The following is a 111,469-nucleotide window of genomic DNA, read 5'->3' as shown; positions in this document are numbered from 1 at the left end:
CCTGCAGTCCGGTGATGCGCCGGAACTTTGGAATGTGGATGAACCAGAGAAAATTACCGCGCTCTACCAGGGGTCGGTTGATGCGGGCAGCGATCTGTTCCTGACCAATACTTTTGGCGGGACGGCTGCGCGGCTGAAGCTGCACGATGCCCACCGCCGGGTGCGTGAGTTGAACGTCGCAGGGGCCGAGTTGGGCCGCAATGTCGCGGATCGCTCTGAGCGCAAGATCGCAGTGGCTGGCTCCGTTGGCCCGACCGGTGAAATCATGCAACCCGTGGGGGAGCTGAGTCACGCGCTGGCGGTCGAGATGTTCCATGAGCAGGCCGAAGCGCTGAAAGAGGGCGGCGTTGATGTTTTGTGGCTGGAGACGATCTCTGCCCCGGAAGAATACCGCGCCGCCGCCGAAGCGTTCAAACTGGCAGATATGCCCTGGTGTGGCACCATGAGTTTTGACACTGCCGGGCGCACCATGATGGGGGTCACCTCTGCCGATATGGCCCAGCTGGTTGAGGAGTTTGACCCCGCGCCCCTGGCCTTTGGCGCCAATTGCGGCACCGGGGCGTCCGACATTCTGCGCACTGTCCTTGGGTTCGCGGCACAGGGGACAACCCGCCCGATCATTTCCAAAGGCAATGCCGGGATCCCGAAATATGTCGATGGCCATATCCACTATGACGGCACGCCAGCCCTGATGGGGGAATATGCAGCCATGGCACGGGATTGCGGCGCCAAGATCATTGGCGGCTGCTGTGGCACCATGCCGGATCACCTGCGCGCCATGCGCGAGGCGCTGGACACCCGGCCCCGTGGCGAACAGCCAACACTGGAGCGGATTGTTGAGGTTCTGGGCCCGTTCACCTCCGACAGTGACGGCACCGGTGAGGACACCGCCCCTGAACGCCGCAGCCGTCGCGGTCGCCGTCGCGGCTGATTGGGCATGCATAACAGGACCGAAGCGATGTGATCGTCGCTTCGGCCATCGTTTCGCGGGATTCCAGTATCGCGTCTTAGAACAGCGCGAGCTGGTCGCCGGCCTGAGCAGGTTTTGCGAAGAGATCACAACGCAAATCAGGTGATTTCTGAAGCAACCCCAGCCGCTTGCACGCTGTCTTGAACCGATTGGCGATAACCTCGGCATAGGGTCCCTCACCGCGCATACGGTGCCCCCAGCGTGGATCGTAATCCCGCCCACCGTGCATTTCGCGCAGCCGGGCCATCACCTTCTCGGCGCGCAGCGGCACATGTTCGGCAAGCCATTCCTGCCACAGCTCCGACACCTCACGTGGCAGTCGCAACATGATCCAGCTGGCGGCGTCCGCGCCTGCCTCTGCTCCCGCGGCCAACAGCGCCTCCAGCTCATGATCTGTCAATCCAGGCACAATGGGCGAGGTCATGATCCGCACCGGGACACCCGCATCAGACAGGCGGCGAATGGTAGCAAGCCGTCGCGCCGGTGATGGCGCGCGCGGCTCCATCCGGCGTGACAGATCCGCATCCAGCGTGGTGACTGAGATCCCGACCCGCACCAGCCCCCGCGTCGCCATGGCCGAAAGGATATCCAGATCCCGCTCAATCAGGGTGCCCTTGGTGACGATGGCGACCGGGTGCGAGAAAGCCTCCAGCACCTCAAGACAGGCGCGCGTCAGCCCCAGATCCCGTTCGCAAGGCTGATAGGGGTCAGTATTGGTGCCAATGGCGATCGGTGCCACCCGGTAGCGCGGCTGCGACAGCTCACGGCGCAGCACCTCAGCAGCATTGGAGCGCGCGATCAGCCGGGTTTCAAAATCCAGCCCCGGTGACAGACCCAGATAGGCATGGCTGGGCCGGGCGAAACAATAAATGCAGCCATGTTCGCAGCCACGGTAGGTATTGATGGAGCGGTCAAACGGCAGATCAGGCGACTTATTGCAGGAAATCAGTGACCGGGCCACCTCATGGCGAATGTCGGTTTCTATCCGGGGGAGGCCCACGTCCTCCTGATCCGGCACCGAATCCCGCAGGTCGCCCCAGCCGTCGTCGATGGCATCGCGTGTCATATCAAACCGCCCTGCCGCATTGCTGAGGCTGGCGCGGGCTTTGCGACGTTGTGGCGGGGGCGGCAAAATCTCAGTCATGGCTCATTCTGCCGCAAGCGCAGGAACAAATAAAGAACAAACGCAAGAATCCGAAGATTTCCATGCGAAATCTTCATTATTATTCCGCTATTTTTGCCCCTATAGGTCGGTTCGGACCAAGGCAATGTCGCAAACATTGCAGTCTCGTAGGGGCAATCTGGACCAATACGAATAAAACAAGGCCAAACCGGGGTCACCCCGCCCAGTCAAGGAATACACCCATGTCGGAAGACGCAGATGACATCATCCTGGCAGACCTCAATGATGAGGATCTCGTACAGCAGATGTTCGATGACCTCTATGACGGCCTCAAGGAAGAGATCGAAGAGAGCGTAAACATCCTGCTGGAACGTGGTTGGGCGCCTTACAAGATCCTGACCGAAGCACTGGTGGGCGGCATGACCATCGTGGGTGCGGATTTCCGCGACGGCATCCTGTTTGTCCCTGAGGTGCTGCTGGCGGCCAACGCGATGAAGGGTGGCATGTCCATCCTGAAGCCGCTGCTGGCTGAAACCGGCGCACCGCGCATGGGCTCCATGGTCATCGGCACCGTAAAAGGTGACATCCACGACATCGGCAAGAACCTTGTCTCCATGATGATGGAAGGCGCTGGTTTTGAGGTTGTCGACATTGGCATCAACAACCCCGTGGAGAACTATCTGGAAGCTCTGGAAGAGCATCAGCCGGATATCCTCGGCATGTCAGCGCTGCTGACAACCACGATGCCCTATATGAAGGTCGTGATCGACACGATGGTCGAGCAGGGCAAACGCGATGATTACATCGTTCTGGTTGGCGGCGCGCCGCTGAACGAGGAATTTGGCAAGGCAATCGGTGCCGACGGCTATTGCCGTGACGCCGCTGTTGCGGTGGAAATGGCCAAGGACTTCGTTGCGCGCAAGCACAACCAGATGAGCGCCTGATTTGGCACGCAAAGGACGCGCCGCCCGCCTGACTGAGCGGGCGGCGTTCCAACCGCCCACGGGGCGCACGCTTGAGGAAACGTCCCTCACCGAACGGGGTCTGGCTGCCCCGGAGAAAAAGACCGGCCGTATCCTGTTGATTGCCTGTGGCGCTTTGGCCCGTGAGATCCTGGCGATCAAGGACATCAATGGACTGGATCATATTGATCTGACCTGCCTGCCCGCCAAGCTGCATCTCTACCCTGAACAGATCACCGAAGCGGTTGAAGGTGCCGTGGCCAAACATTCGGCAACCTATGACACCATCCATGTGGTTTATGCGGACTGCGGGACCGGTGGCATCTTGGAGCGCAAATGCGCCGAACTGGGGGTTGAGATGATCGCAGGGCCGCATTGCTATTCGTTTTTTGAAGGCAACGAAACCTTCGCCCGCCATGCGGACGAGGGTGAAATCACCGCCTTCTATCTGACGGATTTCTTGGTGAAACAGTTCGATGCCTTTGTCTGGCGTCCGATGGGGCTGGATAAGCACCCGGAGCTGCGCGACATGGTGTTCGGGAACTACACCAAACTGGTCTACCAGTCCCAGATCGACGACCCTGCCCTGCTGGCCAAGGCACGAGACTGCGCCGACCGAATGGGTCTGGCGTTTGAGCATCGCCACACTGGCTATGGCGATCTGCAGAGCGCCATGATGCGCTGGGGCGGCGGCGCAGGGGACTGATCCCCGCGCGCGACCTGTCATTCATCGAGCTCAGGCGTCTTCCAACGCGTTCAACGTGCTGAGCGCCTGTACTTCAAATGCGGCTATCGCTTCCCCGTCCAGACGGTGACCCACACGGTCCACCCAGGATTTGATGATCGCACTGTCGGGCATCAGATGCGGCGCCCATTGGAAGGGTGACGCCAATAGGACATCCGCGACGCTGAGCGATGCGCCGAGCAGAAAATCCCCCTCACTCAGCGCGGTTTCTAGCGCTGCGCAGAGCTCGCTCATCCCACGGTATGCCACGGCAAGGGCCGGATGCTCCAATCCTGAAAACGCGGCCACCAGAACCGGATCCAAAACCCCACCTGAATAGGCCATCCAGCTGAGGTAGGCACCGCGGTGCGGGGACCCAATCGCAGGGCTCAGCAGTTGGCCGAACAGCTCATCCAGATACATCATGATCGCGGCACTTTCGCGGATGCCCTGCCCCTCATCGGTGACCAGATATGGCACCTTCCCCTCGGGGTGGGGGTTGCGTGGATCGGCACCGCCGCTGCCATCATGGCGCTGCACGTCGACGATCACGATATCAACATCGTCCAGTTTGCCCATCAGCATCAGCTGGGCAATGACGCGAGAGGAGCGGCTATTGGGAGAGTGATAAAGGGTTGGCATAACAATGACCTTTTTGCTTTTGGAGTTGCTGATGAGGAGGATATGCCGCTACCCTCCTGCCAATTCCTGTCAGGATGTTGCGGGTATAAATCCTCATGCCAAAAACAGATCGTCTGTTCCGCCTGCTCCACCTCATTCGAGGATTGCGCCCGCCTGTGACCGCCGCGCGGCTTGCCACGGCGATGGAGGTTTCAGAGCGGACTATCTACCGCGACATTGACAGTCTGCGTGCTGCCGGTGCGCGGATCGAGGGGGAGGCAGGTCTGGGCTATACAATGATCGAAGACCCGGCCCTGCCACCGCAGACCTTCACCCAGATTGAGCTGGAAGCCCTGACGCTGGGGCTGGCGGATGTGAACCAGCGCGGCGATGCCGATCTGGCGCAGGCCGCCAATGATGCGCTGGTGAAGATCCTCGCCACGCTACCGGAACGTCAGCAAAGGCAGGCCATGCATGCTGTCAATCTGGTCCATCGCTTCTACACGCCTGCCACACCCACCATCGACATGACCCTGCTGCGCGAGGCGATGTGGGCAGAGGAGGCTCTGGACATCGGCTACCGTGACCTGAAGGACTCCCGGACGGAGCGCCGTATATTCCCGCTGGCGCTGTCATACCACGACCGCAGCGTGATGCTGCTGGCCTGGTGCTGTAAACGGGAAGATTTCCGCAGTTTTCATGTTACGCGGATCGACGGGTACCGCAACACCGGCGAGAGTTTTCGCCCGCGCCGCGTGGCCCTGCTGCGCGCCTTCATCGGGCACCTGCATTCCAGAGACCGAGGCGCCGAGGTGGCGTCGGTCTGAGATCACATCAGGTCACTCAGCCGCCGCTGCTGCGGTCTCGCGAATGCGTTGTACCATCGCGGTCAACCCGTTGGAGCGCTGCGCAGACAGGTGATCATTGAGGCCCAGCCGCGCCAGCTCTCCCCGCGCGTCCACTGCCAGCACCTCAGCCACTGTCAGACCATTGTAAAGTGCGCGCAGAACCGCGATCAGACCCCGCACGATCATCGCGTCACTCTCCCCGTCGAAGTGGAAGACGCCATTCTCGATAGTGGGATGTAGCCAGACCTGACTGGCGCAGCCATCCACCTTCGTGGCAGGCACCTTTAGGGCATCCTCCAGCGGGTCCATCGCCTTGCCCTGCTCGATGACATGGCGGTAGCGATCTTCCCAATCTTCGAGAAACGCGAAATCCTCGACGATCTCTTCAAAGGCGGCACTGGCCATGACGGTTTTTCCTCATTTGGTTTCTGCCCGGCGTCACAGCTGGACCTAAGCCGCAAACAATGGCTTTTCAACTGCTTTTCAAGTGGCTTGCAATCGGGTAACCACATGCGAGGACTTATCGAACGGGTGGACCATCATGCAAAGATCTCTCGCACTCCTTCTGGTGGGGGCCGTGGCGCTGTCTGGCTGCGGGTTTCGCGACTCGCGGGTGAACCCGTTGAACTGGTTTGGCGGCTCCGATGAGGTTGAGGTGGTCGAGACCAGCGGCGAGCCGGTTAACCCGCTGATCCCGGTTCAGAACCGGGTCAGCGTCTTTGCCCGCCCCGATGCGGTCGACGAAACCGTGCTGGTACAGAGCGTCACCGACATGCGAGTCGAGCGTACGCCAACGGGCGCCATTGTCTACGCCACCGGCATTGCCGCACGTCAGGGCGCCTATGGGGTCGAGCTGCGTCTGGATGAGGCCGACCGCGACGCCCGCACCCGTGATGCAACGCTCGATTTCACCTTCCGCGCCATTTACCCTGACACCCGCACCGCCCTCGGCAGTGAGCGGACCCGGACCCTGCGCGCAGCCGTGAGCCTTAGCCAGCAGCAGCTGGCCAGCGTGCGCAGCATTCGCGTTGTTGCCGCCCAAAACGCCCGCGAAAGCCGCCGCTGATCGGCGCCGGACAATGCCGCTGGTAGAATAGAAAAAGGCGCCGGATCTGGCGCCTTTTGTCATTTGTGCAGCATTTATGCAGACCTGCAATCGGTCAGAGCGTGACGACCTTCACGTCCTGCCCCTTTGCCGCCAGGGCGATTTCACCGTTGCACAGACGCAGCGCATCGGCGCCGAAGACCTCAAGACGCCAGCCTTTGAGCGCGGGAACATTCCGCTGACCGGCAGCAATCGCGTCCAGATCCGAACTGGGCGCGATCAGTTTCGCAGCGACGCCGGAGGCTTCGGTCTTGGCCTTCAACAGCACCCGCAGCAAATCGGCCAGCGCCGGGTTCACCTGCAGTTTTTCACGGCTGCGATCGGGTTGCGGCTGCGATCCTGCCGGGCACTCCACACCCTTGGCCACGGCCTGAAGGATCCCTTCGGCGATGGCCCCTTTGCGCGCTTCGCGCAGCAGCAGCCGCGAATTTCCAAGATCCGAGGCGTTCTTGGGCTTGGTCGAGGCCAGTTCAACCAGCGCGTCATCCTTGAACACCCGGTTGCGTGGCACATTGTTGGTCTTGGCGTAGGTTTCGCGGAACGCCGCCAATTCGCGCACAACGGCCAGAAACTTGCCGGAGTTGGTGCGGGTTTTCACCCGCCGCCAGGCCTCCTGAGGGTCGACATCATAGGTTGCCGGATCGGTGAGCACCTGCAATTCTTCCTCGACCCAACGGGCGCGACCGGTGCGTTTCAGCTCAGCGGCAAGATATTCATAGATCTGGCGCAGATGGGTCACATCCGCCAGCGCATAGGTTTTCTGCGCGTCGCTCAGGGGGCGGCGGGACCAGTCGGTGAAGCGCGACGTCTTGTCCAACCCCTGTTTGACGATTTTGCGCACCAAGGTTTCATAGCCGACCTGCTCGCCAAAGCCGCAGACCATGGCCGCAACCTGTGTGTCAAACAGCGGCTTTGGGAAGACCTGTGCATCAACCCAGAAGATTTCCAGATCCTGCCGCGCAGCATGAAAGACCTTCACTACGGTCTCATTGCGAAACAGATCATATAGGGGTTCCAGCGATAGCCCGTCCGCAAGCGGATCCACCAGCACGGCGTTTTCATTCCCGGGGCCTGGATAGGCCAGCTGCACCAGACAGAGTTTGGAATAATATGTCCGTTCTCGCAGAAACTCGGTATCCACCGTGACATAATCATGCTGCGCTGCAGCTTCGCAAAAGGCCTGCAGGTCTTCGGTAGAGGTCAGAGTTTTCATCAATTACGGCTTTTTGGTTATCTGAATTGTTGCGCTGTGATACGCGCTTGTCCCGCTTATTGCAAACATGTGCGGGCGGTGTCAGAGGAAATCAGCTGCGGCGTGATCCTCAGGGCGCAATGCCGTCGCGAATAATCAACATTTGTGATTTATATTAGATCAAACATTCATTTTGGGAATACTTAAAGCCAGCCTAGGTTGGTGTCATATCTTGATAGGAGACATTGACATGACCATGCTCGATCTCAGCCCGACATTCGGCACGTCCGCCGCAGGACGCGGCGCACTTGCAGCCATTCTGGCCGCCGCCGCCCTGATCGTTGTCCTCGGCGTGCCTGCCCTGATGGCCCCCGGAGCACAGGCGCCGCTGACGGAGTGGCATGGCAATAGCGCCAGCCCAGGCAGCATCCGTTAGAGACCACAACCTCTGGCCGATTTCTTTGGGGGGGGGAGGCAGAAATGTGGCAGCGACATCCGCGGCTGCCCTTAGGACAGATAGACCGGAGTCTTATCACCCGCCGCATAGCGGCGCAGCACGGCGGGATAGAGTTTATGCTCCTCCACCAACACCTTAGCTGCGAGCGTCTCGGGTGTATCTGCGGCATCGACGTCGACCCGCGCCTGCCCGAGAATTGGCCCGTCATCAAGCACGGCCGTCACCTCGTGCACGGTGCAGCCATGCTGGTGGTCGCCGGCCTCCAATGCCCGCGCGTGCGTGTTGAGACCGGTATATTTCGGCAGCAATGAGGGGTGGATGTTCAGCATCCGCCCCTGAAACTGCGACACAAACCCATCCGTCAGAACCCGCATGAATCCGGCGAGGCAGACGATATCTGCGCCCGACTCAAGGATCGGCTTGACCAGTTCAGCCTCAAAAGCCGCGCGATCCTTGCCATAGGGTTTGTGGTCCACCACGGCGGTCGGAATGCCTGCGGCGGCGGCCTTTGTCAGGCCACCTGCGCTGGCAATGTTTGACAACACCAGACAGGGTCGCGCCGGATGATCGCCCGTCATGCTGTCGACCAGCGACACCATATTGGAACCGCCGCCCGAAATCAGGATCGCGACGCGCTTGTGGCTCACAGCAGCTTGCCCGCGTAGCGCATCCCCGCACCCGCAGTCACAGTGCCCAGACGGGAGACTGTTTCGCCTTCCTCTTCCAGCACCTTGACCAGGTCCTCCGCGCGGTCCGCAGAGACGGATAGGATCATGCCGATGCCGCAGTTGAAGGTCTTCAGCATTTCCGCCTCAGCGATACCGCCGGTTTCTGCCATCCATTTGAAGACGGGCGGCAGCTCCCATGCGCTCAGGTCAATATCTGCGCCAAGATCCTCGGGCAGAACCCGCGGCAGGTTCTCGGTCAGACCGCCGCCAGTGATATGGGCCAGCGCATGCACGCCCCCAGCCCGCACGGCTGCAAGACATTGTTTGACATAAAGACGGGTTGGCGTCAGCAGAGCCTCCCCCAGGGTGCCCGCGCCGAACGGGCAATCTGCGTCCCACCCAAGGCCGGAGACCTCTACCAGTTTGCGCACCAGGGAATAGCCGTTGGAGTGCACGCCATCAGAGGCGAGGCCCAGCAGCACGTCCCCGTCCTGCACATCTGCAGGCAGCGCGGTGCCACGCTCCATCGCGCCCACAGCAAAGCCCGCGAGGTCGAAATCCCCCTTGGGGTACATTCCCGGCATCTCAGCCGTCTCGCCGCCGATGAGGGCGCAGCCAGAGCGCACACAGCCCTCGGCAATGCCTTCGATGATACGGGCGGCGGTTTCGGTTTCCAGTTTGCCAGTGGCGAAATAGTCGAGGAAGAACAGCGGCTCGGCCCCCTGACAGACCAGATCGTTGACGCACATCGCAACCAGATCGATGCCCACGCCGTCCACGACGCCGGTGTCGATGGCAATGCGCAGCTTGGTGCCAACGCCATCGGTGGCCCCCACCAGGATGGGATCGTTGTAGCCTGCGTCCTTCAGATCGAACAGCGCACCGAAGCCTCCAAGGCCACTCATCACACCAGAACGGTTGGTCCGTTTCGCGGCGGGTTTGATGCGGTCCACCAAAGCGTTGCCTGCATCAATATCCACCCCCGCATCCGCGTAGGTCAAACCGTTCTTGCCGCTGGTCATCTCAGTGCTCCTTCAAAGACGTTGCGCAGCCTTTAGCGCAAGGCACGACAGAAAGAAACAAAGGAATCTGCCGCACCCCGGAGACCGGGGTGCGACCGCTGGATCCGGGCGTGTTCAGAGCCCGGAACGCGATGCCTTCAAAGCGAGAACTGCCAGGGGGCCTGATCAAAGCCATAGGCATCGCCATCCCGCTCCACCCGGCCGAGACCGGGAAAATCAAGATGCATGCCGGTGACCAACAGCCCTTCACTTGCAGCACGGTCCAGCATCATGGTGCGGCTCTTCACGGTCTGCTCCGGATCCATGTCAAAGGCCAGTGTCCAGTCGGGGCGGGCAAATTGCAGCGCTGTGCTGTGGATCAGGTCGCCCCAGATCAGCAGCGGAGCCGCGCCGGTCTCAAGCAGGAAACCGCAGTGGCCCGGCGTGTGGCCTGGCAGCGGAACCGAGCGCAGCCCGTGCATGACATCTGCCTCGCCCTCGAACATTTTCAGGCGATCCTGATAGGGCGCAACGGCCGCCCGTGCGATATCAAAGAAGCCGCGCGCATCCTGCGGGACCCCCGCATAGACCGCGTCATCATGCCAGAAGTCATACTCGCCCTGCCCCACGACGATTTCAGCATTGGGGAACCGCGCGGTGCCGTCGCCCTTCAGCAGGCCGCCTATGTGATCCGGGTGCAGGTGGGTGACGACTACGCTGGTGATCTCTTCCGGTGTGCGGCCAGCCGCACGCAGGGCGGCATCCAGCCCGCCCAGGATCGGCCCGAAGAGGTCGGCGGTGCCTGCATCAATCAGGGTCACGGCCTCCCCCTGCTCCACCAGATAGCCATTCACCGGCAGTGACATCTGATCGTCCTTGATGCGATAGAATGTGCCGTCCAGAACTGCGTCAGCCTCGGCCTGATCAAACCCGTTGATCTGGTTGGTGTTCAGCAGGAAATGCCCGTCTAGCAGCGCGGTCACCCGGGCCGAGCCGATCTGAAAACTGTGATAGGCCACCGGCAGGTCCGGCGTCGCACTTTCAGCCGCGCTGTGGCTCGCGGCGCGCAGCAGCGAAGGACTGGCGAGGGTCGCCACCGGGGCAGCGGCAAGGCCACCAAGAAGATGTCTGCGAGAAAGGGTCATAAGAAACTCCGGTATCTAGGTCAGCAAATCTAACGTGATACAGAACCTAGCGCGCGAAAGCCTCTGGCAACAGGCGCCCGCGCGCGATATGAGGTATCAGCCGTGCTTATAAGGATCTCGACATGGACCGTCTGACGCTTCTGGAGACCTTTGCCGTTGCGCTGGACGAAGGCAGCATCAACCGCGCTGCACAGCGCCGGGGTCTGACCCAATCCGCCGCCAGCCAGCAGATCAAATCGCTTGAAACGCTGCTGGGGCACGCGCTGATGCTGCGCACGCCGCGCGGCGTGCGGGCCACCCGCGCTGGGGAATTGGTCTATGCCCATGCGCAAAACCTGCTGGGCGGCTATGACCGCCTAACGGCTGAGCTGGACGCCCAGAGCGATCAGGTCTCGGGACGGTTCAAGGTCAGCACAAGCCGCTTTATGGCGCAGGCTGTGCTGGGGCCGATGCTGATGGATCTCGACACGCCCTATCCTGATCTCAATATCGTGATGCGGATTGAGGACCGTCTGGTCGATGTGGTGCGCGAGAACTACGATCTTGCCATCCGCACCGGATCGCTTGGCGATACGGATGGTGTTGGGCGCAAGATCGCGGACCTGGAAACGGTGCTGTTTGCGACACCGGCTTATCTTGATCGTGTCGGTCGCCCCAGCTGCCCGCAGGACATGCAGCGGCTGAAGTATATTCAGCACCACGAAGACCACACGATGGGTTATTTTCCCCTCACCCGCGACGGGGCTGTGCATCAGGCTCCAATCCGGGTTGGTTTCACCGCCGATGATACGGATCTGATCATGCGCGCGGTCGGCAAGGGCTCCGGCTATACCCGCGCGCCCCGACTGCTGGTCGAAGAGGCGCTGAGCACAGGCGAGTTTGAACAAATCCTGCCCGGCTATACCGCGCCGAACAAGGACATCTTTGCGGTCTACCCCTCGCGCCACGCACTGGATCGGCGGCATGAGGTGGTGATTGACGGCTTTCTCGACCATCTGCGCTGTCGCACTTGTGCACGGACCGGTTCGAACGCGCCTGATCCGACGCGATCACCGCTTGACCTCCTGCCCGCGATTTCCTAACCAACCTGTGGCGGGCCTGTAGCTCAACGGTTAGAGCAGAGCGCTCATAACGCTTTGGTTGCAGGTTCGAATCCTGCCGGGCCTACCATTTTCCGCCATCTTTACCAGACTCTGCGTGTTGCCTATTGCGGCCGTCAAATTTGACGCGCGTCAACTAACGTGACACAGTCCGCCTCCCATCTCCCCGCTCAAGGGACCGGTTTTCAGGCCGCCCGGACGACAAGGACAGCCCGCGATGAGTGATCCCAAAATCAGGAACATGGATGAATTTGCCTCGGTGAGCGGTATTTCACGACCAACGCTGTCCAAGTTCTTCAATGACCCGGACAGCGTGCGCAAATCGACCCGGGAGCGGATTGAGGAGGCGTTGGAGAAATTTGACTACCGGCCAAATCTCTATGCGATGAATCAAAACCGGCGACTGACCAAGACCATCGGCATCGTGGTCCCGAACCTCACCGACCCGTTTTTTGCAAAGATTGCGCGCCACATCGAAGATCACGTCATCGCGGCCGGCTACCGGCCGGTGTTACTGGGATCCAATGGCACCCCGGCGCAGGAGCTGGAGAACCTCAACAACCTGCGTCTGCTGAAACCGGCCGGCACGTTGCTGGCCCCGTTGGGTCGGGTCTCAGAAACGCCACAGATCCGGGAATTCTGCAACGAGGTGCCAACGGTGCTGTTTGATGCCAATCTGGACGACACCGGCGAGGCCTTCATCGGCTCCAACAACCAACAAAGCGTCACCACGATCGTCGATTATCTGTGTCGCACCGGTGACGCCCCGGCCTTCTTTGAGATGAGGACACCAACCAACCCGAATGCCGTCAAACGGCGCAATGCCTATATCTCATCAATGGCTGCGCTGGGACACCAGCCCGAACTGATCCAAGTCGACGGCGATGGCTGGGATTTCGAGGAAATCGGATTTCGCGAGGGTACCCGGTTGCTGTCGGGGCCCCGTCCCGCGACTGATACGATCCTGTGCAGCAACGACCGCCTGGCAATCGGGCTGCTGTCGGCGGCCTATCAGCTTGGCCTGCGGGTCGGCCTTGGGGATGGCTGCGCCCTGCGGGTGGCGGGACACGATGACCACCCGTTTTCCCGCTACACCTGCCCGACCCTGACCACAGTCTCGCAGGATTACACCGCAATTGCCCGCACCAGTGCCGAAACACTTGTGGCCCGAATCGAAGGCAACGCACTGGCTGATTCCCGCCGCGAGATCCTGTTTGACGGGCGGCTGGTGATGCGGGGCTCCGCCTAAATCGCTCGGATCATACGATTTTCCGCAAACTTTACGCGCGTAAATTTTAAATTGACGCGCGACGCCATGCTCCGCTATCCTCTCTTGGCAACATCCAATCATGGGAGGATAAGGATGTACCTTAAGAGCGCATTGCATGCGGCAACGGCATTGACCGTATTTGCCAGCACCGCCGCCTTTGCCGAAACGATCACCATCGCCACCGTGAACAACGGCGATATGATCCGGATGCAGGGGCTGACTGATGATTTCACGGCCAAAACCGGGCATGAGGTGGAATGGGTCACCCTGGAGGAGAACGTGCTGCGGCAGCGGGTGACCACCGATATCTCTGCCAAAGGTGGCCAGTTCGACATCATGACCATCGGCATGTATGAAACGCCGATCTGGGGCAAGAACGGCTGGCTGGTGCCGCTGAATGATCTGCCTGCCGACTATGATGTAGACGATATTCTGCCCGCCATGCGGGGCGGCCTGTCGCATGATGGCACGCTTTTTGCGGCGCCATTCTATGGCGAAAGCTCGATGATCATGTATCGCACAGACCTGATGGAAAAGGCCGGTCTGGAGATGCCCAGCGCCCCGACGTGGGATTTTGTTGCGGATGCTGCGCGCCAGATGACCGACAAGGACAATGAAGTCTATGGGATCTGCCTGCGCGGCAAGGCCGGTTGGGGGGAAAACGCAGCCTTCATCACGGCGATGTCCAATTCTTTTGGTGCGCGCTGGTTTGATGAGAACTGGACGCCTCAATTTGACAGTGAAGCCTGGTCGAACACGCTCAACTTCTACATTGATCTGCTGAACGACGCGGGCCCTCCGGGTGCTTCCAACAACGGGTTCAACGAAAACCTGTCGCTGTTCCAGCAGGGCAAATGCGGCATGTGGATCGACGCCACCGTTGCGGCATCGTTCGTGACCAACCCCAATGACTCCACGGTTGCCGATAAGGTCGGCTTCGCACTGGCGCCGGACACCGGATTGGGCAAGCGCAGCAACTGGCTCTGGGCCTGGGCTCTCGCGATCCCTGCCGGCACCCAGAAGGAAGCCGCCGCAAAGGAGTTTATCCAGTGGGCCACATCGAAGGACTATATTGAGCTGGTTGCCGAGAACGAAGGCTGGGCGAATGTGCCTCCGGGTGCGCGGACATCGCTTTATGAGAATGCGAACTACAAAGACATCCCCTTCGCCAAGATGACGCTGGAGAGCATTCTGTCGGCAGATCCGAACAACCCGACGGTTGATCCGGTGCCTTATGTCGGCATCCAGTTTGCGGCGATCCCGGAGTTTGCAGGCATTGCCACCCAGGTTGGGCAGGAATTCTCTGCAGCACTCGCAGGCCAGCAGACCGCTGAAGAGGCCCTCGCCAAGGCGCAGGCTCTGGCAGCTGACGAAATGGAAGCGGCAGGTTACTGACGCCTTCCTCCCTCCCAGAGGGCGGTCACCAGTACTGACTGCCCTCTGGCTCCATCTCCCCGAACAAGCCACTATTCTGTCACGACGGCATTCGAACCCGGCGACAATGGAGATTTGCCATGGCGACCCAACATTCCCGGTCGGCAGCACGCATCATGATGGCCCCCGCAGTGATCCTGCTTCTGGGCTGGATGCTGGTTCCGCTGACGATGACGCTTTACTTTTCCTTCAAGAAATACCTGCCCCTGCGCGGTGGTGATCTGGGTTGGGTGGGCTTCGACAACTACGCCCGCTTCCTGTCCTCCAGCGCCTTCTGGCCCAGCGTTCAGGCGACACTGACCATCGTGGGCGGCGTCCTGCTCATCACCGTGATCCTCGGTGTGTTTCTTGCCTTGCTGCTCAATCAGCCGATGTGGGGACAGGGGATTGTCCGCATTCTGGTGATCGCGCCATTCTTCGTGATGCCGACGGTCTCAGCGCTGGTCTGGAAGAATATGTTCATGGACCCGGTGAATGGCCTCTTTGCCCACTTGTGGAAAGCCTTTGGCGCGACCCCTGTGTCCTGGCTGTCTGAGGCGTCACTGCAATCCATCATCCTGATTGTCAGCTGGCAGTGGCTGCCCTTTGCAACGCTGATCCTGCTGACCGCCATTCAGTCGCTGGACAGTGAGCAGTTGGAAGCCGCTGAGATGGACGGCGCGCCGCCGGTGGCTCGCTTTGGCTACATCACGCTGCCCCATCTTAGCCGTGCCATCACCGTGGTGGTTCTGATCCAGACCATTTTCCTGCTGTCGATCTTTGCCGAGATCTTCGTCACCACCCAGGGCTCCTTTGGCACCAAGACGCTCACCTATCTGATCTATCAGCGCGTCCTGGAGAGCCAGAACGTCGGATTGGGATCCGCCGGTGGTGTCTACGCCATCATCCTCGCCAATATCGTTGCCATCTTCCTGATGCGCATCGTTGGCAAGAACCTGGACGCATAGGAGGCCACCATGGCACGAGCCGTTACACCAAGACGCAAAGCCATCAATACGGCGCTGGCCTGGGCTGTTGGGTTGCTGATCTTCTTTCCCATCCTCTGGACCATTCTCACCAGTTTTAAGACCGAGGCACAGGCCATCAGCGACCCACCCGTCTTCCTGTTCTTTGACTGGACATTGGAAAACTACAGCGTTGTGCAGGAACGCTCCGACTATATGCGGTTCTTGTGGAACTCAGTGATCATCGCCGGTGGTTCAACCATTCTGGGCATTGTCATCGCTGTGCCTGCTGCCTGGTCGATGGCCTTTGTGCCGTCGAAACGCACCAAGGATATCCTGCTGTGGATGCTGTCGACCAAAATGCTGCCAGCGGTCGGCGTCCTCTACCCGATCTACATCCTGTTCATCAAAATGGGGCTACTCGACAATCGCTTTGGTTTGGTCGTGGTGTTGATGCTGATCAACCTGCCGATCATCGTCTGGATGCTTTACACCTACTTCAAGGAAATCCCCGGTGAGATCCTTGAGGCGGCGCGCATGGATGGTGCCACGCTGAAGGAAGAAATCCTCTATGTGCTGACACCGATGGCCATCCCCGGAATCGCCTCCACCCTCCTGTTGAACATCATTCTGGCCTGGAACGAAGCCTTCTGGACGCTGAACCTGACCGCCGCCAAGGCCGCACCGCTGACCGCATTCATCGCCAGCTATTCCAGCCCCGAAGGCCTGTTCTACGCCAAGCTGTCGGCAGCTTCGACAATGGCCATTGCGCCGATCCTCATCCTTGGCTGGTTCAGCCAGAAACAACTTGTCAGCGGCCTGACCTTCGGCGCCGTGAAATAAGGAAGACATCCATGGGACAGATCAAACTTGAAAGCGTGACCAAGAATTTTGGCCCCGTTGAGGTCATCCCGCCGCTGGACCTGACCATTGAAGACGGCGAATTCACCGTCTTTGTCGGCCCGTCCGGTTGTGGCAAATCAACACTGCTGCGGCTGATTGCGGGTCTGGAAGATATCACCTCCGGCACCATCCGCATCGACGGTGAGGATGCAACCGACATCCCCCCGGCGAAACGCGGGCTGGCAATGGTGTTTCAGTCCTATGCGCTTTATCCGCATATGTCGGTGCGCAAGAACATCGCCTTTCCGATGAAGATGGCGGGCATCCCCGCGGATGAGCAAAAACGCCGGATTGATAACGCCGCTGCGGCGCTGAACCTTACTGATTACTTGGATCGCCGTCCGGGGCAGCTGTCGGGTGGTCAGCGTCAGCGGGTCGCCATCGGCCGGGCGATTGTGCGTGAGCCTGCGGCGTTCCTGTTTGATGAGCCGCTTTCCAATCTGGATGCCGCCCTGCGCGTTGGCATGCGGTTGGAAATCTCGGAGCTGCACAAACGCCTTGCCACCACCATGATCTATGTGACCCATGATCAGGTTGAGGCGATGACCATGGCGGACAAGATCGTCGTCTTGCAGGCTGGCGTGATCGAACAGGTCGGCAGCCCGATGGAGCTGTATCGCGCGCCGCGCAATGTATTTGTCGCCGGTTTCATCGGATCGCCGAAGATGAACCTTCTGACCGGTCCGCAGGCTGCGCAGCACGACGCAGCCACCATCGGCATCCGACCCGAACATCTGAGCATCTCAGAAACAGAGGGGATGTGGGCGGGAACCATTGGTGTCTCCGAGCATCTGGGATCAGACACGTTTTTCCACGTGCAATGTGACGCCTTTGAGGACCCGCTTACCGTGCGGGCCAGCGGAGAGCTGGATCTGGGCTACGGCGCGCGGGTGTTTCTGACACCGGACATGGCGCATCTGCACCGCTTTGGCCCTGATGGGTTGCGGCTCGAATGAAACGTCTCAGCGGAAAACGCGCCCTGATCACGGGTGCTGCCCGTGGCATCGGGGCGGCCTTTGCCGAAGCTTATGTGAATGAGGGCGCGCGGGTGATCATCGCCGACATTGATATTGCGCGTGCAGAGGCAACTGCGGCGCAAATCGGCGCGGCGGCGATGGCCATAGAGCTGGATGTCACGGATCAGACCAGCATTGACCGCGCCCTTTCCCGCACCGTTGAGTGCTTCGGCGGCCTCGACATTCTGATCAACAACGCCGCCGTGTTCACGGCAGCACCGTTGGTTGAGGTCACCCGAGAGGCCTATCAGCGCACCTTTGACATCAATGTTTCCGGCACGCTGTTCATGATACAGGCAGCGGCGCAACAGATGATCGCCCAAGGCACCGGCGGCAAGATTATCAACATGGCCAGCCAGGCCGGGCGCCGGGGAGAGCCTTTGGTATCCGTCTACTGCGCAACGAAGGCGGCGGTGATCAGCCTCACGCAGTCTGCCGGGCTGAACCTGATCCCACATGGCATCAATGTGAACGCCATCGCCCCCGGTGTCGTCGATGGTGAACATTGGGACGGTGTTGATGCCTTCTTTGCCAAACACGAGGGCAAGCCCCCGGGCCAGAAAAAAGCCGAGGTGGCGCAATCTGTTCCCTACGGGCGGATGGGCACCGCAGCAGATCTGACCGGAATGGCCGTCTTTCTGGCCAGCGACGACGCCAATTACATCGTGGCACAGACTTACAACGTCGATGGCGGCCAATGGATGAGCTGATGCAAGAACACAGGTGGGAGGCAGCAGCCATGAAACTCTCGAATGATACATTGAGCCAACTGCCGCAAACGATTGGTCGCCCCAGTTATGACCGCGCCGAAATCAGCCCTGGCATCGTCCATATCGGACTTGGCAATTTCCACCGCGCGCATCAGGCCTGGTATCTGCATGCCTTGATGCAGCAGGGCTTGGCGATAGATTGGGGCATCATCGGGGCCGGCGTCCGTGCGGCCGATGCAGGAATGCGGGACCGCTTGCTGGCGCAGGATTGTCTGACAACACTGATCGAACTGGATCCGACCGGCCGGTCCGCCGAGGTGATCGGACCGATGATCGATTTCCTGCCGGTGGAGGATGACAATGCCAGCCTAATCCGCTGCATGGCGGGCGCCGCCATCCGTATCGTTGCGCTGACTGTGACCGAGGGGGGCTATTATCGGGACGCACAGCACGACGGGCTGGACCTCAACCATAATGATATCCAGCACGACATTGCCCGGCCTGACCGTCCGCGCACCGTGTTCGGTGCCATTGTGGAGGCGCTACGCCTGCGCCGGGCTCGGGGTCTGCCTGCCTTCACCGTGCAAAGCTGCGACAACCTGCAAGGCAATGGTCAGATTACCCGCGCGGCAGTGGTGACACTGGCGCAGCAGACCGATCCAGAACTTGCTGCATGGATTGATCAAACCGTGGCCTTTCCAAATTCCATGGTGGATTGCATTGTGCCCGCCACCGGTCCTGCTGAGATTGCTCTGGCCCAAAGCTACGGGATTGAGGACAGCGCCCCCGTGACGCATGAGAACTATCGGCATTGGGTCATCGCGGATGAATTCTGCGCCGGGCGCCCTCCTTGGGATCTGGCGGGGGCCATATTCACCGACGATGTTCATGGCTACGAAAGCATGAAAATCCGCGTGCTGAATGCGGGCCATCAGGTGTTGGCCAACGCAGGTGAGCTTCTGTCGATCGCAACCATCGCCGACTGTATGAAAGATCCCTTGCTGGCGGCTTTCTTCCGCCAGGTTCAGACAGCGGAAATTCTACCGCATGTGACGGCAGTACCCGAGATGGCACCGGAGGATTACCTGACCCTGATTGAGGCGCGTTTCTCCAATCCGGAAATCCGCGACACCACTCGGCGTGTCGCCTATGACGGCACATCGCGCCATCCGGGGTTCGTACTGCCAATCCTGCGCGATGCTGTGCGAAGCAAGGGTGCAATTGACGGGCTTTGCCTGGTGGAGGCGCTCTGGGCGCAGATGTGTACCGGGCAGCGGGAGGATGGCAGCGAGATCGCGCCCAACGATCCCGATTGGGAGGCCCGCAATTCCGCAGCGGAGCACGCGCAGAAGACCCCTGAGGCTTGGTTGCAGCAAAGCCAGATCTACGGCGATCTATCAGAGCAGCAAGACGTGGCTGCGCGGTTTTCCTACTGGCTGTCGATGATCCGGGCGCAGGGTTGCCGCGCGGCGCTTCGTGAATATTTAGGGCACTGACAGTCCTTTTTCGCCGACAGGCAGCGCGCGGAATCGCGGCTCATCCAATGTTCAGCGCTTTGCCCCGTCGACCGGCAGGCCACTGGGAACTGTGGGAGGAACGAACGAGGCCTGTGCGCGTGCTTTTTCGCCGGTCAGCGCCGCAAGAAAAGCGACCAGCGCCGCGATATCCTGATCGCTCAGGTCCTGACGCAGATAGATGTCGCGGGCCCGCGCCTGACGCGACATCTCGAAACGGTCCTGCTGCACCACAAAATCGGTGGCGGCCAGCCACGGCACCTCCGGCAGTTTCAGATCTTCCGGCGACCACGCCGCACGGCTTGCAGCAGGATCAAGATGGTGCCGGATCATCCGCTCCAGCGTCGAAAATGCCCCGTTGTGGCCATATGGGCCGGTAAGTTCCACATTCCGCAACATAGGCGTGCGGAACCGGTAGGCGTCTGCCAGATCATCGCTTTCGCCCATACGTCCGACATCGCGCGCATAAGGATCAAACCGACGCGCACGTCCGGGGCCGAAGGCCGGCAAGCCAAGCGCGTGGAACCCCTGATCCGAAAACAGCGCGCCTGCATGGCAGCCGCTGCATCCAGCAGAGCCAAAGAACAGATCCGCCCCGGCTTTCTGTCGCGCGGTCAGCGCCGTGTCATCCCCTGCCAGATAGGCATCAAACGGGCTGTCAATCGAGGTGAAATCCTGCACCATGAACTGGGCCAGCGCCTCTGCAATATCGGTGGTTTTCACATCCTCGGGCGCGGCAATATCGTCGAAGGCAGCAACAAACCCCGCCCCATAAGCCGCCACTCCGCGCACCCGTTTGGCAATGATCGGCCAGGCCAGATCAATCCGGTCGCGGGTGGCGCCTATCACCTCATTCTCGCCGACATTCCCGGCCATTTCGACGCTGGAGGTCATGGGGAACAAGGCCTGCGCAGCCAGCAGCGATTGCAACCCTTTCGGCAACCATTCCTCCGCCGGGGTGTTGAAACTATTGCCATAGATGGGATCCGCGCTGATCCGCCCATCATGCATCAGCACGCGGATGGATGTCGCGCCAAGGTTCCACAGGGCCGGGGCATTGCGCGGTACACGTTTCTGCACCCGGTTTGCGCCGCTACCGGAGAGACGCGCAGGTCCCAGCCCCTCCGCCCCCTCGCCCAACCCCAGCGACAACCCATCGGAGGTGCCATGACGCGGATGATGACAGGTGCCGCAGCTGATATTTCTGTTCCCCGACAGGATCTTGTCATAAAATAGCAATCGCCCCAGTTCCGCCTGCGCCGGATCTACGGGCAAAAAATCACCCGGTCCAAGAGATGGCGGCAGCTGCGGTTCCTTTGCCAGGGCCGCCCCCGTACAAGGGCCAAGCGTCAGCACGACACAGGAGAGCACATGCGCAAGAGATGGAAACCGGTTCTGGTCGCGGTGGCGCTGTCCATGACCAGCCTGACGATGACTGCGCCTCTGCCAGCCTGGGCCGAAATCGAGCAGGCCCGCGATCTGATGGAGGCCGGGCAGTTTGCGGCGGCGCATGATGCGCTTTGGCCAGCGGCGCGATCCGGCAATGCCGATGCGGAAGAGTTGATCGGCGTGATGTACGCCATGGGGCTGGGCGTTGAGCAAGACGATGTCCGGGCCTTTGAATGGTACCTGCGCAGTGCCATGAAGGGGCATCCGGGCGCCCAATCCGGAATTGGCTGGTACTATGAAATCGGCCGTGGGATGCCCGCCCCGGATCTGGTGCGCGCCTATATGTGGTACACGCTGTCGGCCATCGGTGGCGACCCCGATGCGGCCATCAGCCTGGAAGAAGTGGTCAAGAAGATGACCCCGGCAGAGATCGATAAGGCGCATGTTCTAGTCGAGGATTACAAGGTCTGGATGTACCCGTTTCGCTAACCAACGGGGCGGCGGCGCGAGGGGATCCCGCGCCGCGCTTTGATATCTCAGGATGAGGTCAGTTCAGATCTGCTGCGCGCGCCGCATTGACGTCGGCTTCTGCCTCGGCCACGGCCTCCGTCAATGCAGTGAAGATTTCATCACCACGGGTCACATTGGATTTGAACCAGTCGTAAACCGGCTCGGCGGCGGATTTGAACGCCGCCTTCTGATCCGGTGTGGGCACATAGAGATCGCCGCCACCCGCGACAAAATCCTCGTAGGCCTGGATCGACTTGCGTTTGGGCGAAGCAAACGTCGCCTGCTGCAGCGCATAGAACCCATCCACGACGACCTGACGCATGTCCTCCGGCATATCCATAAAGGTCTTGTTTGACATCCACCACAGCGCGCCCATGTAGGCGTGACCATCCAGCGTCACGTATTGCAGGCCTGCATCCGGGAACTTCATGCCCATGATATCGGTGATGCCGTTTTTGGAGCCTTCCACCACCCCGGTCTGGAACGAGGTGAACAGCTCAGGCCATGGGATCGGTGTCGGGGAGGCCCCCAGCGCTTTCACCAGTTCCTGCGGCAGATCTGCAACCACAGTACGGATCTTTAGGCCTTCCATGTCGGCGGGTTCCGCCACCCGGCGCTTGGTATTGGCAAAGTTCCGCCAACCGCCGGTGTTGCCAATGGTCATAAGACGGATCGCATCGCCGGAATCCTCCAGCGCCATCTGGCGCATGGCACGGGTAAAATCACCCGAAAGCACATGTTCGGCGATCCGGTCGTCGGCCATCAGATAGGGCAGATCAAGCACCTGCACATAGGGAAACAGCCCCGACGCGCCACCGGAGGTGGAGATATAGACGTCAATCGAGCCGTCGGCGACGCCCTGCAGGCATTCTGCTCCATTGGAGCAAAGCTGGGTGCCGATGAACAGCTCAACCTCAATGGCGCCGTTGGACGCCGCCTCAACGTAGTTTTTGAACACCACCAAACCGTCGTAGTCTTCATCGTTCTCGTTGGAATTCGCTGTCGCGCGGATCTTGTAATCCGCGGCATAGGCCGACAGGGCTGTGCCAGCCATCAGAGCCGACAGGGCCACTGTTTTCACCATTGTCCTGAGCATTCGTTTCTCCTCCTGTTGCTCTTTTATTCTGGGTATTTGGTTGTCCTCAGTTCAGAAACCCGGTCAGACGCGGAATGGTCAGCGAAATGGCCGGAACAAAAGTGATCAGAAAGATCACCGCTATTTCGATCGCCAGAAACGGCAGAATCGCCTTGGCAATGGTGGTGACACGCTCCTGCGAGACGGCAGCGGCCACAAACAGCACCAGCCCCATCGGCGGGGTTGCAAGGCCGACCGTCAGGTTCACACACATGATGATGGCGAAATGCACGGATTCAACGCCAAGATCGGTGAACACCGGCCCCAAAATCGGGCCAAGGATGATGATCGCCGGTCCCGCATCCAGAAACATGCCAACGACGAACAGCAGCAAATTGATCAGGAACAGCAGGATCAGCGGGTTTTCCGACAACGTCAGAATGAAATCGGCCAGTTGCTCCGGCGCGTGGCTGAGGCTGACGACGGTCTTGAACGACATCGCGGCGCCCACCAGCAGTAACACCACAGCCGACGTGATCCCTGCGCGTGAAAACACTTGCGGCAAGTCTGCCAGCCGCATCGATCCAAGCACCAGAAAACTGATCAGCAGCGCATAGGCGACCGCCACGGCGGCGGCCTCGGTCGGGGTGAAAACACCTGCGAGAATGCCGCCAAGGATCAAAACAGGCGTTTGCAATGGCACCACGGCCCGTTTGCAGATGGTGTGAAACGCCGGGCTGACAACGCGGCGCAACCCCAACATCAACCCATGGGCAAACAGCACCGCCCCAAGGAAGGCAAGCCATTTCATCTGCGCCCCTGCCCCCTCGGCCAAGGGCACAAACTGCGCCAGTAGCAGACCAAGGTTCAGCCGCACCAGCCCGAAGGAGAACCACCGCTCCATCGCGCCGATCTCAACACTGTCGAAGACCACCCGCCGCGCAGCTGGCAGCTCGTACCGGTCAGCCATGGCGCGGACCATGATCATCAGGCCGACGCCCACCAGGACGCCCGGCACGATCCCAGCGAGGAACAATGCGGCGACGCTTTCACCCATCACATAGGCATAGATGATCATGATGCCCGAAGGTGGAATGATCGGCCCAATCACGGAACTGGCAGCGGTCACGGCTGCCGCGAATTTCCGACTGTACCCCTCGCGCTCCATCGCCGGGATCAGCATGGAGCCAAGCGCCGAGGTATCGGCAACTGCCGACCCCGAAAGCCCGGCAAACAGGATCGACGACAGAATATTCACCTGCGCCAGCCCGCCGCGCAGATGCCCCATCAGGGCCTGCGAAAACTCGACCAGCCGAACGGTGATCCCGCCCCGGTTCATCAGCTCCCCCGCGAGCATGAAGAACGGAATTGCCATCAGGGGAAAGCTGTCCATCCCGTTATAAAGATTGCGATACAGCAGCGTCAGATCGCGCTCTTGTCCGTTCAGCCACAACAGCGCGCCCGGTGCTGCCAACAGGCAGAAAAACACTGGCAAGCCAATCAGAAGAAGGAACAGGAACAGCGGCAGGAACCAGATCAACATCACTCCGCCCCTCCGATGCTCAGCCCCGGACGCTCCGGCAGGCGATCTCCCTGGCCAAACAATCGCACGATGCGTTCGAGGATCAGCTCGATATTGACCAGGATCAGCAGTCCGATCCCCACCAGCAATGACAGCATCATCCAGCTGCGCGGCACCCGGAACCAACTGTCAAACCCCAGCGATGTCGGCAGGTAGAGAGAGGCTGTGGCAAAGCGCCCGCCAAGCCCTGTGACCTCCTTGTAGCCGATCTGGAGCCCCACGATCAGCACGGTCAGGCCAATCATCAAAAGCAGCAGTTGCAAGAGGTGAAACAGCCAGCCGCGCAGCAGGGAATCGACAACATCGATCGCGACAAAACCGCCACTGCGCAGCGCCGTGGGGGCCATCAGGCCTGTCATCCACAGCATGCAGAACCGCGCCGCTTCGTCCGGCCAGGGCAAGGCGCTGCCCAACACATAGCGAAAGAACACTTGGATAAGGATCGCCAGAACCATAAGGCCAATGGCAAAAACGCCCACCCAACGACCGACTGCAAGCAGGCCAGTGTTGAGCGGGCGCAGTATATTCAGGACAGATAAAACTGCCGTCATCGCGTCTCTCTCCTCCCCTTGTGCCGCGCCGACCTCCCTCGGTGCGGGCAACCGGCCGCTAACTTGAGGCGGCGATCTGGCCCATCTGACCTTTGTAGAATGTCAGTGCATCCCCTTCTTCGCGCATGGTGGCGCGGTCCACATGTCCCAGCACGATGGCGTGGTCCCCTCCGTCATGGATGGCTGAGCGGGTGCATTCGAAACGCGCCAGACAATTCTCCAGTAGCGGCACGCCGTGCTCGTTCTGCGCAAGCTGCAAATGGTTCAGCCCAAAAGCATCTTTTGCGACCTGCCAACACAGATCATCTTGATCCGCCGCCAACACATGGATGGCGTAGTGGCGGGCCTCCTCAAAATAGGGAAAGCGGCGCGAGTGACGGTCTGGCGACCACAGCACCAGTGGCGGCGTCAGCGAAACCGAGGTAAAACTATTGGCGGTGATCGCCACCACCCCCTGCTCGGAGGCTGCCGTGACAATGGTCACGCCGGTCGCAAAGCGGCCGAAGGCATCGCGCAGCAGCCGGGTATTGTCAGCCGCCGGGACGAAGCTGCGTTTGCCCTGCCCTGCATGCGCGGACATCATGCGACCTCCCGGCCCAATGCCGCCTCATAAAGGGTAAACCACGTCGGGCGATCCAGCTCGACTTTCAGTGCGTCGGAGGCCTGCTTGATCCGCTCCAGATTATTCGTCCCCAGCACCGGCAGGATTTGCGCCGGGTGCCGCAGCAGGAAGGCTATGGCAACCGCGGCGCGGTCAACACCCTGCGCTGCGGCAATCGCATCCAGCCTTTCGGCCAATTGGCCACTGCCGGTCATTAAGCCCCCCCCGCCAAGCGGCGACCAAGCCATCAACGGATGCCCGTGGCGCTGATGAAAGGCCAGATCTCCGTTGGTGAAAGGAGTGACCTCAGAAAGCGAAATCTCAATCTGATTGGTGGCCAGCGGCGTCTTCATAGCAGATTGCAGCAGCTCCCAATCCCAGGGGCGGAAATTCGACACACCCACGGCGCGCAGCTTCCCTGCGGTGACCAGCTCATCCAGTACCGCGCCGGTTTCGACATGATCCATCAGCGGATCCGGGCGGTGGATCAACAGCAGGTCGATGTGGTCGATGCCCATCTCCGACAGCGAGGTATCCACCGACCGGGTGATATGCGCGGCCGAGGTGTCGTAGTGTTTGACCGTCGCGTCGGCATAGCGACCGACCGGGGCCACAATATCGCATTTGGTCACGATCTCCATCTGATCCCGCAGTGCCGGATTGCCCTTCAGCGCCTGCCCCAAAATCCCCTCAGCGGTGTACCCGCCATAGATATCCGCCTGATCAAAGGTGGTGATGCCCTGCGCCAGACAGGCCTCAATCTTGGCCTCGACATGGATGGGTGAGGTGTCGCTGTCATCGCCCAGGCGCCACATGCCATAGACCAGACGGCTGAAATCCAGCCCTTCTGCGATCTTGATACGTTCCATCAACGACGTTCTCCATTCCCTAAGGGTGTTGCCGGGGTCGATTGCGGCACCCGGCCATATTCATGCGGCAGCGAGCAGGTTTTCAGATGTGGCATCACCCGCGCCCCGAAATGCCGCGCCTCCTCCAGATGCGGATAGCCGGACAGAACAAAGGCGCGGATACCCATTTTCTGATAGGCTTCTAGCTTGGACATCACCTGATCCGTCGATCCAACCAGCGCCGCCCCACAACCAGACCGCGCACGTCCCACTCCTGTCCAGAGGTTTGGCTCGATAAAGCCGAATTCATCCGCAATATCGCGGTTCTTTGCCTGATGCGCGACACCGAGCGAGGTGGCATCCAGCGCCCGGTCTCGGATGGCCTTACCCTGCGCATCATCCAGTTTTGAGACAATATGATCAGCGTATTCATAGGCTTCGGCCTCGGTGTCGCGCACGATGACATGCACCCGCAGCCCGTAATCCAGCGTGCGGCCATAGGTTTCCGCTACACTATGCACGGCCTTCATACGACCCGCGAGCTCTTCCATCTTTTCCGGCCACATCAGATAAACGTCGCAATGTTCACCGCACAGCTCCAGCGCCGACGGAGAGTAACCACCGAAATACAACAGCGGCCCGCCGGTCTGATAGGGCTTGGCCGGATCGGTTGTGAGTCCCTCGAACTGATAAACCTCGCCGGTGTGATTGATCTCATCGCGGGTCCAGGCTTGCTTCAGGATCTCCACCACCTCGCGCGATCTCTGATATCGGAACGCGCTGTCCGCTTTCTCGCCTGGAAAATCGGAAGAGATAATATTGACCGTCAGCCGCCCCTCCAGCATGTGGTCCAGCGTCGCAAGAGTGCGCGCCAGCATGATCGGCTGCATCTCACCGCAGCGCACCGCTGCCAGCATATTGATCCTGTCGGTAATCGGCGCGCAGCCTGCCACAAAGCTGAGAGTGTCCTGCCCCACCTGATAGGACGACGGGCACAGGATGTTGCGAAACCCCTGCGCCTCGGCCTCTTTTACGATGTCCGAGCAATGCGCCCAGGATGACCGCAGATCCCCGTCTGGCACACCAAGGAACTGGTAGTCGTCGGAACAGAGCGCGGCGAACCAGGACACTTCAACCGCATCAAGATCCGCAGATGTTACTGGAACAACGCTCATCACCCTCTCCCTCGCGCTTTGCAACTTAACTCTTGCATAACCCGCGCCTTGATGTAGATCAATGGTGTATCAATTTTTTCCGCATCGTGACGATTGGCCCCATGTCCAGCTCCCGCACCTCCGGCACCGCCCTGCCACTTTATCTGCAGATCAGCGAGGCGCTGACGCGCGAAATCGCGGCCGGACGGCTGGTGGATGGCGAACGTCTGGCACCGGAACGCCAACTGGCACAGACCTATGGAACCACCGTAAGAACGCTGCGCAAAGCGCTGTCAGAACTGGAAAAACAGGGTATGCTGGAGCGCATCCAAGGCTCAGGCAACTATATCCGCACAACGCAAACCCTGCCGAGCGTCTATTCAATGTTTCGGCTGGAACTGCCCGGTGGCGGCGGCCTGCCGACAGCAGATATCCTGTCGGTTACAGCATGCGAAAAACCTGCAGATCTGCCAGAGTTCGGGTCCAGCCCCAGGGGCACACGCATCCGCAGACTGCGCTATCTGGACAGCACGATCATCGCCGTTGAGGAGATCTGGCTGGATGCCTCAGCGGGTCATGTGGATCCCGCGCAACTGTCTGATTCCCTTTACCGCTACTACCGCCTGCAGCTGGGATTCTGGATCAGTCGCGCCGAGGATCGTGTCTCGCTTGGGACCGTCCCTGACTGGGCGCCAGCGCAATTCACCAAGCCCCCCGGCACCACAGTTGGCTTTATCGAACGGCTCAGTTGGGCGCAGGAGCTGGCCCCGGTTGAGTTTTCACGCACCTGGTTTGACACGGAAAGGGCGCTCTACGTACAGCGCCTCACTTAGGAGGAAACATGTCCGGACCCACCACCTACGGGATCATCGGCTGCGGCATGATGGGCCAGGAACATCTGCGCAATATCGCGTTGCTGGACAACACGGCAGTTGGCGCGATCTATGAACCAAACGCCGCCATGCGTGAGATTTCGGCTGAACTGGCGCCAGGGGCCGTGTTCATGGACAGCCTTGAGGCATTGCTCAGCCACCCCGACCTTGACTGCCTGCTGATTGCCAGCCCCAACTTCTGCCATCTGGAACAGCTGGAAGCGCTGGCCGAACATCGCCCACTGCCGGTGCTGGTGGAAAAGCCGCTGTTCACCAGTCTCGCCGATCTTGGGCGGCTGGATGCCTTTGCCGCGCGCTATGATGCACCGGTCTGGGTGGCAATGGAATATCGCTACATGCCGCCAGTTGCCGCTTTCCTGCGTGATGTCGAAGCAGCCACCGGCGGAGTAAAAATGCTAAGCATCCGCGAGCATCGGTTTCCGTTTCTGGAGAAGATTGATGACTGGAATCGGTTCGACGCCAAATCCGGCGGCACCTTTGTCGAGAAATGCTGCCATTTCTTCGATCTGATGCGGCTCACGCTTGGCTCGGAACCGGTGCGGGTGATGGCCAGTGGTGGGCAGAATGTGAACCATCTGGATGAGCGCTATAGCGACGGCGTGCCTGACATCCTCGACAATGGTTATGTGATCGTGGACTTCAGCTGTGGCGCGCGCGCCATGCTGGAACTCTGCATGTTTGCCGAAGGGGCGGAGTATCAGGAGGAGGTCGCAGCCATTGGCCCAAACGGCAAGGTCGAAGCCTTCGTACCCGGTCCGGGCCGGTTCTGGCCCGCCCATCTGGGCGCCCCTCCGCTACCGAAGCTGGTGACCTCACCGCGCGTGCCCAAAGGCCCCGTAACACGGGAGGTTCCGGTTGATCCCGATCTGCTGGAGGCGGGTGATCACAATGGGTCCACCTTTTATCAGCACCAGAAGTTTCTGGAGTTGGTGCGCGGTGCCCGCGCGGCACCTGAGGTCAGCCTTCATGACGGGCGAATGGCAGTGCTGATGGGAATGGCGGCACAGATCTCCATCAATGAGCTACGCAGCGTAGAGATATCAGAGCTGATCTGAGCGCGCACAGGTGACAGGGTGTTACAGGCCGATCACGATGTCGGCTTGCAGCCCTCCCAAGGCAGCACTTTGCTCCAACCGCAGCGTGCCGCCATGGGCGCGTGCGATATCGGTTACGATGGCAAGGCCGAGACCTACGCCACTGCCCAGATCCTGATTGCGCGCCGGGTCCAGCCGGGTGAAGGGGCGCGTCGCCTCAGTGCGGTACGCCTCAGCAATACCGGGGCCATCATCCTCAACCCGGATACGCAGAAATTTCTCGGTCATGGCGACGGATACCCGCGCACGCGTGCCGTAGCGCACTGCGTTAGAGATCAGGTTCTGGACCGCGCGCCGTATCGCAGACCCGCGCAGCATCACCTTGCCCTTGCCGCTCATCTCACCCAGCATCACATCCTTGCCCTGACGGCGCCAGCCATCCACCAGCAGCGTGATCATCACCTGTGGGTCGACCTCCTCCGGCTCACTGGTCGAAACCCCGCGCGAAAAGTCCAGAAACGCGTCCAACAGCGCCTGCATCTCATCCACGTCCTGCCGCAGCGGCTCGGCCTCCTCATCGTCCAGCATCGACAGGCCCAGCTTCATCCTTGTGAGCGGTGTTCGTAAGTCGTGGCTCACCCCCGAGAGCATCAGGGTCCGCTGCTCCATCTGCCGTTCGATCCGTGCGCGCATGTCCAGAAATGCGCTGCCAGCCGCCCGCACCTCATTCGCGCCGCGCGGCGAGTATGGCTCCGTCCGCCCCCGTCCAAAGGCCTGCGCCGCATCGGCGAGCTGTTTGATCGGACGGAGCTGATTGCGCATGTAGACAAAGGCGATGATCGTCATCAGAAAGCCAAAGGCAATCACTGTCACGATCAGCTGGTGCGGTGCCGCCGCGGTCACCCGGCGTCGATCAAACACCAACGCCATCGGACCGTGATCACTCGCAAGAACCAACTGGACCCGACGGGTGTTGGGGAACTGGGCCGAAATGAATTGCGGCGCTGTGGCCTGCAACGTATTGCGCACCACCCGCCCGGAAAATTCCAGCAGCCCCATCTGATCCAATGGCACCGGCTCCTCCGGTTCCAGAAACCGGATCTGCATCTGCAAGGGCTGCAACAAAGGCTCTGCCAGCAACAACGCCTCCTGCTGACTGGCAGCCGGTGCCATGGTCTGCTCCAGCAGTCGCAATTCCCGCAGCATGGTCAACGTCATCTGGACCGTCAGATCCTCAAGATCGCGTTTGATAAAGACAACCGAGACCACCAATTGCAGCGTCACGATCGGCACCAGCAGAATAAGTGCCGCCCGCCCGTAGAGGCTGCGCGGCATATAGTGTTTGAGCCATTGAAAGAACATGCGTTACACCTACCCCGCGACCCCGCCGCTGAAAAGCAAAACGCGCATCCTCTGCGCCCCGTTTGTCACCAAGGATCAGACCCGATGCAGGCACCCGATGAATTCAATCCTCCCGCCGGGATCGCCGAAACGCTAGAACCCGGGTTGCGCCGGATCCTGGCCCCAAACCCGTCGCCGATGACCTACCGGGGCACCAACACCTATTTGATCGGCGCCACGGATGTTGCGGTGATTGATCCCGGTCCAGCGAGTGAGGCACATCTGCAGGCGATCCTATCCGCCCTGGAAGCAGGTCAACGCATCAGTCATATTCTGGTCAGTCATAGCCATCTGGACCACTCCCCTCTTGCCCGCCCGTTGGCAGAGGCAACCGGCGCACCCGTTTATGCCTTCGGGGACGCCATCGCGGGACGCAGCGCCGTGATGACATCGCTCGCCGACGCAGGTCTGGCCGGTGGTGGCGAGGGCATCGACATAGAATTCGCGCCGGACATCGCTCTGCGGGATGGGGAGACCGTAATCGGCCCCGACTGGCAGCTGGAGGTGATCCATACCCCCGGCCATCTCGGCAACCATATTGCGTTTGCGTGGCGGGATGCCTGTTTCACTGCCGATCACGTGATGGGCTGGGCCAGCTCTCTGGTCTCGCCTCCGGATGGTGACCTGACCGATTTCATGGCCTCCTGCCAGCGGCTGGCCGCGCGCGACTGGCGGGTGTTTTACCCCGGCCATGGGGCCCCGGTGACAGACCCCGCCGCCCGCCTTGCATGGTTGATCGACCACCGCACAGGGCGAGAGGCCGCAATCCTTGCCGAACTCACTGCCGGCCCCGCCACCGTCACCGAGCTGACAGCGCGGATATACACTGAAACTCCGCCCTCCCTGCTTGTTGCCGCACAGCGCAATGTCTTCGCACACCTTGTTGATCTTGTGGGAAAATCCCGGGTTGCAACGGATGGCCCGCTGTCATTCGGTGCGCGTTTCAGACCTCTGCGCTGATCTTGCCGAAACCAGGTATTTTTTTTCCAAAAACCACAAAACGGCTCTGGACGCCACCAGATCGCACCGCTATACGGCACAGACCGTTCCGGCGTAGCTCAGCGGTAGAGCAGTTGACTGTTAATCAATTGGTCGTAGGTTCGATCCCTACCGCCGGAGCCAAAGAATTCAAGGGGTTAGAGGGATTTCTCTCTAATCCTTTTTCTTTTGGCAAATGGCGCTGCGTACTTTTTGACGCGGACATCAGCGCGCCCATACATATTGCAGGCCACAATCTTTGGCCCGCTGATTGCATCACCATGTGCCAAAAAACACCTTAGCCAAAGACTGGGGGTGCTCAGTTTGGCGACCGGTTATCGTGATCCCTAAGACGCAAGACCAGCGGTGCCAGTGCCAGAACCAGAACTGCCGCGACCAAGAACGGCGCGCCCGGGAGGTACCATTCGGCTTCACCGACAAATCGTTCGAACACCCCTGTCAGCACCAGCGGCGCCACAACGGCTGCGACGGATGACAGCGATGCAATCACCCCCTGCACCACGCCCTGCTGGTCTTCACCTACCCGATTGGCGGCAAAGGCGGTGATCAGCGGTGGCGCCATATCAGACAGGGCCGCAATCGGCAGGAAGACCACCACAACCCAGATTGCGCTGGCGAAACCAAAGCCGACCATAGCGATCACCGCCGCCACCATCGCGATGATCAGGGTTTTGAAATCTCCCAGACGTTTGGTCATCTGCGGCAGGATTCCAGCCTGCACCACAGCGATCAGGACCCCATAGGCAGACAGCGTCACCCCAATGGTAAACCCATCCCAGCCAAACACCTCACGGCCCCAGAAAGACCAGAGCGTCGGGTAGACCAGATTGGCAAATTCGAACACGAAAATACAGATCAATGGGATCGCCATCCCCGGAATAACAAAGGCGCGGAGCAGCGTACCAAAGGGGTTCAGATCGCGTTTGCCAAACGGGCGACGGTTTTCAGGTTTCAGGGACTCCGGCAGGATAACAATCCCAAACACCACGTTTAGAGCGGAGAGACCGGCCGCAATCCAGAACGGCGCGCTGATATGCAGGCCCGATGCCAGCCCGCCAAGCGCTGGTCCCAGCACAAAGCCAATGCCAAACGCCGCCCCGATCATGCCAAACGCCGCGCTGCGTTCTGTTGGCTTGGCAATGTCGGAAATATAGGCGGTTGCCGTGATATAGGTCGCGCCCGCCATCCCCGCGATGACGCGCCCGACCAGCAGCATCCAGTAGGTCTGCGCCAGCGCCATGATCACATAGTCAATAGTGAGCGTCACAAGTGCGAGGATCAGGACCGGCCGGCGCCCATAGGAATCCGACAGGCTGCCCACAATCGGGCCAAACAGAAACATCGCGGCGGCGTAGGCTGACATCATGATGCCGCTCCACAAGGCGCCTTCTGCGGTGCTTTGCGCGCCGACCCGCAGCATCAGGTCTGGCATGATCGGAAACACGATGCCAACGCCGATGGCATCGATCATCAAAGTGGCCAGAATAAACAGGAAAGGACCGGTTAACTTCATGTGGGCAGTCTTTATCAATCAGGATTGGTGCGGGCAGCGCCCCTTGGCGCGTTGGTAGCAATGCAAGGCAAGTACCGATAACGCTATTTGCGCCGCCCAGTTCGTTTTTTCCGCAATGACACAAAAACACCTCTGCCGGGACGCAAGGAGCGGATATTCTCCCCCCTTCAGGGCTGCGGAAATCGCAGCTCGATGCGTAATCCGCGTGTACCCCGGCCGGACGTCAGCACCAGTTCAGCCTCGTGGAGTTCAGCGATGGCTTTCACCATTGCCAACCCCAGCCCTGCCCCGGCGGTGTTGCGGCTGCGGTCAAGTCGATAAAGCGGATCCAGCACGCGCCCGCGCTCAGCCTCAGGGATGCCGGGGCCATCGTCCGTCACCGTCAGCCGGCTACCGGAGAGATCAATGGCAATCCTCGCCCCCTCCCCTGCGTGGCGAATGGCGTTTTCGATCAGATTGGCCAGCAACTGCATAATAAGGCTGCGGTCGGCCTGGATGGTGGCGGCGTTGGTAATCCGACAGGACAGGCTTTGTCCTGCGTCCTGTGCCACCGCCTCATAAATCTCATGCACTTGGTCAACCACCACGCCCAGATCTACCGCAGCAAACCCGTCGCGTCGTCCCTGGCTCTGCATTCGGGCAATCCGCTGGATCGCGCCAAAGATGGCAATGATATCATCCATCTGCGCAATCGCGGCCTCCCTGTGCGCAGTCTGATCCTCGGCCTCATCGGCTTCATCCAGATGCAGCCGCAGACGGGTCAGCGGCGTGCGCAGGTCATGGGCAATATTGGCCGAGAAATCAGACATCTGCCGAATGGAAGCCTGCAAACGCTCCGTTGCACCATCAATACGCGCGGCCAGCTCGTCAATATCGTCGCGGATCACCTTTGGTGCCAGCCGCAGATCCAATTCACCATCCGCAATACGGTCAAACCCGGCTCCGATCCGGTTCAGACGGCGCTGTGCCCGAATACCAAAGATCAACCCGATAATCAGCGCAGGCAGCGACAGGATGATCACAAAAATCAGGATTACACTGGTCAGATCCGACCCAAAGGCGCTAACACCCGGCGCATAGACCAGAAGGCGGCCATCCAGCACTGCGCCACTGTATATCCGCCAGCCAAGATCCGCCTCAATCTCAAACGCCACATCAAATCCCAGCTGCCCCGCAGCGTCCTCCTCGGCTGCAGGTCCGCCGTCGCTGGCCTCTTCCTCCTCATCCTCGTCGATCAGATCAAAGATCCGGTCGAGCGTCTCAAGCGCCTCGGGCTGAAACAGGGCTTCGGCCTCAAGGATATCAAAACCCTGGCTGTCAAAGGCGCCGCGCAATACCGGCCCCAGCACTTTGCCATCGGCCCGCAGCACCGCGTAGCCGACGCCACTGTCGGAAAACACTTCGGCGGTCACGATATCCTCAGGAAACTGCCCCTCCCGCGTCAGCCGGTCGCTGATGCGCTGATATTCTTCGCGCAGCGCCTCTTCGGTCTCGGCGCGGAATTCTTCGGTGATGACGTCATCCAGAAGCAGCCCGCCCAGCGTCAGCAGAACCAAAAAGGCCAGCGACAAGACAATCGCCTGACGTAGCGCGCTCATCCGGAAGAGGCGTCTGATAAAAGATCTAATCAATGAACATATACCCCGACCCGCGCACGGTTTTGATAAATTCCAGCCCGAACGGTTTTTCAATCTTGTTGCGCAGGCGGCTCATATGGGTTTCCACAACACTGGTGGATGGGTCGAAATTGATATCCCAGACCCGTTCCAGCAGCATCGCCCGGGTCTGGATCCGCCCCTTGGAGCGCATCAGGACCTCGAGCAGGCGAAACTCCTTGGGGTTCAGCAACACAGTTGTCCCGTTGCAGGCGCAGGTCTGACTGAGCAGATCCAGATCAAGCCCGCGATGTGAAAGCCGGGTTGCTGTCTCCGCGGCCTCGCCCCGACCGCGACGACAAAGGGCGGTGATCCGGGCCAGAAGCTCGGTCATGGCGAAGGGCTTGCTGAGATAGTCATCCGCGCCCGCCTCCAACCCCTCGACCCGGTCCTCAACAGCCCCAAGGGCGGTGAGCAGGATCAAAGGCGTGGTAATGCGCGCCGAACGCAGTGTCTTCAGCGCCGACAACCCGTCCAGATCGGGCGTCATCCGATCGAAGACCAACACATCATAGTCCCGCGTTGTGGCCGCCAGCAGCGCCTCACGGCCATTTTCAATCCAATCAACCACATGGCCTGCAGCCGTGAGGCCCTTGACCGTCCAGGTCCCGATTTCAGGATCATCTTCCAGCAAGAGTATTCGCATCACGCCACCGCCAGTTTCGGGAGAGCGACCAAGGGGCCGCCGAAACGACCTCTTGGTGCTGAAGTCGGGTCATGCCCGATGTTGACTGATCGCATCCGACCATATGCCCCCCGGCGCCGCAAGCCATACCAGTGCAGCGCCAGGTCTTGGCGTCATGCCAGAACGCGATGTCCACGTCCCTGCATGCAGCGGATCAGAATGGTGCGCCGCTGTTCATCCCGCTCGCTCTGCCCCTCAAGGGCGCCAACGCCCCCGCCAAGGACCGCGCCAACCAGCGCATCATCTGCGCGGTCGCCATCCTTGCTATCCACGGCACCGATGATACCGCCAATCACCGCACCTGTGACGGCACCCGATTGCAACGTCTTCTCCGTATGCCCTTCTGCCAAGGCCCGGCATGCCCCCAGATCTGCCTCATATCCAACCTGTTTGGGGCCGTCTGTCAGGAGCGGCTCATCAAAGCTGTTGCTACACGCAGCAACAGTCACAAGCACCGCACATCCTGCAAAAATCATTTTCATTGTCGTCTCTCTCCGTCGTCGGATTGCCGCACCTCTGAGTGCCTCGGGTGTTGGGCAAATCACTGAGACCGCATCCATCGCGGTCTGAAATTTCATGTCTTACTGAGCCGCTGCTGCTGTCCGGTCGCACCGTCTATCGGGCGCCAAATCCTACATCCCGGACAGCAGCTATTTCAGAGCGGCAGTTTAGCCCTTGTCATCCGGCGCAGCGCAGTGTTCGTCGTCGTCATCATCGTCGTGACGGTCACCGCTGAACAATTCACCATCCATCAAGGCTGCGAATTCCATCACGTCTTCGATGTCTTCTTCGATCAATTGCTGCATCAATTCCGGGGTCGCCGCAGTCTGGCGCGCGGTGCTGAGTACCGCCCCATCATCGGCGCTGATGATGACTTCCGTCAGGCTGGTGGGCGCGGCGATGGTGGCCTCATAGACCGGCTTGCTGTTGAACTCTTCCATGCTGAACTCAATCACACGCCCTTCTGCCTGTTCCCTGGCGATGGACATGGCCTGCTCAACACCGATGGGGGCGTTCAGCATCTGTTCGTAGGTCAGATCCGGTTCAAAAATCGTCTCGGCACGCACTGTCTGTGCTGCGAAGCCAAAGGCGATTAGCGTTGCGGTCATGACGATGCCGGTGGTGGTCTTGGTAACCATGGGATGTCCTCTCTTGGTGGGGCCGGGGCGATCACTGCGCCCCGGCTGATGAGAGGAACTTGGCGGTTCAGACTTACATGGTCTCTTCCGCTGCCTTACAAATTTGTAAGCTGGGAAAAATTGTCAGGCGAGGCTGGGCAGCCACAGCACAATCGACGGGAAGGCTACCAGCAGCGCGATGGTGATCCCATCCGCGATGAAAAACGGTGTCACGCCTTTGAACACATCCTGCACCGTCAGATCATCGCGCACACCCGCCACAACAAAACAGTTGAGGCCGATGGGCGGTGTGATCAGACAGAATTCGGCCATTTTGACCACCAGAATACCAAACCAGATCGCGCACATCGGGCCAGACATGCCAAAGGTGCTCTCCGCCGCTGAAACATATTCCCCGCCATTGAGCGCCATCACAGCCGGGTAGACCACCGGCAGAGTGAGCAGTAGCATACCAATCGCATCCATAAACATGCCCAGAACGGCATAGGCCAGCAGGATGCAGATCAGGATCAGCATTGGCGAGAGCGTCAGGGAGGTGATCCAGTCGGAGAACGCCGCCGGCAGTTCAGCAAAGCCCAGAAAGCGCACGTAGATCAGCACACCCCAGATAATGGTGAAGATCATCACCGACAGTTTCGCCGTTTCCAACAACGCGTCTTTCAGCTCTGCCCACCGCATGCCGCGATAAAGCGCCATCAGAAACACCACAAAGGCCCCGATTGCGCCTCCTTCGGTTGGCGTACCCCAGGCATCACCACCAAAGGGATTGTAGACAAACAGGATAATTGTCGCGACGACGAAAAGGATCGGCAGCGCAGGCGGCAGCGAGACAAGCCGCTCGCGCCAGGTGAAACCGGTGACCGCAGGGCCGAACCCCTTGATGGTCATCGCCATCCCGATGATCAGCAAACCGTAAACCACCGCCGAGAAGGCACCGGGGATAAAGCCTGCAAGCAGCAGTTTGCCCACGTCCTGCTCAACAATGATCGCATAGATCACCAGAATGGCCGAGGGTGGAATAAGCGAGGCCAACGTGCCCCCTGCCGCAACCACACCCGCCGCAAAGCGTTTGTCATAGCCGATTTTCAGCATCTCCGGGATGGCGATACGCGCAAACACGGCGGAGGTTGCAACCGACGCGCCGGAGACCGCGGCAAAGCCTGCGGTGGCAAAAACGGTAGACACTGCCAGCCCACCCGGCACCCATGCCAGCCAGCGCTTTGCAGCTTCAAACAGCGCCTTGGTGAGGCCCGCATAATAGGCAAGATAGCCGATCAGGATAAAGGTCGGGATAAGGCTGAGCGCCTGACTGGAGACCTTGGAATGCGGGACCTGCCCGGCGGTCTTCACGGCGATTGTCAGCGCCTTGGTGAAACGCTCGGGATCATAGCCAAACTTGGCCCAGAAAATCCACACAAGGCCAACCAGACCGGCAAGACCCGCCGCAAAGGCGACCCGCATCCCCAATAGCACCGTCGCCAGAAGAAAGCCGCTGACCCAGAGGCCGATTTCGATAGGTTCCATTGCCTGCCCCCTTAGTCGCGGTCGCTGGCGGAGGTTGACACTCCGCCCAGATGTTCAGCTTCGGCCGCGGCCTGTTCTGCGGCGCTTTGCACCAGTGGCACTGCGGCCGGGCGTGCCAGACCCAGGATCAGCGCCCGGCCGTAGCCCCAAACCTGCAGCAGCAAACGCAGGCACAGCACTGCAAACGCCACCGGCGCCAGCAATTTGGCAGGCCAGATCGGCAGGCCGATATCGATTGAACTGTCGCGGCTCCACAGGGGGGCCGCAAAATCAAAGGAGCGCAGAAAATGTGACCAGCTGCCCCAAAGCAGCGCCAGCATGAGCGCAAGGATCAACAGGACAGAAATCAGTTCAAACAGCCAAAGCGCCCGCCCACGCAGGGCAGAGATCACCAGATCCATCCGGATATGGCTGCCATCCCGCTGCACAAAGGAAATCCCCATGAAGGCAATCAGTGGCATCACCTGCTCGATCCAGTCGACATATCCCGGCAAGGGCGCGTTAAACGCGTTGCGCCCGCCAACCGACACCACTGCCAGCACCATCAGTGAAAACACCGCAAGGCCACTGATCAACGCCATCACGCGTTCCAGCCGCAAGAGTTGCCTGTCCCACCTGCTGATCAGGCTGCCATCTTCCAGCACCGCCGCACTGCCTGCCATGCCCTGCCCCCGTAATCTCTACTTCGCATTCATGCAAGAAAGGGCCGGCGCAGAACTGCCCGGCCCCCTTTGCAACTATATAAAGATCAGCTGCCTGATCGCTGATCGCTCAGGGTTTTCTGCACCAGATCATAAAGCTCCTGTGCAGGCAGACCTTGCGCGCTCATGTCTGCAATCCACTGTTCGCGGATCGGGTCGGCGGCCACTTTGCGGAACTCTGCCAGCTGGTCTTCGGAAATGGTGACCTTTTCGACGCCTTTTTCGGCCAGAACACTGTCCCATTTCTCAAGCAAGGCACCGTAGTTGGCGAGATAATGTGCAATCGCCTCGTCCACGGAGCTGTCGAGCGCCTCGCGCTCAGCATCGCTTAGCGCCTCATAGGCATCGGTGTTCACAACAACCGGGCAGTTCACGGTGCCGGGGTTGAGGTTTTCAGTCCACCAATCGGCCTTGTTGATGGTGCCAAAGCTCAGATGCGCATGCTGGGCAAAGGCAACGGTGTCAACCACGCCGGATTCCATCGCATTATACGCCTCGGTCGCGGTCACGGAGGTCGGCACGGCCCCAACGGCAGAAAACGCCTTACCGATGCCACCGGTGGCCCGAACACGCATATCCTTGAATTCGCCCAGTTCGTCACGGGCTTCGCCGGTGCCGACGATATTGTACTGCGGCATCGGCGAGGTCATCAGCAGCTTCGCGTTCCAGCGCGCCAGATCTTTCTGGACGGCAGGATGTGCATAAACCGCGTGGCTGACGGCCACTTCTTCCTCAAGGTTTGCAACACCCAGGAATGGCAATTCCAGCACAGTGATCGTCGGGTTTTTATCCCGGTGATATCCGGCGCAGAACTGCGCCATCTCGAAGGCGCCGATGGAGATCCCGTCGAGATTCTCTTTGTTCTTTGACAGGCCACCATAGCTGATGTTCATGGTGAATTCGCCGCCGGTCTTCTCAGAGACCAGCTCAGCCAGCTTTTCAACATGTTCCGTAAAGGCGCGCCGCTTGCCCCAGACGGAGACATTCCATTCGGTGGCGGCCGCACTGCCTGCAATGGACAGGCCCGCAATCGCCGCAGTTGCGGCGGTCAGATAAGTGTTCATGAGTTCCTCCCAGTTTGTACTCTTGCCCCGTTGCCCCGTGCCAACCTCTCAATCGCCTGAGCGCTGGCCTGACCACAATCGTCAGATTGAGGCCCGTCATAAGTGCAAAGTGACGAGCATCTGGCACCACGCTAGCGCCAAGCCACGGCGCTGCCAACCCCACACGACAGCCGTGCGGCATGGGCACAAAACCTGCTCACATCATGAGCGTATGGATCCCTCTTGACCGCCATCAACGCTCAAACAACGGTCCGACGCCCGGCCGCCTGTCACAGTTTGCCGCAGGCGATGGGGCCAGTCGCCGCAGGCTGATAGCGCCAGCACTGCGCTGTGCCCAGAATAGCACCCCCGAAACCCAAGCCAATATTTTACAGCTAACATTATGATAAATATTAGATTACTGCCGCACAAACCCGCGTTATTTACAGTTACGCCACCTATAGGGAAATAGCTTTACAGGTAAACCCTTATTCCACGGACACTTATTTCCTTATTTTCAAGCTTGGGTATTATCGCTGCGGAGGACGGAAAAGGTTTGACACATCCCGCCGTGCGCTGTGGTGTGCCATTCCGAGAACAGACTGGAGGGAGGGACACAAGATGACCCAGGAGAGCGACAGCAAAGCCTATGCGCCGTCGGAGGAGACGGTAGCACGCGCCCATGTCAATGCTGCACAATATGACGAGATGTACACCGCTTCTATGCAGGATCCAGAAGGGTTCTGGCGTCAGCAGGCGGAGCGGATCGACTGGATCAAACCCTTCACCCAGGTGAAGGATGTGGACTTCACGCTCGGCAATGTCTCAATCAACTGGTATGGCGACGGCACCCTGAACGTCTCCGCCAACTGCATCGACCGTCACCTGGAGAGCCGCGGCGACCAGACCGCGATCATCTGGGAGCCGGACAGCCCCGAAGAACCTGCCCAGCACATCACCTACAGCGAACTGCACCGCCGCACCTGCCGGATGGCCAACATCCTGGAGTCGATGGGCGTGCGCAAGGGCGACCGGGTGGTGATTTATCTCCCGATGATCCCCGAAGCGGCCTATGCCATGCTGGCCTGCGCCCGGATCGGCGCCATTCATTCGATTGTCTTTGCCGGTTTCTCCCCCGACGCGCTCGCCGCGCGGATCAACGGCTGCGATGCCAAAGTGCTGATCACCGCGGATGAGGCCCCCCGCGGCGGCCGCAAGACGGCGCTGAAATCCAACGCCGATGCCGCCCTGCTGCACACCAAGGACACGGTGAAATGCCTGGTGGTCAAACGCACCGGTGGCCAGACCACCTGGGTCGACGGCCGTGACTATGACTACAACGAAATGGCGCTGGAAGCAGAGGATTACTGCGCCCCTGCCGAAATGAACGCCGAGGACCCTCTATTCATCCTCTACACCTCCGGCTCTACCGGCCAGCCCAAGGGCGTTGTCCACACCACCGGCGGCTACCTGACCTATGCGGCGATGACCCATGAGATCACCTTTGATTATCATGACGGCGACATCTACTGGTGCACAGCGGACGTGGGCTGGGTCACCGGCCACAGCTATATCGTCTACGGCCCCCTTGCCAACGGTGCCACCACGCTGATGTTCGAGGGCGTGCCGACCTACCCCGATGCCTCCCGCTTCTGGCAGGTCTGCGAAAAGCACAAGGTGAACCAGTTCTACACCGCCCCCACCGCGCTGCGCGCCCTGATGGGCCAGGGCAACGAATGGGTCGAGAAATGCGACCTGTCCTCCCTCCGCACCCTTGGCACCGTGGGCGAGCCGATCAACCCGGAAGCCTGGAACTGGTACAACGAGGTTGTCGGCAAGGGCAAATGCCCGATTGTCGACACCTGGTGGCAGACCGAAACCGGCGGCCACCTGATGACCCCGCTGCCGGGTGCGCATGCGATGAAGCCGGGTGCCGCAATGAAACCCTTCTTCGGCATCCAGCCGGTGGTTCTGGACCCCCAGTCCGGCGTCGAGATCAACGGCAACGGCGTCGAAGGCGTGCTGTGCATCAAGGACAGCTGGCCGGGCCAGATGCGCACCGTCTGGGGCGATCATGAGCGCTTCGAGAAAACCTATTTCTCCGACTACAAGGGTTACTACTTCACCGGCGACGGCTGCCGCCGCGACGAGGACGGCGACTATTGGATCACCGGCCGCGTCGACGACGTGATCAACGTCTCCGGCCACCGCATGGGCACCGCTGAGGTCGAAAGCGCGCTGGTGGCCCATGCCGCCGTGGCCGAGGCCGCCGTGGTCGGCTACCCGCATGAGATCAAGGGCCAGGGCATCTACTGCTATGTCACCCTGATGAACGACCGTGAGCCTTCGGATGAGCTGCTGAAGGAGCTGCGCACCTGGGTCCGCACCGAGATCGGCCCGATTGCCTCCCCGGATGTGATCCAATGGGCGCCGGGCCTGCCGAAAACCCGCTCCGGCAAGATCATGCGTCGAATCCTGCGCAAGATTGCCGAGAACGATTTCGGCTCGCTTGGCGACACCTCGACCCTGGCCGATCCGTCGGTGGTCGAAGACCTGATCGAAAACCGAGCCGATAAAGGATGATTGCCGATATGGACACCGCAGTTCTTACCCGCCCCGCTGTTTTGATCCTGCTCGGCCCTCCTGGTGCCGGCAAGGGGACGCAAGCGCGCAAACTGGAACAAGGGTTTGGCCTTGTGCAACTGTCGACCGGCGATCTGTTGCGGGCAGCTGTTGCTGCGGGCACGCCTGCCGGCCTTGCTGCAAAGGCTGTAATGGAGGCCGGGGAGCTGGTCAGCGACGAGATCGTGATCAACATTCTGCGCGACCGGCTGGCCGAGCCTGACTGCGCCAAAGGCGTGATCCTCGACGGGTTCCCCCGTACCACGGTGCAGGCCGAGGCGCTGGACCGGCTGCTGGCGGAATCGGGTCAGCGGATCAATGCCGCTGTCAGCCTTGAGGTGGACGACGCCGCGATGGTGGCCCGCGTGGCCGGGCGCTACACCTGTGGCGGCTGTGGCGAGGGCTATCATGACCAGTTCAAACAACCACGCGTGGCTGGCACCTGCGATGCGTGTGGCAGCACAGATATGACGCGTCGCGCGGATGACAACGCCGAGACTGTCACCAGTCGGCTGGCCGCTTATCACGCGCAGACAGCCCCGCTGATCAGCTACTACGGCGGCAAGGGTGTGCTGAGCCGAATCGATGCTATGGGCGAGATCAACCACATTGCAAACGCGCTGAGTGCCGTGGTCAAATCAGCTACCGCCTGAGCGATTTTCTGAAATGTCCGGGCGGGTAAGACGTCACCACGACGTTCTGTCACCAACCTATTGAACAGGCCCACATAAAAATGTGGGCCTGTTTTCAATCCGCTCTGGCTTTTGTTGATGCGCGTGCCACATTGGAAGCGGGTAGACATGGGATCCCTCCCATGGCACCCAGCAAAGACCTGAAGTGAAAGCGCGCGCGAAATGTCCGAAACCAGTTTTATTCCCGGCCCCGACAGCCTGCGAGCCTATCGCGATGCTTTGGGATGCTTCGGCACTGGCGTCACTGTTGTGACCACCCGCACGGATCGGGGTCCGTTGGCGATTACCGCCAACAGCTTCACATCTGTCTCCATGGATCCGCCGCTACTACTATGGTGCCCCGCACGGCAGTCCAAGCGCCACGATCCCTTTGTCGCGGCATCCCATTTTGCCATTCACGTGATGGCAGAGGATCAGCTGGATATGGCGATGCACTTTGCCCGCAATGGCGAAGATTTCTCCTGCGTGCCGCAGCACCAGAACGACAATGGGGTGCCCGTGCTGCCAAATGTCATTGCCCGTTTCGATTGCCGCAGGCATGCCTGCCACGACGGCGGCGACCACAGCATCCTGGTGGGTGCTGTTCTGCGCACCACCAGCCGTCCCGGCAAAGGCCTAATTTTCAAGCGAGGTCAATATGGTGGGTTTCTTGAGCAGAGTTAGCCGCGCAGCCTGTGGCTTGGCGCAATCGCGCGCTAGGATAACTTATCAGCCCGACCAGCCCCAAAGAGCGCCGATACGCGCGCCAGATCCGGCCAGAGCACGCGCCGCGTGTCCACCTGCCCGCTCCTGGATGACGCGGTCTCAGGCCCGCGCTCTTTGAGATCCGCACCCCCCTCACCGGACCAGGTGCCCGCCCCGCCGCCGGGCCAGTCGTCTGGTCCCTGACGGTCTTTCTTCACTGGGTCGCAGCTGAGAGAGTGATTTTCAATCGTAAGGTCATTGGGGCCTCTATCGGTTTCATTCAAGCAGCTAGCCTGCCCCTGCACCTCAGTCTGATCCGCAGTCAGCACCTCAGTTGAGCTTGAACCGGACACCCCATCCGACCAGAAAAAATCTTGATGGGTCAGCGATACCGCCATCCGGTGCGGTGACAGCTCCAGCCGCGGTACCAGACGGATCGCGTTTTGGCGGCAGACTGACACACACAACCCACATTGCATGCAGTCAGCCTCAACAAAGTCCAATCCGGCACCATTCTCAGCTCCAATCAGTGCGTTGGTCGGACACACCCAGGTGCAGGCCTGACAAAGGGTGCAATCACCGGTCAGCTCAATCCCGCCGTAAGGCGCATCCTGCGGCAAAGCGATCACATCCATGTCTTCAGACAGGGTCACGCTAGCAAAAAGCTGCAAGGCCTCGCGCCGACGTGCCGGTTTGACTCCGCTGTCACCGTCTGTTCCGCGGTGAACCAGTTCCGGGAGCTGAGAAATGCCCTCGGTCAGTAGTTGTTCCAGATGGATGGTGGAATGAAACAGAACGACACGGTCTTCCAGTCCAAAGCAGGCCGCCAGCTCCATCTCACGCAGTTGCGCCAGACGTGCGTTCTGCTCCAGTGCTGCTTCCACCAACACCCAGTCAAACCCGTCCGAGATTGCATGCAACAGATCAGCATGGCCTGCGCGTTCAAGCCCCCGTGTGGCCGCCGCGATGACATCCATACCCGTCAGAGCAACCCGATCTTTCAATGTCGACACCTCTAATTCGTGCTGGGCATCGTACATCACCAATACTTGATCGACCCCCCGTATCCCCCTGTCATCCCCACAGTGTTTTTGCCGGCGCTGCATAGCAGCCTGACATAAATCGGCCAGTGGCCAGCGAACTTGGCTTTCTGGATTGTAACGCCGGTAGGATGATCCGGGATGCGACACCTGAGCGGTTGCCTTGTGCTCGGTCCTATCCCGCACATCAGGCAGAGATCGCAGGCAGAGTTGAACATTTTCCCAGACAGTCATGGTCTCTTCCTTCGGATTGAAATCCAAACCACAGCCGAAACGCTCGATCGTTCGATGACACAAGGTTAACATGGAATTGCCATTTGTAACGGGTATTCAAAAAGTAAGACTCAACTTTTAACTGTTATTTATTCCTGAACTTCTGTCACAGCCGGTATCTAAAATCGAGTTTTCTCAAACAAACGAATGCCTATTTACCTGGTATCTAAACCCGGCCGGAGCCGGATCTGTCGGAGACCAGCCAGGCCCAATTGACGATGAACGCGTGGCCGCTATCCAATCACAGATCAGCCTTGACCATATCCCGGATCTTGACTGCCTTTTCAAAGTGGTTCAGCTGATGGCATTTAATCCACCATTCCGCCGCCTCCATCAGCTGCACCGGATCGTCATTCCGGTTGGCAAAAAACGCATAAAAGGACAGCCCCACATTTTCACCTTTTTTTGCAGTTTTCTCCTCGCAAACCGTGACGATCTTCTGCCGCAAACTGTCTCTCATCGTCTTGATCCTATAAATTCCCGACGGTTTCGACGCCATCAATACGCAATAAAATCAGCCCGTTAAACACACATCTCACGACAAATAAAAATCCCGCCCGCAGAGGCGGACGGGACAAATTCCACATGCACGAAACTTAGTTCAGCGCAGCGTCGGTAATAACATGCGTCCAGGCGCCCTCAGGCTCTTTGGTGATCACCGGGCTTGAACCGCCATCAAGCAGCGTCTTCACCGTGCGCTGGTAGTCCGCCTCGCTCAGCGCACCATTGCTACCGGCTGTGAGCTTGGCCACCTCAGACATCATCCGCTTCTGGTGCTCCTCTGTCTGGGCGCCGGAGGCATCATTGTCCAAGACAATCTCTGCCGCGTCATCCGGATTTTCCTCGGCCCATTTCCAGCCTTTCATCGAGGCGCGTACGAAACGCTGCATCTTATCGACAAAGGCCGGATCGTTCAGGTTCTCTTCCAGCACATAAAGACCATCTTCAAGCGTTGCCACGCCCTGATCCTCATATTTGAAGGTAATCAACTCATCCGGGGCCACGCCCGCATCAATCACCTGCCAATATTCATTATAGGTCATGGTCGAAATGCAATCCGCCTGACGCTGCAACAGCGGATCGACATTGAAGCCCTGCTTCAGAACCTCGACACCTTTCTCGCCTTTGCCTTCGGTCGAAATCCCCAACTGGCTCATCCAGCTCATGAAAGGGAATTCATTGCCGAAGAACCAGACGCCAAGGGTTCGGTTGGCCAGATCTTCAGGCGCAGCAATGCCGGTGTCTTTCCAACAGGTCAGCATCATGCCGGAGCTTTTGTACGGCTGGGCGATATTGACCAGCGGCAGACCTTTCTCCCGCGCGGCCAGCGCGGCTGGCATCCACTCAACCGTGACATCCGCGCCGCCCCCGGCAATCACCTGGGTCGGCGCAATATCCGGACCACCAGGCAGAATGGTGACATCCAGATCCTCAGCCTCATAGAACCCCTGATCCAACGCGACATAATAGCCTGCAAACTGGGCCTGTGTGACCCATTTCAGCTGCAGTTTCACCTCATCGGCGGCCTGCGCCACCGATGCAGCCCCCAGCGCCATGGCGGCGGCGGTCAGCAGTGTTTTCATCTGTCTTCTCCCTGTTGTTATATCTGGTTGTAGTCCTGAATTCTGCGCGAGTTACCCCGCTGTCTCCAAAGGTTTTCTTCCAGTTGGCGCCAACTTCCAAACCGCAGGTCGCAAAGCTGCCTATCCCCGTTGCGACGGGTGCCAGAAGGTGAGCGTTTTCTCAATCAGCGCCATCATGCCATAAAATGCCGACCCGGCCAGTGCCGCCACAAGAATCTCGGCCCAGACCATATCCAGCGCCAGCTGCCCCACCGAGGTCGAGATCCGAAATCCCATGCCCACAGTTGGTGAACCAAAGAACTCCGCCACAATGGCCCCAACCAGCGCCAGCGTCGTGGAAATCTTCAGCCCGTTAAAGATAAACGGCAGCGCAGCCGGCAGGCGCAGTTTGAAAAAACTCTGCCAATAACTGGCCGCATAGGTCTGCATCAGATCACGTTGCATCGCTGAGGTCTCGCGCAGTCCTGCCACCGTATTCACAAGGACAGGGAAGAACACCATCACCACAACCACCGCCGCTTTTGACTGCCAGTCGAACCCAAACCACATCACAAGAATAGGAGCCGTGCCGACAATGGGCAGCGCCGCAACAAAATTCCCCACTGGCAACAGTCCGCGGCGCAGGAAATCGCTGCGGTCCACCGCAATCGCCATCAGCAACGCAGCACCGCAGCCGATGATATAGCCAGACAGCGCGCCCTTCAGGATCGTCTGCTGGAAATCCTGCCAAAGAACCGGCAGGCTTGTGGCAAAGCGCGCAGCGATGACGCTGGGGGCTGGCAGGATCACCAAAGAGACCTCAAGCCCGCGCACCAACAGTTCCCAGACAATCAGCAGCGTCACACCAAAAATGGCCGGAACCAACAGTTTCACCGCAGACGTATTCGATGCCGAACTATTGGCCAGCCGACCGTTCAGCCACCACCCCGCACACCATATAAGCAGCGCCATAGATACCATCACCATTGGCCACGCCCCCCGTTCTTCTGACCCGAAATATCCCGGGTGAGCCGCAAAACGGCGAGGGCAGCGCCCTCAATCCCATCAGCGTTCATGCCTGCACCCCCATCCGTTTCAGAACCAGACGCTCAATAACGCCCAGCAGGGCAACCAATGCTGTGGCCAGAATTGCAGCGGCAAACAGCGCTGACCAGATCTGCACGGTCTGCCCATAGTAGCTGCCCGCCAGAAGCCGCGCGCCAAGCCCGGCGACGGCACCGGTTGGCAACTCCCCAACGATGGCCCCAACAAGCGAAGCTGCGATACCAATTTTCAAAGAGGCAAACAGATAGGGCATCGAGGCCGGCAGGCGCAGCTTCCAGAACCCCTGCCCCAGGCTCGCATTATAGGTCTTCAGCAAATCCAGCTGCATCTGATCAGGGCTGCGCAGCCCCTTGACCATACCAACAACAACCGGAAAGAAACTGAGATAGGCCGAAATCACCGCCTTCGGCAGGATCCCCTGCACGCCGATGGAGTACAAAACCACGATGATCATCGGGGCCAACGCAATGATAGGAATGGTCTGGCTGACAATCGCCCAGGGCATCACCGACATATCCATCACACGGCTATGCACGATGCCAACCGCCAAGAGGATCCCCAGACCGGTGCCAATAGCAAACCCGAGCAATGTCGCCGAAAGCGTCACCTGCCCATGGTAGATCAGGCTCCGCTTGGAGGTGAGCTTCTTCTCCACCGTGGTCTCCCACAGCTCTACTGCCACCTGATGCGGCGCAGGCAGTCGCGGCCGGTCCTGCGACCAGACATCCCCGATAGCAAAGGAATTGGCCGCAACCAGTCCAATCGAGCCCATGTCGCGACGCTCGCGGGCGGTGGCCGGAACCACCTCTGCACCCGCTCGCTCGGCGGCATCCAGAACCCCCTTGATGTTCATCGGAACGCAGGCCGCGTACCAGATCACGGCAATTGCCGCGAGGACGCTTAAGACAGCAAGCGCTGTTTTCATGATCCTGCCCCTTTCCACCCGATCGCATGCGACGCCAATTTTTTCCGAAGAAAACTCCTCGGAAAATTCGAATTTTCCAGGGGCATATCTCTGCCGCTGCGCCGATCAGTCATCGGCATGCCCCGCGCGCAGACCGTCACGGACGCGGTGGGCGATCTCGATAAACTCAGCGCTGTCACGAATGTCCAAAGGCCGTTCCTTAGGTAGCGGGCTGTCGATCACATCGTGAATGCGCCCCGGACGCGGTGACATCACCACGATCTTCGTGGACAGGTAGACCGCCTCCGGAATGGAATGTGTGACAAACCCGATGGTCTTGTCGGTGCGCGCCCAAAGCTTCAGCAGCTGTTCATTCAGGTGATCCCGCACGATCTCATCCAGCGCCCCAAAGGGCTCATCCATCAACAGGATATCCGCATCAAACGCCAGAGCCCGCGCAATGCTGGCCCGCTGCTGCATCCCCCCCGACAGCTGCCAGGGGTACTTGCCACCAAACCCCGCCAGCTCCACCAGCTCCAAAACCTGCTCGACCCGAGCGGCCTGCTCAGCCTTGGAATAGCCCATGATTTCAAGTGGCAGTTTGATGTTCTTGGCAATCGACCGCCAGGGATATAGCCCGGCAGCCTGAAACACATAGCCGTAGGCGCGTTGCCTGCGGGCCTCATCCGGTGTCATGCCATTGACCATCAACGCGCCGCCAGTGGGTTGTTCCAGCGCAGCAATGCAGCGCAGGAACGTGGTCTTGCCACATCCGGAGGGGCCGATAAAGGAGACAAAATCGCCTTTGTTGATCTCTAGGCTCACATCCTTCAGCGCATGCACCGGGCCGTCATTGGTCTGAAAGGTCAGGTCCAGATTGCGCGCCTCGATGACCGGCGCCTGCGGGGTGATATCGGAAGCGGCGGCCTGGGAATTGAGCGCCTGGGTGGTCGTTTCCATATTCATCTATTCGCCTTGATTTCACACAGGAAAACGGGCCGCCAATACTGGCAGCCCGTCCCTGAATTACACACCTGTCACCGGAATACCTGACCGCTCGACGGGACGGGGCGCCGTCAGATCTTTCCAGGTCGACAACGCCTTGTTCACCGTCGCATTGGCCTCGCGCTCAACGAAGGTGCCATGCCCCTCCTGACAGCGGATCTCACCGTCGTGAACCGCCACTTGGCCACGGGTCAGGGTAAAGCGCGGCAACCCCTTCACCTCATGCCCCTCGAAGACGTTATAGTCGATCGCCGACTGCTGGCTCGCCGCCGAGATGACCTTGGTCTTTTCAGGATCCCAGACCACCAGATCCGCGTCCGCCCCGACCAGAACCGCACCTTTCTTGGGGTAGCAATTCAGGATCTTGGCGATATTGGTCGACGTCACGGCGACAAATTCATTCGGTGTCAGGCGGCCTGTGGCCACCCCATGCGTCCACAGCATCGGCATCCGGTCTTCCAACCCGCCAGTGCCATTGGGGATCTTGGTGAAATCGCCCACACCGGTACGCTTCTGCTCAGTGGTAAAGGCACAGTGATCCGTCGCCACAACCGACAGCGAGCCAGATTGCAACCCGTTCCAGAGACTGTCCTGATGCTGTTTGTTGCGGAACGGCGGCGACATCACCCGACGCGCCGCATGATCCCAGTCCTGATTGAAATATTCACTTTCATCCAGCGTCAGATGCTGGATCAACGGCTCACCCCAAACGCGTTTGCCCTGCATGCGGGCACGGCGAATGGCCTCGTGGCTGTCTTCGCAGGAGGTATGCACCACATAAAGCGGCACGCCTGCCATATCGGCAATCATGATGGCGCGGTTGGTGGCCTCGCCCTCCACCTGCGGCGGGCGGGAATAGGCATGCGCCTCGGGACCGTTGTTGCCCTCCGCCAACAGCTTGGCCGACAATTCAGCCACCACATCGCCGTTTTCGGCATGTACCATGGCAATGCCGCCCAGCTCCGACAGCCGCTGGAAGGAGGCATAGAGCTCATCATCATTCACCATCAACGCGCCTTTATAGGCCATGAAGTGTTTGAAGGTGTTGATGCCCCGCGTTTCAATGACGGTCTTCATATCGTCAAAGACCTGCTCCCCCCACCAGGTCACCGCCATGTGGAAGGAATAGTCGCAATTGGCCCGCGTCGACTTGTTGTCCCAACGCTTCAGCGCGTCCAGCAGGCTCTCCCCCGGGTTGGGCAGCGCGAAATCTACCACCATGGTGGTGCCACCAGCCAGCCCCGCCCGCGTCCCACTCTCAAAATCATCACTGGAGTATGTCCCCATAAAGGGCATCTCCAAATGCGTATGCGGATCAATGCCGCCCGGCATCACGTAACAGCCGGTCGCGTCCAGCTCCTCGTCCCCTTTCAATCCCTGACCGATCTCGGTGATCACACCGTTCTCGATCAGCACATCCGCCTTATAGGTCAGATCTGCCGTCACGATGGTGCCGTTCTTGATGACTTTCGCCATGGTCTATCTCCCTGTGAGAGCGCGGTCATTGCCGCATCTTTCTTGTTACCCCCAACGGCACAGGCATCTTCTGGCCCGAAATATCCCGGGGGAGCCGCGCTGGCGCGGCGGGGGCAGCGCCCCCTATGCGACGATTTCAGCAGTCTCCAGAACTGCGTGCAACATGACATCTGTGCCAGCTGCCGCCCAGTCCTTGGAGATATCCTCCGCCTCATTGTGGCTCAGCCCGTCAACGCAGGGGCACATGATCATCGCGGTCGGGGCCAGATCGTTGATCCAGCAGGCATCATGCCCGGCGCCGGAGACGATATCCATATGGCTATAGCCCAGCCGCTCAGCGGCGGAACGCACCGCGCTCACGCAGCCCTCGTCAAAGGTTACGGGATCAAAATGCCCGACTGGCTCAATCTCAAGTCCAAGGCCAAGCTCGTCAGCGATTTCCTTCGCCTTCACCTCATATTGCGCCCGCATTGAGGTCAGTTTTTCCAGATCAGGCGAGCGGAAATCGACCGTGAACACCACTTTGCCGGGGATCACATTGCGAGAGTTTGGATAGACATCGCAGTGGCCAACGGCGCCCACCGCGTGGGGCTGGTGCGCCATGGCGATCTGATGCGCGGCTTCTGTCATGCGCGCCATACCTAAGCCCGCATTGACCCGCATGTTCATTGGGGTGGAGCCGGTATGCGCATCCTTGCCCGTGACTGTGCATTGCAGCCACCACAATCCCTGACCATGAGTGACTACGCCGATATCCTTGTTTTCCGCCTCAAGGATTGGCCCCTGTTCAATGTGCAACTCAAACATCGCATGCATCTTGCGGGCGCCGACCTCTTCGTCACCGATCCAGCCAATACGCTTCAGTTCATCGCCGAATGTTTTGCCGTCAGCATCCTCGCGGGCATAGGCCCAATCCTGCGTGTGTTTTCCGGCAAACACACCAGAGGCCAGCATCGCAGGCGCAAACCGCGTGCCCTCCTCATTGGTCCAGTTTGTCACGACAATCGGATGTTTGGTCTTGATGCCAAGATCATTGAGCGTGCGGACAACTTCCAATCCACCCAGCACCCCGAGGACACCATCATATTTGCCACCTGTCGGCTGCGTATCCAGATGAGATCCCATATAGACCGGCAGTGCATCGGGGTCGGTCCCTTCGCGCCGGGCAAACATATTGCCCATCGTGTCCAGCCCCATGGTGCAGCCTGCCGACTCACACCACGACTGAAACAGCGCGCGCCCCTCGGCATCCGCATCGGTCAGGGTCTGACGGTTGTTGCCGCCTGCGACACCGGGGCCGATTTTTGCCATTTCCATCAGGCTGTCCCACAGCCTGTCGCCATTGATCTTCAGATTCTGTCCAAGCGACGTCATCTCAGCTTCCTTCCCTGTTGCCCTGCTTTTTCGCAGGGACGTGCGGCTTTGCGCCTTGTCGGTGGCTTTGAAACGCTGGTCATGATTTGACCAACTGGTCAAACTCAGGCTATCACGGGTGGACATTCAGTCAAGAAATTGCGTCTAACGAAGCAAGAAAACTCCGGCAGGCAGAGCCGGTTGAGTGAAAATCAGGCGCGCAGCGGTGTTGCGGCCCCCAGGAAGAGCCCGAACAGCCCGATGCCCAAGGATCGCAGCCCGACCCGCATTCAGAAAAAGAATCGCGCCACTATTCTGGAGGCCGCCCTTGAGGTGTTTTCCAACAACGGGTTTCGCGGAGCCACCGTGGACCAGATTGCCCGCGCCGCCGGGTTAAGCAAGCCCAATCTGCTGTATTACTTCCCCTCGAAGGAGGCGATTTTTACTGAACTGCTGTCCGGCCTTCTCGACACCTGGCTGGATCCGCTGCGCGCCATTGATCCCGATGGCGATCCGCTGGAAGAATTGCTGGCCTATGTGCAGCGCAAATTGCAGATGAGCCGGGATTTCCCGCGCGAAAGCCGACTGTTTGCCAATGAAATCGTGCAAGGCGCGCCGCGGATGCTGGACACCCTGTCTAAGGATCTGAAACCTCTGCTGGAAGAAAAAGCGGATCTGATCAAGGGCTGGATGGACGCTGGGAAGCTGAACCCGACCCATCCGAAACATTTGCTGTTCTCAGTCTGGTCGCTGACCCAGCACTATGCGGATTTTGATGTTCAGGTGCGGACGTTGATGGGGGATGAGGATCCTTTTGATGCGGCCCCAGAGCATCTGGATCGAATGTTCCGGCGCATGCTGACACCCGCCGACACCCGCTGACACCAGCACTCGCTGACCGTCGCCCCCTTTATTGACAAGACAAATAGAAAACGGCGCGCCGATCAGGACGCGCCGTTTCTTATGCCATTCCATCCGACGATGGCAGGCCGGTGACCTCCGCTTACTCCGCAGCGGTCACTGAGGGGTTGTTGGGATGGGTTGTCCAATTGGCATAATCGTCGGAAACAACCTCGCCCGTGCGCTCATCAATCTGACCGGCGGGCACCTCCTCCATGGTGATGCAGCCTTCAACCGGGCAAACATTGACGCAGAGGTTGCAGGCCACGCATTCGTCATCCTTCACGGTGAAAACGCGATCCTCGCTCATGGCGATGGCCTGATGTGACGTGTCCTCGCAGGCGGCAAAGCAGCGACCGCATTTGATGCAATCATCCTGATTGATCTTGGCCTTAGCGACGTAGTTCAGATCCAGATACTGCCAGTCGGTGACATTCGGCACAGCCTTGCCGACGAAATCATCCAACCGGTCATAGCCTTTGTCGTCCATCCACTGGTTCAGGCCAGAGATCATCTCCTTCACGACATTGAAGCCATAGGTCATGGCAGCGGTGCAGACCTGCACATTGCCAGCGCCCATGGTCATGAACTCAGCCGCATCGCGCCAGGTTGTGACGCCGCCAATGGCAGAAATCGGCAGACCATGAGTTTGCGGGCAACGGGCGATTTCAGCCACCATATTCAACGCAATCGGCTTCACCGCCGGGCCGCAATACCCGCCGTGTGTACCCTTGTCGCCAATGGTCGGCTCTGGCGCCATGGCATCGAGATTTACTGACACGATGGAGTTGATGGTGTTGATCAAGCTGACCGCGTCTGCACCACCCGCCTTGGCCGCACGTGCAGGCTGGCGAATATCGGTGATATTCGGCGTCAGCTTCACGATCACCGGTTTGGAGTAGTATTTCTTGCACCACTCCGTAACCATCTGGATGTATTCCGGCACCTGCCCCACAGCAGAACCCATACCGCGCTCCGCCATCCCATGCGGGCAGCCGAAGTTCAGTTCAATGCCGTCCGCGCCGGTGGCCTCGACCCGCGGCAGGATATCTTTCCACGCCTGCTCCTCGCAGGGCACCATCAGCGACACGATGATCGCACGATCCGGATAGTCCTTCTTCACACGGGTGATCTCTTCCAGGTTCACCTCAAGCGGACGGTCGGTGATCAGCTCAATGTTGTTGAGCCCGAGAAGCCGGCGATCCGCGCCCCAGATGGCGCCATAGCGCGGTCCGTTCACATTGACGACCGGCGGCCCTTCGGAGCCAAGGGTCTTCCAGACCACCCCGCCCCAGCCGGCCTCAAAGGCACGGCGCACGTTATATTCTTTGTCCGTTGGCGGCGCAGAGGCGAGCCAGAACGGGTTCGGAGATTTGATCCCCAGGAAATCTGCTGTCAGATCAGCCATTTGTCTGTTCCTTACACTGGCAACACAGGGCCAGGTCGGCCCTGTGGCTGGCTTAGCCCATCAGGCTGGCGTGGATATCCATAGCGGCGTCACGCCCTTCGGCGACGGCCGTCACGGTGAGGTCTTCTCCGCCAGAGGCGCAATCCCCCCCGGCCCAGACCCCGGCAAGCGACGTGCGACCCCGCGCGTCCACCTTGATTTTGCGCCCTTCAAGCGTCAGCACATCGGGCTGATCTTCAAGGGTCTGACCAATCGCCTTGTAGATCTGATCCGCTGCTATCCGCACCGTCTCTCCGGTGCCGCTCAACTGGCCGCCCTCGCTTTTGGTATATTCCAACTCGATTTCAGCACAGGCACCGTTGCCATGCACCGCGACAGGCTGAACATTGAACAACAGGCGCACCCCTTTGGTTGCGGCCAGATCCTGCTCAAACCGGCTCGCGCCCATGGCGTCACGGCCCCGGCGATAGGCGATGGTCACAGTCTCTGAACCGAGCAGCTTGGACTGCACCGCAGCATCCACTGCCGTCATCCCGCCGCCAATCACAACCACATTGCGCCCAACCGGCAGATTGGTCAAATCATCGGCCTGACGCAGCTCCGCGATAAAGTCGACCGCGTCACGCACGCCATCCTTGTCTTCGCCCTCGGCACGCAGCGCGTTGACGCCGCCAAGACCGATCGACAGGAACACCGCATCATACTCGGCCTTGAGCGCGTCCAAGCTGAGTTCCGCACCGAGCTTTTTGCCGTATTCAACGGTGATGCCACCGATTTGCAGCAGCCAATCCACTTCGCGGCTGGCGAAATTCTCGGTCGATTTATAGGCGGCAATCCCAAATTCATTAAGTCCACCCGCCTTTGGCCGGGCCTCATAGATAACCACGTCGTTGCCCAGCATTGCCAGACGGTGCGCTGCTGCCAGACCTGCAGGTCCCGCACCCACCACAGCGATCCGCTTGCCCGTTGCCGCTGCGCGCGTGAAGGGATGCACACCCTTTTCCATCAACGTGTCGGTGGCATGGCGCTGCAGGCGACCGATCTCAACCGGCTTGCCCTCAGCCGCCTCGCGGACGCAGGCTTCCTCACAGAGCGTCTCGGTCGGACACACCCGAGCGCACATCCCGCCAAGGATGTTCTGTTCCAGAATGGTCTTCGCCGCCGCTTCCGGGTGGCCGGTCTGGATCTCCCGGATGAATTGAGGAATGTCGATGGAGGTCGGGCATGCCGTCATACAAGGCGCATCATAGCAGAAATAGCAGCGATCCGCCGCCACTGCCGCCTCATGCGCCTCATATTGTGGATGCAGGTCTCCAAAGTTGTCGGCAATTTCTGAGGCGGACAAACGCCCTGCCTGAATGCCGGATGCCTGATGGCTGGTCGCCATTGGGTGTCTCCCTGGATTTGTTTTTTATGCAAATCAGAGTGCCACAGTTTGATTTTTTATCAACTGGTAAAATTTTTGATCGGTCAGTTTTTTGAAGCGCAACTACGAAGGTAACGGGCCAATACGTTGCAGAAGAACAAAAAATTACCCCAGCACAAATATTGGGCGGCTGCGGCTAACCATCCCGATCAGCGGAATTACGCTATTGCTGTGCGGTAAACAGGGTCAGCACCATTGCCCCAAAGAAGGCAAAAACCGCCCCTCCGCCCGAAACAATCGAACAGAAAAGCGGCTTCAATAAGATCTGATTAGATGCGCGGTCCTGGTCAGGCGAGCATCGCAGTGGCTTCGATCTCGATCTTGGCACGATCTTCGATAAGCCCCGCAACCACCACCATCGTCATCGCAGGAAAATGGTAACCCATGACAGCGCGATAGGCCGCCCCGACCTCCCGCTGATGCGCCAGATACTCGGCCTTGTCGGTCACATACCAGGTCAGCCGGGTGATGTCGCTGGCGCTGCCACCGGCCTCCTGCACGACTGCCAGAATGTTCTCCAGCGCCTGGCTCATCTGACCGATGAAGTCGTCCGTCTCAAAGACCTGATCCGCAGTCCAGCCAATCTGGCCACCAACAAACAGCATCCGCCCCTCGCCGATCATGCCGTTGGCATAGCCTTTGGCCGGTTTCCAGCCTTCGGGGTGCACATTCACTGTCGGCATGTTGGGCTCCTGTCTTGAGCGCGACGATCCGCGCAACCACTTTTCAGCTCCCAATATCCATCAGGATGAAATTTACTTCAAGCTTAAAATATACAAACTTAAAGAACACAAAAAAGCCCTCCGCAAACGCGAAGGGCCAAACAGGCTTGCGCCATCACATAAGGCCATATCGGCTCACATGCCGAGCGCTTCCTTGTACATTTCAAGAACCGCTTCTTCTTCGGCGATATCGTCTTTGTCGCGCTTGCGCAGCGCGATCACCTTACGGATCACCTTGGTGTCGTAGCCGCGCGCCTTCGCTTCGGCCATGATCTCTTTCTGCTGCTCAGCAAGATCTTTTTTCTCAGCATCCAGACGCTCAAACCGTTCAATAAACTGGCGTAATTCACCAGCGGTCACACGGTAGCTGTCGCTTTTTTCGTCTTCGGTCATATCCATCGTGGGCTCCGTCGGCAAAGGGTGGAAACTCGGATCAGCCCTCCAGATACAATCGTGCCCCCTGCTCCGCAAGCGGTGATAGGGAGATCCGACATAGGACCCGTCCGAATAGGCCAAAACCACCCCGGTCAGTGTCTGCGCCCGACCTCGGCTGGCTTGCCCTGCCCCCGTCAATCAGGTAGGCGCAGGCCGACACCACCGGCGCAGTGAGGCGCCACCACCGGAGAGTGCGATGTACGAGATTATGGTTTGGGCCGGCGCGGCCGTATCGGTAGCAGGTCTGATCGGGCTGATGTGGAGCGTGGTGCGCGTAATGCAGGCCAAACGGCAAAAGCTGGACGACGACGCCCTGCGCGCTGTGGTCCAAAAGGTGCTGCCCTATAATCTTGGTGCGCTGTTTCTGTCGGTCATCGGGCTGATGCTGGTCATGCTGGGGCTGACACTGGGCGGCTGATCGCTGACGCAATACAGCGAAGGCCGTGCCAGAGGGGCGATCAGCCATTCGCAGCAACTTCTAACCTCAGCACTAAATCTATTGCCGGAAACAAACCCGACCGGCCCGGCCTCAGACCGGCATGTTGTCGAACATCTCGTCAGCCGCTTCCTCACAGAGCATCCGCTCCAACCGCAACATGCGACTGGGAGCGCGCCCGCCCGCGACCCGCAAACGTGCCAGCGCCTGGCTGAACTCAGGATATAAGACGAGCCGATCCAATCGGTGCGCGGCCAAAATGCTGCGCTCAAGCTCCTGAGCCCGCTGCATAAGACTATCGATCTTTCTGTTCTCACTGGTCATTCTGCACTCCTCCCTTGGACCTGCGCGCCGGGCCGCATCGGAAACAAAACTCGGACACCCACTAGTATCGTAGAAGGCTGCACAACGGCCCTCTACTCCATCCCGGCTGCCGGGTTTCGGCGCAGGTCATCGCTGCTCACCTCACCGCTGTCGCCACAATAGCAGAAATCCCGCCACGTGACCTTGAGTGAGATCAACCATAACGTGAAATAATGATCCTGCAAGTCACGGCGCCCGCCGCCAGCTGACCGTGCGCCCCTCAAGTTTTCCCACCGGCACTCTTGTACATATTCATTTTTCGATATATGTAATATGCAGCATCAGGAGGTTCCCCATGAAGCCGATCGTCAAAGCGTTTTTTGATGAACAGACAAACACCGTATCCTATGTGGTGCGCGAGCCGGATGGCACCGCCTGCGCGCTGATCGATTCCGTTCTAGATTTCGATCACGCTGCCGGTCGCACCGATACCCGTTCTGCCGATAAGATGATCGCCTGGGTTAAGGCCGAGGGTCTGCGAGTTGAGTGGATCCTCGAAAGCCATGTCCACGCCGACCACCTTTCAGCCGCCCCTTACCTTCAGGAGCATCTGGGAGGGAAAATTGGCATCGGCGCCAATATTACTCTGGTGCAGGACACCTTTGGCAAGGTCTTCAACGAAGGCACCGAATTTCAACGCGATGGCAGCCAGTTCGACGCGCTGTTCAACGAGGGCGACAGTTTCCACATCGGGCAACTGCGCGGTGATGTGTTGCACACGCCGGGCCACACCCCCGCTTGCCTCACCTATGTGATTGGGGACGCCGCATTTGTTGGCGACACATTGTTCATGCCCGACTTTGGCACCGCCCGCTGCGATTTTCCCGGGGGCTCCTCCGAAGCCCTGTTTCAGTCGATCCAGAAAATCCTGACGCTCCCTGACGAGACCCGCATTTTTGTCGGCCATGACTACAAGGCACCGGGTAGAGACGATTATGCTTGGGAAACCACGGTGGGGGAGCAGAAAGCGCTGAACATCCATATCGGTCAAGGCCGCCCGATTGAGGACTTTGTCGCTATGCGGGATGCCCGCGACGCAACACTGTCGATGCCCCGACTGATCCTGCCATCATTGCAGGTCAATATGCGCGCGGGCCAAATGCCGGACGCCGATATCGACGGCAATGTCTACCTGAAGGTGCCGATCAACAAACTCTGATCCCAGAACTTCCGGATGGGGCCGTCCTAGTGCCATCCATTTCGCAGACGGCTGCGAGATCCGGTGCGAATAGGCCCTGGGCTCCCTGTCACAGATTGATAGATCACAAGGATTTCACCATGAATTTAGACTGGATCTGGGGGCTGATTGGCGGCGTGCTGATCGGCACGGGCGGTGCGGTGTACCTGCTCGGCAATGGGCGCATCATGGGGGCCAGCGGCATTCTTGGCGGCCTGATTGATGGCAGCGGTCGCAACAACGCGGCTGAGCGGCTGGCCTTCATTGCAGGCGTGGTTCTGGTCCCGCTGGTAATGTGGCTGACCGTCGCCGAGGCGCCGGACACACATCTCACTTCGAACACGGCGGTGATTGTCGCCGCCGGACTTCTGGTGGGGCTTGGCACGCGGATTGCCAATGGCTGCACCTCCGGTCACGGCGTCTGTGGCATCTCCCGACTGTCCCTGCGCGGGCTGATCGCAACCGTCATCTACATTCTTGCCGGTGGCCTGACACTTGCTTTGTTTCGCCATGTCTGGGGGCTGATCTGATGCGTCTTCTTCTGTCTTTCTCAGCGGGCGGGCTGTTTGGCCTCGGCCTGTTTCTCTCTGGCATGACCGACACACAAAAGGTTCAGGGCTGGCTTGATATATTCGGCGCCTGGGATCCAACGCTGGCCTTTGTGATGGGCGGGGCCATACTGCCAATGGCATTGGCCTGGCAGTTGACCCGCGGTCGCGCGCCATTGGTTGGCGGCAGTTTTCCAGCCCCGCCACGGCAGGAGCTTGACCGACGACTGATCATCGGATCTGTCCTGTTTGGCATCGGCTGGGGGCTGGCTGGCCTCTGCCCCGGGCCGGCGATTGCCTCGCTTAGCTATGGCGGCACCGGCGGCATCATTTTCATCGCAGCACTGCTCGTCGGCATGATGGCGGCGCCACCGTTCGCCCAGCGACTGGACCGCGCGGCTGCAAGCACGTAAAAGGCCGGATCATGGACGCACGCACATTGACCCCCCGCTATTCCGTTTCGCCGCAGATTTCGGTTGAGGACCTGCCGCAGCTGGCCGCCGCCGGTTTTACCACGGTGATCTGCAACCGCCCTGATGCTGAGGTTCCGCCCAGCCATCAGGCCGATGCCATCCGCACCGCTGCCGAGGCGCAGGGGTTGCGGTTCGAAGTGCTGCCGCTGACCCACCAGACCATGACGCCAGAGAATGTCGCCAAGCAGCAAGCGTTTGTTGAGGCTTCGGATGGCCCGGTACTGGCCTATTGCGCATCCGGCACCCGCTGCTCGGTTGTTTGGGCATTGGGCCAAGCGCCGCTTATGCCGGTGGATGAGATCCTCGCCACCACTGCAGAGGCCGGATATCAGCTTGATGGGCTGCGCCCGACGTTGATGGCCGTGGCCACTCAGGCAGCGCAGATAGCCCCGACAGCAAACGAAAGCTGACATGGTCAGCTAGAGCCCTGACTTCAGGTAAGCTTCACCGTGTAAGGTACTGAAATTCAACGGCAGTGCAGATCATGCGCTGCCGTTTTCCATTTCGACTGCCCGGTTTGACAGGGTCACCCGGTGCCGCTGTTCAGCCCGGCAAGATCGGAGATTTCCGTCGCAGCCGCATCCGCGCTGAAATCGCCCAGCCCGTCACCCAAGCCGTCACCTAAGCCATCCCCGAGACCGTCGCCCATCGGCATCGCACCGAGGTCTGGTAGATCTCCAAGATCTGGCAGATCACCGGACATGGCGTCACCCAGACCGTCATTCAGGCCATCAGGAAGATCGCCCGCCATCGGCATACCCGCCAGATCACCGCCAAGGTCGCCGCCTAAATCCCCTCCGAGGTCACCCCCGAGATCACCGAGCCCATCGCCGAGACCGCCCATGCCACCCATGGGATCCTGCAACCCGTCAGCCGCAACGGAGAGATCCAAGGTTGGCGGTTCATGCTCCAAAGACCCGACACCGCCGCCCATATGCGACGAGAACGCGCTCTCATCGGCTGCATTGTCACTCACCAGTTTGGTGCGCGGATCGGTCAGCCGGACAGCGCGTGCGCCGTTCATCTGGCCTAGACGACCCTGGGCAATTGATTGGCCACTGATAGAAATCATCTCCGTCTCGTATAGGAAAGCCTGATCCAGTGGCAGGAGGTCCCCTTCCGCAAGTACAGAAAATTCATTCGCAGGAACCTTCATCTTGCACAACACAGCGCGCAGCTCGGCCCGCATGGATCCCATATTGCTGCCAAGAGATGGACCTGCCTGATGGGCAACCTCTCCCGCCTGCCCCAAATCCTCAGGTGTTGGCTCCGGCAGGATCAGGGTGAGCCCGCCCTGCATCGCTCCGCAGGCTAGATCCAAAGTCAGCTCAATCACCCGGTAATCTTCGGCCTCAAGCCCGAGAACAAGGCTGCGCACATCCTCAATCTGGGCACCGAACCGGTAACCGGAGAAGATGGCCTCATCCTTCTGCTGGGCGAGCATGGAGACCACCTTCGCAAAGGTGCGCTCAAGAAAGTCGGCAACCATGGCGGCGTCGGTCGGGGTATAGTTCCGCTCGCTCGGCGCCTTTCCAAGAACCTGACCCATGGTCTGCTGTTGAATAAGCGCGGTCACGGTCGCCGCGTCCAGCGTCGCCGCCCCTATTCTCCCGTGCGGTCCATCCAGAACGACCAGCAGGTGTTTGTCCGACAAATGTGGCGGCAAATCCTCGGGAATGCGGTTGGCCTGACGCGCAGCCAGCACAGCCACGGGAAGATCACAGAGATCCGCCGCCGCCCGCGCGATCGAACGGCGCAAAGCCTTAAGGATCAACGAACTGGTGAGCCCGCCCTTGCCCTCTTTGGTGGCCGCCAGCTTGCGGGCCAAGACCCCTTCGCCACCAATCGCTGCCGATTCCGATTTCGTTTCAGACATAGGCTTTAGACCTGCCCCTCTCGCACCGCTTTGCCCTAGGTTTACCCCGAGAGTGGTTACCAATAACTTTACGCTAAACAGTTAAACCCGGTTTTCCTGACGAAGAGGTAAGGAAACCTGAAAGGCGCCGCCAACCTCCCCGGCGAGATAGGTCACATCGCCGCCAAGGCGTTGCATGATTTCCCGGCAAATCGCCAATCCGAGCCCCGCGCCGCCTGCCCGTTCCGGGCTAACCCTTGAAAACTTCTCAAAAATAGTGGTGCGAAACTCTGGCGGGATCCCCTCACCATTGTCGATGAAATCAATGAACAACCAATGACCACTTTGCCGGGCAGTGATCCGCAGTTCCGGGTCCGCTGCGGTACAATATTTGTCGGCGTTGGCGATCAGGTTGATGAACACCTGCGCCAACCGATCCAGATCAGAGGAGAGCCGCATATCGTCGGTCGCCTGGTTACGCGTCACTCGCAGCCGCACCGATCCATCCGCCAGCGCGGTCGCCACCGCATGATCCAGCACGTCCCCTAACCGCCCTGCACTGATGTTAAGGCTTACCTGCCCATTTTCCAGTACGCTGAGGTCCAGAAGATCGTTGAGCAGACGGGTTAGCCTCTGCGCCTCATCATGGATAATGCCGGCATAGCGATTGTGATCCTGTGACGCGAGATTTTCGGTATCTCGCAGGATTTCGGAAAACGCCCGGATGGAGGTCATCGGCGTGCGCAATTCATGGCTCACTTGGCTGAGGAACGCATCCTTCTGTTGCGATAATTGTGTCAGTTTTTCATTTGTTTCCTGAAGCTTGCGCGCCGTTCTAGACAGTTCTTCGGACTGTGTTTCAAGCCGATTGGAATACTCAAGGATCTGCGCGGTCTCATCCGCCACCGCCAATAGATCCTGAACGGAGACTGAAGACCCGCCGACGATCTGTCCGACCATCGCATGGGCCGCCGCTGCCCCGATAGAGGCGCTAAGCTCGCGTTCCAGCCGCTCCAGAAACGCTGGGGTCGGCTCGGGCAGCGGGCCCCGCCCGCCCTGGCGCGCCAACTCGCTCTGAAAGAACGTCTGCGCCTCACCCGCCCCCAGAATACGCTGGGACATGACCATCAGATCCTCACTCTGCGCCACCGATCCGGTCCAGCCACGCGGCCCCGAAGAATGGTCAAATACATGCACAAATTGCGCGCCCTGCAGGCGCTCCATCGGACTGGGAAAGGACGCCAGAGATCCAATCAGGAACGCCGCCGTGTTTAATGCCATCGACCACAGAACCGCATGGACCGTAGGGTCCAGCCCCTCAATCCCAAAAAGCGCATGAGGGCGCAGCCACGACAATCCCATCAGCCCATCCGCCAGGACACGTGCAGGCAGCAGCCCACCACCCAGTTCTGGCAAAAGCATCGTGTAAAGCCAGATTGCAAACCCAACGGACAAGCCTGCAAGCGCTCCGCTGCGAGTCGCGCCACGCCAGAACAGCCCGCCTACGAGACTCGGCAGCATCTGCGCAATGCCGGTGAACGAAATCAGACCGATAGCCGCCAGCGCCGCACCGCCGCCCGATAGCGTATAATAGAAATAGCCCAGCGCCATGATGCCCGCGATCGACAGCCGCCGCGACAGCAGCACGACATGGCGCACATCGCCGGAGACGGAGGCGCCCACCTCCTGCCAGCGCAGCCAGATCGGCATGACGATATGGTTCGACACCATGGTCGACAGCGCCATCGCCGCGACAATCGCCATGGATGTTGCAGAGGAGAACCCCCCCAGAAAGGATAGCATCGCTAGCCCCTGCTGGCCCTCGGCCAGAGGCAAGGTCAGGACAAACAGATCCGGGTTCGACCCCACCGGCAGCAGCTCCAACCCGATGGCGGCAATTGGCACCACAAAGATCGAGATCAGCAGGAGATAGAGCGGAAACGCCCAAGCCGCGACGCGCAGATGCCGTTCATCCTCATTCTCGACCACCATGACCTGAAACATACGCGGCAGGCAGACGAAGGCTGCTGCCGACAGGAAAGTGATCGTCGCCCAGCGCCCGCCATCAACCTGCCATTGACCAATCGCGGAGGCGTCGATCCGCGCCATGGTTTCGCCCACTCCGCCTGCAATCCCCCAGACCACGAAAATGCCGACCGCCAGCAGTGAGACCAGCTTCACCACCGCCTCAAGTGCCACGGCGGTCACAACGCCGTGGTGGCGCTCATTGGCGTTGAGATTGCGTGTGCCAAACAGAATGGCAAAGGCCGCAAGCCCGGTCGCCACCCAGAATACCGTCTGCGTTTCATTGACACTGCGCAGCGGGTCAGCTTCCGCGAAAATTGCAAACGACAGCGTAATAGATTGTAATTGCAGTGAGATATAGGGTGTTGTGCCGATCACCGCGAGGATCGTGACGCCAATCGCCAAGAGGTTTGACTTGCCATATCGCGCCGACAAAAGATCCGCGATGGAGGTGATCCGCTGGCTGCGCCCGATACGGACCAGCTTGCGCAGCCCCCACCACCAGCCGACCATGACCAGCGTCGGGCCAAGATAGATGGTGATATATTCCAACCCCGAGCGCGCCGCGTAGCCCACCGCCCCGTAGAAGGTCCAAGCGGTGCAATAGATCGACAGCGACAGGGTGTAGATCAGCGGTGACCGCATCCAGCGGGCAGCGCGTCCATGACTGGCATGACGATCCGCGGCGAAAGCCACGATAAACAGCAGCGCAACATAGCTCAGACAGACCAGCGCCAACACATTGAGCGACGCCATCAGTCCGCGTCCCCGCCCCGGCGCGGTTCGCCACCTTCGGTCCAGTGCTCCGCCCAGCGCCGCACTGCCAGCGCAAAGCCAAAGCCCGCCAGTATCAGCCCCGCCCAGACCACAAGGATATAGATCATCGCCCGTGACAGCGGCATGCCTGACATACTGTCCGGTGCAGGATAGGGGTCTGGGTCGGGCCACATCAGTGGCACCAGCAGCAACAGCGCGCCCAAGACAGGCAACAGGCGAGCAACATCCATCAGACGGCGGCGGCGATAGGTCCGGCGTTCAACAAACGGCGCTCCGGTTTCGCCCTCGCTCTCAGCGCCGTCGCCACGGATCATCCCTGGCGGGCCTGTTCAGCCAGATCAGCAGCCGCAGCGCCTGCCTCAGACACACCCGCGCGGTTCTGCGCCGCCTGCGCATGAAGGTCGCGGACTGCGGTTAGAACCTCGCTGTTGGAAAACGGCTTTGTCATGAACCGGGTGACCCCGGCCTGCTCTGCCATCTCCCGGTCGCGCAGCTGCCCTCGTGCGGTCAGCATCAGAACCGGCAAACCCGGCAGCTGCCCGCTGTCGCGCAGTTCGCGAATGATCTCAAGCCCGCTCTTGCCCGGCAACATTAGATCCAGGATCACCAGATCCGGCTCGGCCGCGCAGATCGCCTCGACGGCATCACTGCCATCGGCGTGGCTGTCGACCCGCCAGCCATCGCGGGTCAGCAGAAATCGGATCGCCTCGGTGATATTCGGCTCATCTTCGACCAGAACAACATGCCTGCCCATTGTGTGGATATTCCTCCCCTACGCCCGATCCTTCGCGAGGTTTTTGCCTCAAGGCGTCTCCGTCCCTGGCGCAACAGTAGCGTTGCGGTTGCGCTGCTGTCAAAACTCTTCCTTCAGGATCGACGGTTCGCGCCGTGCCACACAGTCGCGGCGCGAACAGATCCGGCAGCTCGCGCCCACTGGCTGGGCTGTCTCCGCCACCTCGCCCTTGGGCAGGATCAGCATCACCGCGTGATACAGCGGGTCACTGTCAAAATCTGGCCGCTGATGAGGCCAGGAGACCGCCAGACAATCGAAACCAACGGCACTGCGCCCCTGCTGCACCACATCCCGGCGCACGGGCACCTGCGGGCGCGAAAGCGCGGTATACAGTGGCCACAACGGACAGGAGGCGCCGAACCTTGGTAATGCAAACCCCGTGACCGGCTTGCGAAACAGGATGGAGCCAGAGGCATCGCAGACCACCAGCCCCGCCTCCTGGCCCAGCACCGCAGGCGGCAACGCTCCAAGTCGGCGCAGCACGGTCGGCAGATCACAGTCAAAGGCACGCGCCAAGCTGACCGGGGCAATCCCGCCACTGGCGAGACGTTCAGTCAGCGGCATCAACGGCAGCACCGCGGCGTCGGCACAATATTGCAGCAGGGCCGCGCGGGCGATGGTACGGCCTGCCTCACTCACCAGATCGCCCCCCTGCGCAATCAGCACCTCAATCAAATCCCCGCGCGCCTCAGGCCCTGCCGCTTCCAGCTCCGGGAAGTGATGACCGTGGCTGGCAAAGAACTGCTCAACCTCCTCCTGAGGGACACCACGGCGCTCTGCGGAGGTATTGCTCTCATCAAGGAAGTTCACCAAAGCGCGGCTACTCTCTGCAAGGCGCAGCGAATCCTCATTCAGGTTGTTGTGAAAGCGGTCACGCCATTCGACCTCCAGCTCTCCGGTCTCCGCCAGAATCGACGCGGTTGAGCGGATCGCCGCAGCAGTGGACAGCACCTCATGAAGCGAGGCCGCCAGCTGCGGATCATGGGTGAGACGATCCGACAGGGTTTGCACCGTGCGCTCCAGGCTGGCGATACGCTGCTGGCTTTGCGCCAGCACCTCGGCCCAGCCCGGAAACCGGCCCGCGAATTCATCCACCCGGTCCAGCTCTGCCACCGGCCTGGGCAAATCCGCAGCAGCCTCACGCAGGGTCGACAGCAGCGCCACCTCCGCCCCTTCGGTCAGCATCGACGGTTCAACCGCCAGCACACGTGCCAGATCAACCAACAGCTTGCCGCCGATTCTGCGCCGGTTGTGTTCAATCAGGTTCAGATAGGAGGCAGAGATGTCGACCTGCCGCGCCAGTTCGGCCTGGCGCAGCCCCAGCATCAACCGCCGCTCGCGGATGCGGCTCCCTGTCAGCGTGTCACGCCCCATGGCGGCACTCCCTTCCAAAAGCATGGCGGATCAAGGGCTTTCTGCGCTGCAACATAACTTTCTTTACAGAAAACCCTTAACACCTGTTCATTTGTTTACAGAATAAATCAGCATTTCAAGGGTTTTATTGCGTGATTTTACAAGCCGCGCCCATACTGGTTTTGCACGAAAACGTGCGGACGTCAGCGGAAGTGAGGAGCTGTTGCCGTCGTTACACATAAGGGAGGATTACATGTCCAAGACTGACGTATCGCGTCGCGGAGTTCTGAAGACCGGTGCCATCGCGGGCGCCGGTGTGGCGCTTCCGACGATCTTTACCGCATCGTCTGCAGCCGCGTTTACAAATGAACCGACCGGCAGCACTGTGACGCTGGGCTTCAACGTACCCCAGACCGGCCCCTACGCAGATGAGGGCGCGGATGAGCTGCGCGCTTATCAGCTGGCCGTTGAACATCTGAATGGCGGCGGCGACGGCGGCATGATGAACACCTTCTCGTCCAAGGCCCTGCAGGGCAACGGGATCATGGGCAAGGAAGTCAAATTCGTCACCGGCGACACCCAGACCAAATCCGACGCGGCCCGTGCCTCGGCCAAGTCGATGATCGAAAAAGACGGCGCCGTGATGATCACCGGCGGGTCGTCCTCAGGTGTGGCGATTGCTGTACAAGGCCTCTGCCAAGAGGCTGGCGTCATCTTCATGGCGGGTCTCACCCACTCCAACGACACCACCGGCAAAGACAAGAAGGCCAATGGCTTCCGCCATTTCTTCAACGGCTACATGTCCGGCGCGGCGCTGGCACCGGTGCTGAAGAACCTCTATGGCACGGACCGGAACGCCTATCACCTGACCGCGGATTACACCTGGGGCTGGACCCAGGAAGAATCCATCGCCGCCGCCACTGAGGCGCTGGGCTGGAACACCGTGAACAAGGTCCGCACGCCGCTGGCTGCCACCGACTTCTCGTCCTATATCGCGCCGGTTCTGAACTCCGGTGCCGATGTGCTGGTGCTGAACCACTATGGCGGCAACATGGTGAACTCGCTGACCAACGCGGTTCAGTTTGGTCTGCGTGAGAAGGTCGTAAACGGCAAGAACTTCGAGATCGTTGTTCCGCTGTACTCCCGCCTGATGGCCAAAGGTGCCGGTGCCAACGTGAAGGGCATCCACGGCTCCACCAACTGGCATTGGTCGCTGCAGGACGAAGGCTCGCAAGCCTTTGTGCGCTCCTTCGGCTCCAAATATGGCTTCCCGCCGAGCCAGGCGGCACACACCGTTTACTGCCAGACCCTGCTTTATGCAGATGCAGTCGAACGCGCGGGCTCCTTCAACCCCTGCGCCGTTGTTGAGGCCCTCGAAGGGTTTGAATTCGACGGATTGGGCAACGGCAAGACGCTGTACCGTGCCGAAGACCACCAGTGCTTCAAAGACGTTCTGGTTGTGCGCGGTAAGGAAAACCCGACCTCGGAGTTCGACCTGCTTGAAGTTGTCGAAGTGACCCCGGCCGAACAGGTGACCTACGCGCCGGATCATCCAATGTTCGCAGGCGGTGCCCTGGGCACCTGCAACAGCGGCGCCTGATCACAGACTTGGGGCGGGCGCAGATCATGTGCCCGCCCTGCCACTCTCCCGGCGTCAACCTGCCTGACAATTCACGACGACAGGACCAGCGCCAGCGGCGCTGAACAGCCGACTTATGCCAATTCCAGACGGACCAACCGAAGGTGGGGACAATGGACGCAATCCTATTGCAAATCTTAAACGGGCTCGACAAGGGCTCGGCCTATGCGCTGATCGCGCTGGGTCTGACACTCATCTTTGGCACGCTGGGCGTGGTGAACTTTGCCCATGGGGCGCTGTTCATGATCGGCGCCTTCTGTGCGGTCACCGTGCAACGGGTCCTGAGCCTCAGCTTTGAAACCGTGGATGAGACCCAGAAGGATTTTCTGGGCAATCCGCTCAAGGTGAAAACCCCCTATGTCGAAAATTGGTTCGGCCCCGAGGTGGGCGGCACCATCATTGACTGGGCGGTGCCGCTTGCGATCCTCTTTGCCATTCCGATCATGATCGGCGTCGGCTATGTGATGGAACGCGGGCTGATCAAGCATTTCTACAAGCGCCCTCATGCAGACCAGATCCTGGTGACCTTCGGCCTCGCCATCGTTCTGCAGGAGGTGGTGAAATACTTCTACGGCGCAAATCCGATCCAGACCCCTGCCCCGGACGCCCTGAATGGCGTTGTCAATCTGGGGTCGATCATTGGGATGGACATCGTCTACCCGGTTTGGCGCGTGGTCTATTTCTTCTTCGCTGTGGTCATCATCGGCGGCATCTTCTCCTTCCTGCAGTTCACCACATTCGGCATGGTGGTGCGCGCAGGCATGGCAGACCGGGAGACCGTGGGCCTTCTGGGCATCAATATCGACCGCCGCTTCACCATCATGTTTGGTATCGCCGCCGCCGTCGCCGGTCTGGCTGGCGTGATGTACACCCCGATCAACTCCCCCAACTATCACATGGGCATGGATTTTCTGGTGCTGAGCTTCGTCGTGGTGGTTGTCGGCGGCATGGGATCCCTCCCCGGCGCCGTACTGGCGGGGTTTCTTCTCGGCGTGCTCGAAAGCTTTGCCTCGATGAATGAAATCAAATCCCTGATCCCCGGCATCGACCAGATCATCATCTATGTGGTCGCAATCATCATTCTGCTCACCCGCCCGCGGGGCCTGATGGGCCGCAAAGGTGTGATGGAGGACTAAGCACATGTTCGCACTCAACAAAAAAGATAAGGCGCTGCTGCTGGTCGTTGCCATCCTGACCCTGTTTGCACCGTTCATCCTGAACCCTTTCCCGACGGGCAGCGCGCTGGCGCAGTTCAATGCGGGCTATCCAGACCTGATGCAGCGATTTGTGATCTTCGGCATCTTCGCGATTGGCTTCAACATCCTGTTTGGCCTTACGGGTTACCTCTCTTTTGGCCATGCCGCCTTCCTCGGTGTCGGGTCCTATTCAGCCGTCTGGATGTTCAAACTGCTGAGCATGAACGTGGTGCCCGCCATTATACTGTCAGTGATCGTCGCGGGTCTGTTTGCACTGGTGATCGGCTATGTCAGCCTGCGTCGCTCCGGCATCTACTTCTCGATCCTGACGCTGGCCTTCGCACAGATGTCCTTCAACCTGGCCTATTCTGTGCTGACCCCGATCACCAATGGTGAAACCGGCCTGCAGCTGACGCTGGATGACCCCCGTGTTCTGGGCGTGTCGGCGACCGCCGATGGCTCCATCCCCGTGACCAGCCTCTTTGGCCTGGAGATGCGCTCCACCTTCGAGATGGCCGTGGGCCCCTGGGCGTTCCAGTTCAATGCGGGCTACTATCTTTGCGCGCTGATCCTGCTGGCCGCCTTTTACCTGTCGATCCGCATCTTCCGCTCGCCCTTTGGCCTGATGCTGAAGGCCGTGAAGTCGAACCAGCAGCGGATGAACTACACCGGCCTGAATACCCGGCCCTACACGCTGGCTGCCTTTGTGATCTCGGGCATGTATGCCGGTCTAGCTGGCGGTCTGATGGCCTCAATGGACCCGCTGGCAGGCGCTGAGCGGATGCAGTGGACAGCCTCCGGCGAAGTGGTACTGATGACCATCCTCGGTGGTGCCGGCACCTTGATCGGCCCGGTGCTGGGCGCAGGTTTCATCAAATACTTTGAGAACATCTTCTCCAAGATCAACGACAATGTGCTGCACAGCTGGTTCAGCTTCATGCCCGACGGGATCGAAGACGCGATGGTCTTTATCGTGCACCCCTTCATCGGCAAAGGCTGGCATCTGACCTTGGGCATTCTATTCATGCTGGTGGTGATCTTCCTGCCCGGTGGCTTGGTCGAAGGCGGACAGAAGCTGCGCAGCTGGATCCAAGGGCGCAAAGCCAAAAAAGATGGCCCCTCGGGCAAAACTGAACCTGCGGAATAAGGAGCAAGACCAATGGGTATCCTTGAAGTCAAAAACGTGGGCAAGCGGTTCGGTGGCCTTCAGGCACTGTCCGAGGTGAACCTCAGCGTGCGCGAAAACACTGTCCACGCCATCATCGGCCCCAATGGGGCGGGCAAGTCCACGCTGCTGAATTGTCTGGTGGGTAAGCTGATCCCGGACACCGGATCGGTGATGTTCGATGGTAAATCCGTCCTGGGCCGCGCGCCTTACGAAATCAACCAGATGGGCATCTCCCGTGTGTTCCAGACGCCTGAGATCTTTGGCGATCTGTCGGTGCTGGAAAACATGATGATCCCCTGTTTCGCCAAACGCGATGGCGCTTTTGAAATGAATGCGATCAGCGCCGTCTCTGGCCAGCGCGACATTCTGGAGAAGGCAGAGCACATGCTGGAGGAAATGAACATGGCCGACAAGCGGCACATGAACGCCGCCTCCATGTCACGCGGGGATAAACGGCGGCTTGAGATTGGCATGTGTCTGTCACAAGAACCGCGTCTTCTGCTGCTGGACGAGCCGACCGCGGGCATGGCGCGGGCCGATACCAACAACACCATCGACCTGCTGAAACAGATCAAAGCCGAGCGCGACATCACCATCGCGATCATCGAACACGACATGCACGTCGTGTTCTCACTGGCGGATCGGATCACTGTGCTGGCGCAGGGCACCCCGCTGGTAGAGGACGATCCGCAGAACATCAAAGGCAACCCGAAGGTGCGCGAAGCCTACCTCGGCGAGTCGGCGTAAGGAGATCACAGATGAACGTCAAACCCGACTTTTCCAAACACGCCAACCACGCCACCACGGCACCAGCCTTTCTGTCGGTCTGGGACATGCATGCCTACTACGGCGAGAGCTACATCGTGCAGGGTATTTCCTTCAATGTGCACGAAGGTGAGATCCTCGCCCTGTTGGGCCGCAACGGCGCTGGCAAGACCTCGACCCTGCGCTCCATCGCGCGCACCGGCTCACCGATGGTGACCAAGGGCGAGATTTGGCTGGACCATCAGCCCCTGCACAAGATGTCCTCGCATGAGGCCTCCGCCGCGGGTCTGGGTCTTGTCCCCGAAGATCGCCGCATCATTCCCGGTCTCACCGTTGAGGAAAACCTGCAGCTGGCGCAGATTGCCCCGCCCATCGGCTGGTCTCTTGAGAGGCTCTATGAGCTGTTCCCACGTCTTGGCGAACGCCGCAAGCAGGAGGGTGTCACGCTTTCCGGTGGCGAACAGCAAATGCTGGCGATTGCCCGCGCATTGGCCCGCGACATCAAGGTGTTGCTGCTGGATGAACCCTATGAGGGTCTGGCGCCCGTTATCGTGGATGAGATCGAAAAGACCCTCATTCACATCAAACAACAGGGCATCACCACGGTCATCGTTGAACAGAACGCAGTGCGCGCGTTGGAGCTGGCCGACCGTGCCGTGATCCTTGACACAGGCGGTATTGTCTTCGATGGCGCCGCCGCTGAAGTCCTCGAAAACGAGGACCTGCGCGCCGAATACCTAGCCATCTAACCCCAACACTCCCCGTCGGGCCGGTTCACGTACCGGCCTTGGCACCTTGGGGCTGATGCGGTGGCATCAGCCCTTTTTTTTTGGTCCCGTTTTCTGGAACCCGTGATGCCAGTTTGCAAGTGGCCACAAAGGACCCCACCACGCATTTTGCGCCCTGAATTCGCTTTGCTTTGCGCCGGAACAGCGGTTATCTGCGCCCATGACCGATCTTGCCTTTGAATTTGCGCCGGTGGGGCTGGCTCTGCTCGATCAACGGGTGATCCAGCGCTGCAACCAGCAGTTTGCCGAAACCTTTGGGGGGGATAGCGGCAGCTACGTCGGCCTGCCCATCGCTGAGCTTTACCCCAGCCAAGAAGACTTCCAGCGCATCGGCGACCGGCTGCAACAGCATGACGCGCAGTCGGGGCAGTATAACGACGAACGGATCATGCGCCGTCGCACCGGCGATCTGTTCTGGTGCCGGGTGCGCGGGCGCTCCCTGACGCCGGAGCACCATTTTCGCAGCGGTGTCTGGAGTTTCGCTGACATCTCGGACGACCGGCCCGTGGTCAGCCTCACCCCGCGCGAGCGTGATGTGGCAATCCTGACCTGTCGCGGACTTTCAGCCAAAGAAATCGGCGCTGAGCTGAACCTGTCCTATCGCACAATCGAAACCCACCGAGCGCATCTTCTGGTCAAGTTCTCCGCCCGCAAACTGCCGGAATTGGTGGCGAAACTAACCGGAATGCCGCTCTGAACAGCGATCCGCACCGCAAGATTGCAAATCACCTCAAGGGCGCCCATGTTAGCGTCCATATTGTCAGCGCTTTCCTTGTGGTAAAGCATACCCTATAAGCGCCTTCAAATCTTATGCCCGCAGCTTCTGCGGGCCTGTCGGAACCGGCTGAGGACAAAAATGACAAATAAGACCCACGAAGCAGACGTATCCTTCATCAAAGCGCTGGCGGAACTGCTGCGCGACAATGACCTGACCGAACTGCAGGTGAAGCGCGACTACGGCGAAGACGACAGCCTGAATGTGCGCGTGTCGCGTCAGACCATCGCCGCACCTGCCCCGGTGCAGGCATACGCAGCCCCGGCGCCTGTTGCCGCTGCTCCCGCAGCCCCGGCCGCGGCTGCTCCCGCCGCAGCACCTGCCGCCGCCAATGACGATCCTGCAAGCCATCCGGGCGCTGTCCCGTCGCCGATGGTGGGCACCGTTTACACCCAGCCCGAACCCGGCGCGCCAACGTTCGTGAAAGTGGGTGATCAGGTGGCCGAAGGCGATACGCTGCTGATCGTCGAAGCCATGAAGACCATGAACCACATCCCGGCACCCAAGGCCGGAACCATCAAGCGTATCCTCGTCGAAGACGGCGCAGCGGTCGAATTCGGAACACCGCTGGTCATCATCGAGTAAGGGTCCACCATGTTTGACAAGATCCTGATTGCCAACCGCGGTGAGATCGCCCTGCGCGTGATCCGTGCCTGCCGGGAAATGGGCATCCAGTCGGTTGCCGTACATTCCACCGCAGACGCTGATGCCATGCATGTGCGCATGGCCGACGAATCCGTTTGTATTGGCCCGCCCTCCGGGACGCAAAGCTACCTGTCGATCCCCGCCATTATCTCTGCCTGCGAGATCACCGGCGCGCAGGCGATCCACCCCGGCTATGGTTTCCTGTCGGAGAACGCCAACTTCGTGCAGATCGTTGAGGATCACGGGCTGACCTTTATCGGGCCGACCGCCGAACACATCCGTGTCATGGGTGACAAGATCACTGCCAAGGACACGATGAAGGACCTCGGCGTCCCCTGTGTGCCCGGTTCTGACGGCGGTGTGCCAGATCTGGAAACTGCCAAGAAGATCGGCGAAGACATCGGCTACCCCGTGATCATCAAGGCCACCGCTGGTGGGGGTGGTCGCGGCATGAAGGTGGCCAAGACCGCTGCCGACATGGAGCAGGCCTTCATGACGGCGCGCGCCGAGGGCAAGGCTGCCTTTGGCAACGACGAAGTCTATATCGAGAAATACCTGACCACGCCGCGCCACATCGAGATCCAAGTCTTCGGCGATGGTAAAGGCAAGGCCGTGCATCTGGGCGAGCGGGACTGTTCCCTGCAGCGCCGCCACCAGAAGGTGTTCGAGGAGGCCCCAGGCCCCTGCATCACCCCTGAGGAGCGCGCCCGCATCGGCAAGACCTGTGCCGAGGCCGTGGCCAAGATCAACTATATCGGCGCCGGCACCATCGAATTCCTCTATGAGAATGGCGAGTTCTATTTCATCGAGATGAACACCCGCCTTCAGGTGGAACATCCGGTGACCGAGGGCATCTTCGGTGTCGATCTGGTGCGCGAGCAGATCCGCGTGGCCGAGGGGCTGCCGATGTCCTTCAGCCAGGACGATCTGGAGATCAACGGTCACTCCATCGAAGTGCGGATCAACGCAGAAAAGCTGCCGAACTTCGCACCCTGCCCCGGCAAGATCACCCAGTATCACGCCCCAGGCGGTCTGGGCGTGCGCATGGATTCGGCGCTTTATGACGGCTATTCGATCCCGCCCTATTACGACAGCCTGATCGGCAAGCTGATCGTGCATGGTCGCGACCGGCCTGAGGCCTTGGCCCGTCTGAGCCGCGCTTTGGGAGAGCTGATCGTGGATGGTGTCGACACCACCGTGCCGCTGTTCCACGCGCTGCTTGAGGAAAAAGACATCCACACCGGTGAGTATAATATTCACTGGCTGGAGCATTGGCTGGAAACCAACCTCGGCAATGCCTAAGAGATCAGGGCGGTCCAAACGGGCCGCCCTTTCTTCCTTCCTGCACCGGCCAGAACTTTGCCTTGCGCGGCACGTTTTTCCGGTTCCGTGACTGCCCACTCCCGTTTTAGACTAACGCCATGACCCTCACACCAGACCTGCTGCTGCACGCCTATTCTGTCGGCGTCTTTCCCATGGCTGAAAGCCGGGATGACCCGGAGGTGTTCTGGGTAGATCCCAAGCGGCGTGGCGTCTTCCCCATTGGCGGCTTTCACCTGTCTCGATCCCTGATCAAAACCCTGCGTCGGGGCGGGTATCAGATCGCAGTGAACCGGGATTTTGCAGCTGTACTGGACGCCTGCGCGGATCGCGAAGAAACCTGGATCAACCCGGAAATTCGCGCCAGATACATTGACCTTCACAATCAGGGCAACGCCCATTCGCTTGAGGTCTACCATGCTGGCGCGCTGACGGGCGGTGTCTACGGCGTCGCGCTGGGGGGGGCGTTTTTTGGTGAGAGCATGTTCTCACGGCGGCGTGACGCGTCCAAGATTGCACTGGCCTATCTCATGGACCGCTTACAGCAATCAGGCTTCACGCTCTGCGACACGCAGTTTCTGACGCCGCATCTGGCCTCGCTCGGGGCGATCGAAATCACCCGTGCCAGCTATCGGCGCCAATTGCGCGACGCGCTGGATATCGCCGCAGACTTCACTGCTGTTGAGCTGCCCGATCCTCAGGTGCTGGTGCAGCGCATGACCCAAACGTCGTAACGGCTGTGATCCAGCGCATTCAGCGCCGGGCTTGAGGCGATCATCCAGCCATCGAAATACACTGTGGCATCATTGGGATTGCGCACCGTCAGATAGGCATAGGCATCACCCGTCGGGTTGTCCGCCGGATAGCGACATTCCCGCAGACTGACGATCACGCCAAAAATTTCCGCGCTGCCGCCGACGGGAATTTCTAGATCCTGTGTCTGACCATTCACCTTGTCGAGACCACGCAGAACAGCCGAATTGCCATTCTCTGCAGCGCCCTGCGCAAAGGCGGTGCCAATGCTCAATCCACATGCCAAGACTGCCGCCAGCAGACGCATCAGCTTTCGTCTCCGCTACCTGCAACAAATTTTACCAGAAGCGAAATCAGACTGACCGCGCCTTGGGTATCTTCCACCGCATCACCTGCTTCAAAGGCAAAGGGCGATCCGCCCGGCATTACCTCGACAAAATTGCCGCCCAACAGACCTTCGGAGGAAATAACCACCGCGCTGTCATCCGGGATCTCAATCCCATCTTTCACCGAAAACCGGGTGTCCGCGCGGAAAGTTTGTGGGTTCAGATCAACCCCGGTCACGGTGCCAATCTTGACACCGGCAAGGCGCACATCGGTGCCCACGCTGACCCCCTCCAGAGAACGGAAGGAGGCATTGAGTTCATAGCTTGATCCGGCCCGAGACAGACCCGCGGCCTGCCCCGCATATACGGCAAATCCGATTGCAGCGGCCAGAACCAGCCCACCTGCCAGAACCTCAGTAGTGTTATGCGACATGCTGTTTCAGCCCCTGCCCTTGGATGGGTCGGCGTTCCTGCCAACCGATCAGCACCATCTCCCAGCGCTGCTGTCTCACATGGATAGGCCGGACTTACTCCGGCGACCACGCCTCATAGTCGCTGCGTTCCTTCGGGGCGCCTGCGGCCCGGATCGACCCGGCCGGCGCATAGGCCAGCATGGTGCCGGTCAGGTTTTCCTGATGCGGCTTTTCCCAGGATTTATGCGCAAACGGCTTTTCCGACGGGATTTCGTCAAAGGTGCGGTGCAGCCAGCCATGCCAATCCGCGCCAATGCGGGAGGCCTCAACCTCGCCGTTGAACATCACCCAGCGCTTGCTGTCGTCGGCATTGCGGTAAAATACGTTGCCCTGATCGTCTTCGCCCACCTTGAGCCCCTTACGGGCGGTGAAAATACGTGTATTCAAGGTCGAGCCGTTCCACCAGGTTACAGCCCGCAAGAGAGAGTTCAGGATTCCCATCGGTTCCTCCGAAAATTTCGCTTCTGATATGGCGCAATTTGCCGCCAAGGTCCAGACGCGCCGCACCCGCCCGTGGGGATTGTCGCAAAACTTCTTGGACAAGTACACAAACAGGCCACAATTGCGGCCCATGTTGATCTCGAAATCTTAACATCCGATAGCGAGGCCGCGCGTGCGCTTCACCCTTTCTCTGGTTGCGACCCTTATTGTCACCGTTGCCGTTCTGGATCTGATGCAGGTTACCAGCCTGATGATCCACGGTAACCGTGCCCATCAGGGGGCAAAGACAATCCGCCTGACTGAACCAGAGACCGGAGACTGGCAAAAGATGACAGAGAAGACAGTGACCGCCGGAAAAACCATGCTGGGCCTTGAGCCGGAACCGGAGAAAAGCGAGCTGCAACAGCTGATGGACCGACGGCGCAAAGAAACGGCACCGATGCGTGCCCTCGAATTCTAGAAGTCCCTGTTCTGTCGACGCCGCATTAGCCCGGCGCCAGAGCCGTGACCTCAATCTCGATCCGAAACTTGGCGTCGATCAACCCGCATTCAATCATCGTGGCAGCCGGCGGAGCGTCGCCGAATGTCTGCGCCAACAACGGCCAGCAGGGTTCGAAGTCTGCCCGATCCGGCAAGTAGTAATTCACCCGCACCACATCGGCAAAACTCGCGCCCGCCTCAGCCAATGCTGCACCAATGGTGTCGAGCGCCGATTGGCACTGCGCCACCACATCATCGCCCTGCCCCACGGTCCCCGCGACATGCACAAACCCGCCTGCAACCACAGCGCGGCAATATCCTATCTTGGCCTCAAATTCACCACCTGAGGAAATACGTTTGATCATCACAACTGTCCTTCGTCATAGAAAAACGGCGCAGGGTTCCCCCTGCGCCGCCTGAAATCAATCGTCACGCGTTGTACACGTGTCGCTTAGGTTCAGCCCGCTGTGGCCGGCTCTTTTTCGGCGTCAGCGTGGATCATCAGGGGCTGTGCGTCAGAGGTCACGGCCTCTTCGTTGACGACCACTTTTTCGACGCTGTCCATGCCCGGCAACTCAAACATGGTGTTGAGCAGGATGTCCTCCAGAATGGAGCGCAGACCGCGGGCGCCGGTTTTGCGTTCGATCGCTTTCTTCGCGATGGAGCTCAGCGCCTCGTCGGTGAAGTCCAGTTCGGTGTCTTCCAGTTCAAAGAGACGCTGATACTGTTTGACCAGAGCGTTCTTCGGCTTGGTCAGGATGGTGATCAGCGCATCTTCGTCCAGATCTTCCAGCGTCGCCAGAACCGGCAGGCGGCCGACGAATTCCGGGATCAGACCGAATTTCAGCAGATCTTCCGGCTCCAGATCCTTGAAGGTTTCGCCCACACCCGCATCACTGTCATCACGCACATCCGCGCCAAAGCCCATGGCAGAGCCCTTGCCGCGCTGCTTGATGATCTTGTCCAGACCAGCAAAAGCGCCACCGCAGATGAACAGGATATTGGTGGTGTCAACCTGCAGGAATTCCTGCTGCGGATGCTTGCGCCCGCCCTGCGGCGGAACCGAGGCTACGGTGCCTTCCATCAGTTTCAGCAGGGCCTGCTGCACCCCCTCGCCCGACACATCGCGGGTGATCGACGGGTTTTCCGACTTGCGGGTAATTTTGTCGACCTCGTCGATATAGACAATGCCGCGCTGAGCGCGTTCGACATTGTACTCCGACGCCTGCAGCAGCTTCAGAATAATGTTTTCAACATCTTCACCGACATAACCCGCCTCGGTGAGGGTGGTGGCATCGGCCATGGTGAAGGGCACATCCAGAATCCGCGCCAGCGTCTGCGCCAGCAGCGTCTTGCCGCAGCCGGTGGGGCCGATCAGCAGGATATTGGATTTCGACAATTCAATGTCCGAACCGGCCTTCTGGGCGTGGTTCAGGCGCTTGTAGTGATTGTGCACCGCAACCGACAGCACCCGCTTTGCCATGGCCTGACCAATCACATAGTCGTCCAGAACTTCGCAGATGTCCTTCGGTGTGGGCACACCGTCGGTGGATTTCAGGCCAGAGGCCTTGGTCTCTTCGCGGATGATGTCCATGCACAATTCGACGCATTCGTCGCAGATGAACACGGTTGGGCCCGCAATTAGCTTGCGCACCTCATGCTGGCTCTTGCCGCAGAAGCTGCAATAAAGCGTGTTCTTGCTGTCGCCGCTTGAGTTCGTTGCCATGGTCTACCTTTCCGTCCGGGGCGTGCATGCGCCTCCTGCGCCACCCGTAATATTGGCAGCTTATGCCACCGGCACAGCCGCCACAATCGCAAAGTGTGCCCCGATGACGACGGGGCACACTTGTCAGCTCACACCGCTGATCAGCTGTCCTCTGGGTCCAGCTTGCTGCGGTTTTCGACGATTTCGTCGATCAGACCGAAGTCTTTTGCATCCTCAGGCGACATGAAGTTGTCGCGCTCCAGCGCGTCCACGATCTTGTCATATTCCTGACCGGTGTGCTTGACGTAGATCTCATTCAGACGCTTCTTCAGCTTCAGCGTTTCCTCGGCGTGGATCATGATATCCGTTGCCTGACCCTGAAAACCACCTGAGGGCTGGTGCACCATCACGCGGCTGTTGGGCAGCGAGAAGCGCATGCCGGCCTCACCAGCGGTCAGAAGGAGCGAGCCCATGGAGGCCGCCTGACCAATCACCAGCGTCGAAACCTTCGGTTTGATGTACTGCATGGTGTCGTAGATCGACAGGCCGGAGGTCACAACGCCGCCGGGGCTGTTGATGTACATCGAAATCTCTTTCGAGGGGTTTTCTGCCTCAAGATGCAGCAACTGCGCCACGATGAGCGAGCTCATCCCGTCGTGAACCGGACCATTCAGAAAAATGATCCGCTCCTTCAGCAGGCGGGAAAAGATATCATAGGCGCGTTCACCGCGGCTGGTCTGCTCAACCACCATCGGCACCAGCGTGTTCATGTATGTTTCTCTTGGATCGACCATATTGACCTGCCTGCTTTGGATTGTGTCGGCATCATAGCCGACTGAGTATTACCTGAGTCTTAGTGCCGGCACATTTGGGCTGCAAGGGGCGGTGATTGTTTTTGCCTTCCGTTGTGGCCAGCCCCGAACCGGCGGCCGCGATGGCGCAAACAGTCCGGTCGGCGTCGAAAACCGCAGTCCCGCCGTCGCAAAACGTTGGATGCAAGCCGCAGATCGGGGTTAACTAGCATAGATCACAGACCCAACCGAAACCGGCGTGTTACAGGTTCCCCAATATGATCGACGACTATTTTGTGCAAAAAGGGGCTTCGGCCAATCTGACCATCCCTTTTGACGGGGAGCCTCAGGATTTCTATTTCCTGTTGTTGCCAAAGGCGACGATGCTGCCGATTGCGGCCGCTGTGGAACCACTGCGCATTGCCAATCAGGTGACCAACACGCAGCTCTATCGCTGGTATGTGATGACGCCCGACGGCGCGCCGATCCAATGCTCCAATGGGATGACCATCACCCCCGATCTGCCGATGGGACCGCTTCCGGGGGACGCCTTGGCCTTTGTCTGTTCCGGTGTAGAGCCGCAGAATGCCGCCAGTGACGCGGTGCTGAACTGGCTCAGACGCGAACGCCGGTTTGGCCGTTCCATCGGCGGGATCTGCACCGGCGCCTTTGCTCTGGCGCAGGCCGGGTTGCTGGGCGATCATCGCTTCACCCTCCATTGGGAAAACCAGCCCGGGTTTGTCGAACGCTACCCGGATCTGCTGCCCTCCCCCCGGATCTTTGAGATCAGCGATACGCTGATGACCTGTGGCGGCGGCAATGCAGCCACGGATATGATGCTGAACCTGATCGAAGACCGCCACGGCAAACAGCTGGCGATCATCGTCGCGGATATGTGCCTGCATGTGCGCACCGGCGGTCAGAGCACGCCGCAGAAATCCAACTATGCTGTTGCCATTGGCAGCCGCAATCAGCGCCTGTTGAATGCGCTGCAACTGATGCAGGAATCGATTGAAGAACCGCTGTCCATTGGGGAGCTGTGTGATCGGCTGGACATTTCGCGCCGCCAGCTGGAGCGGCTGTTTGCCCGCTATCTCGACCAGAGCCCTATGCATGTCTATTTCGACATGCGCCTCAGCCATGCGTTTGCGCTGATGAATGAAACGTCAATGTCTGTCACAGAGATCGCGCTGGCGTCCGGGTTCAACAGTGCCACGCATTTCTCGCGCCAGTTCAAACGCAAATTCGGCGCCAGCCCGCATTTTTTCCGCAAAGGCTGGAATTAAACAGCCCTTGCGGTAACAGCTGTTATTTGGCCGGTCAGCCGTCGATCTTGCGCCCCATGATCGCCAAGGACTGCTGGTAGACCGTCGCCGCATTCCACTGTTTCAGGACCTTATAGTTGGGCTCGCCCTGCTGATAGCCGCGTCCCGGTTTCCAGCCTTTCTTGCGTAGAAAATAAGCGGTTGAGGCCAGCGCATCGCCCATGTTGTAGAAATCCACCCGCCCGTTGCCGTCCCAGTCGACACCATAGTTCAGCGCATTGCCAGGCAAAAACTGGGTATGGCCCAATTCGCCATGTTTGGCCCCTTTGGTCGCGCCGGTGATCGCACCACGATCCACCAGTTTCAGCGCGCCAATGGCATGGGGTTTGAAAAACTCAGAACGGCGGCAATCATAGGTCAGTGTGACGATGGCAGAGACCACCTGACTGTCGCCCATGTAGTTGCCAAAGGCGGTTTCCATACCGTGGATGGCGATCAGGATCCCGGCAGGCACGCCGTATTTACGTTCCAACGCGGCAAAGAAGTCGGCATTGCGCACCTTCCGCTTGCGCCCCTGCGCGATGATCGTATTGGCGCCACGGATCTGCATGAATTTCTCAAGAGAGTAGCGAAAGCTCTTCTGGTTGCGATCTGCAGCAATGGTGCGACGGGCGTAGGTTGTGTTGGCCAGCGCGTTCAGCCCGGCCTGGCGCACACCGGCCCGCTTGGCCTCAGCGGCGAAGTCGCGTTTCCAACTGTCAAATCCGGCAGAGGTATTGCCGCAGGGCGCGGCCATAGCGGTGTACGGCAGACCACACAGTAGCGCCGCAGACAGAGTGGTGGCTAACCATCCCCCTGCTCGCCGCTGCGCTGTTTCTTTGCGGGTATTGGCCGTGGCAGACTGTGAGAGAGATCGACGAAACAACTGGAAAATCATAAAAACCTGGGTCCAACGCTTGGGAAATGGGTTTCCAGTCTAGCGGATTTCCGCATCAAAGCCAGTCACAGGATCAGCGTTTTTCCCCTTGCCCGCGTCGCTCGCCCTTACCCTCGCTCAGGCAAAGGCGCTGCCTGATGCCAAGGCCAGACCATCGGCCACGGCGGTCATCGCGTTTTCTGTGTAAAGTTCCGCCTTTGGGCAAAGCTGCTGCATCTGCTGCTGTACCCCCCTCAACAGGGCTGAGCCGCCCACAAGCACCACTCGCGAAACCTGCTCCGCGCGCAAATCGGCGCGGCACAGGGTTTCCTGGGCGCAGGCGGTAATCTCGGCGATATCGGCGGCAAGGCTGCGTTGAAGACCCTCAGCAGCCAGCGGCACCGACAGGCCCCGTTCCAGCACTTTCAGATCAATCACCGCATTCCGCTCCCCCGGCTGATTGGCCGCAATTTTGCCCCGCTCCACCGCGAAGGCGAGATCATGGCCCAGCTCATCCTCCAGCACGGATACCAAGCGCGCCAGTTTTTCCGGCTCCTCGGCATTGCGCGCGAGATCCTGTACGGCCCGGCGGCTATCCGCAGCATAGAGGAATGGGATCATCTGCCAAGTCGCCAGATCGTTGAACAACCGATTAGGTGCGGGCAGGCTGCCACCGCCGAAGCTGTTGCGAATAGCACTGCCCCGCCCCAGAAGCGGCATCACGTGATCAATGCTCAGCTGCCGATCAAAATCTGTCCCGCCAAGGCGCACACCGTGAGAGGCCAGAATACGGGTCGTTCCCTCTGCGGTTTGCTCAAAGGCGGTGAAGTCCGAGGTGCCGCCGCCGATATCGACGATCAGCCCGATACCGGATTGCGCGCGGGCCGACCGCAGGGCCGCCTCGGGTTCCAGCATGAAGCGCACATCCTCAAACCCCGCCGCCATATAGCAGGCGCGCAGATCCACCTCTGCCTGTGCATTGCGGGTGGCATCCTTGCTGTGGAACAACACCGGGCGGCCGGACAGCGCATGTGTGAAGGTCTGTCCGGTGGCCGCCTCAGCACGTGCCTTCAGCGCAGCTAGAAACCGCGCCACAATGGTTACGAAATCAACCAGTTCTCCGTTCAGACGGCGTTTTTCGTGCATCAAGGGGGTGCCAAGCAGGCTTTTCAAGGCGCGCATAAACCGCCCTTCGTCGCCGTTGATCAGTGCCCGTGTGGCCCGGCGCCCGATGATCATACTGCGGCTGTCGATGTCAAAGAACACCGCCGTCGGCAGGGTGGTTTCCCCCGGCTCGACCTCAATCAGCCAAGGACGCCCGTTCACGGCGACACCCGCGGCGGAGTTCGAGGTGCCAAAGTCGATACCAAGGGTGTTGGGATGGGTCATGTCGGGCACCTGTCGCTCAGAAAGAACCGGCGTAAGTATCGCAAGGGCCTGCGCAAAACAAGGGCCCAGAAACATGTGACACAGGATCGGCGCGCCTGAAATAAAACCACCCCCGCCCCTGTCGGTTGCGGAGGTGGTGTGCAGGGCGATGCGCCCAGCGTCATTCGGCAGTTGCAGCTTTCAGATAGGCAATCACCGCCTCGATATCGGCATCTTTCTTCAGACCCGCAAAGGACATCTTGGTGCCCTTCATGTATTTCTTCGGCTTGGCGAGAAACGCGGCAAGTTCGGCCTCATCCCAGACCAAGCCACCCTCGGCAGCGGCTTTCATTGCTTTTGAGTAACGGAACCCCTCAACATGGGCCGCCGGCGCGCCGATAATCCCGTTCAGGATCGGACCGGTTTTCGATTTGGCCCCCGCCCCGATCTGGTGGCAGGACTTGCATTTACGAAAGGTTTTCTCGCCCTTGGCGACCAGTTCAGGGTCCAAGGCAACAACCACGTCGGCAGGGACCTCTGCGGGTTGCTCGGCTGCGGTGTCCTCAACCGGTTCGACCTCGGCGGGTGCTTCGGCCCGGTCTTCCTCAGGCGTCACATCCAGCACCATGGCGCGCATGGTGATTTCGACGCTGTCCTTGCAATTCTCCATGCAAGGTTCCGGGTTCCAGAAGTGCTTCTCCGCCTCCAGCCGGTCATCCAAGACGAAGCCATCCACATTGGGAAGCTCCACATCAGCGAAGGTCGCATCCGACAGCACAAATTCATCATCCACCAGATCGTTGGAATAGAGAATATAGGCCACGATGGCATAGACCTCATCCGGGGTCAGCGACTGCGCATCGCCAAACGGCATGGACCGGTTCACATAGTCCCAAGTGGTGGAGAGATAGGGCCAGTAGCTGCCGACGGTCTTCAGCGGATCATCATGATCCAATGTGCCCTGCCCACCTGCGAGCTTGGGCCAGTTGCCGACACCTTCGGCAAAATCGCCATGGCAGACGGCGCATTTCTCGGCAAAGACCTCTTCGCCGGTGAAGACATCACCAGAGCCTTTGGGCAGGCCGGTGCCATCTGGCGCCACGTCTAGGTCCCAGGCCGCTATTTCCTCCGGCAGCGCCGGGCGGCCAAGGCCGAATTTCTCTGCTGCCGCAGGAACCGCCAGCGTCAGCGCAACCGATGTTGCCGCAATAACCTTAGGAAACTTCGACATTTTCCGCCTCCCCACTTGCCTTGACCCACCAGGTCTGGATGGCGTTGTTGTGATAAATCGAATTCAGCCCTCGCACCTCGCGCAGCTGCGCCTTGGTCGGTTGCACATAGCCGGAGGCATCGCGCGCACGGCTTTGCAGCAACATCTCGGAGCCGTCCCAGTTGGTATCGAGGTAAAAGCGCGTCAGCGCCTTGTTCGTGCCGGGAGCCGCCAGCCGCGCCTCCTGCCAGCTCTTGCCGCCATCTACCGACACATCAACACCGGTGATCGCACCACGACCCGACCAGGCCAACCCTGTGATCACCAGCGGCCCCGTGCCATGTTTGATCGGCGATTGCGGGCTGGGGCTGGTGACGACGGATTTCGCGTCCATCTCCCAAGTCCATTTGCGGCTGGTGCCGTCAGCCAGCGTATCGGTGTATTTCGAGGTTTCCTCACGGCTTTCGACCGGCTGGTCCATCACCTCAACCCGGCGCAGCCATTTGATCCACATATTGCCCTCCCAGCCCGGCACCACCAGGCGCACCGGATAGCCATGCTCCTTGCGCAGTGCCTCGCCGTTGGCCTTGAAGGCGACCAGCACGTCATCCATCGCCTTTTCCAGCGGGATGGAGCGGCCGTTTGAGGAGGCATCCGCGCCCTCCACGTAGACCCATTTGCCTGCGGGGTTTACGCCCGCTTCCTCCAGCAGAGTGCGCAGCGGAACACCGGAATACTCCATATTGTGGATCATACCGTGGGTGAACTGCGCGCCATTCAGCTGCGCGCCCGCCCACTCCATGCCGGAATTCGCCGCACACTCGCAGAAATAGACGCGGTTTTCGCGCGGGAAACGCTCCAGATCCGCATAGGTGAACACCAAGGGGGTATCGACCAGCCCGTTGATCATCAGCCGGTAGTCTTCCTTGCGCAGCTCGATCGCGCCCGAGTGGTGCCGTTCAAAGGCGCAACCCTGCGGCGTGATGGTGCCGTCCAGCGCGTGGATTGGCGTGAAGTTGATTGACGAGATGGTGTCCGCCGTCAGCCACTCCACATTGCGCCGGACCACATCTGCCTCATACTCGATGGGCAAACCATAGGGCGTCGCATCCACTCCGTCGCCCAGACCAGAGGCCCAGTCCTGCACCTCGGTGATCAGCGGATCAGGGGTCGCAGCCTGTGCCGAGCGGCCCGTCACCGCCCCTGCCCCGACCGCCGCAGCACCGGCCAGAAACTGGCGGCGTGAAGGGCTGGTTTGTTTCGGTTTGTCGTTCATCTCTGATCGTCTCCTTACATCGAAAAATTCACTTTCGTGAATTCATCAGCGTAAAATTTTTTGGCGGATGCCGGGCTTAGACGCCCGACACCTGCACGGAATTGTTCGGTGAAAGGGTGACGGTGCCCATCTTACGAATGTGGTTTTCGACCACATCCCAGATTTGCGGGCCTTCGGTGCCCTCATTCACGCTGGCCCAGCCAGCAACGATGTAGGTCTTGGCCGGATCAATCGCTTCCCCAGTCTTGAGCAGCGTCATATTGCTGATCCGTTCCCCCTGCGGCTTGGTAATATCAATGTGGTAGCCCATGCCGCCAACCCGCACCATGTCGCCGCCCTGCTGGTAATAGGGATCGGGATTGAAGATGTTGTCGGCCACATCCTCCATCACGACCTTGAGAAATTCGCCGGTCATCTCATTGCGATAGGCCGCACCGTAGCTCATGGAAGTGACGTTCCAGATATCCTCGCGGGTGATGTCATCGCCCGGCAACAAGGACGGTCCCCAACGCACACCGGGCGACAGGGCGATATCGGCCTCCCGTTCACTTAGCAACGCGTCGCAGATCAGGTCATCCCAGGTCCCGTTGAAGTTGCCGCGCCGATAGAGCAGCTCATCAGTCTGTCCGATCACTTCAGCCAGGTCGGCCTCATAGGGGGCGCGTTGATCGTCAATCAGCTGGGTGATCACCGGATCGGGCGCAATCACGTCAGAGAACACCGGGATCAACTTATGCCGCAACCCCATCAGCTGGCCATCGCGCACGTCCAGATCCACGCGAGAGACAAATTTCCCGTTGGAGCCTGAGGCGATGATATGGGTCTGCTCGACCAGAACCGGCTCGGGCAGCGCGTCATGGGTATGGCCCGACAGGATCACGTCGATACCGCTGACCACGCCGGCCATTTTCTTATCTACGTCAAACCCGTTATGCGACAGAACCACGACAACATCCGCACCAGCGGCACGCACCTCGTCGACCATCTCCTGCATATGCTCATCGCGGATCCCGAAGGAGTATTCCGGGAACATCCAGCCGGGATTTGCGATCGGCATATAGGGGAAGGCCTGGCCGATCACGGCAACTTTCGCGCCGCCACGGTCGAAGAACTTATAAGGTTTGAACTGCTCAGCCGGCTCATCCCATTCCGCATCAAAGATATTCTGGCCAAGAGCCGCAAAGGGCAGCCCCTCCACGATCTCATTCACCCGGTCAGAGCCCAGCGTGAACTCCCAGTGGAAGGTCATCGCATCCGGCTTCAGCGCGTTCATCACATTGACCATGTCCTGGCCTTCGGTGTGATGGCAGGTGTAGGAGCCGTGCCAAGTGTCGCCACCATCCAGCAGAAGCGCATCCGGGCGGTCGGCGCGGATCGCATTGATGATGGTAGACACCCGGTCCAGCCCCCCGACCCGGCCATACCCCTGCGCAAGCGACGTAAAATCATTGTAGGTCAGCGCATAGGCTGAGGGGCTGCCATCAGCGATCCCATAAGCCTTGCGGAAGTCCGCACCGGTGATGTGAGGCACCTGGCCCTTGTTCTCGCCAACGCCCAGATTGATCGACGGTTCGCGGAAATAGATCGGCTTCAGCTGAGCATGAATATCGGTGACATGGACCAGGCTGATATTGCCATAAGTGTCAAACTGGAAAAGCTGATCCTGTGTCAGCTTCTGCTGGGCCGCCAACCGACCCCAGTTGCCAAAACCGGAGGCACCGACCAAAGCGGAGGCTGCCATGGAGACCTGCATGAAATCACGCCGCGAGATCATTGGGTTATCTTTCTACTGAGACAGGCGATATATTCGCATGTTTGAATGAAATAAGTGGAAACGCGCCCCGTACCATTGCTGATACGGGGCCACGCTAGATCAGTTACGAACAGACGGCGCCTCGACCGAGAGGCCATTGCCCCGAGACGCCACATAAAGCTCCAGCGCCACGAACTCAGCCGAACCCGGTTTGTAAGTCTCCGCGCGGGTGTCCCGCACGCAGCCTTTGAACCGCGCATGGGCGGTGTTCAGCTTGGTGTTCTTCAACCGGTAGACCGGAAAACCATTGATCTGCCCCTGGCTCAGGTGGTCGGCGCGGATCATGTTGCCATAGTTGTCCTCATGGCAATTGGCGCAGGAGAGTTCCAGCTGACCCGTGCGGGTGTAATAGAGCTCCTTGCCCTGCTCCCAAGTGGATTGGGCCGGTCCGTCGATGGCCACATTCACCGGCATCCCACGTGATTGCACTGAAATCAGCGCCTCCATGGCCGCCATTTTACCGCCGGTGTATTTCCACTTATCGGCGCCCATCTGGTTCTCACGGCAGTCATTGATCTGCATCGCAAGGGTGCGGATTTCCCCTGCGTCCTCGTTCCACTTGGGGTAGACCGCGCGGACACCTGCCATACTTTCCTCGACATCGTCGTGACAGGAAGCACAGGATTTCTCCGCCGTGCCCTCAACCTTGGACCACGTGTCCATGGCCTGATCGACAAACACCATCGCGGGGTTGTCAAAATCATCCATTTGCAGCGCCTGCGTCTCGTTCGAGCGGAAATGCCAGCCCGACATCACCTCGTCCAGCGCGTCAGAGATATGGCCAGGCGCCGTGGTCTTGGTGACCATTTCAATCTCTTCGTTGACGACCAGCATGTCGTCATCTGCCTCGGCATAAGCCGCGACAGGCAGCGCCATCGCCATGGCAATTGCAGTGATTGCCTTATTGTTCATGTTGTTTCCTCCCTTGGGTGGTCGTCCCGCCCGGTGTCCCGGACAGGGCGTTTGCCTATGGATCCGGAAGGGATCAGCCGATCGCGATCGACTTTTGTTCCGTGTAGACCGACCCGTCGTCGTCATACCAGGTGAAGACAAAATCGCCCGCTTCGGGGACGGTCGCATCAAACTGGAAATACGGGTTGGTGGAAATGGCAGGTTCCATGGTCACATCGACAACGCTCTCGCCGTTGAATTCGCAAGTGAAGCGATTGATGATCGACCGTGGAATGACATTGCCTTCCTTGTCTTTGCGCTGACCGCTCTCCATCTTGTGGCTGATCAGCGTCTTGATGGTCACCGCTTCGCCTGCGGCTGCTTTCTTGGGGACTTTGACGCGTGGTTTTACACCGGATGCCATGTCGTAAACTCCTGATATCTATAGGGGCGAGCCTGAATGACAGGTCGCGCTTAGCCGCCGCAGCCGCCGATGGTTACCTTGACGGTGGAACTGGCCTTGGCAAAGCTGCCGTCGGCCATCTTGGCTACGGCCACGATATCCTGCGTGCCTGCAAGGCGGATCCGGGTGGAGGCAGACTGGCTGGCAGCCAGCGGGCCAAAGGCGAAGGTCGCCACGCCAGGGGTCGGGTTGCCGGTCGCCAGAATCATGATGGCGGTGGCACCGGGGGCGTCGACCGCGATTGGTACCGTATTGCCGTTTTCAGCGATTTCCGGCGCGGTCAGTGTCAGGCCGGTGTCGGCCATCTCCGCGCCACCGGTGAACTCTGCAATCCGATCCTCGGTTGCAGCAACGACACGCAGGGGCAGCATGGTCAGAGCAGCGGCCCCAAGGCCAAGACCAAGTGTGTCGCGACGTGAGAACTCCATCGTATGTCTCCTTTGACGTTGATGGCGCAAAAAGATCCCGGTCTTTTGCGTCAGTCTTCTTTCAGGGTCGCAAGAAATGCGACCACATCTTCGATTTCCTGAGCGGTCAGGATGGGCGGCAGCGGCTCGGTGCCCGCCTCGCCCGTGTAGGCATCGCCCGGACGAATGAAGCCATCGACCTTGTAGAAGGCCGGCATCATGGTACCGTCGAATGTCATCTTGGCGTTGGCCACGAGGCCGCGCAGTTCGGCTTCGCTCCAGCGGCTGCCTGCACCGTCAAGCGCGGGGCCGATTTCGCCGTGGAATGGCACATCGGACAGCGCGGTCACCTGATGGCAGGCCACGCAATTGCCCTTGGATTTATCGCCAACCAGCAATGCGCCACTGGCGGCATCCCCGGCAGCCCCGCTGAGCGATGCGGCAACGGCGCCATCTTCGTCGTAGCCGACGTCTTTCGGCGCGATCTCAGCGGCAAACGCAACTGTCCCGGCCAGACAAGCTGCCAGTGTCAGAGATATTTGCTTCATGTTTCCTCCCATTGGCTCCCACGCGCTTTTGGCGTGCTTCGCTGGCGGTCACCCTAGGCGACCTCACCCGCTTGACGCAACATCAAATTCAGTAATTTGAATTTTATTATGTCGTTTCATATGGCCCGCCCAAGAGAGGCCGTGACACGCAGCTGCTGCAGGTTGGCTGGCGTGTCAGGCACGGGGCACGCAGCACCTCAATCAGCAGAGCCGTTGTCGCGCTCCTGAATGCGACGGGCATGATAGCGCTGGAAATCTTCTCCGTTATCAAGATTGTAGCGCTCTTCCTTAACCCAGGTGAACATGTCCAGCGTGGTTCCAACGCCAAAGGCCCCCGGCATGATCGACACCGCCGCCTGAGGGGCCGGAACCGCGGGCACCTCTTGGGGTAGGAACATCATGGTCGGCGTAAACAGGATGCCCCATTTGCGCGCCATATCCTTTTCGGACAGGGTTTCACCGTCGAAATCCGTCACCTCCACATCACCATAAAGATTGAGCTGCACGACGAAGAAATTGTCCGCGATGTAGCTGCTGACCTGAGGTTTGGGAAACACCTCCTCGTGCATTTTGGTGCAGTAGATGCAGCCTCTCTGCTCAAAGAACAGCACCAGCCGTTTTCCTTCGGCGTTGGCCTCCTCCAGATCCTCGCGCAGATCCTTGAAAGTCTCGCGCATCCAGGGGGTTTTGTGCAGGCCATCGTCGCCCAGCTCTACTGCCAAAACGGGCCCGGCGCAGAGCAGCCACAGCACGGCAATCCACAATCGTCTCATCTCTCATCCTCCCGTTCAGGTTCACAATAGGCGCCCAACGCACCGCTGATCAGCCAATGTTCGTAAAGGCAGGAAACCAGCGGATCATCGCCTCGGCAATATAGCGCACGCTGCCGGTCGCGATCAGCACCGCAAAAACGATCAACATGCCCCCCATCCCCTTCTCCACCCAGGCAAAGGCCGCCCGGTGGCGCGCCACAAAGCCAAGGAACGGGCGCGCAAACAGGGCTGCGATCACAAAAGGTGCGGTCATCGCCGCACCGTAAACCAGCAGCAAAAGCCCGCCTCGCCAGATATCGCCCATGCCAGATGCAATCATCAGGATCGAGGCCAAAGCAGGCCCCACACAGGGCGTCCAGCCAAAGCCGAAAGCCAGCCCCACCAGATATGCCCCGGTATAGGTCGCGGGCGACGCGCTACTTTCAACCCGGGCTTCGCGGTACAGCAGCGGAATGCGCACAACCCCGAGAAAATGCAGACCAAACACCAGCAGCAGGGCCGCCGCCCCATAGGCTAGGATATCAAGATACTGCCCGAACAACTGCCCCAGCGCAGTGGCGCCCATGCCCATCAGTACAAACACGGTGGTCACGCCAGCGGCAAAACAGATCGACGCCAGCACCAGCCGACGCTGCGCACCGGGCGCGATGTCACCTTCACTGCGCAGCTCAGCCATGGAGAGCCCGCCCATGTAGGACAGGTAAAACGGCACCATCGGCAGAACACAGGGGGTGAAGAACGACAAAAGCCCGGCAATCACAGCCCCAAACAGGGAAATCTCCAGCATATTTTCGGGCCCCTTGCGACCTTGTGTGTTCGACCAGTTCAGACCGCGATCACCTATCCGCGCCAACAACGATACCCCGCCAGTTGCGGACACAAACGAAATCGCCGCAGGTGTCTGGCACATGAGGCAGCCCCCGGTGGCGTTATCAAGTGACGTTATCAGGGCACAGTCTGCTCTGTGAAACTTGTACTATTCACATATTCAAATTACGTAGTACATATAGACACCTACCAGACGGGGCCGTCAATGGCCCGACTTTGGTACATCCACACCGCATCACGGACCCACAGCTGACTGTTGAGACCCATCACATCATGGCCCTTGCCCCACTGATATCCTTACCGCGCCGCGTTTACCGCGCGGCTGGCGCGCCTCTAGCGGCGCTGGCTCTTTTGGCGACGACAGGTATTGCGGCCAAGACGGCTGATGCCGCAGAACTGGTGATGGTCGAGCAACCGGGCTGTGCCTGGTGCGCGCGTTGGGATGCCGAGATTGCGCCGATCTATCCCAAGACCGCCGAAGGTCGCTTTGCCCCGCTGCGCCGCGCTGATCTGCGTGCAATGCCGGAGGATCTGACCCTGTCACGCCGGGTCACATTCACGCCAACCTTCTTGATCGTTGAAGACGGGCATGAAATGGCCAGACTGGAAGGCTATCCGGGAGAGGATTTCTTCTGGCCGTTGATCACTGGGCTCTTGCAGGAACATGCCGGTTTCATACCGACAGGCTCCGCGCCCAGCGCCCCCGACCAGACCACCGCCCCCTTGGCCACCAATGGTTGAACCAGGAGAGAACACCGACATGGCCCTGCCACAGTTTTCCGCCGATATGGATCCCGAAGATCTGGACACGATGGTGGACAATGCCACCCGTGCGTCGAATTTTCTGAAGGCCATCAGCCATGAGGGGCGCCTGATGATCCTGTGCCATCTGGTATCGGGAGAAAAATCGGTCACCGAACTGGAGGAACTGCTCTCCGCGCGGCAAGCGGCTGTCTCACAGCAGCTGTCGCGCCTGCGCCTCGAAGGTCTGGTCATTCCCCGTCGTGAGGGCAAGGCCATCTACTACCGACTGGCCGATGACCGTCCGCGCCGCATTCTCGAAGTGGTCTATGAGCTTTTCTGCAAAGACGATTGACCGCAGCGACCGGCCATTCCGGTTTCGTTTGCGGAGCCGTCATGTTCGGCCACCCCCGCAGACCTGAAACCGGCGGAGCCCGCCTCTGATGCCCGAAGCCCTGTCCGATCTCATCAGCGACACGCATCTGACCGCCCTTCTGGGGCTGTTTGGTGGCATGCTTCTGGGGCTGACCGCGCGGCTGGGTCGTTTCTGCACGCTGGGCGCGATTGAGGATCTGCTCTATGGCGGCTCCTCCTTGCGTATGCGGATGTGGGGCATGGCCATTGGTATGGCAATCCTTGGCAGTTTCGGATTGATTGCACTGGGCTGGCTTGATCCGGTGCAATCGCAATACCTCGCCATCCGCTGGATGCCGCTGGCCTCAATCACAGGCGGGCTGCTCTTTGGCTACGGAATGGCGCTCAGCGGGATGTGTGGATATGGCGCCATTGCACGTCTCGGCGGCGGCGATCTGCGCAGTTTTGTCATTGTTCTGGTGATGGGGGTGTCCACCTTTGTGGTGCTGTCAGGCCCCCTCGCCCCCTTTCGCAACCTGATCTTTTTTCAGGATCCCATCACCGACGACCTGCCTGCGGGGATCGCACATCATTTGGCCGATCAGCTCGGGCTGGCAATAACACCCATCGGCTTTGCCATTGGTGGGGCAATCCTGCTGTTTTCCATCTTGGGGCGGGAGGTGCGCGAGGCCCCTGCTGCCATCGGCTGGGCGGCACTGGTGGCGCTTGCCGTTGTCAGCGGCTGGGCGGGCAGCAGCTATATCGCGCGCACCGGTTTTGACGCGGTGCCTGTTGTCTCGCATTCGTTTTCCGCGCCGCTGGGAGAGACCATCATGTGGACCATGACCGGCAGCCTGCGCCCAATCAGCTTTGCCGTCGGATCGGTCAGTGGTGTCTGGCTCGGTGCCTTCATCGGTTCCCTGATCAAGGGGCATTTCCGCTGGGAAGCCTGCGATGATCCGCGGGAGCTGCGCCGCCAGATCATCGGGGCCGCAATCATGGGGACAGGCGCCGTGCTGGCCATGGGCTGCACTGTTGGCCAGGGGCTGAGCGCGTTCTCCCTGCTGTCGCTGTCCGCGCCGGTGACCTTCCTTTCGATCTTCGCCGGAGCAGCCGTGGGGCTGCGCCAGCTGATCACTGGATTTCGCCGCGCGGCCTGACGAGCGTCGGCCCAGGAGCCTGTCGGTGACCACAAAAATGTGACCGGGAGAACACCTGCAGACGTCATAGACTGTCGGCAACAGAGGGAGTTCATGGCAATGGTTAGGGATCTGATCCGGCTCAGCAGGATGTCGCTGCAGCGCGCAGCTGCCGTCGTCATCCTGACAGGCCCCGCACTGCTGCAGACGTCTAACGTCGCAGCAGGCCCGCTCACCGACCGCCCTGGCTGGGCCGTACATCACACCACCAAACCTTATGCGCAGCTGGTCCGCGACGTAATCACGGCCACCAAGTCACAGGGCCTGGTTGTTGTCACCCAAGCAGGCCCGACCAAGGCCGCCGCCGCGCGCGGCATCACCATTCCCGGCAATCGGGTGATCGGTATTTTCAACAATGACTACGCGGTGCGGGTTCTGCGCCGCTCGACTGCCGCAATGATCGAGGCACCGATCCGACTTTATGTGACCGAAGAGGACAACGGTGACGCCACTCTCTCCTACAAAACCGCCATCCATGTCTTTGCCCCCTATCTGGCGGAGGGCGGGCCAGAGCTCGCAGACATCGCGGCCGAGCTGGACCAACATCTTGAGGCTATTGCGCAAAAGGCTGTGCAGCCGGCACCTTGACGCTCACACCCCCGTGAGGAGGCTTGCAACCTTGTCCGGTTCCGGCAATTTGGCGGGACAGGTTCACGAAGGGCAGATTTCATGACTGAAACCAATTCCGCAGCCGCGGCGGCCACTGACCCACTGCGCGCCGCTGATGTGCTGGCACAGCGGCTATATGCGGCGGGATGCCGCCACGCCTTCGGCATGCCCGGCGGTGAGGTTCTGACCCTTGTCGATGCGCTGACCAAGGCGGGGATCAGCTTTCACCTCGCCAAGCATGAAAACAGTGCCGGCTTCATGGGCGAAGGTGTGCATCACAGCGACGGCGCGCCGGTCATTCTGGTCGCCACCCTTGGCCCCGGCGCCCTGAACGGGGTGAATGTGGTGGCCAATGCCCATCAGGACCGCGTGCCGATGCTGGTGCTGACCGGCTGCGTCGATACGGTCGAGGCTGCGACCTATACACATCAGGTGCTGGATCATCAGGCAGTGTTCGCCCCAATCACCAAAGCCAGCTATCGCCTTGATGCAGAGGCCGCCGGTGTGATTGCAGACAAGGCCCTGCGCATTGCAACCCAGCCACGCAACGGGCCGGTGCATATCGACGTGCCGATCTCTGTCGCTGATGCCCCTGCCGGCTCGCACCGTCCGTGCCTCGCGCCTGCCAGAGCCACGCAGCCCCAGCCCGCTGACCTGGCGCAGGCGCGCGCATGGCTGGCGGAGGCAGACCGCCCCCTTGCGGTGATCGGTCTCGATGCTGTTGCCGAAGACGCCGGGGCAAGCATGCGCGCCTTTCTTGAACACTACCAGATCCCGTTTGTGACCAGTTACAAGGCCAAGGGTATCCTGCCCGAGGATCATCCGCTCTGCCTCGGCGGTGCCGGGCTGTCGCCTCTGGCGGATCGTCACCTGCTGCCGCTGGTGCGGGAGGCCGATCTAGTTTTGGCGTTGGGGTATGACCCGATTGAAATGCGCCCAGGCTGGCGCAACGCCTGGGATTGCAGCCGCCAGCGGGTGATCGACATCTGCGCCGAAGACAACACCCATTACATGCACAGCGCCAGCCTGACTGTTGTGGCAGGCCTCGCCCCCAGCCTGCGGGCACTGACCCTCGGCGCGCAGCTAACGGATGATGCGGCCCAAGCACAGGCGAGATGGCCTGACGGACAGCCGGAGGCGGCTCGCGGCGCCCTTGCTGCGGCATTTGCGGCAGATGCCGACTGGGCCCCCGCCGCGATCATCGCAGAATGTCAGTCAGCCCTGCCCGTCGATACGCTCGCCACGGCGGACAGCGGCGCACATCGGATTTTGCTCTCGCAAATGTGGCGCTGTCAGGAGCCCCGCGCGCTGATCCAATCCTCGGGCCTTTGCACCATGGGCTGCGCGGTGCCGATGGCCATTGGCCGCAAACTGGCCGAGCCGCAGCGCACGGTTGTCAGCTTCTCCGGCGATGCCGGGTTCCTCATGGTCGCGGGGGAGTTGTCCACTGCGGCGGAACTTGGCGTGGCGCCGATTTTCGTGGTGTTTGTCGATGCGAGCCTTGCGCTGATTGACCTCAAACAACGCCAGCGCCGCCTCGACAATGCCGGTGTTGATTTTGGCCTGCATGATTTTGCCGCCATGGGCCGTGCCTTTGGGGGTAACGGTGTGCGGGTTCGCGACCGCGCCAGCCTGCGCGCCGCCCTGAATGAGGCACAGCAGGCCAAACACTTCACCGTTATTGCTGCAGAATTTGACCGGGAGGCCTATGATGGGCTCATCTGATCCGACCACCGACGGCAAACTGCCCCACGGCCCCCTCGCAGGCATCAAGGTGCTGGACCTCTCCCGCATTTTGGCGGGGCCAACCTGCACCCAGATGCTGGGCGATCTGGGCGCCAGCGTGCTGAAGGTGGAAAATCCGCAGAGCGGCGGCGATGACACCCGCCAATGGGGACCACCCTATGTGGTCGATGCCGAGGGTCAGCAATCCGATCTTTCAGCTTATTTCATGGCCGCAAACCGCAACAAGCGCTCCGTCGAGGTGGATATCTCTACCGTCGAGGGGCAGCAGGTGATCCGCCGCCTCGCCGCCGAAGCAGATATTCTGCTGGAGAACTTCAAACCCGGCGGGCTGGCCAAATACGGGCTCGACTACGACAGCCTGCATGCAGAGTTTCCGCATCTCGTCTATGGGTCCATCTCGGGCTACGGGCAGACCGGCCCCAACGCGCAGAAGCCCGGCTATGATCTGATGGCGCAGGGCTACGGTGGGATCATGTCATTGACTGGTGAACCAGACGGGCGCCCCATGAAGGTCGGCGTCGGCATCGCCGATGTGATGTGCGGCATGTATGCCTGCGTCGGCATATTGGCTGCCCTGCGCCACAAGGAGCAGACCGGCGAGGGCCAGCAGGTTGATATCGCGCTTGTTGATGCGCAGATCGCCTGGCTGATCAACGAAGGTGTCGCCACGCTCAATACAGGGACCGCCCCGAAACGGCGCGGCAATGAGCATCCGAGCATTGTGCCGTATGGGCTTTATGAAACCTCCGACGGGCATGTGATTCTGGCGGTGGGCAACGACGCGCAATTTGGCCGATTCCTGTCCTTTCTCGGGCTGGATGGGCTGGCGCGGGATCCGCGTTTTGCCACAAATCCGGCACGGTTGCAGAACCGCGATGCGCTGGCCGATATTCTGGTGCCTGCTCTCCGCCAATACAGCACCGACGCAGTGATCGCCGCGATGGAGGCCCGCAAAGTGCCCGCCGGGCCGGTGCAAACGCTGGATCAGGTTTTTGCCAGCGATCAAGTTGCGGCCCGCGAAATGACAATTGAGATGACCTCTGCTGCCGGGCCTGTCAGGCTGTTGGGCAACCCGCTGAAATTCTCGCGCACGCCGGTCACCTATCGGCACGCGCCACCAACCTGTGGCGACAGCACCGACCTTCTTTCGACGGCAACGAACCCCTTTACCGAAGAGAGCCGCTGACACTGATCGCGACGGCGCGGCATCGGTGCCCCCTCAATCCACCTGCATCAACGCAGAGGGATTGAGGGGAACGCCACTCCTATCCCCTTAGGAAATCGCGGAAAACAGTCCGGTTGGTCATTTGCAACCGGCAGGATCTGGCCGAGTGTTACAGAAACTGGCGATCTTCGGCCAAAGCCAGGCATCCCAGGCTTGCCAGATTGGTAAAAATGCGGGAAATCGCTGCCAATCGACATGGTTGGCTCCCTATTCCCACGAGATTGCACACGCCACTTCACCAAACCGCGAGCGGGCATCGCGAGACGCGATTGCGTGCTTTAGGCTCGACGACAAAGCGCCACTGCTTTCGTTTTTGACACGGATCGGACAAACGATGATGCAAGACATATTCGGCCAAGAGACCAGTCTGACAGACGCCGCAGCTCTTAAGAACTGGAACGCCGTACAGATGGGGGTTCTGTCACATGCCGCTGCGGCGCCAACACATCTCGGTGCCCTGCTGGACACCGCCCCGGAGTTTGCACTGGCGCAGGCTGCCAAGGGCATGTTTGTCCTGCTCTTGGGCCGGGCAGAGCTGATGCAGGCCGCCCATGACGCCTATGCCGCCGCCAGGGCCACCGAAGACGGCGCCCTCCCGCGCGAGCGTCACTACATTGCAGCACTTGGAGCTTGGCTAGAGGGGCGTCCCTCCGCTGCAATTGCCGAGATGGAGACGGTGCTGCGCAGCCACCCGGAGGATGCGCTGGCGATGAAACTGAGCCATGCGATCCGCTTCATTCTCGGTGACAGCACGGGCATGCGTCGATCCATTGAACGCGTATTGCCTGCCTATGCGCCTGATCACGCAGGGCGGGGATATCTGCTTGGCTGTCATGCTTTCTCGCTTGAGGAGACCGGCGCTTATGATCTGGCCGACGCGACTGGCCGACAGGCGCTCTGGATGGCGCCGGATGATGCCTGGGGCCTGCACGCCGTGGCCCATGTGCATGACATGACAGGCAATTCACGCGCCGGGTTGGACTGGCTCACCGGGCGCGAGGAGGCCTGGGCACATTGCAACAATTTCCGCTACCACGTCTGGTGGCACAAAGCGCTAATGCACTTGGATCAAGGCCAAACCGAACAGGTTCTGGCGCTCTATGATCATGAGATCCGCAAGGATAAAACCGATGATTACCGCGACATCTCCAACGCCACCTCACTGCTGATGCGGCTGGAATTGGAGGGCGTGGCCATTGGCGATCGCTGGGAAGAACTGGCCGAGCTTTGCGCCAACCGCACCGAGGATGGCTGTCTGATCTTTGCTGACCTGCATTATCTGCTGGCGCTGGTTGGGGATGATCGCAAACTTGAGACCGGTCAGCTGGTGCAACGCATTCATGCCGACGCCCGTCGCGGCGCAAGTGAAAGCGATGCCCGCATGGCAACGCCCGGATGTGGTCTCGCGCTGGGGCTGGAGGCGTTTGGTGAAGGCAACTACAGCGAAGCCTTTGGATATCTGGCGACGGGCCGCAGTTCGCTGCAACTGGCCGGTGGCAGCCATGCCCAGCGGGACGTCTTTGAGCGCGTGACCATTGATGCAGGCCTCCGGGCGGGCCGTCTGGATGCGGTGGAGGCTATTCTCAACGAACGGCGGGCCCAGCGAGGTGGCGCCGAAGACAGCTATGCCCAGGCGCGCCGCGCCCTGATCGCTGCCGGACGTGGTGCGCCAGGCGCACAAAGCGTCCCGGCAGAATAACCGAAGTAAGGACACGACAGCCTATGGCGACCATCTCGCCCTTTCCCGGTGCCAAGGGCACCGAGACCACACCAGTGGCCAATCGCCCGGTTGCCCCGCAATCGGACGTGCAGCCGCGTGCACCCCGTGATCCACGTCTGGATTTCTACCGGGGCATAGCGATGTTCATCATCCTATGCGCCCATATCCCGGGCAACCGCTGGACCGGATGGATCCCGGCGCGGTTTGGCTTCTCCGACGCGACAGAGATCTTTGTCTTCTGTTCCGGCATGGCCTCGGCCATCGCCTTTGGTGGTACCTTTGGCCGTCAGGGATGGCTGATGGGCAGCGCACGGGTTCTGTTTCGCTGCTGGCAGGTGTTCTGGGCCCATATCGGGCTGTTTGTGTTTATCGCGACCAGCATGGCGGCGCTGGATCTTTATGGCAGCTTCGACAAAAGCTATATCGCCTCGCTCAATCTGCGCCCGTTCTTTGAAAACCCGGTGCCGCAGCTGGTCGGGCTGATGACGCTCAGCTATGTGCCGAACTATTTCGACATCCTGCCGATGTATCTGGTTGTTCTGGCGCTGATGCCGCTGATGATGGGGTTGGAACGTATCGGGATCTGGGCGGTGGCTGCCGCTTCAATCGGGATCTGGCTGCTCGCCAATCCCTATATGATCGGCCTTGGACCGGATGGGCTGTCGCTCTCGGCTGAACCCTGGTCCAGCCGGGAATGGTTCTTCAATCCCTTTGGCTGGCAACTTTTGTTCTTTACCGGTTTTGCCTTTATGAAGGGCTGGCTGCCAGCCCCGCCCGTCTCCCGCGTGCTGGTGGTCGTGGCCGCATCCTACCTTGTCCTGCTTGCCCCGTTTGGGTCCTGGAAGGTTTTTCTCTGGGTCGAGGCCTGGAACCAGGATCTTGCCGACCTCATCCGTCCCACCTGGAAGCAGACGGCGGAATGGCGGGAGAAAACCGACTTTGGCCTGCTGCGCTTTGGGCACTTCTTGTCGCTGGCCTATCTCGGTTGGGTGATCGCTGGTGAAGGTGGTCGACGCCTGATCGCATCCGGCCAGTCAACGGCGGCCCGCATCTGGGCCGTGCTCCTGTCGCTGATCACCAAGGTCGGTCAGCAATCGCTTGCGGTCTTTGTCTTCTCAATGGCACTGGCACGGCTCCTTGGCTTTGCCATGGACCTGACGGACCGGTCTGTCCTGACAACCGCATTTTTCAACCTCACAGGGTTTGGCCTGATCATTGGCTGCGCCTATATCGCTGCCTGGTTCAAATCGCATCCATGGAAAACCAAGAGATGAGAGCATTTTCGCGACGCACCTTTCTGGCAACGGCCTTGGCCAGCACCGCTCCGTTTGCGCTTGGGGCGCTGACATCGCCCGCATCGGCGACGGGTGGCCCTGCCTTTTCGCGCGAAACCGTGGTGTCCCTTGCCCGCGATCTCGCAGCCGCCCCCTATGCGCCCCGCGCCAGCGTTCCGCAGGACTGGCAAGAGCAAAGCTATGAGGACTATCAGACCCGCTGGTTCCGCAGCCGTGACGCGCTCTGGTCGAAAACCCCGCGCAGTTACAACGTCGATTTCTTCCTGCCGGGGCTCTACTTCCCCCGCCCGGTAGAGATTTTCACCGTCGAAAATGGCCTGGCACAGCCGGTGGCCTTTGATCTGTCCCTGTTTGACAAAACCGATAAGGCGCCTGATCTCAGCATTGACGACAGCCTTGGCTATTCCGGCTTTCGCCTGCGCACCGATCTGAAAGAACCGGGCAAGAAAACCGAGTTCTGCGTCTTTCAAGGGGCGAGTTACTTCCGCGCCATCGGGGCCGCCCATACCTATGGGCTGTCGGCACGGGGACTGGCCGTGAACACGGCCACCGCAAAGGGTGAAGAATTCCCTGAATTCATATCGTTCTGGCTCGAAGCTCCAGTACCGGGGCAAAAGAATATGGTGGTCCATGCCCTGATGGATTCCCCTTCGGTCACTGGTGCCTACCGGTTCGATATCCTGCCCGGTCAGAACACCGTGATGGAGGTCGAGGCGCGCCTCTTTGCCCGCGAAGAGCTGGACAATATCGGGCTTGGACCACTCACGTCGATGTTCCTCTTCGATCAGACCAACCGCAACCGGTTTGATGATTTCCGCCCCGCAGTCCATGACAGCGACGGGTTGCTGGTGGTCAACGGAAATGGCGAAACCCTATGGCGGCCGCTGGCCAACCCGAAAACGCTGCAACTGTCTTCCTTTGTCGATGAAAACCCGCGTGGCTTTGGCCTGATGCAGCGCCCAAGGCTGCTGTCGGACTACGAAGATCTGGAGGCCCATTATCACCAGCGCCCGGCGCTGTGGGTGGAGCCGAAGGGCGATTGGGGCAAGGGCGCGGTCACATTGGTGGAAATCCCGGCCGACAAAGAAATCTACGATAACATCGTCGCCTATTGGCGCCCACGTGAGAGCTACGCGCCCGGTTCCGAAATCAATATCGACTACCGCCTGACCTGGGGCGATGGTCCGGACCTATCTGTGCCACAGGTGATCAACACGGCGGCTGGCGCGCGGATCTTCGGGGATCCCGGTCGCATCATGACCATCGATTTTGCTGCCCACCCGATGTTTGCGGGCGGTGTGGATGATCTTGAGGCGCATATCACCTCTCCCCATGTCACCCCGACCGAAGGCGTATTGCAGGAAAACCCGGAAACCGGCGGTTTGCGGCTGGCGTTTGCCTTTGATCCGGGCGAGCGCGATCATGTCGAACTGCGCGCAGAGCTGCGCAAGGACGGTCAGCCCGCCTCGGAAGTCTGGCTATACCGGTGGACCAAATGACCAATTTTTCACTGACCCCACCGGAACAGCCACTGGCCATGCCGGAGCAGAACTTCGGCGCCTATTTTCAGGATCAGGCCTGCCCTGCTCTTGCTGACCGGATCCCCACATCCGCACAGACGGGTGAGGCAACGCAAGGGCAAGTCGCGCTCTGGCGGGTGCTGGCCTTTTCCCCGGCGATGGCGGCAACTGGCCTGCTGACTTGGGGGATGAAGGACTGGTTTGCCGCTGACGGGTTCTCCACCCTGGAAATCGCGCTTCTGGTACTGATTTCCTTCAACTTTTTCTGGATCTGCTTTTCGGTTTCGACCGTTCTTCTAGGCCTCTGGGGGCTTTCGCAACGGCCGCGCGCCTTGGGACGAGGCCGCCCGCAGCGGATGAAGGTCGCGCTCTTGATGCCGATCTACAATGAGGTGCCCTGGTATGTGCTGGGCAATGCCCAGTCGATGCTGGAAGAACTGCATGCCCGTGGCGGGGTTCATGACTATGCAATGTTCATCCTGTCCGACACCCGCGATGACGCCATCGCCGCGCAAGAACGCGCCAGCGTAGAGGCTCTGCGTGCGATGCTGCCTGCCGGAACCCAGCTTTACTATCGCCGCCGCGAAGATAACGCCGGCCGCAAGGTTGGCAATATCGCCGATTGGGTGCGCCGGTGGGGCGCGGGTTGGGACGCCATGCTGGTGCTGGATGCCGATAGCCTGATGACGGGACGCGCCATCGCCCATCTGGCGGACGCGTTGGCCCGCGATCCCGGCGCGGGCCTCATTCAGAGCTACCCGCAGCTGATCGGCGCGCAGTCAGTCTTTGGCCGGATGCAACAATTCGCCAATGGCGTCTACGGTCTGGCGCTGGCCGAGGGGCTGGCCCGCTGGGCCGGGCATGAGGGCAACTACTGGGGCCATAACGCGATCATCCGCACCCGCGCCTTTGCCGCCTGCGCAGGGCTGCCACCGCTGCGCTCGGTCTTTGGCGGTGAGAAGCTGATCATGAGCCATGACTTCGTCGAAGCGGGCCTTCTGCGCCGCGCAGGCTGGAGTGTTCAGTTCCTGCCGCGTATCCGTGGCTCCTACGAGGAAACACCGCAGACGTTGATTGATCACGTGCTACGGGACCGGCGCTGGTGTCAGGGCAACCTGCAGCACCTGAACCTCTTGAACGCCAAGGGCTTTCGCGCGCTGTCGCGGTTCCATCTGCTGCATGGGGCCATCGGTTATCTGATGGCACCGGTCTGGTTCGCGTTGCTGGTGATCTGGGCACTGATCGGACGCGGCGAAGAGGCCTCTGTCCTCACCTACTTCAGCGAAACCAATCCGCTGATGCCGTCTTGGCCCGACATGTCAGAGCCACGCCACGTGCTGGTGATCCTGCTGATCTATGCCATGTTGCTGGCGCCAAAATTGCTGGCTGTTGTCGCCCTGCCGATGACCGGCAGCCGGTTCTCCGAATATGGTGGCGCAGGTCGGTTTACCCTGTCGCTGTTCGTGGAAATCCTACTTGCGGTCCTTTATGCGCCAATCCTGATGGTACAGCAGATGATTGCTGTGCTGCGCACCACCTTCGGCCTGCAAAAAGGCTGGTCGCCACAGGCACGCGACGGTGGCCGCTATTCCTGGCGGACGCTGATAACGTGCCATGCGCTGGAAACTGTCAGCGGGATTGCCCTCTGGAGCGGTATTCTGGCGGGTGTGGTCTCTGTCTGGCTGCTGCCGATCGCGCTATCGCTGGTGCTGGCGGTACCGCTGTCGGCGCTCTCTGGTGTGCCGTTGCAGCGCTTTGCCAAGGCCCTTCTGGCAACACGCGAAGTCCACAAAGAACCCCGCATCACCCGCATCGCTCGCGCCCGACGCAATCGGCTGCGCATGGCATTGGAGACCGTGCCGACGCATCGCACCGCAGCTGAGTGACACGCCCGAAATTGTGTGAATACGTAAACCCTGAGAGATTTTAGCAAATTTCTCAGGGTATTTTTATTGAAATATCGACATCAATATAGCTGCGAAACCTGTTCCCTCATTGCGACAGTGCGCTGTTCTCGACCCAATCCACCAGCCAGTTGGCCCAATCCCGTGGCACCCGGTGACCGCCCGCAAACAGCACCAATTCGATATCCGCGTTCGGTCCGCAGTCCCAGCGACGCCGCAGCTGACCGCCAGCGGACCAACTGCGGCTTGGCGCATGTGTGTCGCACCCGTTGGTATCCCGCCACAACTCCAGCCCGGCAAAGATATCGCCCTGCTGAAAGCGCCTGTTTCCAAGGTAGCGCCCTTCCAGCGGCACCACCTCATCCGCCCATCCATGAGTATGCATCAGGCGGATTGGGCCTGCGCAGCTCTCTGGTTGAGGCCGCCAGAAACTGCCCGACACCGTCGCATAGGCAAGGAACTGATCAGGTGACGAACACGCGAGATAGCTGACCATGAAGGCACCTGCGGAAAATCCTGATAATACAATCGACTCTCGGTCGATGTTAAACTGCTTTTCGGCATCTTTCAGAACTGCGTCGAAGAAGGCAGATTCGTCACGGCCACCGAAATCTGGCAAAAACGCCCAAGAGCGGGGGCCGCCGGGATTGCGGGGCAGCGCCGTGGGTGCGATGACCGCATAGCCGCGCCCGGTCAGACCATCGACCATCGCCTGATTGCGCAGGGCGGCTTCGCCCGAGCCGCCATAGCCGTGCAGAAACATCACTGCCGGGATTGCCGCGCCGGGTTGCGTGTCAGGTGGCGTGTCAGGCAGGATGATGTGATAATCCCCCTCCTTAATCTGACAGGCATCACCCCGTGGGCCACATTCAGCCACGGCCACAGATGCGAGTGAGATACCGGACAGCGCCACAGCAAGACCCAAGCACAAGCGACCAGCGCGCACAATCGCGGGCCGCATCAGCCCTGCCCCGTCCAGCGGGCGACGGGTAGATTGCTGCGCAACCAGCCCGGACCAGCGGCAGAGCCAAGCATGCCCTCCGGTACGTCCATGACATTGGAATACCCCGCCGCATCCAACGCCAGGGTCACACGGGCCGAACGCACGCCGCGCGCGCAGATCAGCGCCAGCGCCGCACTGCGATTGCCGCCGGTAACCTGATCAAGCGCCGCCAGAAAATCGTCGCGCCGCATATCAATCTGATGGCTGCCAACGGGCACCCCGCTCGCCCGCCATTCGCGCGGGGTGCGGATATCCACCAGGATCAGCTCATCTGCCTTGGCTTTTGCAAAGGCCTCCTCCACCGTCAGACGCGGCAAATCATGGTCTGGGGGCTGGCGGCGCCACCAGACATATCCACCGACACCCGCAACGGCCAACCCGCCGACAGCTACACCGGCACGCAGGAACCGACGCCGCGAAATCACAGAACCGCCCAGCCCGGACGTGAGTTGTGGAGTGCCGTCGCCGCCTTCGGACTGAGGATTGGAATTATCTGACCGTTTTGATTGAGAATGCGACATCTGGCCTCTCCCCTCACTGCAGGCGCCGTCCTACATGATCCAAGACCTAGCAGGTTCCTGCATAGTGTTCAGCATGAGACATCCCGCACGGTGATCAAGTTCTTGTCAACCTGACACCAGATCGCATCAAACCGGTGCGGCGCGCAAAAAACTAACCTGATCGCCGCTTTTGCAGGGTTTGCAGGCGCGGTCGGGGCTGGCACAGTTGCGAAAAATTGCTTAGGCAGCAAACGATCTGGCCCTGTGCATGGAGGAGAACCGCACGTGTCCCTGTTCCTGATTGCAGCCCTGCCCTTTCTGGGCGCGGTATTCCCCGCGCTATTGATCCGTGCCGGGCGCAATGCCTCGGCATCGGCGGCAGGCCTGACAACATTGCTCGCACTCATCGGACTGATGCTGCACGCCCCGGCGGTGATGCGCGGGGAGGTCATTCAGGCGCAATTCGACTGGCTGCCCGCCCTGGGGCTGAACGCCAACTTCTTTCTTGACGGGCTAGGCTTCCTCTTTGCGGGGTTGATCCTTGGTATTGGCCTGCTGATCATCCTTTATGCGCGGTTTTACCTGTCGCGCGAAGATCCGATGGGCAATTTCTACACCTATCTTCTGCTGTTTCAGGGCGCGATGGTGGGTATTGTCACATCCGATAACATCCTGTTGCTGCTGATTTTCTGGGAACTCACCTCGCTCAGCTCCTTTCTGCTGATCGGTTACTGGAAACATCTGCCGGAAGGGCGCCAGGGCGCGCGCATGGCGTTGACTGTCACCGGTGCGGGTGGTCTGGCCATGATCGGTGGCATGCTGATCCTCGGCAATATCGTTGGATCCTATGACCTGACCGTCATCCTCGGCGCGAAGGAGGTCATCCAAGCCTCGCCGCTTTATCTGCCCGCCTTGATCCTGATCCTGATCGGCGCATTCACAAAATCAGCCCAGTTCCCGTTTCATTTCTGGCTGCCCCACGCAATGGCGGCGCCCACCCCGGTATCCGCCTATCTGCACTCCGCCACGATGGTGAAGGCAGGTCTGTTCCTGATGGCGCGGATGTGGCCCGTTCTGGCCGGCACGCCTGAGTGGTTTTATATCGTTGCGACAACCGGGCTGATCACCATGGTGCTGGGTGCGATCATCGCCCTGTTCAAGGATGATCTCAAGGCGCTTCTGGCGTTTTCCACCGTCAGCCATCTGGGGCTGATCACCATGCTCTTGGGCTTTGGCACCAAGTTTGCGGCGGTGGCTGCAGTGTTCCACATCATCAACCACGCGACCTTCAAGGCGGCGTTGTTTATGAGTGCAGGCATTGTCGACCACGAGGCCCATACACGTGACATCAAGCGTCTTGGCGGCCTGCGGCACCTGATGCCGATCACTTTTGCCATTGCGACGGTTGCAGCGCTGTCAATGGCCGGCATTCCGCCCTTTAACGGCTTCCTGTCCAAGGAAATGATGCTCGAGGAGACGGTACACACGGCCTGGGCTGGCTCACATTATCTGGTGCCTGGCCTCGCGCTGCTGGGGGCGCTGTTCTCTGCGGCGTATTCGTTCCGGTTTATCGCCCATGTGTTCCTCGGTCCGAAACGAGATGATTATCCGGCGACCCCGCATGATCCGGGTGCCGGTATGTGGCTGGCGCCTGCGTTCCTTGTGGGTCTGGTAGTGCTGATCGGCCTGTTCTCGGCGAAGATTGTCGGGCCACTTGTGGCCACAGCAGCCTCTGCGGTCATCGGTGGCGAGAAACTGCCCTATTACTCTTTGAAACTCTGGCACGGGTTTACCCCGGCGCTCTATATGTCGATGGCGGCGGTTGTTGGCGGTGTGGTGCTGCTGATGCTGCACAAACCGCTCATGCGTCTCTGGGATGCCACTCCGCGCCCTGAGGCAAAGGTGATTTTCGAGGCGCTGATTGCTGCCCTGACCCGCCTCGCGCGCGGGATCACCGACGGGATGCACAATGGCTCTATGCCGCGGTATGGCGGGATCATGATCACCTTCACCGCGGCGCTGTCCTACTACGCCTACCAATCCGGCACATTAGCCGCGCCGACACGAACCCTTCAGGATGTGGGCCTGATCCCGATCCTCGGTTGGGCCAGCCTGTTGATCGCCACCGGTTTCCTTGTCGCGATGCACCGAAATCGCCTGCTGGCACTGGTGCTGATTGGCGTTGTTGGTCTCGTGGTCTCCATGGGCTTCAACTACATGTCGGCCCCGGATCTCGCCCTGACGCAGATTTCGGTCGAGGTGGTCACTATCATCCTGATGCTGCTGGCGTTGAACTTCATGCCGAAAGAAACCCCGGTCGAAAGCTCCGGCGGTGCCCGTCTGCGCGATATCTCCATTGCCAGCATCGCAGGTCTGGGCGTCGGCGGGCTGATCTATGCCCTCATGACCCGTGATTTCATCGGCGAGACGATTTCCGGCTTTCACCTTGAGAACTCCTACAAGGGCGGCGGCGGCACCAATGTGGTCAATGTGATCCTGGTCGATTTCCGGGGCTTTGACACCTTTGGCGAGATCATCGTGCTGGGGATTGCTGCACTGGTGATTTTTGCCCTGACCGAAGCGGTCTTGGGCACCCGCGTGCGGGCCTATCTGCTGAACCGCAAACCGGATCTTCCACAGGCCGGTGACTCCCATCCGATGATGATGGTGGTGGCGACCCGCGTAATGATGCCACTGGCACTGATGGTGGCGGCCTATATCTTCTTCCGGGGGCACAATCTGCCCGGCGGTGGCTTTATCGCCGGTCTGATCGCAGCGATTGCTGTCATTATGCAATATATGGCGTCTGGCTTTGCCTGGGCGACCGAGCGGCAGCGCTACCCCTACCATGGCATCATCGGGTCCGGCGTGCTGATTGCCGCCGCAACCGGTATGGGGTCGTGGTTCAGTGGTCAGCCGTTCCTGACCAGCGCCTTTGGCTACATCCATTGGGCACCGCTGGAGGAGTTCGAATGGGCCACTGCGGCGCTGTTTGATCTCGGCGTGTTCCTGGCCGTTGTCGGCGCGGTTCTGCTGGCGCTGGAGAGCCTGTCGCGCTTTGCCTGGCAGCCGGGGACCGACAGCACCCATGCGATGGATATCAACCCGGCCCGCGATGATGTGGCCAAGACCGAGAACGAGGGCTGATTATGGAAATTCTAGTCGCTTCGGCCGTGGGCGTTCTGACCGCGGCCGGCATCTACCTGATCCTGCGCCGTCGCAGCTTTCCCGTTATTCTTGGGCTGTCGCTGGTGTCCTATGCGGTGAACGTGTTCCTGTTTGCCACGGGCCGCCTGATGACCAATGCGCCTGCGATCCTCAACAAATACAAAGAGGTGGCCTATACCGATCCACTGCCGCAGGCGCTGGTGCTCACCGCGATCGTGATCTCCTTTGGCATGACTGCCGTTGTCGTGATGATCGCGCTTGGGGCCTATCTGTCGTCGCAGGATGACCGGATCAACCTCAGCGACGACGATGCGAAAGCAGGAGAAGACGCATGAACCACCTTGTGATTGCGCCGATTGTCCTGCCGGCCCTTGTCGCACCCTTTATTATCATGGTGCTGCGCTACCATCTGGATCTGCAACGGATCTTTTCCGTTGCCAGCAGCGTACTGGTGCTGTGCCTGACGCTGGCGCTGGCCGCGCAAGCCGCGGATGGCACCGTGCAGGTCTATGAATTGGGCGACTGGCCGGCCCCCTTTGGGATCGTGCTTGTGCTGGATCGGCTGTCGGCGATGATGATCGTCCTCACCTCGGTGCTGGCGCTGGCGGTGGTGCTTTATGCGATTGGCACCGGTTGGGATTCCCGTGGTGCTAATTTCCACGCGTTGTTCCAGTTCCAGATCATGGGCATTCTGGGGGCCTTCATGACCGGGGATGCCTTCAACCTGTTTGTGTTCTTCGAGGTGCTGCTGATTGCCTCCTACGGGCTGATGATCCACGCGGGCGGTGCCAAACGGTTTCAGGCCGGTGTGCAATATGTGGTCTATAACCTCTTGGGCTCCACCCTGTTTCTGTTTGCCCTAGGCACCATCTACGCCGTCACTGGCACGCTGAACATGGCGGATCTGGCGGTCCGTGTGGCCGAGATGTCCGCCGAAGAAACCGCGCTTCTTAGAGTGGGCGCAGTAATGCTGCTCCTGGTTTTCGCGATCAAGGCTGCGGTTCTGCCGCTGCATTTCTGGTTACCGGCCTCCTACAGCCATGCGCCCCTGCCTGTTGCTGCCCTGTTTGCGATCATGACAAAGGTCGGCGCCTATTCGATCCTGCGCGTCTACACCCTGATTTTTGGCCCGGACGTCGCAATCACCGAAGGGTTGGTTGGCGACTGGCTGCTGCCTGCGGCGCTGTTGACGCTTGCGGTCGGGGCTGTTGGTGTCCTCGGCTCTCGTGAGATCGGACGGCTGGTGGCCTTTGGCGCGATCACATCGATGGGCACGCTGTTGATTTCCATCGCATTGTTTACCCCGGCTGCCACTGGCGCCGCGCTCTACTACATTGTCCATTCGACGCTGGCGACAGCACTGATGTTCCTGATAGCCGATCAGGTGATGGAGCGTCAGGGCGGCGCGGTTGCGGCGATGCGGTTGATGCCGCAGAGCGGCCTTCTGTCTGTGATGTTCTTTGTCGCTGCGATTGCGCTGGCGGGGATGCCGCCGCTCTCCGGCTTCATCGGCAAACTGCTGGTGATGGACGCCGCCCGGGATCATGATCTGGTCTGGTGGATCTGGGCGGTAATCCTGATCGGCTCTCTGGTGACGATCATAGGCCTCGCCCGTGCTGGCACGCTGATTTTCTGGAAAAGCCATGGTTTGCCGGACAGCGATGTTGATCCTGATGCAGTCGCAAATGCTGAGGACGACGACCTGCTTGACGGAGAGGCAACTGCCGCCCCTGCGGCGGCACCGGTTCTGCCGCTGGTTGTCTGCTTTGCCCTGATGACCGCACTTGTAATGCTCACCGTCTTTGCCGGGCCGATGACGCGTTATGCCGATGCAACCGCGGCCCAGCTGTTCACGCCGACCGCCTATATCGAAACCGTCCTCGGGGGGGCCTCAAAATGAAGCTGATGCGCCGCATACTGCCGCACCCGATCCTAACACTGGTGCTGACTGTGACCTGGCTGCTGCTGGTCAACGGCTGGTCACTGAACTCCTTGGTTTTTGGCTTCATGCTGGGGGTTTTGATCCCCTTCCTGACGCAGCCCTACTGGCCGCAACAGCTGAAGATGAAAGGCCCGATGAAGATCATCGGC

Annotated in this window: 112 protein-coding genes and 2 tRNA genes (2 of these 114 cut by a window edge); 54 read left to right on the top strand and 60 right to left on the bottom strand. The window is 60.0% G+C overall.

What is annotated here, in order from left to right:
• A protein-coding gene (gene bmt / locus OO25_RS02385) for a betaine--homocysteine S-methyltransferase (RefSeq protein ID WP_040178296.1) crosses the window boundary here: on the top strand, positions 1 to 931 show its 3' portion. Its footprint begins 86 nt before the window's first position; only the last 931 of its 1,017 coding nucleotides appear in the window; its start codon lies off the left edge, out of view; its stop codon occupies positions 929 to 931.
• Positions 932 to 1,007: 76 nt separating this feature from the next.
• Here the strand turns inward: bmt and OO25_RS02380 are convergent, their stop codons facing one another.
• Positions 1,008 to 2,114: a PA0069 family radical SAM protein gene (locus OO25_RS02380; RefSeq protein WP_040178295.1), complete on the bottom strand. Its 1,107-nt coding sequence runs from the start codon at positions 2,112 to 2,114 to the stop codon at positions 1,008 to 1,010.
• A gap of 221 nt (positions 2,115 to 2,335) precedes the next feature.
• Here OO25_RS02380 and OO25_RS02375 point away from each other — a divergent pair, with 221 nt between their 5' ends.
• Entirely contained in the window at positions 2,336 to 3,037 is a 702-nt protein-coding gene (locus tag OO25_RS02375; RefSeq protein ID WP_040168794.1) for a B12-binding domain-containing protein, read from the top strand.
• Position 3,038: 1 nt separating this feature from the next.
• The gene (locus tag OO25_RS02370) at positions 3,039 to 3,761 is read left to right on the top strand and encodes a DUF1638 domain-containing protein (protein ID WP_040178294.1); all 723 of its coding nucleotides are present in this window, start codon (positions 3,039 to 3,041) and stop codon (positions 3,759 to 3,761) included.
• 30 nt (positions 3,762 to 3,791) lie between these two features.
• Here OO25_RS02370 and OO25_RS02365 read toward each other — a convergent pair whose 3' ends face one another.
• Positions 3,792 to 4,421, bottom strand: coding sequence for a glutathione S-transferase family protein (locus tag OO25_RS02365; RefSeq protein WP_040178293.1), 630 nt, complete (start codon positions 4,419 to 4,421; stop codon positions 3,792 to 3,794).
• A 95-nt stretch (positions 4,422 to 4,516) separates the two neighbouring features.
• Here OO25_RS02365 and OO25_RS02360 point away from each other — a divergent pair, with 95 nt between their 5' ends.
• Positions 4,517 to 5,227, top strand: a complete 711-nt coding sequence (locus OO25_RS02360) for a YafY family protein (RefSeq protein WP_040178292.1) — start codon at positions 4,517 to 4,519, stop codon at positions 5,225 to 5,227.
• Between the two features lie 12 nt (positions 5,228 to 5,239).
• Here OO25_RS02360 and OO25_RS02355 read toward each other — a convergent pair whose 3' ends face one another.
• Positions 5,240 to 5,653: a SufE family protein gene (locus tag OO25_RS02355; protein ID WP_040178290.1), complete on the bottom strand. Its 414-nt coding sequence runs from the start codon at positions 5,651 to 5,653 to the stop codon at positions 5,240 to 5,242.
• 136 nt (positions 5,654 to 5,789) lie between these two features.
• On the opposite strand from OO25_RS02355, the gene OO25_RS02350 reads away from it, so the two are divergent.
• On the top strand, positions 5,790 to 6,314 hold the full coding sequence (locus OO25_RS02350) for a hypothetical protein (RefSeq protein ID WP_040178289.1): 525 nt from the start codon (positions 5,790 to 5,792) through the stop codon (positions 6,312 to 6,314).
• A 94-nt stretch (positions 6,315 to 6,408) separates the two neighbouring features.
• Here the strand turns inward: OO25_RS02350 and rnd are convergent, their stop codons facing one another.
• Positions 6,409 to 7,566 carry a ribonuclease D gene (gene rnd, locus OO25_RS02345; protein ID WP_040178288.1) on the bottom strand — a complete coding sequence of 386 codons (1,158 nt, stop codon included), beginning with the start codon at positions 7,564 to 7,566 and terminating at the stop codon, positions 6,409 to 6,411.
• A 229-nt stretch (positions 7,567 to 7,795) separates the two neighbouring features.
• Here rnd and OO25_RS02340 point away from each other — a divergent pair, with 229 nt between their 5' ends.
• The gene (locus tag OO25_RS02340; RefSeq protein ID WP_040178287.1) at positions 7,796 to 7,981 is read left to right on the top strand and encodes a hypothetical protein; all 186 of its coding nucleotides are present in this window, start codon (positions 7,796 to 7,798) and stop codon (positions 7,979 to 7,981) included.
• A 71-nt stretch (positions 7,982 to 8,052) separates the two neighbouring features.
• On the opposite strand, the gene purN is transcribed toward OO25_RS02340, so the two are convergent.
• The 3 genes from purN to OO25_RS02325 all read right to left on the bottom strand — a co-directional run bounded on the left by purN (position 8,053) and on the right by OO25_RS02325 (position 10,816).
• Entirely contained in the window at positions 8,053 to 8,649 is a 597-nt protein-coding gene (purN, locus tag OO25_RS02335; RefSeq protein WP_040168776.1) for a phosphoribosylglycinamide formyltransferase, read from the bottom strand.
• Positions 8,646 to 9,692 (bottom strand): phosphoribosylformylglycinamidine cyclo-ligase, encoded by a 1,047-nt coding sequence (purM, locus tag OO25_RS02330; protein ID WP_040178285.1) that lies wholly within the window; start codon positions 9,690 to 9,692, stop codon positions 8,646 to 8,648. Before purM ends, purN begins: the two co-directional genes overlap by 4 nt.
• 137 nt (positions 9,693 to 9,829) lie before the next feature.
• Positions 9,830 to 10,816, bottom strand: a complete 987-nt coding sequence (locus OO25_RS02325; protein ID WP_040178284.1) for an MBL fold metallo-hydrolase — start codon at positions 10,814 to 10,816, stop codon at positions 9,830 to 9,832.
• Positions 10,817 to 10,938: 122 nt separating this feature from the next.
• Between OO25_RS02325 and OO25_RS02320 the strand changes: the two genes are divergently transcribed.
• From OO25_RS02320 to OO25_RS02280, 9 genes are all read left to right on the top strand, one after another.
• On the top strand, positions 10,939 to 11,898 hold the full coding sequence (locus OO25_RS02320; RefSeq protein ID WP_040178283.1) for a LysR family transcriptional regulator: 960 nt from the start codon (positions 10,939 to 10,941) through the stop codon (positions 11,896 to 11,898).
• Positions 11,899 to 11,910: 12 nt separating this feature from the next.
• A tRNA-Ile gene (locus OO25_RS02315) sits at positions 11,911 to 11,986 on the top strand.
• Between the two features lie 147 nt (positions 11,987 to 12,133).
• Positions 12,134 to 13,165, top strand: a complete 1,032-nt coding sequence (locus tag OO25_RS02310; RefSeq protein ID WP_040168768.1) for a LacI family DNA-binding transcriptional regulator — start codon at positions 12,134 to 12,136, stop codon at positions 13,163 to 13,165.
• Positions 13,166 to 13,279: 114 nt separating this feature from the next.
• Positions 13,280 to 14,581, top strand: a complete 1,302-nt coding sequence (locus OO25_RS02305; RefSeq protein ID WP_040168766.1) for a sugar ABC transporter substrate-binding protein — start codon at positions 13,280 to 13,282, stop codon at positions 14,579 to 14,581.
• Positions 14,582 to 14,700: 119 nt separating this feature from the next.
• Complete coding sequence (locus tag OO25_RS02300; RefSeq protein WP_040178281.1) at positions 14,701 to 15,567, top strand: carbohydrate ABC transporter permease; 867 nt, start codon at positions 14,701 to 14,703, stop codon at positions 15,565 to 15,567.
• Between the two features lie 9 nt (positions 15,568 to 15,576).
• A complete protein-coding gene (locus OO25_RS02295) occupies positions 15,577 to 16,407 on the top strand; it encodes a carbohydrate ABC transporter permease (RefSeq protein ID WP_040168761.1) in 831 nt (276 codons plus the stop codon).
• 11 nt (positions 16,408 to 16,418) lie between these two features.
• On the top strand, positions 16,419 to 17,423 hold the full coding sequence (locus tag OO25_RS02290) for an ABC transporter ATP-binding protein (RefSeq protein ID WP_040178279.1): 1,005 nt from the start codon (positions 16,419 to 16,421) through the stop codon (positions 17,421 to 17,423).
• A complete protein-coding gene (locus tag OO25_RS02285; RefSeq protein ID WP_040178278.1) occupies positions 17,420 to 18,193 on the top strand; it encodes an L-iditol 2-dehydrogenase in 774 nt (257 codons plus the stop codon). The genes OO25_RS02290 and OO25_RS02285 overlap by 4 nt, the downstream gene beginning before the upstream one ends.
• 29 nt (positions 18,194 to 18,222) lie before the next feature.
• Positions 18,223 to 19,689 carry a mannitol dehydrogenase family protein gene (locus OO25_RS02280; protein ID WP_040178714.1) on the top strand — a complete coding sequence of 489 codons (1,467 nt, stop codon included), beginning with the start codon at positions 18,223 to 18,225 and terminating at the stop codon, positions 19,687 to 19,689.
• A 51-nt stretch (positions 19,690 to 19,740) separates the two neighbouring features.
• Here OO25_RS02280 and OO25_RS02275 read toward each other — a convergent pair whose 3' ends face one another.
• A complete protein-coding gene (locus OO25_RS02275) occupies positions 19,741 to 20,982 on the bottom strand; it encodes a cytochrome-c peroxidase (protein ID WP_369808846.1) in 1,242 nt (413 codons plus the stop codon).
• A gap of 141 nt (positions 20,983 to 21,123) precedes the next feature.
• Here OO25_RS02275 and OO25_RS02270 point away from each other — a divergent pair, with 141 nt between their 5' ends.
• Positions 21,124 to 21,585, top strand: a complete 462-nt coding sequence (locus OO25_RS02270; RefSeq protein ID WP_040104133.1) for a tetratricopeptide repeat protein — start codon at positions 21,124 to 21,126, stop codon at positions 21,583 to 21,585.
• A gap of 58 nt (positions 21,586 to 21,643) precedes the next feature.
• On the opposite strand, the gene dctP is transcribed toward OO25_RS02270, so the two are convergent.
• The 6 genes from dctP to OO25_RS02240 are packed head-to-tail and all read right to left on the bottom strand — an operon-like array spanning position 21,644 to position 27,438.
• Positions 21,644 to 22,702 carry a TRAP transporter substrate-binding protein DctP gene (gene dctP, locus OO25_RS02265; RefSeq protein ID WP_040178277.1) on the bottom strand — a complete coding sequence of 353 codons (1,059 nt, stop codon included), beginning with the start codon at positions 22,700 to 22,702 and terminating at the stop codon, positions 21,644 to 21,646.
• Positions 22,703 to 22,748: 46 nt separating this feature from the next.
• Entirely contained in the window at positions 22,749 to 24,224 is a 1,476-nt protein-coding gene (locus OO25_RS02260; protein WP_040178276.1) for a TRAP transporter large permease, read from the bottom strand.
• A complete protein-coding gene (locus OO25_RS02255) occupies positions 24,224 to 24,814 on the bottom strand; it encodes a TRAP transporter small permease (protein ID WP_040178275.1) in 591 nt (196 codons plus the stop codon). The genes OO25_RS02260 and OO25_RS02255 overlap by 1 nt, the downstream gene beginning before the upstream one ends.
• A gap of 58 nt (positions 24,815 to 24,872) precedes the next feature.
• Positions 24,873 to 25,394, bottom strand: coding sequence for a flavin reductase family protein (locus OO25_RS02250; protein ID WP_040178273.1), 522 nt, complete (start codon positions 25,392 to 25,394; stop codon positions 24,873 to 24,875).
• Positions 25,394 to 26,284, bottom strand: a complete 891-nt coding sequence (locus tag OO25_RS02245; RefSeq protein ID WP_040178271.1) for an aldo/keto reductase family oxidoreductase — start codon at positions 26,282 to 26,284, stop codon at positions 25,394 to 25,396. Before OO25_RS02245 ends, OO25_RS02250 begins: the two co-directional genes overlap by 1 nt.
• Positions 26,284 to 27,438, bottom strand: coding sequence for an LLM class flavin-dependent oxidoreductase (locus tag OO25_RS02240; RefSeq protein ID WP_040178270.1), 1,155 nt, complete (start codon positions 27,436 to 27,438; stop codon positions 26,284 to 26,286). The genes OO25_RS02245 and OO25_RS02240 overlap by 1 nt, the downstream gene beginning before the upstream one ends.
• A 101-nt stretch (positions 27,439 to 27,539) precedes the next feature.
• On the opposite strand from OO25_RS02240, the gene OO25_RS02235 reads away from it, so the two are divergent.
• Positions 27,540 to 28,250: a GntR family transcriptional regulator gene (locus OO25_RS02235; protein WP_040178269.1), complete on the top strand. Its 711-nt coding sequence runs from the start codon at positions 27,540 to 27,542 to the stop codon at positions 28,248 to 28,250.
• Positions 28,251 to 28,258: 8 nt separating this feature from the next.
• Entirely contained in the window at positions 28,259 to 29,365 is a 1,107-nt protein-coding gene (locus OO25_RS02230) for a Gfo/Idh/MocA family protein (RefSeq protein WP_040178268.1), read from the top strand.
• 21 nt (positions 29,366 to 29,386) lie between these two features.
• Here the strand turns inward: OO25_RS02230 and OO25_RS02225 are convergent, their stop codons facing one another.
• Complete coding sequence (locus OO25_RS02225; RefSeq protein ID WP_040178266.1) at positions 29,387 to 30,706, bottom strand: ATP-binding protein; 1,320 nt, start codon at positions 30,704 to 30,706, stop codon at positions 29,387 to 29,389.
• 84 nt (positions 30,707 to 30,790) lie between these two features.
• Between OO25_RS02225 and OO25_RS02220 the strand changes: the two genes are divergently transcribed.
• Entirely contained in the window at positions 30,791 to 31,705 is a 915-nt protein-coding gene (locus tag OO25_RS02220; protein WP_040178264.1) for an MBL fold metallo-hydrolase, read from the top strand.
• A gap of 87 nt (positions 31,706 to 31,792) precedes the next feature.
• Positions 31,793 to 31,867: transfer RNA gene (locus tag OO25_RS02215), tRNA-Asn, on the top strand.
• 175 nt (positions 31,868 to 32,042) lie between these two features.
• Here OO25_RS02215 and OO25_RS02210 read toward each other — a convergent pair.
• From OO25_RS02210 to OO25_RS02175, 8 genes are all read right to left on the bottom strand, one after another.
• Positions 32,043 to 33,257, bottom strand: a complete 1,215-nt coding sequence (locus tag OO25_RS02210; protein WP_040178262.1) for a tetracycline resistance MFS efflux pump — start codon at positions 33,255 to 33,257, stop codon at positions 32,043 to 32,045.
• A gap of 167 nt (positions 33,258 to 33,424) precedes the next feature.
• Positions 33,425 to 34,855, bottom strand: a complete 1,431-nt coding sequence (locus OO25_RS02205) for a HAMP domain-containing sensor histidine kinase (RefSeq protein ID WP_040178260.1) — start codon at positions 34,853 to 34,855, stop codon at positions 33,425 to 33,427.
• A gap of 25 nt (positions 34,856 to 34,880) precedes the next feature.
• Complete coding sequence (locus OO25_RS02200; protein WP_040168736.1) at positions 34,881 to 35,558, bottom strand: response regulator transcription factor; 678 nt, start codon at positions 35,556 to 35,558, stop codon at positions 34,881 to 34,883.
• 152 nt (positions 35,559 to 35,710) lie between these two features.
• Positions 35,711 to 36,079, bottom strand: a complete 369-nt coding sequence (locus OO25_RS02195; RefSeq protein ID WP_040178259.1) for a glycine zipper domain-containing protein — start codon at positions 36,077 to 36,079, stop codon at positions 35,711 to 35,713.
• A 186-nt stretch (positions 36,080 to 36,265) separates the two neighbouring features.
• Positions 36,266 to 36,736, bottom strand: coding sequence for a PepSY domain-containing protein (locus OO25_RS02190; protein WP_040178258.1), 471 nt, complete (start codon positions 36,734 to 36,736; stop codon positions 36,266 to 36,268).
• Positions 36,737 to 36,859: 123 nt separating this feature from the next.
• Positions 36,860 to 38,260, bottom strand: a complete 1,401-nt coding sequence (locus OO25_RS02185; protein ID WP_040178257.1) for a TRAP transporter large permease — start codon at positions 38,258 to 38,260, stop codon at positions 36,860 to 36,862.
• Between the two features lie 11 nt (positions 38,261 to 38,271).
• On the bottom strand, positions 38,272 to 38,922 hold the full coding sequence (locus tag OO25_RS02180; protein WP_040173276.1) for a TRAP transporter small permease subunit: 651 nt from the start codon (positions 38,920 to 38,922) through the stop codon (positions 38,272 to 38,274).
• Between the two features lie 86 nt (positions 38,923 to 39,008).
• On the bottom strand, positions 39,009 to 40,025 hold the full coding sequence (locus tag OO25_RS02175) for a C4-dicarboxylate TRAP transporter substrate-binding protein (protein WP_024097520.1): 1,017 nt from the start codon (positions 40,023 to 40,025) through the stop codon (positions 39,009 to 39,011).
• A 600-nt stretch (positions 40,026 to 40,625) separates the two neighbouring features.
• Here OO25_RS02175 and acs point away from each other — a divergent pair.
• From acs to OO25_RS02160, 3 genes are all read left to right on the top strand, one after another.
• Complete coding sequence (gene acs / locus OO25_RS02170) at positions 40,626 to 42,587, top strand: acetate--CoA ligase (RefSeq protein WP_040178256.1); 1,962 nt, start codon at positions 40,626 to 40,628, stop codon at positions 42,585 to 42,587.
• A gap of 8 nt (positions 42,588 to 42,595) precedes the next feature.
• Positions 42,596 to 43,279, top strand: a complete 684-nt coding sequence (locus tag OO25_RS02165) for an adenylate kinase (RefSeq protein WP_040173347.1) — start codon at positions 42,596 to 42,598, stop codon at positions 43,277 to 43,279.
• Between the two features lie 201 nt (positions 43,280 to 43,480).
• Positions 43,481 to 43,981, top strand: a complete 501-nt coding sequence (locus OO25_RS02160) for a flavin reductase family protein (protein WP_040178255.1) — start codon at positions 43,481 to 43,483, stop codon at positions 43,979 to 43,981.
• 32 nt (positions 43,982 to 44,013) lie between these two features.
• Here the strand turns inward: OO25_RS02160 and OO25_RS02155 are convergent, their stop codons facing one another.
• The 8 genes from OO25_RS02155 to OO25_RS02120 form a co-directional block, all read right to left on the bottom strand.
• Positions 44,014 to 45,042 (bottom strand): 4Fe-4S dicluster domain-containing protein, encoded by a 1,029-nt coding sequence (locus OO25_RS02155; protein WP_241770597.1) that lies wholly within the window; start codon positions 45,040 to 45,042, stop codon positions 44,014 to 44,016.
• 514 nt (positions 45,043 to 45,556) lie between these two features.
• Entirely contained in the window at positions 45,557 to 45,775 is a 219-nt protein-coding gene (locus OO25_RS02150) for a DUF6500 family protein (RefSeq protein WP_040178254.1), read from the bottom strand.
• A 136-nt stretch (positions 45,776 to 45,911) separates the two neighbouring features.
• Positions 45,912 to 46,898 (bottom strand): ABC transporter substrate-binding protein, encoded by a 987-nt coding sequence (locus tag OO25_RS02145; RefSeq protein ID WP_014874414.1) that lies wholly within the window; start codon positions 46,896 to 46,898, stop codon positions 45,912 to 45,914.
• 120 nt (positions 46,899 to 47,018) lie between these two features.
• A complete protein-coding gene (locus OO25_RS02140) occupies positions 47,019 to 47,864 on the bottom strand; it encodes an ABC transporter permease (RefSeq protein ID WP_040178253.1) in 846 nt (281 codons plus the stop codon).
• 85 nt (positions 47,865 to 47,949) lie between these two features.
• The gene (locus tag OO25_RS02135) at positions 47,950 to 48,867 is read right to left on the bottom strand and encodes an ABC transporter permease (protein WP_040178251.1); all 918 of its coding nucleotides are present in this window, start codon (positions 48,865 to 48,867) and stop codon (positions 47,950 to 47,952) included.
• Positions 48,868 to 48,972: 105 nt separating this feature from the next.
• Entirely contained in the window at positions 48,973 to 49,812 is an 840-nt protein-coding gene (locus OO25_RS02130; RefSeq protein WP_040178250.1) for an ABC transporter ATP-binding protein, read from the bottom strand.
• 60 nt (positions 49,813 to 49,872) lie between these two features.
• A complete protein-coding gene (gene hydA, locus OO25_RS02125; protein WP_040173262.1) occupies positions 49,873 to 51,327 on the bottom strand; it encodes a dihydropyrimidinase in 1,455 nt (484 codons plus the stop codon).
• Positions 51,328 to 51,450: 123 nt separating this feature from the next.
• Positions 51,451 to 52,701 (bottom strand): Zn-dependent hydrolase, encoded by a 1,251-nt coding sequence (locus tag OO25_RS02120; RefSeq protein WP_040178249.1) that lies wholly within the window; start codon positions 52,699 to 52,701, stop codon positions 51,451 to 51,453.
• A gap of 240 nt (positions 52,702 to 52,941) precedes the next feature.
• Between OO25_RS02120 and OO25_RS02115 the strand changes: the two genes are divergently transcribed.
• Positions 52,942 to 53,562 (top strand): TetR family transcriptional regulator C-terminal domain-containing protein, encoded by a 621-nt coding sequence (locus OO25_RS02115; RefSeq protein WP_040178248.1) that lies wholly within the window; start codon positions 52,942 to 52,944, stop codon positions 53,560 to 53,562.
• 121 nt (positions 53,563 to 53,683) lie between these two features.
• On the opposite strand, the gene preA is transcribed toward OO25_RS02115, so the two are convergent.
• The 4 genes from preA to OO25_RS02095 form a co-directional block, all read right to left on the bottom strand.
• Positions 53,684 to 54,988, bottom strand: a complete 1,305-nt coding sequence (preA, locus tag OO25_RS02110; RefSeq protein WP_040173250.1) for an NAD-dependent dihydropyrimidine dehydrogenase subunit PreA — start codon at positions 54,986 to 54,988, stop codon at positions 53,684 to 53,686.
• A gap of 52 nt (positions 54,989 to 55,040) precedes the next feature.
• Entirely contained in the window at positions 55,041 to 56,375 is a 1,335-nt protein-coding gene (locus OO25_RS02105; RefSeq protein WP_040178247.1) for an NAD(P)-dependent oxidoreductase, read from the bottom strand.
• A gap of 326 nt (positions 56,376 to 56,701) precedes the next feature.
• Positions 56,702 to 57,097, bottom strand: coding sequence for a RidA family protein (locus OO25_RS02100; RefSeq protein ID WP_040173246.1), 396 nt, complete (start codon positions 57,095 to 57,097; stop codon positions 56,702 to 56,704).
• Between the two features lie 174 nt (positions 57,098 to 57,271).
• Positions 57,272 to 57,535 carry a DUF2312 domain-containing protein gene (locus OO25_RS02095; protein ID WP_014874404.1) on the bottom strand — a complete coding sequence of 88 codons (264 nt, stop codon included), beginning with the start codon at positions 57,533 to 57,535 and terminating at the stop codon, positions 57,272 to 57,274.
• A 232-nt stretch (positions 57,536 to 57,767) separates the two neighbouring features.
• On the opposite strand from OO25_RS02095, the gene OO25_RS02090 reads away from it, so the two are divergent.
• Positions 57,768 to 57,989: a hypothetical protein gene (locus OO25_RS02090; protein WP_014874403.1), complete on the top strand. Its 222-nt coding sequence runs from the start codon at positions 57,768 to 57,770 to the stop codon at positions 57,987 to 57,989.
• A gap of 111 nt (positions 57,990 to 58,100) precedes the next feature.
• Here OO25_RS02090 and OO25_RS02085 read toward each other — a convergent pair whose 3' ends face one another.
• A complete protein-coding gene (locus OO25_RS02085) occupies positions 58,101 to 58,331 on the bottom strand; it encodes a hypothetical protein (RefSeq protein ID WP_040178245.1) in 231 nt (76 codons plus the stop codon).
• Between the two features lie 334 nt (positions 58,332 to 58,665).
• Here OO25_RS02085 and OO25_RS02080 point away from each other — a divergent pair, with 334 nt between their 5' ends.
• From OO25_RS02080 to OO25_RS02065, 4 genes are all read left to right on the top strand, one after another.
• Entirely contained in the window at positions 58,666 to 59,529 is an 864-nt protein-coding gene (locus OO25_RS02080; protein ID WP_040178243.1) for an MBL fold metallo-hydrolase, read from the top strand.
• A 119-nt stretch (positions 59,530 to 59,648) separates the two neighbouring features.
• Positions 59,649 to 60,077, top strand: a complete 429-nt coding sequence (locus OO25_RS02075) for a YeeE/YedE family protein (protein WP_040178241.1) — start codon at positions 59,649 to 59,651, stop codon at positions 60,075 to 60,077.
• Complete coding sequence (locus OO25_RS02070; protein ID WP_040173232.1) at positions 60,077 to 60,508, top strand: DUF6691 family protein; 432 nt, start codon at positions 60,077 to 60,079, stop codon at positions 60,506 to 60,508. Before OO25_RS02075 ends, OO25_RS02070 begins: the two co-directional genes overlap by 1 nt.
• Positions 60,509 to 60,519: 11 nt before the next feature.
• Positions 60,520 to 60,978 carry a TIGR01244 family sulfur transferase gene (locus OO25_RS02065; protein WP_040178240.1) on the top strand — a complete coding sequence of 153 codons (459 nt, stop codon included), beginning with the start codon at positions 60,520 to 60,522 and terminating at the stop codon, positions 60,976 to 60,978.
• Between the two features lie 116 nt (positions 60,979 to 61,094).
• On the opposite strand, the gene OO25_RS02060 is transcribed toward OO25_RS02065, so the two are convergent.
• The 5 genes from OO25_RS02060 to OO25_RS02040 all read right to left on the bottom strand — a co-directional run bounded on the left by OO25_RS02060 (position 61,095) and on the right by OO25_RS02040 (position 67,392).
• Positions 61,095 to 62,444 (bottom strand): FliM/FliN family flagellar motor C-terminal domain-containing protein, encoded by a 1,350-nt coding sequence (locus OO25_RS02060; protein ID WP_040178239.1) that lies wholly within the window; start codon positions 62,442 to 62,444, stop codon positions 61,095 to 61,097.
• 81 nt (positions 62,445 to 62,525) lie between these two features.
• On the bottom strand, positions 62,526 to 65,204 hold the full coding sequence (locus tag OO25_RS02055; RefSeq protein ID WP_040178238.1) for an ATP-binding protein: 2,679 nt from the start codon (positions 65,202 to 65,204) through the stop codon (positions 62,526 to 62,528).
• Complete coding sequence (locus OO25_RS02050) at positions 65,204 to 65,539, bottom strand: hypothetical protein (protein ID WP_040178237.1); 336 nt, start codon at positions 65,537 to 65,539, stop codon at positions 65,204 to 65,206. The genes OO25_RS02055 and OO25_RS02050 overlap by 1 nt, the downstream gene beginning before the upstream one ends.
• The gene (locus tag OO25_RS02045) at positions 65,536 to 65,979 is read right to left on the bottom strand and encodes a response regulator transcription factor (RefSeq protein WP_040173222.1); all 444 of its coding nucleotides are present in this window, start codon (positions 65,977 to 65,979) and stop codon (positions 65,536 to 65,538) included. Before OO25_RS02045 ends, OO25_RS02050 begins: the two co-directional genes overlap by 4 nt.
• Positions 65,980 to 66,078: 99 nt before the next feature.
• The gene (locus tag OO25_RS02040; RefSeq protein WP_040178712.1) at positions 66,079 to 67,392 is read right to left on the bottom strand and encodes an XRE family transcriptional regulator; all 1,314 of its coding nucleotides are present in this window, start codon (positions 67,390 to 67,392) and stop codon (positions 66,079 to 66,081) included.
• A 232-nt stretch (positions 67,393 to 67,624) separates the two neighbouring features.
• Between OO25_RS02040 and OO25_RS02035 the strand changes: the two genes are divergently transcribed.
• From OO25_RS02035 to aat, 9 genes are all read left to right on the top strand, one after another.
• On the top strand, positions 67,625 to 68,971 hold the full coding sequence (locus tag OO25_RS02035; RefSeq protein WP_014874393.1) for a substrate-binding protein: 1,347 nt from the start codon (positions 67,625 to 67,627) through the stop codon (positions 68,969 to 68,971).
• 152 nt (positions 68,972 to 69,123) lie between these two features.
• Complete coding sequence (locus OO25_RS02030; protein WP_040173220.1) at positions 69,124 to 70,146, top strand: branched-chain amino acid ABC transporter permease; 1,023 nt, start codon at positions 69,124 to 69,126, stop codon at positions 70,144 to 70,146.
• 4 nt (positions 70,147 to 70,150) lie between these two features.
• Entirely contained in the window at positions 70,151 to 71,353 is a 1,203-nt protein-coding gene (locus tag OO25_RS02025; RefSeq protein WP_040178236.1) for a branched-chain amino acid ABC transporter permease, read from the top strand.
• Positions 71,354 to 71,365: 12 nt separating this feature from the next.
• Entirely contained in the window at positions 71,366 to 72,121 is a 756-nt protein-coding gene (locus tag OO25_RS02020) for an ABC transporter ATP-binding protein (RefSeq protein ID WP_040173217.1), read from the top strand.
• A gap of 11 nt (positions 72,122 to 72,132) precedes the next feature.
• Positions 72,133 to 72,888, top strand: coding sequence for an ABC transporter ATP-binding protein (locus OO25_RS02015; protein ID WP_040178235.1), 756 nt, complete (start codon positions 72,133 to 72,135; stop codon positions 72,886 to 72,888).
• Between the two features lie 199 nt (positions 72,889 to 73,087).
• The gene (locus tag OO25_RS02010; RefSeq protein ID WP_040178232.1) at positions 73,088 to 73,624 is read left to right on the top strand and encodes a LuxR C-terminal-related transcriptional regulator; all 537 of its coding nucleotides are present in this window, start codon (positions 73,088 to 73,090) and stop codon (positions 73,622 to 73,624) included.
• A gap of 159 nt (positions 73,625 to 73,783) precedes the next feature.
• Positions 73,784 to 74,287, top strand: coding sequence for an acetyl-CoA carboxylase biotin carboxyl carrier protein (gene accB / locus OO25_RS02005; RefSeq protein WP_040173212.1), 504 nt, complete (start codon positions 73,784 to 73,786; stop codon positions 74,285 to 74,287).
• A gap of 9 nt (positions 74,288 to 74,296) precedes the next feature.
• On the top strand, positions 74,297 to 75,649 hold the full coding sequence (gene accC, locus OO25_RS02000) for an acetyl-CoA carboxylase biotin carboxylase subunit (protein ID WP_040178231.1): 1,353 nt from the start codon (positions 74,297 to 74,299) through the stop codon (positions 75,647 to 75,649).
• 119 nt (positions 75,650 to 75,768) lie between these two features.
• On the top strand, positions 75,769 to 76,401 hold the full coding sequence (aat, locus tag OO25_RS01995) for a leucyl/phenylalanyl-tRNA--protein transferase (protein ID WP_040178229.1): 633 nt from the start codon (positions 75,769 to 75,771) through the stop codon (positions 76,399 to 76,401).
• On the opposite strand, the gene OO25_RS01990 is transcribed toward aat, so the two are convergent.
• From OO25_RS01990 to OO25_RS01980, 3 genes are all read right to left on the bottom strand, one after another.
• On the bottom strand, positions 76,365 to 76,727 hold the full coding sequence (locus tag OO25_RS01990) for a DUF2155 domain-containing protein (protein WP_040173204.1): 363 nt from the start codon (positions 76,725 to 76,727) through the stop codon (positions 76,365 to 76,367). The genes aat and OO25_RS01990 overlap by 37 nt on opposite strands.
• A complete protein-coding gene (gene mlaD / locus OO25_RS01985; protein WP_040173201.1) occupies positions 76,727 to 77,179 on the bottom strand; it encodes an outer membrane lipid asymmetry maintenance protein MlaD in 453 nt (150 codons plus the stop codon). The genes OO25_RS01990 and mlaD overlap by 1 nt, the downstream gene beginning before the upstream one ends.
• A 94-nt stretch (positions 77,180 to 77,273) precedes the next feature.
• A complete protein-coding gene (locus tag OO25_RS01980) occupies positions 77,274 to 77,660 on the bottom strand; it encodes an NADH:ubiquinone oxidoreductase subunit NDUFA12 (RefSeq protein ID WP_040178228.1) in 387 nt (128 codons plus the stop codon).
• Positions 77,661 to 77,832: 172 nt separating this feature from the next.
• Here OO25_RS01980 and OO25_RS01975 point away from each other — a divergent pair, with 172 nt between their 5' ends.
• A complete protein-coding gene (locus tag OO25_RS01975; RefSeq protein WP_040178227.1) occupies positions 77,833 to 78,120 on the top strand; it encodes a hypothetical protein in 288 nt (95 codons plus the stop codon).
• Positions 78,121 to 78,145: 25 nt separating this feature from the next.
• Here OO25_RS01975 and OO25_RS01970 read toward each other — a convergent pair whose 3' ends face one another.
• The 3 genes from OO25_RS01970 to OO25_RS01960 form a co-directional block, all read right to left on the bottom strand.
• Positions 78,146 to 78,505 (bottom strand): RidA family protein, encoded by a 360-nt coding sequence (locus OO25_RS01970; RefSeq protein ID WP_040178226.1) that lies wholly within the window; start codon positions 78,503 to 78,505, stop codon positions 78,146 to 78,148.
• A gap of 92 nt (positions 78,506 to 78,597) precedes the next feature.
• Entirely contained in the window at positions 78,598 to 79,866 is a 1,269-nt protein-coding gene (gene clpX / locus OO25_RS01965; protein WP_040173193.1) for an ATP-dependent Clp protease ATP-binding subunit ClpX, read from the bottom strand.
• Between the two features lie 140 nt (positions 79,867 to 80,006).
• Positions 80,007 to 80,639 (bottom strand): ATP-dependent Clp protease proteolytic subunit, encoded by a 633-nt coding sequence (locus OO25_RS01960; protein ID WP_040178225.1) that lies wholly within the window; start codon positions 80,637 to 80,639, stop codon positions 80,007 to 80,009.
• A gap of 275 nt (positions 80,640 to 80,914) precedes the next feature.
• Between OO25_RS01960 and OO25_RS01955 the strand changes: the two genes are divergently transcribed.
• Positions 80,915 to 81,922 carry a GlxA family transcriptional regulator gene (locus tag OO25_RS01955; protein ID WP_040173189.1) on the top strand — a complete coding sequence of 336 codons (1,008 nt, stop codon included), beginning with the start codon at positions 80,915 to 80,917 and terminating at the stop codon, positions 81,920 to 81,922.
• Between the two features lie 34 nt (positions 81,923 to 81,956).
• Here the strand turns inward: OO25_RS01955 and OO25_RS01950 are convergent, their stop codons facing one another.
• From OO25_RS01950 to OO25_RS01900, 11 genes are all read right to left on the bottom strand, one after another.
• The gene (locus OO25_RS01950) at positions 81,957 to 82,697 is read right to left on the bottom strand and encodes a lytic transglycosylase domain-containing protein (protein WP_241770596.1); all 741 of its coding nucleotides are present in this window, start codon (positions 82,695 to 82,697) and stop codon (positions 81,957 to 81,959) included.
• Between the two features lie 258 nt (positions 82,698 to 82,955).
• Positions 82,956 to 84,206 carry an Hsp70 family protein gene (locus OO25_RS01945; RefSeq protein WP_040178711.1) on the bottom strand — a complete coding sequence of 417 codons (1,251 nt, stop codon included), beginning with the start codon at positions 84,204 to 84,206 and terminating at the stop codon, positions 82,956 to 82,958.
• Between the two features lie 160 nt (positions 84,207 to 84,366).
• The gene (locus OO25_RS01940) at positions 84,367 to 85,416 is read right to left on the bottom strand and encodes a c-type cytochrome (RefSeq protein ID WP_040178223.1); all 1,050 of its coding nucleotides are present in this window, start codon (positions 85,414 to 85,416) and stop codon (positions 84,367 to 84,369) included.
• A complete protein-coding gene (gene soxC / locus OO25_RS01935) occupies positions 85,400 to 86,671 on the bottom strand; it encodes a sulfite dehydrogenase (protein ID WP_040178221.1) in 1,272 nt (423 codons plus the stop codon). Before soxC ends, OO25_RS01940 begins: the two co-directional genes overlap by 17 nt.
• Positions 86,672 to 86,747: 76 nt before the next feature.
• On the bottom strand, positions 86,748 to 88,445 hold the full coding sequence (gene soxB / locus OO25_RS01930) for a thiosulfohydrolase SoxB (RefSeq protein ID WP_040178220.1): 1,698 nt from the start codon (positions 88,443 to 88,445) through the stop codon (positions 86,748 to 86,750).
• Between the two features lie 99 nt (positions 88,446 to 88,544).
• A complete protein-coding gene (gene soxA, locus OO25_RS01925) occupies positions 88,545 to 89,396 on the bottom strand; it encodes a sulfur oxidation c-type cytochrome SoxA (RefSeq protein WP_040178219.1) in 852 nt (283 codons plus the stop codon).
• Positions 89,397 to 89,469: 73 nt separating this feature from the next.
• Positions 89,470 to 89,799 carry a thiosulfate oxidation carrier complex protein SoxZ gene (gene soxZ, locus OO25_RS01920; RefSeq protein WP_014874370.1) on the bottom strand — a complete coding sequence of 110 codons (330 nt, stop codon included), beginning with the start codon at positions 89,797 to 89,799 and terminating at the stop codon, positions 89,470 to 89,472.
• Between the two features lie 50 nt (positions 89,800 to 89,849).
• Positions 89,850 to 90,266, bottom strand: a complete 417-nt coding sequence (gene soxY, locus OO25_RS01915) for a thiosulfate oxidation carrier protein SoxY (RefSeq protein WP_040173173.1) — start codon at positions 90,264 to 90,266, stop codon at positions 89,850 to 89,852.
• A gap of 50 nt (positions 90,267 to 90,316) precedes the next feature.
• A complete protein-coding gene (gene soxX / locus OO25_RS01910; RefSeq protein WP_040173172.1) occupies positions 90,317 to 90,793 on the bottom strand; it encodes a sulfur oxidation c-type cytochrome SoxX in 477 nt (158 codons plus the stop codon).
• Positions 90,794 to 90,990: 197 nt separating this feature from the next.
• Positions 90,991 to 91,566 carry a thioredoxin family protein gene (locus tag OO25_RS01905; RefSeq protein ID WP_040178218.1) on the bottom strand — a complete coding sequence of 192 codons (576 nt, stop codon included), beginning with the start codon at positions 91,564 to 91,566 and terminating at the stop codon, positions 90,991 to 90,993.
• Between the two features lie 49 nt (positions 91,567 to 91,615).
• A complete protein-coding gene (locus OO25_RS01900) occupies positions 91,616 to 92,353 on the bottom strand; it encodes a cytochrome c biogenesis CcdA family protein (RefSeq protein WP_040178710.1) in 738 nt (245 codons plus the stop codon).
• A gap of 314 nt (positions 92,354 to 92,667) precedes the next feature.
• On the opposite strand from OO25_RS01900, the gene OO25_RS01895 reads away from it, so the two are divergent.
• The 10 genes from OO25_RS01895 (at position 92,668) to mdoH (ending at position 104,689) form a co-directional block, all read left to right on the top strand.
• Positions 92,668 to 93,135 carry a hypothetical protein gene (locus OO25_RS01895; RefSeq protein WP_040178217.1) on the top strand — a complete coding sequence of 156 codons (468 nt, stop codon included), beginning with the start codon at positions 92,668 to 92,670 and terminating at the stop codon, positions 93,133 to 93,135.
• A gap of 19 nt (positions 93,136 to 93,154) precedes the next feature.
• Positions 93,155 to 93,490 (top strand): helix-turn-helix transcriptional regulator, encoded by a 336-nt coding sequence (locus OO25_RS01890; RefSeq protein ID WP_014874364.1) that lies wholly within the window; start codon positions 93,155 to 93,157, stop codon positions 93,488 to 93,490.
• An 88-nt stretch (positions 93,491 to 93,578) separates the two neighbouring features.
• A complete protein-coding gene (locus tag OO25_RS01885; RefSeq protein WP_040178214.1) occupies positions 93,579 to 94,649 on the top strand; it encodes a YeeE/YedE family protein in 1,071 nt (356 codons plus the stop codon).
• 99 nt (positions 94,650 to 94,748) lie between these two features.
• Entirely contained in the window at positions 94,749 to 95,276 is a 528-nt protein-coding gene (locus OO25_RS01880) for a DUF302 domain-containing protein (protein ID WP_040178709.1), read from the top strand.
• 81 nt (positions 95,277 to 95,357) lie between these two features.
• Positions 95,358 to 97,022 carry a thiamine pyrophosphate-binding protein gene (locus tag OO25_RS01875; RefSeq protein WP_052465580.1) on the top strand — a complete coding sequence of 555 codons (1,665 nt, stop codon included), beginning with the start codon at positions 95,358 to 95,360 and terminating at the stop codon, positions 97,020 to 97,022.
• Entirely contained in the window at positions 97,009 to 98,229 is a 1,221-nt protein-coding gene (locus OO25_RS01870) for a CaiB/BaiF CoA-transferase family protein (RefSeq protein WP_040178213.1), read from the top strand. Before OO25_RS01875 ends, OO25_RS01870 begins: the two co-directional genes overlap by 14 nt.
• A gap of 373 nt (positions 98,230 to 98,602) precedes the next feature.
• Positions 98,603 to 99,967: a tetratricopeptide repeat protein gene (locus OO25_RS01865; protein WP_040178212.1), complete on the top strand. Its 1,365-nt coding sequence runs from the start codon at positions 98,603 to 98,605 to the stop codon at positions 99,965 to 99,967.
• Positions 99,968 to 99,990: 23 nt separating this feature from the next.
• Positions 99,991 to 101,262, top strand: a complete 1,272-nt coding sequence (locus OO25_RS01860) for an OpgC family protein (RefSeq protein WP_040178211.1) — start codon at positions 99,991 to 99,993, stop codon at positions 101,260 to 101,262.
• On the top strand, positions 101,259 to 102,782 hold the full coding sequence (locus OO25_RS01855; protein ID WP_040178209.1) for a glucan biosynthesis protein: 1,524 nt from the start codon (positions 101,259 to 101,261) through the stop codon (positions 102,780 to 102,782). Before OO25_RS01860 ends, OO25_RS01855 begins: the two co-directional genes overlap by 4 nt.
• The gene (gene mdoH, locus OO25_RS01850; protein ID WP_040178208.1) at positions 102,779 to 104,689 is read left to right on the top strand and encodes a glucans biosynthesis glucosyltransferase MdoH; all 1,911 of its coding nucleotides are present in this window, start codon (positions 102,779 to 102,781) and stop codon (positions 104,687 to 104,689) included. The genes OO25_RS01855 and mdoH overlap by 4 nt, the downstream gene beginning before the upstream one ends.
• 106 nt (positions 104,690 to 104,795) lie before the next feature.
• Here the strand turns inward: mdoH and OO25_RS01845 are convergent, their stop codons facing one another.
• Both OO25_RS01845 and OO25_RS01840 read right to left on the bottom strand, forming a co-directional pair.
• Positions 104,796 to 105,668, bottom strand: coding sequence for a PHB depolymerase family esterase (locus tag OO25_RS01845; protein WP_040178206.1), 873 nt, complete (start codon positions 105,666 to 105,668; stop codon positions 104,796 to 104,798).
• Positions 105,668 to 106,231 carry a rhodanese-like domain-containing protein gene (locus OO25_RS01840; RefSeq protein WP_040178204.1) on the bottom strand — a complete coding sequence of 188 codons (564 nt, stop codon included), beginning with the start codon at positions 106,229 to 106,231 and terminating at the stop codon, positions 105,668 to 105,670. Before OO25_RS01840 ends, OO25_RS01845 begins: the two co-directional genes overlap by 1 nt.
• A 264-nt stretch (positions 106,232 to 106,495) precedes the next feature.
• On the opposite strand from OO25_RS01840, the gene OO25_RS01835 reads away from it, so the two are divergent.
• The 4 genes in view from OO25_RS01835 to OO25_RS01820 are tightly spaced (at most 2 nt apart) and all read left to right on the top strand, a layout consistent with a single transcriptional unit that may run on beyond the window.
• Complete coding sequence (locus OO25_RS01835) at positions 106,496 to 109,357, top strand: monovalent cation/H+ antiporter subunit A (RefSeq protein WP_040178203.1); 2,862 nt, start codon at positions 106,496 to 106,498, stop codon at positions 109,355 to 109,357.
• Between the two features lie 2 nt (positions 109,358 to 109,359).
• Positions 109,360 to 109,713 carry a Na+/H+ antiporter subunit C gene (locus tag OO25_RS01830; protein ID WP_040178202.1) on the top strand — a complete coding sequence of 118 codons (354 nt, stop codon included), beginning with the start codon at positions 109,360 to 109,362 and terminating at the stop codon, positions 109,711 to 109,713.
• A complete protein-coding gene (locus OO25_RS01825; RefSeq protein WP_040178201.1) occupies positions 109,710 to 111,278 on the top strand; it encodes a monovalent cation/H+ antiporter subunit D in 1,569 nt (522 codons plus the stop codon). The genes OO25_RS01830 and OO25_RS01825 overlap by 4 nt, the downstream gene beginning before the upstream one ends.
• Positions 111,275 to 111,469: the 5' end (the start) of a Na+/H+ antiporter subunit E gene (locus OO25_RS01820; RefSeq protein WP_014879732.1), read on the top strand. The gene runs 303 nt beyond the window's last position; the window shows 195 of its 498 coding nt (coding positions 1–195); it begins with the start codon at positions 111,275 to 111,277; its stop codon lies beyond the right edge, outside the window. Before OO25_RS01825 ends, OO25_RS01820 begins: the two co-directional genes overlap by 4 nt.

The sequence above is a fragment of the Phaeobacter sp. S60 genome (genome assembly GCF_000826845.1).
Taxonomy (GTDB): Bacteria; Pseudomonadota; Alphaproteobacteria; order Rhodobacterales; family Rhodobacteraceae; genus Phaeobacter; species Phaeobacter piscinae.
The sequence above is the reverse complement of the archived record's forward strand: the minus strand, read 5'-3'. Positions and strand labels throughout refer to the sequence as shown.

What these genes read in the sequence shown, in the direction of transcription:
- OO25_RS02380 (WP_040178295.1), bottom strand. Translation starts at nt 2,114, where the DNA reads ATGACTGAGATTTTGCCGCCCCCGCCACAACGTCGCAAAGCCCGCGCC.
- OO25_RS02375 (WP_040168794.1), top strand. Translation starts at nt 2,336, where the DNA reads ATGTCGGAAGACGCAGATGACATCATCCTGGCAGACCTCAATGATGAG.
- OO25_RS02365 (WP_040178293.1), bottom strand. Translation starts at nt 4,421, where the DNA reads ATGCCAACCCTTTATCACTCTCCCAATAGCCGCTCCTCTCGCGTCATT.
- OO25_RS02360 (WP_040178292.1), top strand. Translation starts at nt 4,517, where the DNA reads ATGCCAAAAACAGATCGTCTGTTCCGCCTGCTCCACCTCATTCGAGGA.
- OO25_RS02355 (WP_040178290.1), bottom strand. Translation starts at nt 5,653, where the DNA reads ATGGCCAGTGCCGCCTTTGAAGAGATCGTCGAGGATTTCGCGTTTCTC.
- OO25_RS02350 (WP_040178289.1), top strand. Translation starts at nt 5,790, where the DNA reads ATGCAAAGATCTCTCGCACTCCTTCTGGTGGGGGCCGTGGCGCTGTCT.
- rnd (WP_040178288.1), bottom strand. Translation starts at nt 7,566, where the DNA reads ATGAAAACTCTGACCTCTACCGAAGACCTGCAGGCCTTTTGCGAAGCT.
- OO25_RS02340 (WP_040178287.1), top strand. Translation starts at nt 7,796, where the DNA reads ATGACCATGCTCGATCTCAGCCCGACATTCGGCACGTCCGCCGCAGGA.
- purM (WP_040178285.1), bottom strand. Translation starts at nt 9,692, where the DNA reads ATGACCAGCGGCAAGAACGGTTTGACCTACGCGGATGCGGGGGTGGAT.
- OO25_RS02325 (WP_040178284.1), bottom strand. Translation starts at nt 10,816, where the DNA reads ATGACCCTTTCTCGCAGACATCTTCTTGGTGGCCTTGCCGCTGCCCCG.
- OO25_RS02320 (WP_040178283.1), top strand. Translation starts at nt 10,939, where the DNA reads ATGGACCGTCTGACGCTTCTGGAGACCTTTGCCGTTGCGCTGGACGAA.
- OO25_RS02310 (WP_040168768.1), top strand. Translation starts at nt 12,134, where the DNA reads ATGAGTGATCCCAAAATCAGGAACATGGATGAATTTGCCTCGGTGAGC.
- OO25_RS02305 (WP_040168766.1), top strand. Translation starts at nt 13,280, where the DNA reads ATGTACCTTAAGAGCGCATTGCATGCGGCAACGGCATTGACCGTATTT.
- OO25_RS02300 (WP_040178281.1), top strand. Translation starts at nt 14,701, where the DNA reads ATGGCGACCCAACATTCCCGGTCGGCAGCACGCATCATGATGGCCCCC.
- OO25_RS02295 (WP_040168761.1), top strand. Translation starts at nt 15,577, where the DNA reads ATGGCACGAGCCGTTACACCAAGACGCAAAGCCATCAATACGGCGCTG.
- OO25_RS02290 (WP_040178279.1), top strand. Translation starts at nt 16,419, where the DNA reads ATGGGACAGATCAAACTTGAAAGCGTGACCAAGAATTTTGGCCCCGTT.
- OO25_RS02285 (WP_040178278.1), top strand. Translation starts at nt 17,420, where the DNA reads ATGAAACGTCTCAGCGGAAAACGCGCCCTGATCACGGGTGCTGCCCGT.
- OO25_RS02280 (WP_040178714.1), top strand. Translation starts at nt 18,223, where the DNA reads ATGAAACTCTCGAATGATACATTGAGCCAACTGCCGCAAACGATTGGT.
- OO25_RS02270 (WP_040104133.1), top strand. Translation starts at nt 21,124, where the DNA reads ATGACCAGCCTGACGATGACTGCGCCTCTGCCAGCCTGGGCCGAAATC.
- dctP (WP_040178277.1), bottom strand. Translation starts at nt 22,702, where the DNA reads ATGCTCAGGACAATGGTGAAAACAGTGGCCCTGTCGGCTCTGATGGCT.
- OO25_RS02260 (WP_040178276.1), bottom strand. Translation starts at nt 24,224, where the DNA reads ATGTTGATCTGGTTCCTGCCGCTGTTCCTGTTCCTTCTTCTGATTGGC.
- OO25_RS02255 (WP_040178275.1), bottom strand. Translation starts at nt 24,814, where the DNA reads ATGACGGCAGTTTTATCTGTCCTGAATATACTGCGCCCGCTCAACACT.
- OO25_RS02250 (WP_040178273.1), bottom strand. Translation starts at nt 25,394, where the DNA reads ATGTCCGCGCATGCAGGGCAGGGCAAACGCAGCTTCGTCCCGGCGGCT.
- OO25_RS02245 (WP_040178271.1), bottom strand. Translation starts at nt 26,284, where the DNA reads ATGGAACGTATCAAGATCGCAGAAGGGCTGGATTTCAGCCGTCTGGTC.
- OO25_RS02240 (WP_040178270.1), bottom strand. Translation starts at nt 27,438, where the DNA reads ATGAGCGTTGTTCCAGTAACATCTGCGGATCTTGATGCGGTTGAAGTG.
- OO25_RS02235 (WP_040178269.1), top strand. Translation starts at nt 27,540, where the DNA reads ATGTCCAGCTCCCGCACCTCCGGCACCGCCCTGCCACTTTATCTGCAG.
- OO25_RS02230 (WP_040178268.1), top strand. Translation starts at nt 28,259, where the DNA reads ATGTCCGGACCCACCACCTACGGGATCATCGGCTGCGGCATGATGGGC.
- OO25_RS02225 (WP_040178266.1), bottom strand. Translation starts at nt 30,706, where the DNA reads ATGTTCTTTCAATGGCTCAAACACTATATGCCGCGCAGCCTCTACGGG.
- OO25_RS02220 (WP_040178264.1), top strand. Translation starts at nt 30,791, where the DNA reads ATGCAGGCACCCGATGAATTCAATCCTCCCGCCGGGATCGCCGAAACG.
- OO25_RS02210 (WP_040178262.1), bottom strand. Translation starts at nt 33,257, where the DNA reads ATGAAGTTAACCGGTCCTTTCCTGTTTATTCTGGCCACTTTGATGATC.
- OO25_RS02205 (WP_040178260.1), bottom strand. Translation starts at nt 34,855, where the DNA reads ATGAGCGCGCTACGTCAGGCGATTGTCTTGTCGCTGGCCTTTTTGGTT.
- OO25_RS02200 (WP_040168736.1), bottom strand. Translation starts at nt 35,558, where the DNA reads ATGCGAATACTCTTGCTGGAAGATGATCCTGAAATCGGGACCTGGACG.
- OO25_RS02195 (WP_040178259.1), bottom strand. Translation starts at nt 36,079, where the DNA reads ATGAAAATGATTTTTGCAGGATGTGCGGTGCTTGTGACTGTTGCTGCG.
- OO25_RS02190 (WP_040178258.1), bottom strand. Translation starts at nt 36,736, where the DNA reads ATGGTTACCAAGACCACCACCGGCATCGTCATGACCGCAACGCTAATC.
- OO25_RS02185 (WP_040178257.1), bottom strand. Translation starts at nt 38,260, where the DNA reads ATGGAACCTATCGAAATCGGCCTCTGGGTCAGCGGCTTTCTTCTGGCG.
- OO25_RS02180 (WP_040173276.1), bottom strand. Translation starts at nt 38,922, where the DNA reads ATGGCAGGCAGTGCGGCGGTGCTGGAAGATGGCAGCCTGATCAGCAGG.
- OO25_RS02175 (WP_024097520.1), bottom strand. Translation starts at nt 40,025, where the DNA reads ATGAACACTTATCTGACCGCCGCAACTGCGGCGATTGCGGGCCTGTCC.
- acs (WP_040178256.1), top strand. Translation starts at nt 40,626, where the DNA reads ATGACCCAGGAGAGCGACAGCAAAGCCTATGCGCCGTCGGAGGAGACG.
- OO25_RS02165 (WP_040173347.1), top strand. Translation starts at nt 42,596, where the DNA reads ATGGACACCGCAGTTCTTACCCGCCCCGCTGTTTTGATCCTGCTCGGC.
- OO25_RS02160 (WP_040178255.1), top strand. Translation starts at nt 43,481, where the DNA reads ATGTCCGAAACCAGTTTTATTCCCGGCCCCGACAGCCTGCGAGCCTAT.
- OO25_RS02155 (WP_241770597.1), bottom strand. Translation starts at nt 45,042, where the DNA reads ATGTACGATGCCCAGCACGAATTAGAGGTGTCGACATTGAAAGATCGG.
- OO25_RS02150 (WP_040178254.1), bottom strand. Translation starts at nt 45,775, where the DNA reads ATGAGAGACAGTTTGCGGCAGAAGATCGTCACGGTTTGCGAGGAGAAA.
- OO25_RS02145 (WP_014874414.1), bottom strand. Translation starts at nt 46,898, where the DNA reads ATGAAAACACTGCTGACCGCCGCCGCCATGGCGCTGGGGGCTGCATCG.
- OO25_RS02140 (WP_040178253.1), bottom strand. Translation starts at nt 47,864, where the DNA reads ATGGTGATGGTATCTATGGCGCTGCTTATATGGTGTGCGGGGTGGTGG.
- OO25_RS02135 (WP_040178251.1), bottom strand. Translation starts at nt 48,867, where the DNA reads ATGAAAACAGCGCTTGCTGTCTTAAGCGTCCTCGCGGCAATTGCCGTG.
- OO25_RS02130 (WP_040178250.1), bottom strand. Translation starts at nt 49,812, where the DNA reads ATGAATATGGAAACGACCACCCAGGCGCTCAATTCCCAGGCCGCCGCT.
- hydA (WP_040173262.1), bottom strand. Translation starts at nt 51,327, where the DNA reads ATGGCGAAAGTCATCAAGAACGGCACCATCGTGACGGCAGATCTGACC.
- OO25_RS02120 (WP_040178249.1), bottom strand. Translation starts at nt 52,701, where the DNA reads ATGACGTCGCTTGGACAGAATCTGAAGATCAATGGCGACAGGCTGTGG.
- OO25_RS02115 (WP_040178248.1), top strand. Translation starts at nt 52,942, where the DNA reads ATGCCCAAGGATCGCAGCCCGACCCGCATTCAGAAAAAGAATCGCGCC.
- preA (WP_040173250.1), bottom strand. Translation starts at nt 54,988, where the DNA reads ATGGCTGATCTGACAGCAGATTTCCTGGGGATCAAATCTCCGAACCCG.
- OO25_RS02105 (WP_040178247.1), bottom strand. Translation starts at nt 56,375, where the DNA reads ATGGCGACCAGCCATCAGGCATCCGGCATTCAGGCAGGGCGTTTGTCC.
- OO25_RS02100 (WP_040173246.1), bottom strand. Translation starts at nt 57,097, where the DNA reads ATGCCGACAGTGAATGTGCACCCCGAAGGCTGGAAACCGGCCAAAGGC.
- OO25_RS02095 (WP_014874404.1), bottom strand. Translation starts at nt 57,535, where the DNA reads ATGGATATGACCGAAGACGAAAAAAGCGACAGCTACCGTGTGACCGCT.
- OO25_RS02090 (WP_014874403.1), top strand. Translation starts at nt 57,768, where the DNA reads ATGTACGAGATTATGGTTTGGGCCGGCGCGGCCGTATCGGTAGCAGGT.
- OO25_RS02085 (WP_040178245.1), bottom strand. Translation starts at nt 58,331, where the DNA reads ATGACCAGTGAGAACAGAAAGATCGATAGTCTTATGCAGCGGGCTCAG.
- OO25_RS02080 (WP_040178243.1), top strand. Translation starts at nt 58,666, where the DNA reads ATGAAGCCGATCGTCAAAGCGTTTTTTGATGAACAGACAAACACCGTA.
- OO25_RS02075 (WP_040178241.1), top strand. Translation starts at nt 59,649, where the DNA reads ATGAATTTAGACTGGATCTGGGGGCTGATTGGCGGCGTGCTGATCGGC.
- OO25_RS02070 (WP_040173232.1), top strand. Translation starts at nt 60,077, where the DNA reads ATGCGTCTTCTTCTGTCTTTCTCAGCGGGCGGGCTGTTTGGCCTCGGC.
- OO25_RS02065 (WP_040178240.1), top strand. Translation starts at nt 60,520, where the DNA reads ATGGACGCACGCACATTGACCCCCCGCTATTCCGTTTCGCCGCAGATT.
- OO25_RS02060 (WP_040178239.1), bottom strand. Translation starts at nt 62,444, where the DNA reads ATGTCTGAAACGAAATCGGAATCGGCAGCGATTGGTGGCGAAGGGGTC.
- OO25_RS02055 (WP_040178238.1), bottom strand. Translation starts at nt 65,204, where the DNA reads ATGGCGTCGCTCAATGTGTTGGCGCTGGTCTGTCTGAGCTATGTTGCG.
- OO25_RS02050 (WP_040178237.1), bottom strand. Translation starts at nt 65,539, where the DNA reads ATGATCCGTGGCGACGGCGCTGAGAGCGAGGGCGAAACCGGAGCGCCG.
- OO25_RS02045 (WP_040173222.1), bottom strand. Translation starts at nt 65,979, where the DNA reads ATGGGCAGGCATGTTGTTCTGGTCGAAGATGAGCCGAATATCACCGAG.
- OO25_RS02040 (WP_040178712.1), bottom strand. Translation starts at nt 67,392, where the DNA reads ATGGGGCGTGACACGCTGACAGGGAGCCGCATCCGCGAGCGGCGGTTG.
- OO25_RS02035 (WP_014874393.1), top strand. Translation starts at nt 67,625, where the DNA reads ATGTCCAAGACTGACGTATCGCGTCGCGGAGTTCTGAAGACCGGTGCC.
- OO25_RS02030 (WP_040173220.1), top strand. Translation starts at nt 69,124, where the DNA reads ATGGACGCAATCCTATTGCAAATCTTAAACGGGCTCGACAAGGGCTCG.
- OO25_RS02025 (WP_040178236.1), top strand. Translation starts at nt 70,151, where the DNA reads ATGTTCGCACTCAACAAAAAAGATAAGGCGCTGCTGCTGGTCGTTGCC.
- OO25_RS02020 (WP_040173217.1), top strand. Translation starts at nt 71,366, where the DNA reads ATGGGTATCCTTGAAGTCAAAAACGTGGGCAAGCGGTTCGGTGGCCTT.
- OO25_RS02015 (WP_040178235.1), top strand. Translation starts at nt 72,133, where the DNA reads ATGAACGTCAAACCCGACTTTTCCAAACACGCCAACCACGCCACCACG.
- OO25_RS02010 (WP_040178232.1), top strand. Translation starts at nt 73,088, where the DNA reads ATGACCGATCTTGCCTTTGAATTTGCGCCGGTGGGGCTGGCTCTGCTC.
- accB (WP_040173212.1), top strand. Translation starts at nt 73,784, where the DNA reads ATGACAAATAAGACCCACGAAGCAGACGTATCCTTCATCAAAGCGCTG.
- accC (WP_040178231.1), top strand. Translation starts at nt 74,297, where the DNA reads ATGTTTGACAAGATCCTGATTGCCAACCGCGGTGAGATCGCCCTGCGC.
- aat (WP_040178229.1), top strand. Translation starts at nt 75,769, where the DNA reads ATGACCCTCACACCAGACCTGCTGCTGCACGCCTATTCTGTCGGCGTC.
- OO25_RS01990 (WP_040173204.1), bottom strand. Translation starts at nt 76,727, where the DNA reads ATGCGTCTGCTGGCGGCAGTCTTGGCATGTGGATTGAGCATTGGCACC.
- mlaD (WP_040173201.1), bottom strand. Translation starts at nt 77,179, where the DNA reads ATGTCGCATAACACTACTGAGGTTCTGGCAGGTGGGCTGGTTCTGGCC.
- OO25_RS01980 (WP_040178228.1), bottom strand. Translation starts at nt 77,660, where the DNA reads ATGGGAATCCTGAACTCTCTCTTGCGGGCTGTAACCTGGTGGAACGGC.
- OO25_RS01970 (WP_040178226.1), bottom strand. Translation starts at nt 78,505, where the DNA reads ATGATCAAACGTATTTCCTCAGGTGGTGAATTTGAGGCCAAGATAGGA.
- clpX (WP_040173193.1), bottom strand. Translation starts at nt 79,866, where the DNA reads ATGGCAACGAACTCAAGCGGCGACAGCAAGAACACGCTTTATTGCAGC.
- OO25_RS01960 (WP_040178225.1), bottom strand. Translation starts at nt 80,639, where the DNA reads ATGGTCGATCCAAGAGAAACATACATGAACACGCTGGTGCCGATGGTG.
- OO25_RS01955 (WP_040173189.1), top strand. Translation starts at nt 80,915, where the DNA reads ATGATCGACGACTATTTTGTGCAAAAAGGGGCTTCGGCCAATCTGACC.
- OO25_RS01950 (WP_241770596.1), bottom strand. Translation starts at nt 82,697, where the DNA reads ATGGCCGCGCCCTGCGGCAATACCTCTGCCGGATTTGACAGTTGGAAA.
- OO25_RS01945 (WP_040178711.1), bottom strand. Translation starts at nt 84,206, where the DNA reads ATGACCCATCCCAACACCCTTGGTATCGACTTTGGCACCTCGAACTCC.
- OO25_RS01940 (WP_040178223.1), bottom strand. Translation starts at nt 85,416, where the DNA reads ATGTCGAAGTTTCCTAAGGTTATTGCGGCAACATCGGTTGCGCTGACG.
- soxC (WP_040178221.1), bottom strand. Translation starts at nt 86,671, where the DNA reads ATGAACGACAAACCGAAACAAACCAGCCCTTCACGCCGCCAGTTTCTG.
- soxB (WP_040178220.1), bottom strand. Translation starts at nt 88,445, where the DNA reads ATGATCTCGCGGCGTGATTTCATGCAGGTCTCCATGGCAGCCTCCGCT.
- soxA (WP_040178219.1), bottom strand. Translation starts at nt 89,396, where the DNA reads ATGAACAATAAGGCAATCACTGCAATTGCCATGGCGATGGCGCTGCCT.
- soxZ (WP_014874370.1), bottom strand. Translation starts at nt 89,799, where the DNA reads ATGGCATCCGGTGTAAAACCACGCGTCAAAGTCCCCAAGAAAGCAGCC.
- soxY (WP_040173173.1), bottom strand. Translation starts at nt 90,266, where the DNA reads ATGGAGTTCTCACGTCGCGACACACTTGGTCTTGGCCTTGGGGCCGCT.
- soxX (WP_040173172.1), bottom strand. Translation starts at nt 90,793, where the DNA reads ATGAAGCAAATATCTCTGACACTGGCAGCTTGTCTGGCCGGGACAGTT.
- OO25_RS01905 (WP_040178218.1), bottom strand. Translation starts at nt 91,566, where the DNA reads ATGAGACGATTGTGGATTGCCGTGCTGTGGCTGCTCTGCGCCGGGCCC.
- OO25_RS01900 (WP_040178710.1), bottom strand. Translation starts at nt 92,353, where the DNA reads ATGCTGGAGATTTCCCTGTTTGGGGCTGTGATTGCCGGGCTTTTGTCG.
- OO25_RS01895 (WP_040178217.1), top strand. Translation starts at nt 92,668, where the DNA reads ATGGCCCTTGCCCCACTGATATCCTTACCGCGCCGCGTTTACCGCGCG.
- OO25_RS01890 (WP_014874364.1), top strand. Translation starts at nt 93,155, where the DNA reads ATGGCCCTGCCACAGTTTTCCGCCGATATGGATCCCGAAGATCTGGAC.
- OO25_RS01885 (WP_040178214.1), top strand. Translation starts at nt 93,579, where the DNA reads ATGCCCGAAGCCCTGTCCGATCTCATCAGCGACACGCATCTGACCGCC.
- OO25_RS01880 (WP_040178709.1), top strand. Translation starts at nt 94,749, where the DNA reads ATGGTTAGGGATCTGATCCGGCTCAGCAGGATGTCGCTGCAGCGCGCA.
- OO25_RS01875 (WP_052465580.1), top strand. Translation starts at nt 95,358, where the DNA reads ATGACTGAAACCAATTCCGCAGCCGCGGCGGCCACTGACCCACTGCGC.
- OO25_RS01870 (WP_040178213.1), top strand. Translation starts at nt 97,009, where the DNA reads ATGGGCTCATCTGATCCGACCACCGACGGCAAACTGCCCCACGGCCCC.
- OO25_RS01865 (WP_040178212.1), top strand. Translation starts at nt 98,603, where the DNA reads ATGATGCAAGACATATTCGGCCAAGAGACCAGTCTGACAGACGCCGCA.
- OO25_RS01860 (WP_040178211.1), top strand. Translation starts at nt 99,991, where the DNA reads ATGGCGACCATCTCGCCCTTTCCCGGTGCCAAGGGCACCGAGACCACA.
- OO25_RS01855 (WP_040178209.1), top strand. Translation starts at nt 101,259, where the DNA reads ATGAGAGCATTTTCGCGACGCACCTTTCTGGCAACGGCCTTGGCCAGC.
- mdoH (WP_040178208.1), top strand. Translation starts at nt 102,779, where the DNA reads ATGACCAATTTTTCACTGACCCCACCGGAACAGCCACTGGCCATGCCG.
- OO25_RS01845 (WP_040178206.1), bottom strand. Translation starts at nt 105,668, where the DNA reads ATGCGGCCCGCGATTGTGCGCGCTGGTCGCTTGTGCTTGGGTCTTGCT.
- OO25_RS01840 (WP_040178204.1), bottom strand. Translation starts at nt 106,231, where the DNA reads ATGTCGCATTCTCAATCAAAACGGTCAGATAATTCCAATCCTCAGTCC.
- OO25_RS01830 (WP_040178202.1), top strand. Translation starts at nt 109,360, where the DNA reads ATGGAAATTCTAGTCGCTTCGGCCGTGGGCGTTCTGACCGCGGCCGGC.
- OO25_RS01825 (WP_040178201.1), top strand. Translation starts at nt 109,710, where the DNA reads ATGAACCACCTTGTGATTGCGCCGATTGTCCTGCCGGCCCTTGTCGCA.